The sequence below is a fragment of the Microbulbifer sp. HZ11 genome (assembly GCF_000708675.1).
GTDB lineage: Bacteria > Pseudomonadota > Gammaproteobacteria > Pseudomonadales > Cellvibrionaceae > Microbulbifer.
Genome location: NZ_JELR01000002.1, coordinates 1,671,123 through 1,786,465, shown reverse-complemented (window position 1 = coordinate 1,786,465; position 115,343 = coordinate 1,671,123). Strand labels below are relative to the sequence as shown.

Here is a 115,343-nt window from a genome sequence, read left to right as displayed (position 1 = left end):
CGTGGGCCTCATCCACCATCAGCCAGGCGTCGAAGCGTTCACACAATGCGGCCATTTCCGCGAGATGTGCGGTGTCGCCATCCATGCTGTAGACGCCGTCCACCGCCAGCAGAATTTTTCCGTCACTTTTTTCACGGGCACGCTTGAGCTGAATTTCCAGCCCTTCCAGATCATTGTGCGCGAAGCGCAGATACTGGGCGCCGGAGATACGCCCACCGTCGATCAGGGAAGCGTGATTGAGTTTGTCCTGCACCACAAAATCACCGCGGCCCACCAATGCGTTGATCGCACCGACGTTGGCCATATAGCCGCTGCCAAACAGCAGCGCGGCCTCGCGACCGGTGACTTCGGCGATCTTGTTTTGCAGCTGCTGGTGAATATCGAAGTGGCCGTTGACCAGATGGGAGGCGGTTGCGCCCGCGCCCAGTAGCGCTCCGCGCTGCTGCGCCTCGATCACCTCAGGATGCGAGGCCAAACCGAGGTAGTCGTTGCTGCTGAAGGCGATCAGCTCGCGGCCATCGACCACCGCCACCGGACCCGGCGCGGCGTTGAGAATTTTGTGCTGGCGATACAACTGCTGCGCCCGGCGCTCGGCCAGGCGCGTGTTCAGAAAATTCTGCAGGCTGGACACAACAACCGAGTCACTTACGCCTTGGCGGCGTCGTAGAAGAACGAATCGTTTTGCTGATCGGCAATCTGGGATTGCAGCTCCGCTTCCACGGCAGCCTCGTCTTCGTGCTGGTGGTATTCCTCCGGCTTGATGCCGAGGCGGTTGAACAGCTGCATGTCCTTATTGGCTTCCGGGTTTCCGGTGGTGAGGAGCTTTTCCCCGTAGAAGATGGAATTGGCACCGGCGAGGAAAGCCAGGGACTGCATCTCGTCGTTCATAGATTCGCGGCCGGCGGACAAGCGCACATGGGACTTCGGCATCATGATGCGGGCCACGGCGATGCAGCGGATAAATTCGAACGGGTCGAGATCCTTGTTGTTTTCCAGCGGGGTGCCAGCCACTTTTACCAGCATATTGATGGGCACGGATTCCGGCTGCTCCGGCAGATTGGCCAGCTGCATCAGCAGCCCCGCGCGATCTTTCTCTTCCTCGCCCAGGCCGATAATGCCGCCTGCGCAGACTTTCATGCCCGCCGCTCGCACATTGGAAAGGGTGTTCAGGCGGTCTTCGTAGGTGCGGGTGGTGATGATATCGCCGTAGTATTCCGGGGAGGTATCCAGGTTGTGGTTGTAATAATCGAGGCCCGCTTCCGCCAGATCCTTGGCCTGATCGTCGGAGAGCATACCCAGGGTCATACAGGTCTCGAGCCCCAGGGACTTCACTTCCTTCACCATCTTGGTGACGTAGGGCATGTCTTTTTTCTTCGGCGAGCGCCAGGCCGCCCCCATACAGAAGCGGGTGGCACCACTGGCCTTGGCCGCACGGGCCTCTTCCACCACCGCCTCGACCTTCATCAGCTTCTCGCGCTCAAGGCCGGTATCGTAGCGGGCACTCTGGGGGCAGTAGCTGCAGTCTTCCGGACAGGCGCCGGTCTTGATGGAGCAGAGGGTGCTCACCTGAACCCGGTTGGCGTCGAAGTGCTGACGGTGCACCATCTGCGCGGTAAACAGCAGATCGTTGAACGGCAGCGCGAACAGGTCCAGCACCTGCTGGCGAGTCCAGTCGTTGCGTACCTGGCCGTAAGTGGATGAATCGGAAGACATTTGCGGGTTGGCAGTCACAGGATTACTCTCCTCGGGCGGCAAGACCCAGCAGTCAAAGCCTGGGGCGCTTGCCGTCGACCGGCGCAAGGCGGGGCCTGCGCCAGATTGTTCTTGGCATTATGGATAAAGGCTGTCAGTTTAGCGGGGGCCCCTTCGCTGTCAACCAACAGAACCACTTCTGGTTTACAGGTGCCGTGGCGGGTTCAATCCAGAGTGCGGGCTTGGGAATTGCGATCAGGGAGGATTGCAGTGGCTCTTCTACGACTTTTTGACCAACTTATCAGCCGATCGGTAGATGGGCATCTGGCGCGCTGCCTGCTGTGTGGCAGCAGTGACAAGATACATTTCGGCATTTGCGAGCCCTGCCAGCAGGACCTGCCCAGCCTCGGTCACGCCTGCCAGCGCTGCGCCATCCCATTAGCAGACGCCACCGACCGGCAATGCGCCGGTTGTCTGCAACAACCCCCACCCCAGACCAGCAGCCACGCCACCTGGACCTACGCCTACCCGGTGTCACAGTTGATACAGCGCTTCAAATACCGCCGCGACCTCGCCGCCGGCCGCACCCTTGCAGAACTAAGCGCCGAGCACCTGAAACACCAGCCAATGGGAGAGCAACGCCCGGACGTGCTGGTGCCAGTCCCCATGCACTGGCGCAAGCAACTGTTCGAGCGCGGCTACAACCAGGCCCAGCTGATCGCGGATATCCTCGGCAAGCACTGGCGCATTCCGGTAGACGCCCGCGCCCTGCGCAAGATCACCGCCACCGGCAGCCAACAGAAATTGAAACGCACCCAGCGACTCAAGAATCTAACCCGCAGTTTTAAAGCCCATCCCAGAGTACAGGGGCTGCATATCGGGCTGGTGGATGACGTGATTACTACGGGTGCGACGCAGGAAGCGGCTACGCAGTCGCTCCTGGATGCGGGCGCCGCGAGAGTCAGTACTTTTGCATTAGCGCGCGTACCCTAACCCGCACGTGATCCAGCCAAATTAACTAGTAATACACCTCAACAATTAGCACAGGTGTTCCAGTTAAAACCCTGTAATAACAGGTAATTCTCAGCCACTAGGATCCCCAGCATTGTTACGGTAAAGTGATTGCCATCGAACTTTAAAAGTTGGCCGATGCCGTAATTTCTCCATGTTCAAACGACTCTTCGCCACTCGCAAACACCCCTTCGTTCCCGGGCTGAATCGCCGGGAGAAAGTCGAGATTGATATATCCGGAAGTCGGCTGACTATGCTATTGCCACCGCATAGTGACTCAGAGGGGTTTCGCAGAGAGGACCCACTGCGAAAAATCAACCTTCACGATCCGGATATGTTTTACACCGATTCGGAATCTCCGGAATGGCAACAAAGTGGTAATGCGCATTACAAAGGCGGACTAGCCAATCGTCACTGGGAGTTTTACGGCCCTCCCTGGCGTTCTAGGCCATACGGTTTCATAGCATTTGGCATTGGAGTAATCCGAGAAGATGCCTTGCCAGATGGTATGAGTTGCTTTAACCCTGCACACCTAGAGCAAGTGATTGATCGCGCCCTCTATTTTGATACAGGCGGCCCCACACAGCCGGCAATGCCAAAAGAAGTAGGCCCGTTCAATTGGTCTCTACACCGACAATCCGGTGCAACCGGGATCTATTGTGAATCACACCGAGATTTCTCAAATCATACCAGCGAGCCGGAACCGTACGAGCACGCATCCCACTGCTGCACCCTGATATTACCGCTGGAACACAGATACAGCGTCAGTATTTCTTTCCGTTATTTCGGCTATGGCCCGGCAAACTACTCACTTACCAACATGAATGCGCTGCGTGACTCCGTATTGGACTCGCTGACCTTGGAGCTAGGTCCAAGTGCACGCACACAGCTAACTGAGGCGAAAAAGAAGTGGCCCGAAGCCCGCGCTAGCGAGCATCGCGAACCTATTGCCTGGAATTACCCGAAATGGCGCGATGGGAACTACAGCAATGGCGAATCAGATATCGTCATTCTCAAGCCTGGCAGCCCACCCCCTCAGTTCACCCCCTGATCCGCCAATCACCAAAAATTCTAGTTATTGAATAAAACATAACAAGGAGTAGTTATGAATATACAAAGTATTTCAAGGAAGACTCTGATTCCGCAGCACGCCAACCCAAATAGCAGCCGAAACATCTATGTACACCCTGATCACTATGCGGATTGGGAAGCGATTAAAAAGGCCCACGAAGGGGACTTCTACTTAACATCCATTATGCGCGCTGCCTTCAGTCTTAACGCCCGCGCGGGTGGACGAACCGGCAAACCTGAGCGCTTAGTGCAGCCAGGATTTGCTATTCATTACCTCATAGACGAGCACGGTGACGTAATGCTTCTTCAACTTGAGATTGATGAAAAGTATCAGAGGTCAAATAGCCAGCAGGCTAGCGGGCTTTACCAAGTTCATTATTACGATAATGCGCGGCGAATTGGCTGGGAAACTCAAGACACATCGAAAACACAGATGCAGTTAAAGCATCGCTGGAAAGAGGCCCATTACGCCGCTGTCGCAGGAAAATTTGATAGCAAGGAACAAGCTGGCGGAAAACTAGTAGATCATATTCGTAACGCATACTCGGGCGACCTCCGCGGCCACTCGATCGATAGGCCGAACAAACACTATTCCCTTTATTGGCAAAATGGCGGCTATCGCAGCGATAGACAAAGTAACCAACTTGCTTCTCTCCTCCAACAGGCTATGGGGCAAAAATGTCGAGTGCACTGGCTCGCCCACGGAGAAGGTGCAGGCACTTTCGTCCGCGCCATGCAGGCCTTGAAGAGTGCCCCCAAGCTCCACAATGCCGAAAAGGATTCAAAAGTCCGTGCACGACAAGTCGTGTACTTTTCCAACCCACGCGGAAAGGGTACGACTACCAAGGAGTTGGAAGCACTTTGTAAACAGTTAGGTTTTGAGCTGGCAGGCATCAACCGGAACACAAATGACCTATGGGACCGCGAAACCAATGGCGCGCACTCGGATAGATTCTTGCCGATAATCGCTAAACTTGGTGTGGGTGGTGCAGTAGGCACTTTCGGCTTCGACACTTTCGCAAAAGCCATTAACCTCACCATGCAAGCTGCGGGTCCCGCTGGCACCATCGCCGCTGGGCTCGGTTGCTACATTATCGGGAAAAGCGTCTATAACGATCTCAGTGGCCACGCTCGCAGCCTCAAGGGCGTTTACCAGAACACTCTGGGCAAAGGCAACCAGAACTGGGCAGCTTAGCTTCAAACCACTTACTCAAAGGCCGCCAAGTATCTGCTTAGCGGCCCTGGCCAATTCCCCCTACATCTCAGCCAGATCCCCACCCTGACCAACCGGTACTCCCGTGCCCGTTTCTAGACCGATGTGACCCTAGGCGCCACAATAGTCGCCCTTTTCAGCGGCTGCGCAAAAATCCACCGGCTGCTAACGTTATAAATAGAGCTCGCCCGATCCGGCCCGGCACTGTAGAGGGCTTCGCGGGTATGACGCACAGGATGATGGGATCAAAACATGAGTACATTCGAAATGCCCCGCGGCATCGTGATCAGTGGTACCGGTCTGTGGACACCGCCGGAATCCATCAGCAATGAAGAGCTGGTGCAGGCACTCAATACCTATGCGGAAAAATATAACCGCGAGAACGCCGATGCCATCGAGTCTGGCGAGCTGCAGGCGAAGCCCTACTCCTCGGCGGAATTTATCGAGAAGGCTTCCGGTATCAAGAGCCGCTATGTGATCAGCAAAGAGGGCATTCTCGATCCACAGCGTATGCGCCCCTATCTGCCAGAGCGCGCGGACGAAGAACTGTGCCTGCAGGCTGAAATGGGCCTGAAAGCGGCGAAGCTGGCGCTGGAGAAAGCCAACAAGAAACCGGAAGACATCGATGCGGTGATTGTGGGGGCCTCCTACCTGCAGCGCGCCTACCCGGCCATTGCCATTGAGATTCAGGCCGAGCTGGGCATCGACGGTTTTGCATTTGATATGGAAGTGGCCTGCTCTTCGGCGACCTTTGCGTTGCAGCGCGCAGTGGACGCGATCAGCTCCGGTTCCGCCAAAGCGGTGCTGGTGATCAACCCGGAGCTGGCCTCGCCCCAGGTGGATTACACCGATCGCGACAGCCATTTTATTTTTGGGGATGTGGCGGTAGCCACGGTGGTGGAACGCAAGGATTCCTGTAACGCGGAAACCGCCTGGGAAATTCTCGGCACCAAGGCAAAGACCGTGTTCTCGAATAATATCCGCTCCAACTTCAGCTATACCTCCCGCGCCGCGGATGTGGATGCATTTGGCGAGGGTAAACTGTTCCGCCAGAACGGCCGCAAGGTATTCAAGGAAGTCTGCCCCATGGCGGCGGCGCACCTGGAAAATCAGGTGCAGGAACTGGGCTACGAGCCCAACGCCATCAGCCGCTGGTGGCTGCACCAGGCAAATATCAACATGAACCTGCTGATTGCGAAAAAGCTGATGGGCAACGACGCCTCGCCCGAGCGTGCGCCGATTGTGCTGGATGAATACGCCAATACCGGTTGTGCGGGCTCGGTGATCGCCTTCAACCTGAATAGCGATGATTTGCCGGTGGGCAGCACCGGGGTGATCTGCTCGTTTGGGGCTGGCTACTCCATTGGCAGCCTGGCGCTGGAAAAAGTGGCCCTTTAAAAAATTGCACTGGGGTCATGGGCCCCGGTGCAATATCCGCTCATCAGGGATAGATTCGCGCTTCTTTGCAGCCAATATCCTTTAGGATCCCGACTAGGCGCGTCAAGTCTCTGTCCACAATCGGCGCGTCCTGTTCGTCAGCAAGAATCAGGGACGCTCCATCAGTTGTCCGCACCATGACAAACCACTGCCGAATATCGCTGGGGTTCTTGCGAATCTGAACCTCGTCTAACCGACCGGCTTTAAACTCTTCTTGTGCCTGACCCAACTTCATCTACCACCCCTGTTGCTTCATTCAGTTTCTCCAGCGCTGCTGACAAAGTCGGGAACAAAGTGCACGGATAGATTTCCGGTGCAAAGCCTGCCTTCGCCAGTGTTTTCAAAGGCTGGAACTGGAAATCCGCGAGAAAAACACGGGTTCCCTGTGTCGCGCAGCTTGCCAGAAATCGCTCCAGCGCCAGCAGCCCTCCGGCATCCAGAATTGGGACCGAATCCAGATAAATCACAACCCCTTTGAGCCCTTTGCTGCGGATGGCGAGATCAGAGAACACCTGATCGGCTGCGGCAAAAAATAGGGGCCCGTTTATTTTGAACAGTTTCCATCCGAGAGGCAGCTTCTGACCCACCAGCTTGTGGTTCTCATCAAGCTCCTTCACACGGGTCATTTCTGCGATATTTTTCATAAAAAGCAGAGAGGCGAGCACTACACCCGCGGATATAGCGACCACCATGTCGACAAATACCGTGAGAGCAAAACAGACAGAAAAAACCAGCACGTCACTTATTGGGGCGCTGCGCAGCAAGTGCAACGCTTTGGGCGTTTCACTCATATTCCAGGCAACCACGATCAGGAGAGCCGCCATAGATGCCATCGGCAGGTAGCCCAACACCTGAGACAGTGAAACCAAAGCCACCAGTACCACCAGTGCATGCGTCATCGCTGCGACAGGCGACTGTGCACCGGCCCGAACGTTGGCCGCAGAGCGTGCAATCGCTGCAGTTGCGGTAATACCACCGAAAAAAGGTGTCACCACATTGCCGATACCCTGCCCCATCAGCTCACTGTTAGCACTGTGTTTTTTGCCGGTCATTCCATCAAGTACCACAGCACAGAGTAGGGACTCGATCGCTCCCAGCATGGCAATGGCAAAGGCTGCGGAAAGCAGATCCTGCACCAGCGCCCAACTAAACGTAAGCGGTGCCTCCCCCGCCTGGGCACGCTGCCAAGGAAATTGAAAATCCGGCAATAGTGGTGGAATTCCCACCCCCACTGTGCCGTCGGGCAGTGTGAAATCAAAGGTGGAGCTCACCGTCTCTACAGGCATTCCCCAACTGCTGAGGGCAACCGCCAGCAATGTGCCGACCATTACTGCCGGCAGGTGTGCGGGTACTGCGATACCCAGGCGCGGCCAGATCACCATTACCACCAGAGTAGCCGCGCTGACCCACACGCTTGGTAACGACAGACCAGGGGCTGCCAGGGCGAGGGTTTGTACCTTAGCGGCAAACTCGTGAGGCATATCTGCGATCGTCAAGCCAAGAAGATCTTCTACCTGCAGAACCGCAATCACCACAGCAATCCCTGCGGTAAAGCCCAGGGTGACGGATTCGGGAATGTACTGGATGTAGCGCCCCAGCCGCATCCCGGCCATAAGTATCTGCATGACACCAGCCATCACGCTGGCCACCAGTAAGCCGGCGAGCCCGTACTGTTGAACCACCGGCACGAGAATGACCACAAATGCAGCAGTAGGTCCCGACACACTGAAACGTGAACCACCTGCCAGTGGAATCAAAAAGCCGGCAACGAATGCACTGTACAGCCCGTACTGTGGCGCTACACCACAGGCGATTGCCAAGGCCATGGCCAGGGGGATAGCAATGATGCCCACGGTAATACCGGCACCGATGTCGCGAGCGAGCTGTCGGCGCCCGTAGGGAGATTCGCGCAAAGTTTCACGCAGCGCATACCCGAACTGCAAAGAAAAGAGATGTCTTCGATGCGCCATGGAAACACTCCACAGAAAATTTGAGCGAATATTGGATAATAATTATCCTCTCATTTAATACATCTTCAATGTTAATTTGATTAACATATAATGTACTCAGACTACCGCCAGCACTGCCGAGCACGATTCACATGGAAAACCGCACTGCACGATTGACTCTTTTGATCGACCCCAAAAAGAAAGCCCTCTTTGAAAAGCTGTGTGCCGCGGAGGATGTCACCCCTTCGCAGAAGGTGCGGCAGTTTATTCGCGAGTACATCGAGGAGCAGATGGGGGAAGACTGGAAAAAGCAGGTTTTCGGGGATCGCGACGACTAGCCGCGGCGAGATTCAACCAGAGGCATGACTACCCATTCGGGCTCCTCGTATCCTCCCAGACTGCGAATCTCCACAAAGGGCGCGGCACTCTTGATGATCCTTTCGATTTCGGGGCTGTGATTGTTTTCCATGGCGTCGCGGTGCGCTTTGGATTGCCAGCGGGCGATAGCAATCAGTTTGTCCGGCTCGCCGATTTTGCGGTGCAGTTCGGTACCCATGGCACCGGGAGCCTGCTGAATCAGTTCGGAGGCGCGCACCCAGGCATCCGCATACTCCTCGGCACTGTGGCCCGGCTTCATTTTGACTTCAAAAATGTACTTCACTGCTCACTCCTTTTTGATTTGGCCCGCCACTGGCAACCGCGTTAGCATAGCGCCCCCTGCCAATCCGAGCTTTGCGAGGCTCACTGGAGCACCGCCATGACCGAATCGTCAACATCCTCTCAATCCGCTTCTCACCCTTCCTCTCATCCCTATGACGCACTCACCCCGGACCGGGTGATCGACTGTGTGGAGAGCCTGGGGCTGCTCTCGGATGCGCGTATTTTCCCGCTCAACAGTTACGAGAACCGCGTCTACCAGGTGGGTATCGACGAGGCGCAGCCACTGATCGCGAAATTTTACCGCCCGGGGCGCTGGAGCGATGCGCAGATCAACGAGGAGCACCAGTTTGCGCTGGAGCTGGCGGACGCGGAAATCCCGGTGGTGGCACCACTGGCGTTTAATGGCGAGACTCTGCACGAGGCCCACGGCTTCCGTTTTGCCCTGTTTCCCCGCCGCGGCGGGCACCAGATCGAGCTGGATAATTTCGAGCACCTGGAACAGGTGGGCACCATGCTCGGGCGCATTCACGCCATGGGTGCGGCGCGGCCCTTTGAGCACCGTACCTCCCTGAGCCTGCAACGCTTTGCCATCGACAGCCGCGAGTTTATTCTGGGTGGCGATTTCCTGCCGCGAGAAAACGTGGAAGCCTATGCCACCACCACCGCGCATATCATCGAGCAGATAACGCCAATCCTGGAGCAGGACTGGCCGACCATCCGGCTTCATGGCGACTGCCACAGCGGCAACTTTTTATGGCGCGACGAAACTCCCTGGTTTGTGGACCTGGACGACTGCCTGCAGGGCCCGGCGATCCAGGATATCTGGATGCTGATTTCCGGTGACCGCGCCGAGGCCACCGCTTACCTCGACACCGTGGTGGAAGGCTATGAAACCTTCTACCCTTTCGATCCGGCCCAGCTGCAATTGATTGAACCCCTGCGCTGTCTGCGCCAGATGCACCACGCGGCCTGGCTGGCACGGCGCTGGGAGGACCCGGCCTTCCCCATGGCCTTCCCCTGGTTCAATACGCCGCGCTACTGGGCGGAACATATTCTGGCGCTGCGGGAGCAATTGTCCGCCCTGCAGGAGCCGCCGCTGACCCTCGGTGCCGTCTGAATGAAGGAGCAAACCCTGATGGAAACAGCCAAAGCCGAAGTGACCCAGGACCTGATCTGGGAAGGCATCCGCCGGGATGTGTCGGTACAGGTAGAGCGCGAGCCGATTCTGGCAAGCTTTCTGCACGCCACCATTCTCAATCACAACACCCTGGAAGCGGCACTCAGCTTTCACCTGGCCAACAAACTCGACAGCCCGGTGGCGCCGGCACTGTTGATTCGCGAAGTGATCGACGAGGCGCTGGAGTCCGATGCCATCATCGGCGCTGCCGCGCGCGCGGATCTCGCCGCCATCGAGCAGCGCGACAGCGCCTGCCACTCGCTCTACGAGCCCTTCCTGTTCTTCAAGGGCTACCACGCCCTGCAGGCCTGGCGCGTGGCCCACTGGCTGTGGCAACAGAACCGCCGCTCGCTGTCGCTGTTTGTGCAGCACCGTATCTCGGTGGTGTTCGGGGTGGATATCCACCCGGCCGCGCAACTGGGGCAGGGCATTCTGCTGGATCACGCCACCGGAATCGTGATTGGTGAAACCGCAGTGGTGGAAGACAACGTCTCGATCATGCAGTCGGTCACCCTTGGCGGCACCGGCAAGGAATCCGGCGACCGTCACCCAAAGGTGCGCTGTGGCGTGCTGATCGGCGCCGGAAGCAAAATCCTTGGCAATATCGAGATCGGCCGCTGCTCGCAGATTGCCTCTGGCAGCGTGGTACTGAAGCCGGTACCGGAAAAATCCCTGGTGGCCGGTGTGCCCGCCAAAGTCATCGGTACAGCCAGCTGTGAACAGCCCGCCATCTCCATGGACCAGTGCGCCATCTCCAAGGTGGATCAATTGCGCTGATTATGCTGTCACAGGTTGCGAACAATAGATCGGACCACCGGCAGGGTGCGAACCACAGGACTATTCTGTAACCATGAAATACAGTCTTAGCGCTAAAAACCTCGTCTGCCGCAACCTGGAAAACAAAGCCGGGTACTGCGCCGACCTTTTAAACCCCAAGCAGAGCAAGGAAATCACCGGCCTGCTGCGTACCGACAGCGGCCTGCTGTCCACCCGCTTCAACCAGGTGGTGAGCAACGCGGTGATGCAGCCGCGTATCCTGCAGCGCTTCGTGGTGGACTACTTCGCCGAGCGCCACGCGCCCTTTTCCCTGTGGCATTGCGCCAGCAAATCCCTGGATGAATCGGAGATGGAGGCCCTGAACCTCAAGCGGCAGCCTCCGCAGATCGCCATGGCTGCAGAGGTAAAACAGTTGGCCAGCGACGAGGCGCCCCACAAAGGCCTGGAAATCAAATCGGTGAATACCGCCGAGGACATCATCGTCTACGGCGATCTCATTGCGGAAATGCAGGACTGTCCGCGGGAAACCGCACAGATCAAAAAGTTCTACCACCAGCTGGCAGAACTGCCGGAGCACAAGCACAGCCGCCTGAAACTGCATCTGGGCCTGGTCGATGGCAAACCGGTCGCCACCGGCTGCCTGTTCTCCTCCGCAGACGCCCTCGGCTTTTATGACCTGTGCACACTGCCCGATTACCGCGGCCGCGGACTGGGCACAGCCATGTTCCAGCAACTGGTGAAAGAAGTGACTCATAGCCACCACAAGCACGCGGTGGCATTGGTGGGAGAGCAACAGCAGGACCTGTGGCTAAATGCCGGCTTCTACGCCGTCGGTGAAGTCACCTGCTACGAATTCACCCCCGAGCGAGGCAGCGCGCACACGCCCACAAATCATCACTCGTCCGACGCGCTGGGTGAAAACCGGAAATCCGCATAAACCGCCGGGAATAACCATTGCGCGGGCTCAGGCCCGCGCAATGGGGAACGCAATCACCTCGTCAATCCGCGCTGCCCCGCAGGCCAGCATCAGCAACCGGTCCACCCCCAGTGCCACCCCTGCACAATTCGGCATCCCCGCCTCCAACGCCTGCACCAACCGTTCCTCAAATGGATTCACCGACTTGTCGTTATCTTCCCGATACCGCTGATCCGCCTCAAACCGCCGCAACTGCTCCGGCGCATCCGTCAGCTCCCAGTACCCATTTGCCAGCTCCAAGCCCCCTACATAGGCCTCGAACCGCCGCGCCACCGGCACCCCCAGCTCATCGTCCTCAACCCGCGCCAGCGCCGCCTGGCTCGCCGGGAAGTCGTACACCAGCGTAATACCCTCTCCCATGGCCGGTTCAATATGGTGACTCATCAAAAGATCCAGACACTCATCGCGCCCGGCCGGCTCAAACGAAATCTCCAACACTCGCGCCAACACCGCCTTCAACTCTTCAAACGACGCCCGGTGCGGATCCACATCCAGATGCTGCAGAAACAGCGCCCGATAACTGTACGAGCGCACATGAGAAATCTTCAGCACCCACGAAAGAAACTCCCCCACCTCAATCATCAGGCGGTGGTCATCCCACCCAACCCGGTACCACTCCAACATCGTGAACTCCGGATTGTGCCGCCCCCCGGCCTCCCCATTGCGAAACGCCTTGCCCAGGTAATAACAATCCCCAATCCCCGCCGCCAACAGTCGCTTCAGACCAAACTCCGGGCTCGTCGCCAGAAACGCCGGTGCACCGCTACAGTCGGCAATGATGGAATCGATATGGGGGTCGCTGGTAGCGCGACGAGACAGAATCGGCACCTCCATTTCCAGCACCTGACGCTCGGCAAAAAAACGGCGGATATCCGCGAGCAGGGTGGCGCGACGGCGGAGGTTTTCCAGAGAGGCAGTAGGCTGCCATGAAGAAGTTTCAGGCATAGAAAATCCCAGAAAAAATGGGCGGAGTTAGTTTAGTTGAGTCGAATGGCAGAGGAGCGAGAAGAGAAGGCGGGACGCCGGGGATGGGTTTTCAGGAGCGTCGGCGACAGGGACGTCGCCGCCGCAGCGTACAGGGATGTATTAACAGGGGGGCGCCTAGCTCGGTCCTGAAAACCCATCCCCGGTGACTCGCCGCCACCGCAGTGCCCGAGTAGAAACCACGGTAGCGCAATAACGAGATCAGTCTTCCTTAGCGCGACCCAGGTATTCCCCAGTGCGGGTATCCACCTTGATGGTCTCCCCGATCTCCAGAAACAGCGGCACCTTCACCACCGCACCGGTCGCCAGCGTCGCCGGCTTGGTGCCACCCTGGGCCGTATCACCACGCACACCCGGATCCGTATCGGTAATCTCCAGAATCACATGGTTCGGCGGCGTCACCGCCAGCGGCGCACCGTTGTACAGAGTGACCACGCAGATATCCTGCTCCTTCAACCACTTCGCCGCATCGCCAACCGCCTTCGCATCCGCCTGATGCTGCTCAAACGTCTCCGGCTCCATAAAGTGGAAGAACTCACCATCGTTGTAGAGATATTCCATATCCCGGTCCATCACATCCGCAGACTCCAGGCTCTCACCGGAACGGAAAGTACGCTCCCAAACACGGCCAGTCTTCAGATTGCGCAGCTTCACACGGTTGAACGCCTGGCCCTTACCGGGCTTCACGAACTCATTGTCCACAATGGAACAGGGGTCGCCGTCCAGCATCACCTTCAGGCCGCCTTTGAATTCGTTAGTGGAATATGTACCCATGAGCTCCTCGAAATATCAGCATAACGCCGTCAAATTGATTAAACTTCGCGCGGCCCACCAGGGGCAATTGAGCAGTAACCAGCCACCGCGCCAAAAAACAGCCCGCTATGATACAGCACCGCCAGCCCGCCCGTGAAATCAGCCGCGTCGAAATCGTCAGCGACCGCGACGACAGCGCGCCCGCGCGCCGCTGGCAGGATGAAATGACCGACCTGGTCACCAACCCGCAGGAACTGCTCGACCTCCTGCAATTGGCCCCGCAACAGCTGCCAGCACTGATCGCCGCATCACACACCTTCCAGCTGCGGGTACCACGCCCCTTTCTCAAGCGCATCCGCCCCGGCGATCCGCAAGACCCGCTGCTGCTGCAAGTATTGCCCACGGGCGCGGAACTGCAGCCCAGCCCCGGCTTCAATGACGACCCGCTGGAAGAGGCCAACGCCAATCCGGTGCCGGGAGTGGTGCACAAATACCGCGGCCGCCTGCTGCTGATTGCCGCCGGCCAGTGCGCCGTCAACTGCCGCTACTGCTTCCGCCGCGCCTTCCCCTACAGTGACAACCACCTGAACCGCAGCCAGTGGCAACAGGCCCTGGACTACATCGGCAACCAAAAGGACCTGCGGGAAGTCATCCTGAGCGGCGGCGATCCGCTGGTGATGAGTGACAAACAGCTGGGCTGGCTGGCAGCGGAGCTGGCGCAGATACCGCAGCTGGACAAGCTGCGTATTCACACCCGCCTGCCCATCGTCGCGCCGTCGCGGGTCAATGACGAGTTCCTGCAGTGGTTCAGCAAGGGCCGCCTGAAACCGGTACTGGTGCTGCACTGCAATCACGCCAACGAGATCGATGAAGAGGTCGCCGCCGCGCTGGCAAAACTGCGCACCGCCGGCGTCACCCTGCTGAACCAGTCGGTACTATTGAAGGGTGTGAATGACAGTGAGAACGCCCTCGCGGAGCTGTCCGAGAGGCTGTTCGCCTGCGGCGTGCTGCCCTACTACCTGCATCAACTGGATCGAGTGCAGGGTGCCGCACACTTTGAGGTGGGAGATGATCGCGCCCGCAATCTGGTGGAAGCCGTGCGCCAGCGTCTGCCGGGCTACCTGGTACCGCGATTAGTGCGCGAGATACCCGCAGAAAAATCCAAAACCCCGCTGTAAAACCATCGCCGGGACACAGGCCCGGCTCACAGGTTTGCCACGAAATATTGCCTTTCGAGGTAGCCAGTAGAGCCACCTCGAAAGAGCTATCACCTGTGCTTTTCACGTATTTTCACAAGTTTTTTCGCGAATTAGTCGACACTTTGGACGCACTTTTCAACTAGTGCGTTTGTACTAACTACGCCGCTTCGTATACTGCGCCCATAGCAACTCCGGTTAGTGCCATGCAGGACGCAGCAGAAACTAAACGAGGGCCACAGGCCCGCCCCGGCAGCGAAGCCGGGCCATCGACAAGCCCACCCCCCGGTCCCGTGACACCACGCGAGAGGGGCCCGTACACCCCACTCGTCCCCACGCCGGTTCTGGATCTGGAGCGACTATCCTGTGGCTGCCGCAACCATCGCCAGCTGAAGCGCTGGTTAAATGGCTATCTGCAGGAAAACCCCACCGATCAGCGGGCCCAGCGCAATGCCGGCACCCTGCGCAGCCTGCTGGCGGAAATTGCCCGTTGGCGCGCGCCGATTCGCCTGCGCCTCGGCAGTCTGGAAGTTTTGCGCCCGGTCGTTGTCGCGCATTGCCACAACCTGGCGCTGACACAGCTGGCCACCGGTGAGAGTAAAGTCAGCGCTCAAACCCTCGAGCAGCGGCGGGACCTACTTACCGCGGTCATCCTCTATCAGCACCTGGCCCAAGCCTACACCAGCGCCGCTGGCCAACTCACCGCCGAGCCGCACTCCCTGTTTTTTCGGCGCCGCCTGGTCCGCACCCTGCACCGCGGGATCGACAGCTACCGCCGCCTGATCCAGATCAGCAATTATTTCTACCTGGCGCCCCCCAAAAGCTCCTGGGCCGGTATGCAGCGGCTGGTACATCTGGCGCGACAACACGACCTGCAACAGCGGCGCGCACCGGACCCGCTGGCCGGCAGTGGATTCGAACCGGGGCCTGACATAGCATCGCGCCGCTTGCATCACTGGGAAAAAGTCAGCCATCCGTATCTGCAGGTGTCCCTGTTTGCCAGCGCCAACCCACTGCAATTGGCCATCGAAGAACAACAGCAGCTGTGGCGGTGTTGCGACTTCTGGGCGCGCACCGCACAACTACAAAACACAGCGGATAAAAACGCCCACGCCCTGCTGTGCAACATCAAGCTGGACCAGCCACCCATTCCCGCGGTGCGCCTGACACGCAGCCGGTTAGACCTGAAGCACTTTTCCATGCCGCTGGGTTGGCCTATTGGTTTAGCGGGCCCCCTGCGGCAGCTCCAGCGCCGCATGCGCCGCCCCGGCAGAATCTCCACCAACATGCTCGCCCAGGTGCACGGTCTTTGGGCCGGAGACAAGAGCCGCGCAGGTTTGCGCACCCCGGCGGATATCCGCTGCCAGGTCATACTCGGCCTCAGCGCCATATGCCATCACCTGAAACAGGGTGCCGAGGCGAGCGAAGAACCATCCACATCAACCAACCCCGCTCCCGGCAACAGCCTGGTGATGGAGGTGGACTCCATTGATTTTCGCACCGGTCGGCCACGCAAGGACTACGAAGTGTCCGTGTCCGACCCATTTCCCTATGGCAACGGCAGCGCACTGCCCAGTGCGCCTTCGGTCTCCCGCAACCCCGGGCCGGTCAGGCCACAGCAACGCTATGCCCCGATTCACGCAACACTGCTGAACACCAGCGACACGGGTGCCGGCCTGCGCCTGCCTCCAAGCACCCAAGGCCGCCTGCACAGTGGCAACCTGATCGCAGTGCGAGTCAAAGAGCGCTGGGAGGTGGGCATGGTGCGCTGGCAGTTTGGCCTGCCGGACCAGTGCCGCGCGGGGGTGGAATTACTCGGAGGACACACCAGTGCCGTGCGGGTTCACCGCTACACCAGAGACGGTCGTCGCACTGACCCCATGGCGGGGCTTTTGACCGGTGACGCCGGCAATCCACCGGAATTGCTGCTACCCACCCCCCTGTTCCAGGAGGGAGACACCGTCGACATTGTCACCGCTGGCCAGTCCCGAACCGTGACGCTCAGCCAGCAGACACTGCGCACTGGAAGCTTCGCCATTTTTGAGTTTTCTTAACACCCGCGTACCAGGCCGGTAGGTCAAAATGATGAATTTTCCCCAACACTTTTACAGAAATCAGCGCTTTATCGCTGAAATTTGGAACCATATCCCATAGTGGCCACGGCGCACTTGTTCACCCCAAATAGCGCGTTCTACACTAGCGGGTTCGCGGCACTGGACCACCCCGCACTCTTTCCCGCACACAATGGGCAGCTGCATGGAAGCGGTCACAAAATTGGATAACGCACCGCCGCGACGCAGTACAACAGGAACACAATGAGCAGCGACAACACCATCCGCCTACTACTTATCCACGATGTCCCGGCCGAGGCCCAGCGACTGGTGAGCATGCTGCAGAACGCCGGTCGCCCGAACCGCGCCCAGCACGTCGCCAGCGAAGCCGCGCTCACCAAGCTGTTACAAGAACACACCTGGGACCTACTGATCGCCGCCGAACAGGGCAAGCAGCTGGAAGCCGCCACCGCCATCCGCACCATCAACAAGCTGCAGAAAGATGTTCCGGCAATATTGCTGACCGAACGCGAAGGCTCGCAGCCAGTGGTGGAGGGCCTCAAGGCCGGCGCCCGCGATGTAGTGACCATTGACGAGGACCAGCACCTGCTGCTGGTGATCCAGCGCGAGCTTACCGCTCTGGAAGAACGTCGCCAGGCACGCCAGCACGACCGCCGTTACCACGCCACCCTGAACCGCGCCAAGGAGCTGCTGGACAGCTCCAAAGATGCCATCGCCTACATTTCCGACGGCCTGATCGTTTACGCCAACGATTCCTTTGCCGAGCGCTTCGGCTATACCGATCGCGACGATGTCGAATACCAGCCACTGATCGACATGCTCACCGAAGGCGAACAGCCGGATGCGCGGGATTTCCTGCGCAACTGTGCCATCAGCAACAACGAGGTGGAGGCCCAGGAGTGGCAGTTCACCGCCAAGACCGCCAACGGCACGCCGCTGTCCACCAAGGCGGAAGTACTGTCCACCATTTACGACGATGAGCGCTGCCTGCAGGTGCGCATCGCCGCCAGTAGCGGCAACACCGAAGAGCTCGAAGCACAGCTCAGCGAAGCCAAGAATCGCGACGCCGCCACCGGCCTGTACAACCGCCAGCGCTTCGTCCAGCTGCTGGACAACGCGATTACCGCCGCTGCCGGCTCCCAGCGCACCGGCGGCCTGATGTATATCGAAATCGACCGCTTCGAGGAATCCGTACAACAGGTGGTGGGAGTTGCAGGCGCGGATCAACTGCACAAGAAGTTCGGCGAACTGCTACAAAGCAGTGCCCGCCGCGGTGACATCATCGCCCGCTACGGCGAGGAGAGTTACTGTCTGCTGATGCCGGAAACCACCCCGGACAGCGCCGAATCCCGCTCCAGAGAACTGCTACAGAAAGTTGCCGACACCATTTTTGAAGCCGCCGGCAAAACCCTGCACATCACGGCATCCATCGGCATCTCCCTGATGAGTGAAACCTCCGGCAATGCCGACAAGGTGCTGGAGCAGGCATCCAAGGCCCACGACCAGGCCACCGCCAAGGGAGAGGGCCACTTCGCCCTGTACGAACCCGACAGCGAACAGCAGGGCGACGCCGACACTTACCACCGCGCCCGTGTCACCCAGGCGCTGGAGGCCGGCAATTTCAAACTGCTGTACCAGCCGATCCTCAGCCTGCAGGGCAGCGGTGAAAAACTCTACGAAGTACTGGTGCGCATGGTCGACGGCAAAGAGGAACTCGCGCCTATCGCCTTCCTCGAAGCACTCGGCGATGCCGGCCTTTCCACCAAAATGGATCGCTGGGTCATCCTCAACGCCGTCAAGGCTGCCGCCGCGCAAAATGCCAAGGGTGAACCGGTTTCAGTACTGTTACACCTAACCGCCGCATCGCTGAAGGATAACAGCCTGCCGGCATGGCTCGGCGTTGCTTTCAAGGCCGCCAAGGTTGCCCCCAAAACCGTCACCTTCCAGCTGCGTGCGGAAGATATCAACAGCAATCTGCACGCCGCCCGCGATTTCGCCAAGCAGGTACAGGATCTCGGCTGCCGCGTTTCCGTGTGCCACTTCGGTACCGGCCTCAGCCCGTTCAAGGCGCTGGAACACGTCAAGGTGGACATCGCCAAGATCGACGCCTCCTTCGTGCGCGAAGTCCAGGACGAAGGGGAAGACAGTGAGGCGCTGGTCAAACTCGTCAGCCAGCTGAAAGAAATCGATACCCAGGTCATCGTCCCCCACGTGGAGCAGGCCAGCATGCTGCCCACCCTGTGGCAGTCCGGTACCGACTATATCCAGGGTTACTATGTGCAACCACCAGGGGAAGAAATGAATTTTGATTTCAGCCTGGACTGATTCCCCTGGCTGATTGCACACACCGGCAAGGGGCAGCCATCTGCCCCGCCACAACGCCGGGTTCAGACACCCCGTATCCCCAATTTCGGTCTACCTTAAAGACCACACCCAATATTTCCCCGTCGCGCCCCCAATTGGGTATTCTTTGCCGCGACGAATTTACCCAGTTCGAAATTCACAAGTACAACAATCACGGAGCCCACCATGCTGCCCCAATTGTTTTCTGCCAGCTTCGGCCGTCTGATCGGCGCCGGACTGCTTGCCTGCAGCCTTGCCACACTGAGCGCCTGCGGCCAATCCGAAGACCCTGCGAAACAGAAACAGATCGAAGAGCCCCCGGCGACCAGTCAGACCACCGATGCCACATCAGAAACCTCGAACAAGCCCCAAACCAGAGCGGATAAAGGCGCACCGGAATCCGGTGTGGATTATCACTCCTTCGCCAATACCGACGACTATCGCGTAAAGCACCTGGATCTGGATCTCACCGCCGATTTCGACAGTAAAGTACTCAAGGGTGAAGCCATCCTCGATATCCAGCGCCTGACCCAGAAAAACCCCGCGCTGATTCTCGACACCCGCGATATCGACGTCACCGCCGTGCGCGCCGGTGTGGGCAACAGCCTGCAGGACGTGAAGTTCAGCATGGGAAAAACCGACCCGAACCTTGGTACCCCGCTGAAAATCAACCTGCCCAAGGGCGCCAACAAGGTCTCCATTCAATACCAGACCTCTCCTGGCGCATCCGGCGTGCAGTGGCTGGAGCCGCAGCAGACCGCGGGCAAGCAGCACCCCTTCCTGTTTACCCAGGCCCAGGCCATTCACGCGCGTAGTTTTATCCCCCTGCAGGACACCCCCCAGGTGCGCATGACCTACAAGGCCACCATCCGCACACCTAAAGAACTGCGCGCGGTGATGAGTGCCAACAACGACCCGGAAGCGGAACTCGATGGCGTGTTCGAGTTTGAAATGCCCCAGGCGATTCCGTCTTACCTGATCGCCATCGGCATCGGCAACCTGGACTTCAAGGCCATGGGCGAGCGCACCGGTGTTTACGCCGAGCCGGAGCTGCTGGAAGCCGCGGCAAAAGAGTTCGAAGACACCGAGGACATGCTCGAAGTCACCGAGGAGAACTTCGGCCCCTACCGCTGGGACCGCTACGACCTGCTGATCCTGCCCCCGAGCTTTCCGTTCGGTGGCATGGAAAATCCGCGCTTGTCTTTTATCACCCCGACCGTGATCGCCGGTGACAAGAGCCTGGTGGCGCTGATCGCCCACGAGCTGGCCCACTCCTGGTCCGGCAACCTGATCACCAACGCCAGCTGGCGCGACCTGTGGCTGAACGAAGGCTTCACCACCTACCTCACCAACCGCATCATGCAGTTTGTGTACGGTGACGAGCGCTACCAGATGGAAATGGCCCTGGGCTACGACGATCTGAAGGCCGACCTTGCCGATCGCCCGGACCAGGACGAGATCATGGCCATTGATCTGCGCGGCCGCGACCCGGACGAAGTTTTCTCCAATATCCCCTATGAAAAAGGCTCCCTGTTCCTGTACGAACTGGAGCAGAAAGTGGGCCGGGAGAATTTCGACAAGTTCCTGATGGAATACTTCAACCACTTCGCCTTCCAGAGCATCACCACCGAGGACTTCGTAGAATATCTGGATAACACTCTGCTGAAGCAATACCCGGACAAACTGGACCGCGCGCGGATCCAGGAGTGGATCTTCGAGCCGGGCATTCCCGAAGGGGCTCCAAAGCCCACCTCTGACGCCTTCACCAAGCTGGACCCGGTCCGCGAGAAGTGGCTGAACGGCGAGATGAAGGCCAGTGACATCGACACCAACGGCTGGACCTTCCACCAGTGGAAATACTTCCTCGACGGCATGCCGGAAAAGCTGAGCGACGATCAGCTGAAAGAACTGGACAGCACCTTTGACCTGACCCAATCGAAAAACAACGAGATCGCCTTCAGCTGGCTGATGATTGCCGTGCGCAATAACTACGAACCGGCCAACGCGCGCCTGGAGGATTTCCTGGTCAGCATCGGCCGCAACAAGTTCCTGCGCCCCCTGTACCGCAACATGGTGGAAAACGGCAAGACCGACGAAGCCAAGCGCATCTTCGAAAAGGCCAAGCCGGGTTACCATCCGCTGACCGTGAAGGTGAACAGCAAGATTATTTACGGCGACTGAGCGCGCCTTTAACGAAGCGTCAATCTCGGGCACCGCCCATTTATCCTGAGAAAGGCACAGCTCATCGAAATGCCTCCCACCGATCACTCGGTGGGAGGCATTTTTTTGTAAGATCTTTGCGCGTATTGCGACCGTATAAATCTGGCCTGAAAGTTGCTCCTCTTAGTTGCCAATAGATGCCAAACTTTCTCGCGTTTCACCCCAATAATGCTCGACCATCAGGTATACCCCCTCGTCATGAAATTGATTTCCGCATTCGGAACCGCTTCCAGAGTCTTTGGCGCGACCTGCGCATTGTTTCTCGCCTCCACCGCGTCTTCCCCGATCCACGCCCAGGCCCCCAATGCCGCCCCGGTACCGGTACGCGCGGCCACCGTGGAGCTGGAGCAGATCGCCAACCCGGTAGAGGCACTGGGTACTGCTAGGGCCTGGGAATTTGTCTCCCTGCGTGCCGGGGTTACCGAACACATCAGCAAGATCCACTTTGAAAGCGGCCAGAAGGTGAAGGCCGGCGATGTGCTGGTGGAGCTGAGCCACGGTGAGGAGCTGGCGGAACTGGCGGGCGCGCGCGCTACACTGGAGCGTTTTGAGCGTGACGAGAAACGCCTGCGCGGCCTGGTCAACAAAAACCTCACCACCCGCGAGCAGTGGGAGGCGGTGCAGACCCAGGTGGCGGAGACCCGCGCGCTGATCGATGGCCTGCAGGCGCGCATCGACGACCGCATTATCCGCGCGCCCTTTGATGGCCAGCTGGGACTGCGCAATATCAGCGTCGGCAGCCTGGCCACCCCCACCACCGAGATCACCACCATTCAGGAAATCGACCGCCTGAAACTGGATTTCACCGTACCCGAACGGCAGCTGTCCGCGATTACCGGGGGTATGAAGATCGAGGCCATGAGCCAGGCGCACCCCAAGCGGGTATTCAATGGCGAGGTGATGATTGTGGAGGCTCGCGTCGATCCCCAGACCCGCGCCTTTACCGTGCGCGGCCGCCTCGACAACCCGGACGGCCAGCTGAAGCCCGGCATGCTGTTGCGGGTGAAGATCATCAGTAACCCGCGCCAGGCCCTGACCATTCCGGAAGCCGCATTGGTGCCGTTAGCCGGCGAGCAGTCGGTATTTGTGGTGAAGAAAACCGAGGGCGGGCATATGGTGCAGCGCCGCGAGATTGAGATTGGCCACCGCTACCGGGGCAAGGTGGAAGTGCTGTCCGGTCTCAACCAGGGCGATCGGGTAGTGACCCGCGGCACCCTGCATATCCGCGACGGCCAGGCCGTCACCGTCACCGATGAAGAGGGAGCGGCCAGCCAATGATCATCAGCGATACGGCGGTCAAACGCCCGGTTTTTGCACTGGTTCTTTCCCTACTGCTGGTGGTGTTCGGCCTGATCAGTTTCGACCGGCTGGCGCTGCGGGAATACCCGGATATCGATCCGCCCATCGTGTCCATCGACACCAATTACCCCGGCGCATCGGCGGATATCGTCGAGACTCGCATCACCCGTCTGATCGAGGACCGCATTGCCGGTATCGAGGGGATAAAGACGGTCACCTCGTCCAGCACCGACGGGCGCTCGCGGATTTCCATCGAGTTCAATATCAACCGCGACGTGGACGGCGCGGCCAACGACATCCGCGACCGGGTCTCCGGCGTGCTGAACAATTTGCCGGTGGAAGCGGATCCCCCCGAGATCGAAAAGGTCGACAGCAGCGACGACGTGGTGATCTGGCTGAATCTCACCTCCGACCGCATGACCGTGCCGGAGCTGACCGATTACGCCAACCGCTACCTGGTGGACCGCTTCTCGGTACTGGACGGCGTGGCGCGGGTGCGCGTCGGAGGGGCCAAAGACTTCGCCATGCGTATCTGGCTGGACCGCGGCGCCATGACCGCCCACAACGTCACCAGCGCGGATATCGAACAGGCCTTGCGCGCGGAGAACCGCGAGCTGCCGGCGGGCTATATGGAGTCTACGGATCGCCAGTTCACCCTGCGTCTGCAGCGCCAGTTCCAGAGCGCCGAGGATTTCGCACGCCTGGCCATCGCCACCGGCGACAGCGGCCACGTGGTACGTCTGGGTGATGTGGCCCGGGTGGAATTGGGGTCCGCGGAAGACCGCTCCACCTTCCGCGGCAACGGCGAACCCATGGTGGGTATCGGCATCACCCGCCAGTCCACTGGCAATATCGTGGCGGTGGCAGAAGCAGCCAAGGCGGAAATGGACAAGGTCAACAAGACCCTGCCGGATGGCATGCGCTTGAGCCAGAGCTACGACGCCTCGGTGTTTGTGTCCGAGGCCATCAAAGAGGTGTACGCCACCCTGCTGATTGCGGTGATTCTGGTGACCCTGGTGATCTACCTGTTCCTCGGCAATTGGCGCGCGACCCTGGTGCCGGCAGTGACGGTGCCGGTATCCCTGATCGCCACTTCCATCCTGCTCTACGCATTTGGTTTCAGTATCAACCTGCTCACCCTGCTGGCACTGGTGCTGGCCATCGGCCTGGTGGTGGACGATGCCATCGTGGTGCTGGAAAACATTTTCCGGCGTATGGACGAGTACGGCGAGCCGCCACTGCTCGCCGCCTATCGCGGCGCGCGCGAGGTGGGCTTTGCGGTGGTGGCCACCACCCTGGTACTGGTGGCGGTGTTCGTGCCGATTACTTTTCTGGAGGGGGATATTGGCCGGCTGTTTTCCGAGTTCGCACTCACCATGTCCGCGGCGGTGATCTTTTCCTCCATCACCGCACTGACCCTGTCGCCGATGCTGGCGGCAAAGCTGATTCGCCCCAACGATCAGCACAATGCCGCCACCCGCTTTATGGACAATGCGCTGACCCGTATCCAGCGTGTGTATGGCCGCGGCCTGAAGGTGCTGCTGCGCAGGCACTGGATTGCCGGCCTGGTGTTCGTGGGCGTGATGGCGTTTGCCGCGCTGTCGTTCCGGCTTATCCCCACCGAGTATGCGCCGCGGGAAGACCGCGGCTCCTTCTTCCTGCTGGTGAACGGCCCCGAGGGCGCCAGCTATCAGTACATGCAGGAGTACATGGACATCATAGAGGCGCGGCTGATGCCATTGGTGGAAAAGGGTTATGTAAACCGCCTGCTGGTGCGCTCACCGCGCTCGTTTGGCACCTCTGCCACCTTCAACACCGGCATGGTGATTTTTACCCTGGCCCCCTGGGGCGAGCGGCCATCCGGGTTTGAATTGATGAACCAGGTACGCGAAGCGGTTAAGGACCTCAGCGGGGTGCGTGCCTTCCCGGTGATGCGCCAGAGCTTTGGTGGTGGCCTCGGCAAGCCGGTGCAGTTTGTGCTGGGTGGCAGTAGCTACGAGCAGCTGACCCAGTGGCGGGATCAGCTGAGTGCGGCCATCGAGGAGTCCAACCCGGGCCTGCTGGGTGTAGACTGGGATTACAAGGAAACCCAGCCACAGCTGCGCATCAATGTGGACTACGAGCGGGCCGCGGATCTCGGTGTGCAGGTCAGTGATGTGGGCACCACCCTGCAGACCATGTTCGGATCGCTCCGCGCCACCACCTTTATCAACAACGGTGAAGAGTACGACGTAATCCTCGAGGGCGAGCGGGAAATGCAGCGCACCCCGGACAGCCTGGAGAACCTCTACGTGCGCTCCAAAACTACCGGTGAACTGATTCCCCTGCAGAGTCTGGTGGAAGTAAGCGAGTACGCGGATTCACCGCAACTGCAGCGCTACAACCGAGTGCGCTCCATCACCCTCGACGCCAACCTGGCGGACGGACTGGTACTGGGGGAAGCGCTGGAATACCTGAATAAACTGGCGGAGGAGAATCTCGAAGGCTCGCCGGTCATCGACTACAAGGGTCAATCCAAGAGCTTCCAGGATTCCAGCAATACCATTCTGTTCGCGATCCTGCTCGGCGCGCTGGTGGTATTCCTGGTACTCGCCGCCCAGTTCGAAAGCTTCGTTCACCCGCTGGTGATTATGTTCACCGTGCCCCTGGCCATGGCCGGTGCCTTACTCGGTCTGCTGCTGACAAACCAGTCGCTGAATATCTACAGTCAGGTGGGATTGATCATGCTGGTGGGTCTGGCGGCAAAGAACGGCATTCTGATCGTGGAATTTGCCAACCAGCTTCGGGATCGCGGGGTTGAGTTCGGCCAGGCCCTGCGCCAGGCCGCGGAAACCCGTCTGCGTCCGATCCTGATGACCGGCATTACCACCGCCGCCGGTTCCCTGCCGCTGCTGCTGTCTTCCGGCGCGGGCTCGGAGACCCGCGCGGTGATCGGTACCGTGGTGTTGTTCGGTGTGCTGGCGGCGACCCTGTTCACCGTGTATATCGTGCCGGTGGCCTATGACGTACTGGCTCGACGCACCGGGTCACCGGGACAGGTAGCGCGGGATGTGGATGCTCTGGAAGCCGAGCACCCGATGCAAAAAGGAGATTGATTGGCGCCGATTGTCACTCCGCACTATCGGAGGCAGTACTTTTCTCTTAATCTCTTGCCCACTTTGACGGGCTGGGTGCAACTTTTTCAGGATCCAGCGCGTCTATTGATTGCCAGTTGATTGCCAGTGGTATCCCACTGGCAATCACCGGAAAGACATCGCAAACGCTGACAGGGATTCCACATGTTGATGGGTAAGCGTACACTCGCCGCCATTGCACTGATTGTATTCGCGCTCTTTATGGCCGCCTGCAACAAACAGGCCTGCTACAAGGATAACAACAAGCGCAAACCGCCGATTCCGTTCGCCAGTGTGGTCAGCGAATTCGCACCGGTCGCGGGGCTCGCCGGCGCCTATACCACTCTTTACTGAGCGCGCTCATCCAGCAGCGCCGCGATCTGACGATCATTGAGGCCAAACAGGTACAGCGCTGCATCCAGCCCAAAACCATCAATCGCCTGTGGCGCCTCTGCGCGCACCTTGGGCTTGGCGTGAAACGCAATCCCCAGCGCACCCAGTGCCAGCATCGGCAGATCGTTGGCACCATCTCCCACCGCAATCACCTGATCCAGGGACAGATCCAGCTCTTTCGCAATCTCCTGCAGCAGCAGCGCCTTGCGCGCTCCATCCACGATCGGGTCTATCACACCACCAGTCAGTGCACCGCCCTCAAATTCGAGTTGGTTCGCGTGGACAAAATCCACTGCCAGGTGGTTGTCGCGCAGGTAGTGGGCAAAGTAGGTAAACCCCCCGGACAGGATTGCGCTTTTACAACCGAGCGCGCGCAGGGCAAGCAGCAGGCGCTGAGCACCGGGCATAATTGGAATGCGCGGGGCAATTTCCGCGAGACTGGCCTCGGTAAACCCTTTCAACAATCCCATACGCTTGCGAAAACTCTGCTGGAAATCCAGTTCACCGCGCATGGCGGAGAGGGTAATCTCCGCCACCTGGTCGCCAACGCCGGCGATCTTGGCAAGCTCGTCAATAACTTCCGCCTGAATCAGGGTGGAGTCCATATCGAAGCAGGCCAGTTTCGGGGCGCGCTGGGTTTCCCCGGCCTGCAGCACCAGCTCCAGCCCCAGTGACTGTCCGAGATCCAGCAGCGCGAGGCGTGCCGCGGCAAAGGCGATATCACCTTGCAGCTGAATCCGCACCACCTTGCAATCCTCCCGGGCAGCGAGAATATCCAGGGCCACCGGCCGCCACTCGTCCGCATTTACAAACGCCGCCAGTTTTTCCAGCTGCCCCGGATCGATATCTGTCGACAGCACGGTCAGGCACCAGGGTGCGACCACCGCCGCGGGAGTTTCCGGGAGCACTGGCGCAACCGGCAATGCAAACGCCTGCCCACAGTGACGGGCAAGATCGGTATAGAGAGAAGCGGGGGAGTTGGCGTCCATGACTGACTCTTGTTGACGGCAAATTGACCGGTCCGGCAGTAAAACCTGCGCGAAACCCGGCGGAAATGGCCGCGCATTATAGCCCGGCGCGTTTTTTCGCTGAAGAAGTGGGATAAAATCAGCTGCTGTACTGCCAGCAAATGCATAACAAGATGAAAAACCTTCTCGCCCGCCTGTCTGGACTCTCCGCCAGCCTGCCCCAGTGGCTCGCAGGCCTGAGCCGTAATCAACAACGTCATTTGCTTGCCGCCACCATCTGGCTAACACTCGCGGGCTTCTGTGTTGCCACCCTTGGTCATGTCTACAGCCAGCAGTTATCCACAGCGCAGAGTCGCGACCGCGCCAGCGCCGCGGCCGCCGCCCGGCTGCTCGCCAGCCAGAGCCTGCAGCAGATCGTTGCCGGTGACCGGATCAGTCTGCAACTATTGGCACAGCAGACCCTGGAATTGCCCGCGATCTATGGCGTGACCATTCAGGACGTGGACTCCAGCCCCCTGGCACAGACCGGTGTGCGCGACCGCGGTGAGATGATTACCGAACCGGTTGTCCTCCACGACAGCTTCGCTGGCAGTGTGGCACTGAATATCCAGCCCGGTTCCGAGGTCCACTACCCGTGGGCCAGCCTGTTACTGTGCCTGATTTTCGCACTGCCGTTCAGCGCCGCCTGCGCGCTGGCCATTACACAAATGCTTTCTGCTACCCCCCAGCAACGCAAGCCACTACTGGTCCCCAAGGCACAACCCAAACCACCCCCCGAAGTCACCACCGGCCTCTACCTGCGCCCGCTGAACTGGGCCCAGCTCGGCAACCAGCTATCCCGCAGCGCGCTGGACAATCTGCAAAATGAACTGGAGCAACGCCTGCAGCTGCTCACCCGCATTTACGACGCCCGCCCGCTGCCCAGTGCCGGCCCATTCGTGGGTCTCGGCTTCGCCGGTGAAGACGCCGCCTTTCGCGCAGTATGCGCAGGCCTGCTACTGCGTGGCCTGCAACAGTCCAGCCGCGCCACCGGCCTGCAACTGGCGCTGTCCGTATTGCCGGCAAAACCGGAGCAGTTCGATTTCAACGGCGAGCAACTGCTCAGTCAATCCCGCGGCCTGACCCTGCACCCGCAACTGCTGGATGACGAGTCCCTGGAAAATCGTATCCAGTGCCACACCACCAGCTGGGGCGCCGAGGTGACCGGGTTGAATCCGAAATTACAGCAGTTGCTGGATAATCAGTTGCAGCAGCTGGTTACTGCCTAAAAAATCTCAGCCCAGCCCTCCGCAAACTTTTCTAATTTTGTGCCTTATGGCTGATGAGAAGGGGCTGCGAGCGGGGACAGCTTAGTGAGACCTTCCGCGAGAGGGACCTCGCGGAAGAGCCCCCAGGGATGGGTTCACGGCGTGTCTCACTAAGCTGTCCCCGCTCGCAGCTCCGCCACCCAACTAGAAAAAGCATTCTATCCACACCCCCCGTCATAACTTTTTAGTTGTTGATATTCATCGCAACGGGTCGTGATTGCTCCTGCGCCACCCTTTAATAACTTTCACTTGGGTTTCGAACCAGTTTCGCCGGTTGTCAACAGACGTTTTTGACCGGTGGGTGGTTCGAAGGAAAGTAAGAAAGTTACCCGCCTGCGGGCGCGGAGGTTTTCATGAAGCGTTCACTCGGAGGACTCGCCGGGGCATTGGGGGCAGCGGCACTGCTGACGCTCACCGGTTGCACCAGCATGGAGGACATGACTGACACGACGACGGCGGTTAACCGAACCGGCGAAGGGCCCGGTTACTATTCGGTAAAAGGCCGCTACTACCACTGTCACCAAAATGGGAAGTGCCACAACGTGCGCAATCCCAGTTACTACCAGCGCGGCAGTGGCGACTATCGCCATGACCTGCCACACCACCGTGTCAACCAACCTCGCTGATCGCAACGTCCTCGTTGACCAGCCAATGAACCCGGTGCATCTAACTGCCCGCGTGAACGCGAACAGCCTCGCACCAGAAACCCGCATCGCGGAGGTCTCACATGAATCGTATAGTTAAAAAAGGCCTGCTGGCCTTAACGGTATTCGGCAGCCTGACCCTGGGCGCCTGTGTTTCAGATGGCTACTACAGCTCCAGCAGCACAGGTTATTCCACCTACCCGTACTCTCGCCCCTACGTATATCCATCGGGCAGTGTCTCCTTCTATTACTCTTCACCGCGCTATTACCGCTACGGTGCCTATCCCCGTTACTACCGCGGTGGCTACTATCGCTATCATGGTCGCCACTACTACAACCGTCCGGGCTATCGCCCCGGCAAGCCCGGCTACCGTCCGCCGCACCACGGTCACCGCCCCGGTAAACCCGGACACCGTCCGCCCCACGCGTCTCACCGTCCGGGTCGTCCCGGTGGTCGCCCGCACCATGGTGGCGGTCGCCATCGCCGCTAACAGGGTGTATTGAAACCCTCACGATGAGAGAAGCCGCCTGCGGGCGGCTTCTCGCGTTTCATACCTTGGTCATACAGACCGGTCTCTCCTCCCGCTGCTAGGATCGACCTAAATAAAAATGCATGCGGGAGTTTGCCGTGCAAAAGGATTCATCACACGCCGTCCTGATCACTGGTTCCACCAGTGGTATCGGTCTGGCCATGGCCCACTGTTTCGGGCGTGCCGGCTATCATGTGATGCTGCATGGCCTTGCAGACCGGGACAGCGCACAGGCGCTACTGGCAGAGTTCGCGCACTACAGTGGCAAAAGCGGCTTCAGCAGCGCCGATCTGTCGACCGAAGAAGGTTGCGCGCAGCTGGTGAGTGACACCCGCGAAGCCATCGGTAACCCCTCGGTACTAGTAAACAACGCCGGCATCCAGTTCACCGCCCCCGCCCACGATTTTCCCGCGGAAAAATGGCAACAGATTCTCGCCATCAATCTCAGTGCAGGCTTCTACCTGAGCCGCGATCTACTGCCAGCGATGCGCGCGGCCAACTGGGGCCGCATTATCAATATTGCCTCGGTGCACGGACTGGTGGCGTCCGAGCACAAGGCGGCCTACTGCGCTGCCAAGCATGGGCTGGTAGGCCTGACCAAGGTACTGGCGCTGGAGAATGCGGACTGCAACATCACCGCCAATGCGATCTGTCCGGGTTGGGTGGAAACACCGCTGATTCAGCCGCAGATCGAGGCGATCAGCCGCGAGCAGCAGGTGGACCTTGAGGCGGCACGGGCACAGCTGGTAGGTGCAAAGCAACCGATGGCGAAGGCGAGCAAGCCGGAGGCCATTGGCGAGCTGGCACTGTACCTGTGTGGCGATTTTGCCAGCACCATTACCGGTGCGTCCTTGCCGGTGGACGGTGGATGGACCGCACAGTAGTATCTTTTGCACCCGATCAATTTATCCTGCAGGGTGCTGCCGTGAATTATCAGTTGTTGATTGCCGACGATCATCCGCTTTACCGCGATGCATTGGCGACGACCCTTTCCAGTCATTTCCCCAATTCGGATCTACTACAGAGTGAGGATCTGGATTCGACCCTTGAGCGGCTCTCTCAATCTGAAGTCGATTTACTGTTACTGGATTTGAATATGCCGGGCAGTGAGGGCTTTTCGGGCCTTGCGCGTATTCGCAACGATTTTCCGGCGGTGCCGGTGGTTGTGGTTTCTGGCAGTGACAAACATTCGGTGATCCAGCAGGCGTCCAGCTTAGGGGCCAGCGGCTTTCTTTCCAAAACGGCGCGGCCGGATGAGATTCTGCAGTGTATCGAGACTGTGCTTGCTGGTGACCAGTGGTTTAGCGAAGAGGCATTACAGGCTGAGACGGAATCGGCGCTGGCGGAGAAGCTCGGCCAATTGACGCCACAACAGCTGAAAATTTTTCAGATGATTGCCCAGGGGATGCTGAACAAGCAGATCGCGTATGATCTGGATATTACCGAGCCCACCGTTAAAAGCCACGTTACTGCGATTTTACGTAAATTGGAGTTGCGAGATCGGAAGCAGTTGATTCGCGAGGCTCAGGCACTGATTCAGCTCTGAGTGTGGTTTTGTGCTCCGTAGCCTTTTTGTTCGGAGCTCTGATTTAGTTTCATGGCGGTGAAGCAGCGGGTATCTGTTTTCAAAACCGCTGTGAACCCATCCCTGGGCGCTGCGTCGCAAACATCCTGTTTGCGACGCTTTTGAAAACAGATCCCCGCTACTCCCCCTTAACCCAAACTTATCAACTTCGTAAGCCGACGCGGTAACGGAGTGATTGTGGTCAATGCGAAGGCAGAGTGCCGGGGGCGGGTTTTCAGGAGCGTCGGCGACAGGGACGTCGCCGACGCAGCGTACATGGACGTATTCACAGCGGTCCTGAAAACCCGCCCCCGGTGCTCTGCCGCCACTACAGGCAAACAGAACTCCGAACCAATGCCACAGGACTAGCCCCCCTGAAGATACTCAGCAACATGCCGATAAACCCGATCACAAGCCTCGGGCACCAAATTCTCGATATTCAAAAACGCATGTATCATATCGTCAAAGTGCAGATGCTCGGCATTGGCACCACCGGCTCGCACTTTCTTCACGTATTCCACACCTTCATCTCGAAGCGCACAGAACTCCGCGGTGATCACCATAGTTGCAGGCATGTTTTTGGTAAACTCGCCATGCAACGGAGACACCTGGTAGGGATTTTCACCACCTTGTAGATAATTTTCGAAGTACCAGAGAATTTTTTCTTTCTCCAGTAAATAGCCACGGCCGTTTTCTTCAATAGACGGCGCCTGCATGGTGTAGTCGAGACTGGGGTAAATCAAAACCTGTGCATCGATGGTGTGTCGCTGGTGCTGCAAAATTCGCGTGGCGGTAGCGACCAAGGCACCGCCGCCGGAATCGCCCATCAGAATCCAGCGCCCATTGTGGGCAATGTTTTTGCGATCCAGAGTTTCGCCGAGGTTGCGCACCACACTGATCAGGTCATTGAGTGCTGCCGGGTAGGGATTTTCCGGAGCCAGACGGTACTCCACGGAAACTACAGTGCGCTTGCACACGTCGGCAACACGGCGGCAGATTGGATCGTAAACCGAGACGCTGCCGGCCATATGGCCACCGCCGTGGCAGTAAATAATGGATGCACCTTCGGTCGCATCCTCCGGCTGATAGATACGAACAGGCACGGAATATTCCCCACCCTTTACCACCGTATCCGCCACTGCCATTTCCGGGCCTGGCTCGACAAAATTGCGAGTCAGGTTGGCGAGGCTTTCACGGGCGTTTACCGGAGTCGCTTCAAAACCCGCGGCCTTCAACTGCGCAACCTGGGCGTTTACCGCAACCAGCCACTCGGCCAGTTTGGGTTCAAGCTGTCGCATTGTCCGCCTCCAGGTTTTCCATTTCGGGTTTCTTGCCACTTTCCGGTAGCAGGAAAGAGAACACAAACAGAGAGGCGGAGCAGGCCACCGCGAAGTAGGCGGCGGTTGCCGGTTCGCCGGTGATATCCGCAAGCAGACCGGCACCGTACATCAGCACGGTTTCCACACCGTAGGAGATGGACCAGAACATGGCGAAGGTAACGGTGATTTTTGCCGGGGTCATTCCCGGTAACTCCTGCGGCAAAGTCACGAGTGCGGTCATTGGCAGGAACATGCAGAAGCCGGCAAGGGCCGCAGCGGTGTAGGCGATGATGGGGTCACGGCTGGTGACCATCAGGGCCGCGAAAATGACCAGGGCGAGACCGCCAAAACGCAGTACCGGCAGGCGCAGCGGGAAACGCTTGGTGACGATAATACCGGCCACGGTGCCCACCATGCCGGCGGCGATCATGACCGCAGACAGGTGGTGGCTCGCCACCGCGAAGCCGTCGATCAGCGGGAAGAGTGCGAATACCGCGATGTAGCAGAAAAGAACACCGCAGTAGGCCAGAGGCAGCCACCAGTTAAAGCCTTCCTTCGCGCCCTGCTTGAAGCCGTATTCTTCCGCGGGCTTGTCGCCACCGCCAGATAGCGAGAAGTTCTCCGCGGTCAGCCACCACAGCACGCCCAGTGCCAGCACCATCACACCGTACAGCACCACCACGGATTGCCAGCTACCCAGCCAGCTCAGCAGGGTAGTGGTGGTCAGCAGGGCCAGTAGGTTGCCGGTATTGAAAGCGGCAGCGTTGATGCCGTTGATCAGCGGGCGCTCTTCGGCGGCGAAATAGTGCAGAACCACCGGTGCGAAATACACGATGGCCAGGGCGCCGCCGAGACCAAGGGCCAGGCGCGACATCAACCAGCCGCCGTAGCTACCCGCCAGCGCACCGAAACCGCCGGCGGCAATCAGGATGATGGCGATGGCAAAGGCGCGCTTGGCACCGAGGCGCATCAGCAGTGCTGCAGCCGCCAGGTTACCGACGATCTTGGCAATGGTGATGACGTTGCTGCCCCAGGTGGCGTTGGCGAACCCTTCCTCACCGAAGGACGACTGGATCGCCGGGGTGAGAATGGCCCCCGAGACCCAGCTTGCGGCGAACAGCGCGTAGGCGCTGAACATGAGTATTTCCAACAGATATTTCTTCATTTGTTCTTCACCGCTTTGTTCGCCTGAAGGGCAGGCGAAAAACTATTTTCGTTATTCAATGACAGAGTGCTTGCCCCTCACCCCCACCGCTATACGACCTTGGTCGCAGGCTCCGCTGGTTCCCGCACGCGGGTTTTCTGCCGTTGCTGCAGTAGCGCACGCAGGGCCGCCGGACGCAGGGGTTTTTGCAGGAACTGCCAGCCGGCGTTCTGCGCGCGGGTCTTCACGGTGTTGGTGTTTTCCGCAGAGATGATCACGCAAGGCACTTTATGAACACCCCCTCCACCCCAGCGCGACAGTAGCTTGGCGGCGAGATCGATGCCGTTGTCACCGTCATCCAGGTGGAAGTCCATCAGCAGCAGATCCGGCTCCTCCGCGGCAAGCGCCTCGGTGCGATTGCGCGCGCAGCGCACGGTGCAGCCCCAGCCGCCGAGCAGAGCACTCATTGCTTCCAGAATCGACGGCTCGTTATCCACACACAGCACAGTCAGATCCAGTCTGGCGCCGCGGCCCGGTACGGTCGCTGTGACCGGGCGCGCATCCGCGCGGGCGGTGGCGCGTGGCAGGCGCACACGGAACACACTGCCGCGCCCGGGGACCGACGACAGACTGATCGGACTGTTGAGCAGTCGGCACAGACGTTCCACCGTGGCGAGACCGAGCCCGTAGCCGTGCTGGCGCGCGGTGTTGTCCGGGTCCTGGGAAGTCAGCCGGCAGAATTCGCGGAAGATCGCCTGCTGTTGTTCGCGGGCGATACCTTCACCGGTATCCCACACCTCCAGGGAAATATCCGCACCGCGCTTGCGCGCCGCTACAAATACCCCGCCGCGGGCAGTGTATTTAACTGCATTGTCCAGCAGGTTCTGCACTACCCGGCGCAGCATCTTCTCGTCACTGTGCACCCACAGGTGACAGCGGCGATAGCGCAGGCGGATACCGCGGCTGCCGGCGGCAACCCGCGCCTGGGCCACCGCATCGTCGAGAATGCTGTCGAGGGAAACCGGCGCGAAGCTGGGGCGGATGTCCCCCGCGTCCATGCGCGCGATCTGCAACATGTCGGTAATCAGTTGCTCGGCGGAGGCCAGCGCGCGGTCGGCGCGGGTAAGCAGCTGCCGGCTGTTGTCTTCCAGCGGGTGCGCGGCGAGGGCGTCGATAAACAGTCGGCTGGCGTTCAGGGGCTGCACCAGATCGTGACTGGCAGCCGCGAGGAAGCGGGTCTTGCCGGCACTGGCCGCCTGCAACTCCCGGTTCAGCTCCTGCAGTTCGTCGTTGACCGTCTCCAGTTCCGCGGTGCGGTGCACCACCTTCTGTTCGAGGGAATTGCGGATCTCGGTGAGCTCGCCGAGGGCGCGCTGGTAGTCGGAAACGTCGGTATAGGTCGTCACAAAACCGCCGCCGGGCAGCGGGTTACCGCGAATTTCCAGTACCGTGCCGTCGGTGCGGTTGCGCTGCACCCGGTAGGCAGTGCCATTGCGCAGGTGCTCTACCCGCTTCTGCACATGCTCTTCCACATCACCGGGGCCGCACTCACCGCGGCTCGCGTTGTACCGCACCAGCTCCGCCACCGGACGCCCCACGTAAATCATTTCCGCGGGATAGTGGAACAGCTCCAGATAGCGACGATTCCACGCCACCAGATTGAGGTTGGCATCCACCACTGAAATGCCCTGATCGATATTGTCGATGCTGCTCTGCAGCAGGCCGCGGCCGAACTGGTAAATATCCGATGCCTGCTCCAGCTCGTCGGCGGCGCTCTCCGGCTCCCCCAGCTGGCGAACCAGGCGCTGAGCACTGGTACTGCCGACGATCCCGGCAAGGATTTTTTCCACCGCCTCACGGTAGCCGAGAGAAGTGTCCGCAGCGCTTCGGGCAGCAGCTCCACCCTCGCCACTCTGCCCCAGGGATGACAGCGCGCGCGCCGCGGCATCCTCACCCACAAAACGCGCAAGCAACTGACGCAAGCGCGCCTTGTCCACCGGAGCGGTCTGCACCGCAGCGCCACCGGGCAGCCAACGCGCCTGGAGCAGGGAAACCCCGACCAGGGTGAGGCCATTGAGACCCAGCCCGAACACACAGCTGGTGGTTAGCGCATGCCATTCCAGTCCCAGCGCCAGGGCGATCAGATCTGTCTGCCCCAGAGCCGCCGGCAGCGCAGACAGCGCCCACACAAAAGCACCGACCAGCAATCCCACAATCACCCCCGCCGCCCGCAGCTGCGGCCAGCGGGAGGGCCAGGACACCGCAGCAGTCATCGCCGGTGCCAGCTGTGCCGCCAGCGCCAGAGACAGTAATCCGAAGGTTCCGAGGCTCACACCGGAGCCGATCAGCTCGCTCACGCCAAATGCGGCCAACATAAGCAGCCCGATAATGGCACGTCGCACCCGGCGCAGGTCACTGCCCAGGGCCACGCCGGCCGGGCGCTGCTGCAGGCGCTTCAGCCACAGAGGCACCACCATGGTGTTCGCAATCATGGTGGACAGGGCAATGGTGGCGATGATGACCATGCTGGAGCCAGCGGAGAGCCCGCCAATAAACGCCAGTAGTGCGAGCCAGGGTGCACCGCTCTCCAGCGGAATACCCAGCACGAAGCGCTCGGCATTGGTGTAGGTATCCGGCAACCACAGCAAGCCGCCGTAACCCACTACCAGCACCGCGACAGATACCAGCGCCAGATATACCGGGATCAATTTGCGCACCGGCCCGATATCCCGCTCGCCGTCGCTCTCAATCATCAGGATATGGAACTGCCGCGGCAGACAGAAGATGGCCGCCATCCCCAGCACCACCACCGCAAAATACCCCGTATCTGCAGGTCGGGACTCGGCAATGGCCGCCACCCGCTCACTGCCCAATGCGCTGCGCGCCAGGTCGGCAGTACCATCAAACGCGGAGTAGAGGACGAACCACGCCACCGCCACCAGCGCACCGATCTTCACCAGTGCCTCGAATGCCACCGCCAGCAGCATGCCATTGCGGTGCACCGAGCTGTCGATATGGCGGGTGCCGAACAGCAGGGCAAACAGACCCAGGGTGATGCCCACCACCGCGGTGACCACCGAGGCACTGGTTTCCGTTGAGCCCTCGCCCGCCTGCGCCAGCAGCAGAAAACTGTCCGCCACCGCGCGCAACTGCAGGGACAGGTAGGGAACAATGGCCACTACTGCCAGTAGCGCTACCGCAGCCGCCAGCCACTGGGAACCGCCGTACTGGGCGCTGATAAAGTCGGCAATGGAGGTGGAACCCTGCTGTTTGGACAGGCGCACAAAGCGCATCAACAGGGGGGCGCCAAAGACCAGCATCAGGCAGGCACCGACAAAGGTGGGCGGCAGCAGCCAACCCTCGCTGACGGCCTGGGCGGGAACACCAAAGAACATCCAGGCGCTGGTATAGGTACCGGCGAGCGCAAGCAGCAGGGGCTTCACCGGGCGGATACGCCCGACCGGCAGCCGATCCCCCCAGAAGGCGATGGCAAACAGCAGCAACAGGTAACTCAGGCCCACGGCGGCCAGTAGGGTAAGGCTGAACAATTGGCGCCTCATTCATTATTTTGTTTATTATGGACAGAGTAACTGATAGTGCGTTTTTTGTCCTGCTCCACGGGTATAACCATCGTCATACCTTGGTCTAGCAGGCAACCCCAGCCGCAGCCGATACAGTGCAGATCCGAAACTTAGAAAATAACCATAAACCGGTGATCGGAGAGAGCCATGCGCAATCCAATAAAATTCAACCCTCTGGCCGCAGGCATCATGCTCGCCTGCGGTGCATCCCTCGCCCACGCAGACCCCCAGCTGGAAGAAGTGACCGTGACCGCGCAAAAACGCGAGCAGTCCATGCAGGAAGTACCGGTGGCGGTAACCGCAATCAATTCTGACCAGCTGATGCAGAACGGTGTGAGCGACCTGACCGATATTCAGAAACTATCCCCCAATACCACCCTCCAGGCCAGCCGCGGCACCAACTCCACCCTGACCGCGTTTATTCGCGGCATCGGTCAGCAGGATCCGCTGTGGGGCTTCGAGCCGGGGGTCGGCATCTATATTGACGACGTGTATGTGGCGCGCCCACAGGGTGCCGTGCTGGATATTCTCGATGTTGAGCGGGTGGAAGTGCTGCGCGGGCCTCAGGGTACTCTTTACGGCAAGAACACCATTGGTGGTGCGGTAAAATATGTCACCAAGAAAATGACCGGCGACACCGAGCTGAAAATTGGTGGCGGCCTGGGCTCGTACAACCAGCGTGACCTCAAAGTCGCCGGCTCCACAGCCATCTCCGATACGGTCAATATCGGCGGCGCCATCGCCAGCTTTCAGCGCGACGGTTACGGCGAAAACGTGGTAACCGGAAAGGACCAGTACAACAAGGACATTATTAGTGGCCGTATTGCTGTGGAGTGGAACCCCTCCGAGGCGGTATGGGTACGCTTAGCCGGTGACAAGACCGTAGACGAATCCGCATCCAAACACGGTCATCGTTTCGCTCCGGGTCTCGGAGGCGAACCCGTTCTGGACAGTATCTACGACACCGAATCAAATATGACGTCGGACAATCTGGTGGAAACCAGCGGTGTTTCCCTGATTGCCGAATGGGAGATGTCCGACAGCGTCACCGTAAAATCGATCACCGCCTATCGCCAGGGGGAAACGGAAACCGCGATTGATTTTGACAGCACTAGTCGTCCCGACTTTGACGTTCCAGCGTACTACGAGGACGATCAAACGACTCAGGAATTCCAGCTGATCTGGCAGGGTGACAACGCCGACCTGGTGAGCGGTCTTTACTATTACACCGGTACTGCTGCGGGTGCTTTTGACGCGGTGCTGGGTTATATCAACCTCACTCAACAAGTTGCCGGCTCTGTTGATACCACCAGTCTGTCTGCCTACGCCCATTACAACTGGCAATTTGCGGAAGCCTGGAACCTGAGTGTCGGCGGGCGCTACACCAAAGACGAGAAAGATGCTGAAGTCTTCAAGGCAAACTTTGCTGGCCTCTACAGCCCACTGTTTGCCGACAAGTACAACCCGGGACAACCGGCAGCGGTATTCCTCGGGGCACTGACGGACTACCAGAACAGTGACAGCTGGGGACAGTTCACCCCACACCTCGGCGTCGACTTCCAGGTAAATGATGACGTTTTGCTGTACGCCAAATACAGCGCGGGCTTCAAGTCCGGCGGTTTTGATATGCGCGGCGATGCCAGCACTCTGCCTTCCACGGTGGACGGGTTTGACCCGGAAACCGTAGACACCTACGAGTTCGGAGTGAAGTCTGATCTGTTCAATAACCGCTTGCGCCTGAACGCAGCCGCATTCCGCGCCGACTATGACGACATGCAGGTCACTATCCAACAGCTCAATCCCGGTGGCGGTTTCTCCAGTGCGGTATTGAATGCCGGCCAGGCGCGTATTCAGGGTCTGGAGCTTGAAGCCACTCTGGCAATGACGGATAACCTGCTGGCGAATTTCTCTCTGGGCCTCGCCGACACCGAATTCGTCGAATTTATCTCCGGCGGTGTCGATGTGTCCGACGAGCGGGATATGCAGAATACCCCGGACACCACCGCCATGTTCCAGTTGAATTATTCGGTACCCATGGGCAATGGTGGGGAGCTGGTATTCCTGCCTACGATTTCCTATCGCGCAGACACCCAGATCTTCGAAACTCCCAGCATTCTCGATCAGGAGGCCTACACGCTGGTTGACATGACTGCCACCTACTACAGTGCTGCTGGCAACTGGAATCTGGGCTTGGCAGGTAAAAACCTGACGGACGAAGAGTACCGGGTTGGTGGCTACGGGTTTGGCGGTGCCTTTGACACTGGCTTCTACGGCGCACCCCGCACTATCGCACTCACAGGTAGCTACAACTTCTAAATAGCGTCGCTGTCCTCTTCATAGATATGTGCATTGCATGATTCATGCTTAGTCATCACACGTTCCACTTGGGGGCCCTCGGGGCCCCCTTTTTTATTGGTCATAGGGCCAACTTTGCGTTCCGACGGTCGCGCATTTTTCCTTGACGGCGCAGGAATTATTAAATTGGCGGCAAAATTCACACTTTGGCGGAAACCTCTTCTAATCTGAAAGTGAGGGCGGTAGTGAAGCCGCTTTTGAACCAGCCATCGAGGTATCCGCGTGCAGAAATTGAGTAGTATTCTGCTGACGGCGGTCATAGCGACAGGAGTTGTTGCCGGTTGTACTACAACCGCGCCCACGGAAAACCATACAAATCGCGCTTTCAGTAGCGCTGTTCCCCCACATATGGACCCAGCCCATTTTTCCGTGCGGTCCTCAGACAGAAGGCCGCGCACCAGCAGCCGCGAGGCACCGCGCTCGCTTAACGTCAACGGCACCCGCTTCCGCTGCTTCGAGCAAGAGCTCGATTCCAAAGTGGTGGTGCGCTGCGTGCGTCAGTCGTGACACCCGTTTGATCTCCCCGCGGGCCCTGGCGCCCGCGTTCTCCTCACACCGTGACCATTTCCGCCACAAGCTGTCGCCAAAATCCACTCGCGTGAGCAACGGGTGACTAAGCTTGGTCTATCTACACGGACGTGGGAAGGAGACGCACGAATGAAAAAACTGCTACCGGTATGGCTCTTTGGGCTCGCCCTGGTGGTTGCGGGGTGTATGAATATGGGCGGCAAAGACTCAGGCCCCACCCAGACCCCCGGCAGCGTCAGCAGCGTCTGTGGCGACAAGTGGGAAATGCGCCTGCTGCGCATCAATGGCCAGGCCGTCCCCGTCGACCAGCCGCAGGAATTCACCTTTCTATGCAACAGTGGTGGCGAGGCCATGGGCAAGAGCGGTATCAATACCTACCGCGGCGCCATGCAGATCACGGCCAATGGCCAGATCCTGTGGGATACCGGCAGCTTTGCCTCCACAAAAATGGCCGGCCCTCCACAGCTGATGGAACAGGAAACCCAGTACCTGAGTGCTCTGGCGAGTACCACTCAGGCATTCGTGAAAAGTGGCGGTGGCCGCCTGATTCTGCGCGATGCCTCCGGCGACCGGTATATCGAGTACATCAAGGCAGGCAATTGAAGACCGGTAATTTGCCCGCCTGAGTCACAGATCTCCCCCGCGCTTTGCGGTTTAATACCGCAAACGGCCACCGGAAAGACCCGATGTACTTCTCGCACCGCTCGCTATCCACGCCCATCCATGGTGCTCCTCGCACACTTGGCGCGCTGCTCGCCGGGCTTATTCTGAGCTCGGCACTCAGTTCCGGCTGCTCATCCACACCTCAACCGCTTTCCGCCAGCCAACCCATGCCACCCGGCGATATTTGTAACTATCAATGGATACTGCATGGGATCAGCGTGGACGGCCGCGAACAGAAATCCCGCCTGTTCTGGCAGAAAATGGTCCGCGACCGCCCCTACCTCACCTGCGACAAGCTGGGCTTCGTGCGCGGCAGCGCCGGTTCCAACCCCTATCTCGGCAAATTTGACCTCGCCGACAATGGCGCCATCGAATGGGTCAAGGCGCCGAAAATTTCCCGCATGGTGGGCCGCAAGGACAGCAGCGAACTGGAAAAGGACTTTCTGAAGGCGCTGCCGCGTATCAACCGCGCCAGCGTTGAGGGCGACATACTGACGTTGCAGGGCGGCGAAGGTACTCGAATAGAATTCAAACAGACCGGTGAATTGCCGGGCCCTTCCCACTGATCATACCCATCCCATACCAGTGAATAGCTGGGAATCCGATGAAAGTAATCCAATGAAAAAAGGCGGCCATAGGGCCGCCTGAAGAACCATTCAAGAAGGGGCTCGGCTCACAACTGCGAGCTCGAGTCCAATCCTCCAAGTGGAGGTACTTCCAAACTCGGAAGCAAAAATCACCAATAAATATTGGTGCGATGCAAAGAGAGAAGAACAACGAAAACAAGTCAGTTGCGCGATGAAACAACCGGACAAGCAAAATTTCGTTGTGGGAGTACTGTAGTTGTCTAACGTGACAAACTGATTACGAAACAGGAAGTTTTCCCATTGCCCGGTAACTTTTTAACAGCGCCACGGAGGCCAGGAGGGAGAGGACATCACGGGCGGGAGCGACGCTGGTGCTGCTCCAGGTTCTGCTGGCGTTTACGCTCGCTTTTCCGCAACAGGATATAGGTTGCTCCCAGGCCGCCGTGCTGCTTCTGCGCACTGTGAAATGCGAGTACTTGGTCCAACTGCGGCAGCCACGCATTTACGCAACTCTTCAGCATTGCCGGGGTCTTGCGCCCCTCGCCTTTACCATGGGTAACCAGGGCACAGCGCACATCGGCTTCCACGCAATCCCGCACAAACTGATACAGCGCGCTGCGCGCCATTTCCACGGTGTGGTTGTGTAAATCGAGGCGGGCATCGACGGTGTACTTGCCCAGGCGCAGATTGCGGTAAACCCCGTTCTGTACGCCATCACGCTTGAATTCGATGGGATCGAAAGGCTCTACCGGCTCCACGTATTCGCCGCCAAGTGGGTTTAATTCGCGGTAGGTTTGCGCAGTGGCGGCCTCGCGGCGGGCACGCTGGTTGATGGGATCTTTGGTCGCTTTCTTGAGCGCCCGTTGGCGCTGCCCGGACGGCAGGGGTTTTACATCCCCCAGAGCACCCATGGCGCCGCGAAAGTCATCCAGTTCAGTCTTATCCACAGCTCCCCCCGGTTACCACAAGTGCCGAGCCCATCAAGGATCGAGAAACAGATCCACCGCCAGGTCACCGGCCTTGGCGGGATTGTGCGTATATTGGGTGAAATCTTCCACCCCCCGTTCATGTAGCAGGGTTTCGTCGACCAGTTGGGCGCCGTTGAGGCCCTGGTTTTCGGTGATGAGCACTTCATAGGCCGCATCGGCCATGACGATGGGTTTGCGGCTCTGCTCAAACATCTCCCGGTTACCCACCGCAAATTCGATCGCGGCGGTGGCCACCAGGGTCCGCGGCCACAGGGTCGCGACACTGATGTTGGTTTTGCGCAGCTCTTCCGCCAGTCCCATGCTGAGGATGGTCATACCGAATTTGGACAGGGCGTAAGGTGCAAAAGGTCCGAGCCAGCGGGGCTCGAGGTTGAGTGGTGGTGACAGACTGAGGATATGCCCGCGTTCCGACTGCTTGAGATAGGGGATGGCGAGGTGAGACGTCAGGTAAACCCCGCGGGCATTCACGTCCATCATCAGGTCGTAGCGCTTGGGTGGCGTGGCCTCGACGTTGGTCAGGTTAATGGCGCCGGCATTGTTGATGACCGCATCGATACCGCCGAAGGTGTCGGCGGTTTTCTTGAGGGCGTCTGCCACCTGGTCTTCTTCACGCACATCTACCTGCATGGGCAGGGCCTTGCCTCCGGCGGCTTCAATCTCTTCGGCCACGGAGTAGATGGTGCCGGGGAGTTTGGGGTGGGGTTCGGCAGATTTTGCGGCGATGGCGATATTGGCGCCGTCGGCGGCACATTTGAGCGCAATGGCACGGCCGATGCCGCGACTGGCGCCAGTGATAAAGATGGTTTTGCCCTTGAGGACGCCAGTGTTCTTGGTGAGAGTGGTGAGAGTGATCGGGTCGGTCATGGGCGCTCCTCGGTCTCGGATGATTTTCAGCCTACAGATTACGGGGATCTTCGACCACCGCGGGGCAGTAGATATCCTTGAAGGCCTGCGGCATGCGCTTGGGTTTGCCGCTGGAGAGTTCGATACACACCATTTGCCAGGTGGCCCGCAGGATCAGGGCCTGGTCACTGGCGCGGTAGATCTGGAACTTGCGGGTCATGTTGATGCGGCCGTCGACCACGGTGAGCCAGGTGCCGATCAGCAGCTCGTCGCTCTCCTTCGCCGCCAGTATATAGTCGTATTCGGCCTGTCGAATGGCCATTCCCCGATCCATAGACTGGTAGTTGCTGACGTCGAGACCCAGTTCGACACTGTGCGACCAGGCGGCGCGCTCACACCAGCGCACGTATTCGGCGTTGTTGGCGTGGTGCAGGCCATCGACGTGTTCTGCATCGACGCGGACTTTGTAGGTATAGGGTTGGGGCAAGTCCCACTGCATATCTTTTCCAATTCATTGGCGGCGCTGCTGCCGGGTGCAACTGTGCGAGACACGAGCTAGGCGCCCCCCCTCAACCCATCCCTGGGGGCTCTGCAAAAACACCCTGTTTTTGAAGGTCTCACACAGTTGCACCCGGCAGCAGCGCCTTCGCATCAAAGTTCGCGTAACTTAACAAGCTCAGCATCCGTGAAACATTACGTCAGACACAAAAAAGGCTCCCTCAGTCGAAACCAAGGGAGCCTTTTTCAGAGTCACTGATGCTTAAGCGTCAGCCTTCTCACCACCTTGCTCAGCGGCTTGCTGTTGCGCCTGCTGCAGAGCGGCGGCGAACAGGGCGTCGAAGTTGATCGGCGGCAGCATCAGGGCTGGGAAGGAGCCCTTGGTGACGACGTTGTCGACGACTTCCCGTGCATACGGGAACAGGATGTTCGGGCAGGCGGTGTTCAGTGCTTGAGCCAGCTGCTGACCTTCCAGGCCTTTGATACCGAACAGACCGGCTTGCTGTACTTCCACCAGAAAAGCGGTCTCGCCTTCGACCTTGACGGTGATGGTCAGGGTCAGGGCCACTTCGTACAGATCTTCATCAATCTTGGCAGTTTTGGTGTTCAGTTCCTGAGAGACTTCCGGTTTCCACTGCTTTTTGAAAACTTCGGCGCCCATCGGGGTCTCGAAGGACAGGTCTTTCAGGTAGATGCGCTGCATCGCGAATTGTACTTGTTGTTGATCTTCGCCGTTTACCGCAGCGCCGTTTTGTTCTTCAGCCATGTTACAAGCCTGTTCACTCAATAATGTTTGTAATTGCCTTCCCTGATAGAAGACTCCCTGTATGGGTACTTCTAATGGGGGCCTCGAAATGCCCTTTCAAGGCACATTTGGGAAAATTCTTCGACCGCGCGGGACCTTCTACGCCAGCAGGGTGTCCAGCTCGCCACTGCGCTCGATGGCCATCAGTTCATCACAGCCGCCCACGTGGTGATCGCCAATCCAGATCTGCGGCACGGTGTGGCGGCCGGCTTTGGCGGCCATTTCAGCGCGCAACGCCCGGTCACCGTCCACAGAAATCTCCGTGTAGGGGACATTTTTGTTGTCCAGGAGATACTTCGCACGGATGCAGAAGGGGCAGTAGCGGGTGGTGTAGATAACGACGTCTTTCACGACCGATAACCTCTTTGCGTCACTTGATTCCTGTACTTCCGGCACGGTAGCTGACGAGACAGCAAGCGCCGTTATCCCTTGCCTTTGACCAGTGGCAGTTTCTGGTTGGCCCACTCGGACATACCGCCTTCCAGGCGACGCACAGTGTAGCCGGCTTTCTTCAGCAGGCGACCCGCGGGTCCCGCGTGCTGACCCATTTTGTCCGCGAGGATGATGGTCTTCTCTTTATAAGGTGCCAGCTCACCCATGCGCCCTTCGATCTCGCCATGGGGAATGTGGATGGCGTCCACAATGTGCCCAGCGGTAAAGTCGGATCGGTCGCGCAGGTCGACGACCCGGGCACCGTCACTGTTGATCAGCCGGGTGGCCTCATGGACCGATGCGGGCTTGCCCGCTTTAATACGTTCAGTGATGGCCAATGTGTAGATCAATGCCACCAACAGACTCACCAGCAGCCACTGCTCGCTGATAAAGACGAAAAAATCCACTTCGCCCCCGAAATTTCACAAATTGTTGTTTTGATACGGCCAACCGCTGACTTGACGGTCGCCCCGCTTGCCCCGCCCAGAGTAACGCTCTCATAAGCTATGGCGTGAAGGCCGCGCAGTATACACGATGATGGCCACTTCTTAATCAGCCAATTGCCCAGTGATCTGGCGGCCCAATCAGGGCAATAGCTGGGCAAATACTGACCTCGAGGGTACAAACAGGTTAAAATCCGCCACCTGCGGTAGTGCACCCCCAAAGTTTTCGCGTTCTGGCAATGACGCCGGAGGATATTCCGGTAGGTCTCTCTGCATTCGAGTGGGCCAGTTACCGATTACGCAACCCGACACACCAGCTACTACGAACACCCAACACAGGAATTCCAATCCCATGGCATCCGAGTCTTCGCCCAAGCGCCCCCTGGTACTATTGATTCTGGACGGCTTCGGCCACAGTGAGCACAGCGAACACAACGCCATCGCCGCGGCCAAGAGCCCGGTGTGGGACCAGATCTGGGCCAGCCGCCCGAAAACCCTGATTCACACCTCCGGTATGGCGGTGGGCCTGCCTGAGGGGCAGATGGGCAACTCGGAAGTGGGACACATGACCCTCGGCGCCGGCCGCGTGGTGTACCAGAATTTCACCCGTATCAACAAGGCGATCGAGGACGGCGATTTCTTCAAGAACCCGGCTTACACCGCCGCCGTAGACAAGGCCATCGCCAGCGACGGCGCCGTGCACATTATGGGCCTGGCCTCCGAAGGCGGCGTGCACAGCCACGATGATCATATTGTGGCCATGGCCACTCTGGCCGCCCAGCGCGGCGCCAGGGCAGTGTACATCCACGCCTTCACCGACGGCCGTGACACCCCACCGCGCAGCGCGGAAACCCCGCTGGCACGCCTGACCCAGGTGTGCGATGCCCTGGGCACCGCGCGTATCGCCACCATTGCCGGCCGCTACTTCGCCATGGACCGCGACAACCGCTGGGAGCGCGTGCAGCCGGTCTACGACCTGATCACCCAGGGCAAAGCCGAGCATCGGGCCGACTCCGCCCTGGCCGGCCTAGAAGCGGCCTACGCCCGTGACGAGAACGACGAATTCGTCGCTCCCACCCTGATTGGCGAACCGGCGCCACTCAACGATGGCGACGCCCTGATCTTTATGAACTTCCGCCCGGACCGCGCGCGCCAGCTGACCCGCGCCTTTACCGAAGCGGACTTCGACGGCTTCGAGCGCACCGCCACACCGAAACTGGCGGACTTCGTAATGACCACCGAATACGCCAGCACCATCGACGCCGCCTGCGCCTTCCCGCCGGAGGCGATGGCGAATTCCTTCGGTGAGTACCTGCAGAACCAGAACAAAACCCAGCTGCGTATCGCCGAAACGGAAAAATACGCACATGTGACCTTCTTCTTTAGCGGAGGCCGCGAAGAGCCCTACAATGGCGAGGAGCGTATTCTGGTCAAATCCCCGGATGTGGCGACCTACGATCTGCAACCGGAGATGAGCGCACCGGAAGTGACCGATAAGCTGGTCGCGGCCATTGAAAGCGGCAAGTTCGATGCGATCATCTGCAACTACGCCAATGGTGATATGGTGGGTCACACCGGTGTATTCGAAGCTGCGGTTAAAGCGGTAGAAGCGCTGGACGGCTGCGTGGATCGCGTCACCAAGGCGGCACTGGCCGCCGGGGGCGAGGTGCTGATCACCGCCGACCACGGCAACGTGGAAGAAATGTTCGATGCCGGTTCCGGCCAGGTAAGTACGCAGCATTCCACCCTGCCGGTACCTTTTGTGTATGTCGGCGAACGCAATGTCACCATGCGCGATGGCGGCAGCCTGGCGGGCGTGGCCCCCACCATGCTGGCACTGATGGGTCTGCCGCAGCCACAGGAAATGAACGGCGAACCGCTGATCAAAATCAACTGATTGCAATGCGCCCGCTTTGCGGGCGCGAGCCTAAAGCGAGATTAAGCTGACACGATGAAGCCCTTGAGCAAAACGTTTTACGGGATGGTCCTCACCGCACTGATGTCGCTGGCACCCGCCTGTCTCGCGCAGACAGGCGATGAGCAGCAACAGGCGCGACTGGCGGAGATCAAGCAGCGTATCGAGACTCTGCAGCAGGAGCTGAATCAGGTCAAAGGCGAGCGCGACCAGCTGCTGAAGGACCTGGAATCCAACGAGAAAGACATCTCCGAGCTGCTGCAGCGGATCGACAAGATCAAATCGGACATGCAGTCCCGTGGCGAAAAGCTGCAGGAGCTCAAACGGGAAGAGCAGCAGTTACAGGAATCCCGGCGAAGTATGCAGCGGCGGGTCGAGCAGGAAGTCGCCGCCGCTTACCGACTCGGACGCCAGGAGCAGATCAAGCTGCTCCTCAACCAGCAAGACCCTCAACACATCGCTCGCCAACTCCGCTACCACGACTACTTCCTCAAACAGCGCAGCCGCGTTATCGAAGACTACGTATCCACCCTTGATCAGCTCGCCACCGTCAGTACAGGTATTGAACGGGAACAGGATACCCTCGCCCGCGAACGCGACCAGCTGGAAGAAAAGCGCCGCGCCCTGGTCAGCGCTCAGAAGAACCGCCAGCGCACCCTAGACAAACTGGCCAGCCAGCTCGCCAGTAAAAGCGGTGAACTGGACCAGCTCAACAGCGACCGCAGTCGCCTGCAACGGCTGGTGGATGAAGTGGGACGCGCCATTGCCAGTCTGATCAACCCCAGTGATGATACGCCTTTTGCCAAACAGCGCGGGCGCATGCAGTGGCCAACCAGTGGCCGCCGTGCCAACGCCTTTGGTCAACGCCGCGCCAATGGCATCACCTGGACTGGCGTCACCCTGCGCGCTAGTGAAGGCGCCCCGGTGAAAGCCATTCACCGCGGGCGTGTGGTTTTTTCCGATTACCTGCGCGGCCAGGGCATGCTGATCATCCTCGATCACGGCGACGGCTATATGAGCCTCTACGGCCACAACCAGTCTCTCACCCGCGCCATCGGCGAATGGGTGGAACGCGGTGACACCATTGCCAAAGTGGGGAATACCGGCGGCATGAGCCAGCCCGGGCTCTATTTTGAAATCCGCCGCAACGGCAAACCGCAGGACCCCACCGCCTGGTGCCGGGGCTAACTTCACCGGTACATTTCCCACCCCCGCGAGAGGCGCCCTCCCTAACATATTTCTGCTTGCGGTTTTACCGTCCGCTCCCCACACCAGTTCTAATCTCCGCCAACTTCAGAGCTCTGCATCTGCGCCGGGTCTACAATTTCTGTTGGAAAGTAACGATAAATGCCAAGGACGTGCAGATTATGTTCACCCCCAAAATGCTCGCTCGCCTGATTGGCGTCGCAGCACTCACCGCTCTGCCGCTGATGGGACTCAGCCAGGCCGGTCAACTGGATACCAGCGATGATCGCGTTTCGCTGGAAGCCGAATCCCGCCTGCCACTGGAGGACCTGCGCAGTTTCGCCAAGGTTTTCGAACAGATCCGTCGGGGCTACGTCGAAGAAGTCGACGACAGCACCCTGCTGGAGTTTGCCATCAAGGGCATGTTGCAAGGGCTGGATCCGCACTCCTCTTACCTGGACAGTCGCTCCTTCACCGACCTGCAGGCGAACACCACTGGTGAATTTGCCGGCCTGGGGATCGAAGTCGGTATCGAAGACGATTACATCACTATCATCACCCCCATGGATGACACCCCCGCCGAACGCGCGGGATTGCGCGCCGGTGATGTCATCCTGCGCATGTCCGGAAAATCCATGCGCGGCGTCAGCCTGGATGATGCGGTGGAAAAAATGCGCGGCCCAGTAGGCTCACCGGTGACGCTGACCATCGGACGCAAGGGACACAAGGAACCGTTCGATGTGACGCTTAAGCGCGACAAGGTGCGGGTCTACAGCGTGCGCGGCGAAATGCTCGAAGACGGTTACGGCTATCTGCGGATCAGCCAGTTCCAGCTGGACACTGGCGGTGACCTGGTACGGGCGATGAACAAGCTCAAGAAACAGGGCGAGCTCAAGGGCCTTGTGATCGACCTGCGCAATAATCCCGGCGGTGTGTTGCAGTCGTCCGTAGAGGTTGTCGATGCCTTCCTGGAGGAGGGCCTGGTGGTGTACACCGAAGGCCGCAATGAATCCTCCAATCTGCGCTATTCCGCCAGCCCCGGTGATCTCAGTAAAGGCGCGCCGCTGGTAGTACTGATCAATGACGGCTCCGCATCTGCGGCAGAAATCGTCGCCGGCGCACTGCAGGACCACCGTCGCGCCGTGGTGATGGGTACCGACAGTTTTGGCAAAGGCTCGGTACAGACGGTCATCCCGATCAACGACGATCGCGCCATCAAGCTGACCACAGCATTGTATTTCACTCCCAAGGGCCGTTCGATCCAGGCGCAGGGTATCAAGCCGGATATCACCGTGGAACGGGTGCAGGTGACCCGCATGGACGGCCGGGCACGCACTACTGAGGCAGACCTGGCCGGCCACCTGGGCAACGGGAATGGCGGCAAGGAAAGCGGTTCGGAAGATCGCAAGCGTGCAAAAGCCGATCAGGACGATTGGTACAGCCGGGATAATCAGGTTTTTGAAGCACTCAATGTGCTCAAAGGACTCAACCTGTATGTCCGTCGTGTACCCGGCGAAAGCGGCGAAAAACGCACTGCCGAAGCAGAAGAGCGCAAAGACAAGGTCGCCCGTGTGCGCCCGGAAGACCTCTGACCCGCCCTGCGTATTTCAAGGCACCGAAAAATATAACAACCGGCGCCCCTGACCTTCGAGCGAGCTGACCGATAGCTAGACTTGAAACAGGGCCGTCGGTTTTCTTTTATCGGTGTCCGCAAATCTCAGATATGTGAACAGTTCAACGTGGTATAGCAGTAGCGAGGGTGTCCATGCAGCAGTATCGTCGTGGAGAAGAGGGATCGAATATTCCCCCTCGGTCAGATCGTTTTTACAAGCTGGGGGACGATTGGTATTTCAATGCCCGCGGCGGCAAGACCTTCGGTCCTTACTCGTGTAAAGCGGAAGCCAAAAAGGCTGCGACACAGTTTCTGAGCCCTGCTCAGAACTACGCCGGAAATGTACGACCATTCGGCAGCCTGCGTGCACGTCGCTGGCACAGTGCAAACCGGTTCTAAAAAAAATGCCAGGGAGGGAACCTGGCATTTGAGAATTTCGAAGGTACTAAATAGTTACTACTGGAGACAGCCTGATAAGCCCGGATTCAGCAAATCCTTTTGCCGAACAACTCACTCCAACTCCATTGAAGCGCCGGGGCAGGTAGTGCTACCGTCAATGCAAAGAAGCAAATCAAGCTGCTTATTAAGTAAAGCGCACCCCAGCGCACGCCCTGATACTATTCGCTACCCGGGCAGATACTAACCGCATGAATTTCCGGCCACCATTCCCGGCATGCAATCGCGCCGGGAAGTCCCGGGGGCACAGGCCAACACCCACTCAGCGGGCTTCACCACGCAAACCCGCTACCCATGCCAGTCCTTTGGCATCTCGTCATTTCTGAAACCGGAGGTGACCCGTAACCCCAGGACTTATTTGATTCAACCGAAAAGGCTATTCGTACGCCAATACTATCTGCTGTACGGGCCGGTGTTATTCGCGACTATCGGATCGCACAGTCTGAACGGCTAACGTATCTGCTCGGTAACTTTCTCTCGAACGTCTGACGGAGAGAGACCAAAGCGGCGTTTGAAGGCGCGGTTGAACCAGGCCAGATTGCTGAAGCCCGCGTGGTAAGCAAGGGTGGAAATGTAGTCCCGCACCTTGGCCGGGTTGACCAGCTGCTGATACACCCAATCCAACCGAATGGCATTGAGATAATCAGTAAAAGTGAAGTTGAACTCCCCAAAGATCTTGCGCAGATACTGGGGCGAAATATTGAAGTGGCGAGCCACAATATCTGCGCTGAGCTCCGGATCGAACATACGCAGATTGATGTAGTTGCGCATGGCCTGATACCGGGCGTATCGTACACCTCGATTACCTGCCGCCACTTCACTATCGCTATCAACCCCGAGTACCAGGGCCGCCAGATCCATAATCTGGATTTCGGCGAGCTTCGCGGCAGAGTCTGACAAATCGTCTCTGGCGTGATACAGGTTTTTCAAATAGCCGAGAAGCAGCTCAAATGCGCTAGCGTCGCGAGGGCGAAAACTCTTGCCTATCACCCGATCCGGCGCGGCGAGCCGACTCTCCAGAAACTGTTTCGGCAGGCCGATACTGGTAACAAAGTGAGCCCCCTCATTCCGGCTCACATAGGGGTCTTCCAGTGGCAGCAAATACAGTTCCCCTGGCGTACAGAACTGTTCACTGCCGCCACCAGAGGCAATACCCGACACGCCCTGGCGCGGAATCACTAGCAACATGGAATCGTCGCCGTCGGCAATATGCGTGTGGGTACGCCAGGCGGTGTGATCCACCAGAAAAGAGTCTGCCACCACCGTGCGGGGGAACGCGCGGACCACGACGTTTACATCCAGCTGTTCGTCGCCAACGTCCACATCCAGGCCACACAGTGGCGCATAGGTCTCCGCCAGCGCCGTGCGGCGTTCGCTTTCGGAATAATCCTGCGAGTTGAATCGAAAATAGCCCATAACGAACCAGCCAGTTACCCGACCGTTATTTATAGCACTATTCTCAGAGAATGCCGGAAACGCTCAGCACAAAGCCCAGAACTGATGAGTCAGTCACATTTCTGCAGATAACCGTCGCCGGTAACCGCATGCGGCTATAAGCGCATCTCAATCCCGGCATCCTGCATAAACTGCTTGGCCTCTCCCACGGTGTATTCACCAAAGTGGAAAATACTCGCGGCGAGCACCGCATCGGCGCCGCCCTGTAAAACACCGTCGGCCAGGTGCTGCAGGTTGCCCACACCACCAGACGCAATCACCGGTACGGAGACCGCATCGGAAATGGCGCGAGTCAGGGCCAGGTCAAAGCCGTTTTTGGTACCGTCGCGATCCATGCTGGTCAGCAGGATTTCACCAGCGCCATAGCTGTCCATTTTCTTCGCCCACTCCACCGCGTCGATTCCGGTGGGCTTGCGCCCGCCGTGGGTGAAGATTTCCCACTTCGGCTCTTTGTCATTTCCAACCTGCTTGGCATCGATGGCGACAACGATGCACTGGCTGCCAAAGCGGTCGGCGGCTTCGCGCACGAAGTCAGGATTGAATACCGCGGCGGAGTTGATCGCAGTCTTGTCCGCGCCGGCATTCAGCAGGTTGCGGATATCCTGGAGCTCGCGCACACCGCCGCCAACGGTAAGCGGGATAAAGACCTGGGAGGCCATTTTCTCCACGGTGTGTAGGGTGGTGTCGCGACCTTCGTGGGTGGCGGTGATATCGAGGAAGGTGACTTCGTCGGCACCGGCTTCGTTGTAGCGCCGGGCGATTTCTACCGGGTCACCGGCATCGCGGATATCGACAAAGTTGACGCCCTTGACCACGCGGCCGGCGTCGACGTCGAGACAGGGAATAATGCGTTTGGCGAGGCCCATGTTGATATCCCGATTACCTAATGTCAGTTACTTGGTCCAGTTATCGCACAGTGTCTGCGCGGCGCGCAGGTCGAGCTTGTCTTCGTAGATGGCGCGCCCGGTGATGGCGCCGAAGATTTCAGTCTTGTCGTCGCCGGCTTCGAGCAGTTTTTCGATATCTTCGATGCAGCTGACACCGCCGGAGGCGATGATGGGGATCTGCACGGCACGGGCGAGGTCCATGGTGGATTCCAGGTTTACCCCCTGCATCATCCCGTCGCGGGCGATGTCGGTGTAGACAATGGCACTGACACCGCAGTCCTGGAATTCTTTGGCGAGTTCGGTGGCCTGCACGTCGGAGACTTCGGCCCAGCCTTCGGTGGCGACGAGGCCGTCTTTGGCGTCCAGGCCGACGATGATGTGGCCTTCGAATTCACGGCAGGCTTCTTTGACCAATTTGGGATTCTTTACCGCAGCGGTACCGATAATGGTCCAGCTGACGCCGGCGGTTAGGTACCACTCGATGGTTTTCAGGTCGCGGATGCCGCCGCCGATCTGTATGGGGAATTGCGGGAACTGGCGGGCGATGGCGTTGACGGCGTCGCCGTTGACGGGGTTGCCGGCGAAGGCGCCGTTGAGGTCGACGATGTGCAGGCGTTTGGCGCCCTGGCTGAGCCAGTGTTCGGCGGTGGCGACCGGGTCGTCGGAGAAGACGGTGGCGTCTTCCATTTCACCCTGGCGCAGGCGTACGCACTCGCCGTCTTTCAGATCAATGGCTGGGATTACGATCATTTTGGTTAACTTCCTGTTTCCAGCTGTATTCGTTTCGGAGTTAGTTGCTGCCGTTCCAAGAGACAAAATTCGTTAATAGCTGCATACCTGCATCCGCGCTCTTTTCCGGGTGGAACTGGGTGGCGAAGATATTGTTGCGGGTGACAGCCGCGGCGAATTGCACACCGTAGTCGGTCTCGCCGGCGACGGCGTCATTGCCTTCGGATGGCACATAGTAGCTGTGCACGAAATAGAAGCGACTGCCGTTCTCGATACCTTTCCACATGGGGTGGTCGATTTTCTGCTGTACGCGGTTCCAGCCCATATGTGGGACTTTCAACCTTGCGCCGCGGGCGCCAATCGCTCCTTCATCGTGCAGGTCGGTGCCGAAGAATCTGACCGGCTGCGGGAAGATGCCCAGGCAGTCGACGCCGCCGTTTTCTTCGCTGCTGGCCATCATGATCTGCATGCCCACGCAGATGCCAAGGATGGGCATACCGGATTCGATGCACTGGTTCAGCAGCGGTACGAAGCCGGGGCGAATGAAACCTTCTACGCAGTCGCGGATGGCGCCGACGCCGGGGACGATAAGGCGGTCTGCGCCTTCGGCTTCCTGCGGGGTGGTGGCGAGGACGACTTCGTCACCGGGGGCGACCTTTTTCAGGGCGCTGGCGACGGAGTGGAGGTTGCCCATACCGTAGTCGAGGACGACGATCTTTTGCATGCTCATTCCCGCCTTACAGTACGCCCTTGGTGGAGGGCATGGCGCCTTCCATGCGCGGGTCCGGGGTCAGGGCCATGCGCAGGGCGCGACCGAAGGCCTTGAATACGGTTTCGATCTGGTGATGGGCGTTGAAGCCGCGGATGCAGTCGATGTGCAGGGTCACCAGGGCGTGATTCACGAAGCCCTGGAAGAATTCGTAGAAAAGTTCGGTATCGAAGTTGCCGATGCGCTTCTGGGTAAACGGCACATTCATGGTAAGACCGGGGCGCCCGGAGAAGTCGATGACGACTCGACTGAGGGCCTCGTCCAGGGGCACATAGGCGTGGCCGTAGCGGGTCATGCCTTTCTTGTCGCCGATGGCCTGGTTGATGGCCTTACCGAGGGTGATGCCAATATCTTCCACCGTGTGGTGATCGTCGATATGCACGTCGCCGTCGCAGGTGATATCCAGATCGATCATGCCATGGCGGGCGATCTGGTCCATCATGTGCTCGAGGAAGGGAACGCCGGTATCGAATTTACCGGTGCCTTTGCCGTCGAGGTTTAGGCTGACCTGGATCTTGGTTTCCAGGGTGTCGCGGTTGACGCTGGCGGTGCGCATGAGGTCTACATCCTTGATTGGAGAGAGGAGCGGGCCCTTTAGCCGGCTCCTGAGACAGAAGGCGCGAATTATACGCTCAAACGCGGTGGATTTTGGATGTTAGTGTCAGATGAAACTTGATTCACTGCGGAGATCAAATATCATACGCCCCATGAATATATGCTCCCGCCACAAGACCCCTGTCTGGGTCAGCTTTGTGCTGCTGCTCGCGCTGATGCTCGCGCAGCCGGCGCTTGCGGAGCATATTCATATCGATGAGCAGGCCCACGCCATGTGCGACCTGTCCAACAATCACACCCCTGCGCCCGCAGGCAGTGAATTTACCTTCGAATCCACCGATCTGGCACCGCTGTATATCGAACAGCAGGCCCCCGTAGCCCTCGATTGCCAGCCGGAACGCCAGTCTGCCCGCGGCCCGCCCGCACACCTGCCCCTCAGCTAATCGCACTCGCTGCTAGCCCCGGCTCGCCTGCTATGGCCTGCCATTTCCGCTAGTCGTCTAATAACGCTTATGTATTCTGGCGTCGGCCTTTTGGGTGGCCGTTGCCTGTGATTTACAGGAATAACCAACAATGTACCGAGTAAACACTCTGGCGCTGGCTGTTGCCTGCGCGCTGTCTTCTGCTGTTTCCGCCCAGGCTGTCGACACCAAAGAATCTATCGAAGAGGTGAATGTCACCGTATCACCTCTCGCCAAGCCAGCCGATGTGGTCGCCGCGCCCGTGTCGGTGCTATCCGGTGAAGCCTTGCGCCAGGAGGCCGCCGGCACCCTGGGGCAGACCCTGAACAATCAGCTGGGGGTTTCCAATGCCGCTTTCGGCAGCGGTGTAGGTCTGCCAGTCATCCGCGGCCAGAGCGCCAACCGGGTGAAGGTGCTGAACGACAACCTGGACGTGGCCGATGCCTCCAATACCAGCTCCGACCACGCCATCAGCGTTGAACCTCTGCTGGCAGAACGCATTGAAATCCTGCGCGGCCCGGCAGCCCTGCGCTACGGCAGCGGCGCCATCGGCGGTGTGGTGAACGTGCTCGACGGACGCATCCCCAGTGAAGTACCGGAAGAAATGGAAGGCGCCGTGGAAATGCGCCACGACACCGCCAACAGCCAGGATGCCGGTGTATTCCGCCTGACCGGTGGTGCGGGCAACGTGGCCTGGTATCTGGACGGGGTCTACCGCGACAACGACGATACCGAGATCCCGGGCCTCGCGATCCGCGAACATGGCGAGCATGAGGAGCACGACCACGAAGAGCACGAGGGTGAGGAAGAGCACCACGAGGAAGAAGAGTTCAACACGGACGGCTTCGTCGGCAACACCAACGCCCGCGCCAAAAGCGCCAGCGCCGGCCTATCCTGGGTAACCGATACCGGTTTCCTGGGCTTCTCGGTGAACCGCCTGGAAAACAACTACGGTATTCCCCTGGGCACCCACGAGCACAGCCACGAAGATGAGCACGAGGAAGACGAGCACCACGAAGACGAGGATCACGCCCTCGAGGAAGAGCACGAAGAAGAACATGAAGAGCATGGTGAAGAGCGCGTGCGCATCGCCATGACCCAGACCCGCTACGACATCAAGGGCGAGCACCGCTTCAACAGCGAGTACTGGGACAAGTTGAGCGTGCGTCTCGGCTACAACGATTACGAGCACGTAGAGCTGGAGTCTCACGGCGACCACTTCCACGAAGGCACCCGCTTCACCAACGAAGCCTGGGAAAGCCGCGTGGAACTGACCCACGACAACGGCGGCCTGTGGCGTGGTGCTTACGGCATGCAGCTGAGTAACAAGGATTTTGCTGCGGTTGGCGACGAGGCGTTTGTACAGCCCAGCAATACCCAGAGCATCGGCCTGTTCACCATGAAAGAACGCGCCTGGGGCGACTGGCATCTGGATCTGGGGGGCCGTGTCGAGCAGGTCACCGTCGATCCGGAGCAGGGTGAAACCCAGGACTTCAATCTGCTGGGGCTGTCCGGCTCTATCCAGTACTTCCTCGCGGAACACCAGCACCTGAGCCTTGGCCTGACCCACGCCGAGCGCGCGCCGGTGGCGGAAGAGCTGTTTGCCGACGGCGCTCACCTGGCGGAGGCCCGCTACCTGGAAGGTGAAGAGGATCTCGACAAAGAAAAATCCTTCAACCTGGAGCTGGGTTACCACCACCACAATCAGGAGGCCTCCGGCTGGCACGCGGTACAGGTCGAGACCAACCTGTTCTACAACCGGGTGACCGACTACATCTACGCCGCCAATACCGGCGAAGAGAACCACGATGAAGAACTGGCGATTTACGGTTACACCAATCGCGACGCGGTATTCTACGGTGCCGAAGCCTCCGTGCGCTTCCCCTTCGCCGGCGGTCACTATGTGGAACTGTTCGGTGACAGCGTACGCGCCAGCTTTACCAGTGATCTCGCGCTGCATCACGATGAGCACGAGCACGAAGAAGAAGCGGACCACGACGAGCACGAACATGAGCACGAGGAAGTCGCCGACTACCACCGCGCCGTTCCGCGCATGCCGCCGTTGCGTGTAGGCCTGGCACTTGGCGGTAACTACGACCAGCTGAACTGGGAACTGCGCACCACCAAAGCCGCAGCCCAGGACCGCGCCGGCGCGTTCGAGGAAACCACCGAGGGTTACACCCGCATGGACCTGACCGCGCGCTACAACCTGAACCTGGGTGGCACCGATGCAGTCCTCTTCGCCAGCGCCCGCAACCTGCTGGATGAAGAGATCCGCAACTCCACCTCGCTGCTGCGCGACTTCGCGCCGGAAGCGGGGCGCAGCGTGGAAGCGGGTATCCGGTTCCAATTCTGACCGTCAACTGCTTCAATAGTCGCATCCGCGGCACCCGGAACCTGTGTTCCGGGTGCCGCACCCCTCTCGCCAATGTCAGATTAAGGATGCGCTCTGTATGGCCTGGATCAAACGCGGTCTTATTACCCTCGTTGTTCTCTTCGTTCTTTTTGCCGGCGTCATCGCCTGGTTCCTATCCGGCCTCGATGCCAATCAATACAAACCCAAAATCGTAAAGCTCGCCGCCGACCAGGGTATTGCCCTGACCCTCGACGGCGATATCGGCTGGCAGATCTGGCCGAATATCGCGCTCAAGCTCGAAGGGGTAAAACTTGCACCCCTGGCACTGCCCAGCGAATCCCTGCTTGAAGCGGACAAGGTGGCGGTCGGTGTAGCGCTGATGCCACTGCTGGACAAGCGTATCGAGGCCAAGGAAATCGTATTGCTCGGCCCGCAGGTGGCGCTCACCGTGGATAAAAACGGCAAGGGCAACTGGGAACTGATCACCGACGCCATGGAAGCCAAGGCCGAACAGGACGCCAAAACCAGGCGCGAAACCCCGCCCACTCTCGACATCCCCAAAGAGGAAGAATCCGCTTCAGGTAGTGGACTGGAGCTGGCGCTGGAGCAACTGCGTCTGGAAGACGGCGTTCTGCGCTACACCGACAAGCAGAGCGGTACCGAGTACGCCATCAGTAAACTGCACATCGCCGCGGATAATCTGGTCCCCGGCGGCAAACCCGGCGACGTGCGCCTGCAGGCGGAACTGGCCGGCAGTGATCTCCCCGAGCCGGTGAATCTTGATATCCACAGCAGCCTCGCTATTGATGAGGGTCTGAACGGCCTGCGCCTGCAGCCAGCCAATATCAAGCTCACCGGTGCCGAGGGTGCCAAGGCCGAGGTCAATCTGCGCGGTAATGTTCGTCGCGTAGAGGCCAGTGCCCCATGGCAAATCCAACTGAACCTCAAGGTCGATGTGGAACCGATTGCCGGCTGGCTCGCCGCGGTGGGTAGTGACTACAAGCCACAGAGCAGCAGTGCCCTGCAAAGCCTGCGCATCGACGCCGATATCAGCGGCACCGACACCCAGATGAACCTGCAGCCATTGGAGCTGGCACTGGACGACAATACGTTCAACGGCAGCGCCAGCTTTCAGGCAGCCACAGACGCCAAAGCCGTTCCCAGCGTTTCCCTGGACCTGAAAGGCGGTGAGCTGAATGTGGACGACTACCTGCCACCGCCTGCCACCACCCCAGAGCAGGACGAGCTGAGCGCAGATGTCGCCGCCGCACAACCGGTGGAACTGCCACTGGAGGCCATGCGCGGATTCAACGCCAAGCTGGACCTGACCCTGGACAAGCTGCACGCGCTGGATTTCGAAATCGACAATCCACAGCTGGCGGTGAACGTGAGCAACGGCCTGTACCAGCTGAACAAACTGGCCGCCGGCCTCTACGGCGGCACCCTGAACAGCACTGGCGTATTCAACGCCCGCGGTAATTCCGCCCGCGGCGAGCTGAGCGGTGGCCTCACCGGGGTGGAAATTTCCAAGGTACAGGAAGCCCTGTTTGCCAGCGATGAACCGGAGGCGACCGACCAGAAAAAGGTCACCCTGTCCGGCAAAACCAACCTCACCTGGGTAGGTCAGACCAGCGGCGCCGACACCCTCGCTCTGCAGAAAAACCTGCGCGCAGCCGTGCAACTCAATTCCGAGGAACTGGCACTGGCGCCATTCAATCTGGAAAAAGGCATGTGCCAGTTGGTGAGCTATGCGGAAAAGACCCCCATGCCCGAAGTGGAGTGGCCGGCACAGACCCGCCTGCAGGATCTGCGTGCCAGCGTAAACCTGGACGGCGATGTGGCGAAGGTGGAAGGCATCAATGCGGGTATCGAAAATATCGCACTCACCGGCGATGGCACCGTCAACCTGGAGCAACAGGATTTTGACTTCGCCCTAGGCCTCGCCCTTGTCGGCGAGCGCACCTCCGGCAACGGCTGTTCCGTACAGAACTCCCGCTGGCGCAACCGCCCGCTGCCCCTGCGCTGCAACGCCAAGTTCAACGAGGCCGGCGCCACCACCTGCAAACCCGACAGCCGCCGCATCGACGACCTGATTCGCGATGAATTGAAATACCAGGCGGAGAAAAAGTACGGGGACAAGGTGGAAGAGAAAACCGACGAGCTGAAGGACAAGCTGAAAGACAAATTCAAAGGCCTGTTCAACCGCGGCGACTGATCTTCATACCACCTACCGTCACCCCGGCCTCTCACCTCGTCACCCCGGCGAAGGCCGGGGTCCAGCTCTACTGAGCTTCCAATACACACTGGATACCGGCATTCGCCGGTATGACGAAAGCGCATAACGCAGTAGCATGGGCACCCTTCGCGGTGCCCATTTTTGTTTACGCTCATGCCCAAGCCCACCATCAACCCAAAAACACCAAAACGTTTTCAGTCGGCCCTGCTCAAGTGGTTCGACCAGCACGGCCGTCACGACCTGCCCTGGCAGCAGGACATCAACCCCTACCGGGTATGGGTTTCGGAAATCATGCTACAGCAGACTCAGGTTGCGGCGGTTATCCCCTATTACCAGCGCTTTATGGAATCTTTTCCTACGGTGCAGGCCCTCGCCGCCGCCAGCCAGGATCAGGTTCTCGCCCACTGGAGCGGTCTCGGCTACTACGCCCGCGCGCGCAACCTGCACAAATGTGCGCAGACCGTGGTGAACGATCACGGCGGAGAATTCCCAAGGGATGTCGAGGCACTAAGCGAACTGCCAGGCATCGGCCGCTCTACCGCCGGCGCCATTGCCAGTATCAGCATGGGTCTGAAGGCAGCGATTCTCGATGGCAACGTCAAGCGGGTGTTGGCCCGTATCCACGCCGTTGAAGGTTGGCCGGGGCAGACCGCCGTGGCAAAGCAGATGTGGGAAATCGCCGAGCGCTACACCCCCGCGGAGCGTACCGGCGACTATACCCAGGCGATGATGGATCTCGGCGCCACCCTGTGCACCCGCGCCAAACCCGCCTGCGAGCGCTGCCCGTTCGCGAGTCACTGTATCGCCCGCGCCCAGGGCAACCCCACGGATTACCCCGGCAAGAAACCGAAAAAGGAAAAGCCCGAGCGCCAGACTACCCTGTTGCTGATCGAGCACGACGGCGACCTGTATCTCGAACAACGCCCCGCCAGTGGCATCTGGGGTGGCCTTTGGATACCGCCACAGCTTGAGGGCGACGACGGCGGCGAGGCCAGCGCCCAGGAATGGCTGGCTGCGCAGGATCTGGACACCAGCGAGATTCAGGCCCTGCCGCCCATGCGCCACACCTTCAGTCACTTTCATCTGGATATCCACCCGGTGTGGATAAGCCTGCCCCGCAGGCCCTCGCAGGTGGCGGAAGGGGCCAGTGGCTGGTATAAACTGCGCCAGCTCGATCGCCCCAGATCCGGCCAGGATCTGGGCCTGCCCGCACCCATCGCCAAGCTGGTCAAACAGTTACTGGCGCTGCGGGCCCCACTATTGGCACCCTGTTAGGAGAAACCATGTCCCGCACCGTCTTCTGCCGCAAATACCAGGAAGAACTCGAAGGCCTCCCCAACCCGCCGTTCCCGGGCCCCAAAGGGCAGGACATCTATGACAACGTCTCCGCCAAGGCCTGGCAGGAGTGGATGGCCCATCAAACCATGCTGATTAACGAAAAGCGTCTGAACATGATGGAACCCTCCTCTCGCGCCTATTTGGCCGAACAGATGAGCAAATTTTTCAGCGGCGAAGACTATGACGACGCCGAAGGCTTCGTCCCCGAGCAAGACCGCGACAAGTAAGCAACCGCTCACCAACTCCCCCGATCAATCGCAAAAACTATTTATCAATCAAAGGGTTGACTCCCCCCGAGAGAGCAGGTTTAATACGCGCCTCGCTGCCGGGGACAACCCCGAATCAGCAATGCCCAGATAGCTCAGTCGGTAGAGCAGGGGATTGAAAATCCCCGTGTCGGTGGTTCGATTCCGCCTCTGGGCACCATCTACCTTTATCGGATTTTCTCCGATACGCTCAAAAGCCAGCAACCATCAGGTCTGCTGGCTTTTTTGTTTTCTCAAAACGACTCACGTCCACTCCCTATATACCCACAATCTGTGGTTACGGGTGTGGTTACGGCGCTTTTCCGCGATTTCGTACCCACACAATCGGCCTCCAGCCCTTATACCGTGGGCGTTCGCGCGAATTGTTACCCTACGCCAATCCCCCAAATTCAAGCCTCCGGCCTCCGATCACGCCGTAGGCGAGCGCCCCCTCTATCCCCGGCGCTCGCCGCACCTGCCCTACCGGTTCCTTGCCAGCATGTACCTCTGCACGACGAGCACCCTTGGTGCGCTTTGTCGCGAGGCAACAATCATCGGCACTGTCTACACGCCAGACAGGATAGGAGAGCCAGCCCCATGTATTTGACAGACACAAAACTGCGAGCGCTAAAACCCAAGTCCAAAAAGTATCGAATGGTCGACGGACAGGGACTGATGGTCGAAGTGCTACCAAGTGGCACCCGACGCTGGCTCTTCCGCTATGTCTGGCAGGGGCAACGCTGCGATATCGGACTGGGCGTTTACCCTGCCATCACCCTCAAAAGAGCTCGCGCGATCCGCGAGCATTACCGGGAACTATTGGCAGAAGGGATTGATCCCCGCGTTTGGCGTGAACAACAGGCGCGGGAACAAGTTCAAATCAATAACAATCAGTTCGAACAGGTGGCCGAGAACTGGTACAAACTCCGAGAACCAACCTGGGCACCATCGACGCGGAAAAAAAGGAGGGCACTACTGGACAATGACTTGGTTCCACGTTTGCGATCACGCCCGGTAACAGAAATCCAGACATACGAGCTCGCACAGTTACTGCAAGAAATCGCCGCTCGCGGCGCATTGGAAACAGCGCACAACGCACGCCAGGTTCTAAACCAAATTCTCCGGTTTTCCGTTCAAAGCGGCTTGTCCCGACACAATCCGGCGGCAGTACTTCAGGGTGTACTGCCACCGAAACAAACTGAGCATCACGCAGCAATTACCGACCCAGCCGAATTTGGCAAGATGCTTGCTGCAATCGACAACTACCGAGGGTCGATAGTGATCCGCACAATGCTGCGGCTTGCACCACTGGTTTTTCAGCGGCCGATCGAACTGGCTAAAATGCGCTGGCAAGATATTGATTTTGACGACGCCCTTTGGACCATTCCCTGGCAGGATAAAAAAGAGGGAAAAAAGAACAAATCTGATCACTTGGTTCCGTTGTCAACGCAAGCAATCGAGATACTACGTGGGATTCAACCATATACCGGCCATTTGCCACATGTGTTCCGTGGCCAGCGAAATCATCATCATCATGCAAACCCGGAATCCATGAATAGGGCTCTCGAAAAAATCGGTTACAAACACCGAAAAAACAACCGGAGTACCTCTACCAAACTGCCGGCACATAGCGCTCACGGATTCCGCGCGAGCGCTCGAACACTGCTCGACGAAGAACTCCACGAGCGGGTGGAACTGATAGAGACGCAGCTTGCGCATCGTGTGCGTGATCCACTCGGACGCGCCTACAACAGGACCACTCACCTAACCGAACGCCGCGCCATGATGCAGCGCTGGGCCGATCATTTGGAGAAGCTAAAAACAATCGCAAATACAATCGGCTAATTGGATTGGCTTAGACAAAATTCAGCTGACATACGCGATCTGCCTGAATACAGAGCCAGATGAAATACCACGACTAAATCGGACTACAACACGGCCTCCTCTTCATAGAGAACGTTCGAGGGGTTACATAAAGCAGCTTTCTACATTTATTACACTCATAGTGTGTTTTTTCATTCCATCCAAAGTATGCCCCTATCATCTTAAAATTCAAACTTGCAGGTTTATCAATAGTTATCTTCTCAAGTTCACACTGATGACAAAAAATTTTTCTTCTTTTATAGGTCAGGTAAGCCATCTTACAGGCATGCTTGTTCGCCTTACATACATATGTAGCGCTCATATCGGACTGGCAATTTCCGGAGAAAGATATATAAGTGCATCCATTCAGCTTTAAATATTCATAAAATTCCGACTTCATACCTTCTTCAGTATTTCTTGGCTGCAAATTAGCATGCTGCACCGCTCTGTGAGCAATACTAGGGCAGGCAATTTTGACACAGCGCAGCTCGTGTGGCGTGCGATTGAAAACTTCTCCACAAAGAATGCATTGGAATTTATGCTTTCTATTTTTTCCAAAATATTTATTGGATAGCAATCTTGCATAACGCTTGCCCGCGTCATCCATCAGCTTCATGTAGGCTTTCGAGGAACTACGATCTTTATAGCATGTGCCACACCAGTGCCCATCAACGATATGATCGCTTCTTTTATCTATATTTTTATGCCCGCGTTGACACTTATATGTAATGGATATTCTTGACAACGATATTGCTTCAGCGGAAATAAATTTTCCACCTATAGCCACAATAATTTCCTTACATTGATCAACCCTCTGCTCTAGAGTCTTTCCTGCACACTCTAGACACCATTCAGTCCTCGCCTCATTAATCGATTCGCCGCGCAAAACATATGGCTCATGCTTCTTATGACACTGAAGATTATAAAAACCCTTCACACCGATATATCTGGGAGTGATGATGGTTTGCTCGTTAGCCGTACAAGCCTTCTGAATTTCAAGCCAACACTCTGGTGCTCGACAGATTGAGCTAATTTCCTCTATTTTCACCTCTGAATAACAAATACCATGGGGAATTTGATCTAAAACACTCGCGACCTTATCCCGAAGATCGTTAAATTTATCGATCCTATCGACCTCAATCAAAGTAACGTCATGGCTCTTTGATGCGCGCCTTTTAAATTCGTCACGATCTAAGACATTGCTATGGCAGTAGATATGATTGGGATTTTTATGCCCCCCGCCATCATATTCGAATGCAATTTTTTCATCCTCGTTGTATCCATCAAACTCCAAATTTCGACCAGTTTCTGGATTTCTTAAGATATCAGGCCTGCATTTGGTAAGCTCAATCCCCAAGGCCAGCTCCAAAATATTCCGCACCAAGCTTTCAGATTGGTGTTTACAACAATTGCACCAATGCCCTTGTTGAATCGAATTCCATGGAACTTTCGATATATTTCCTGCTCCGCACTCATAGGTTACGTATAAATGACTATCAATGTATTCACTATGTATTAATTTCCCACCTCTGCTGGAAATCGTACGTTCAACGAAATCTATTGACACCCTTGCTTTCATACCCCGCTTTGCGGCTTCGCAAGAAGGACAACCTCTCGTGTAGAAACTCTCAGCCGGCCTCGAAATATCCGTTAGACACGTTTTGCAAGTAGCCTCTACCGGCTCCTTTGCGCCACGATAGACTGATGTGAACCAAAAGTTATCACCTTTTTTTCCAACCACATCCGCAAGGAACTGAAAGTGCGTTTTCATTTGCGATCTCATCAGACCACCTCAAAGATTTATTGCAAGTGATAATATGACCACAAGAACTACAGATGAAATCTTTTTGGGTTTTAATCGAACCCAGCTGATTTAGTAATCTAGAAATTTTGGGAAACATAAAGTCATCAACTATTTTTTCAATTAAAAAGACAGACACTTATAACCTCGGTGGGACTTTGATAGATACGAAACAAAGAGTCATCGAAGTCAAACGCTCTCTATATACAAAGCGCTACAAATTTACAAAATTCACTCTGAGAATTTTTTACATTAATCGTACGAATATAGGTTGCTTTCCAGCGTACGACAAATATCCAGCATTGAATCAGCGAGCTTTTCGCTTTTTGGCTTAACCAGATTTTGAGCCGCTCCGAGTTCCGCAAATGCTCCACCTTCGGAAAGAATGGCGCCCATATGAGTACACACCTCAAGTTTTCCCCTGAAGTCCGTGACCGGGCCATCCGGATGGTCTACTAAGTTCGGGAGTCCCACACATCGCAGTGGGCCCCTATTGAGGCCGTGGCCAGGAAGATCGACTGGACCGCCCAGACACTGAGCAGCTGGATTCGCAAGGCAGCTGCGCATGCGCCCCCATCCACCCCGGCTGCCGATGCCCGCGTCAATATCCCGCCTGCGGAGTTTGAGAAATTAGACGAGCAGAGTCAGGCCACCATCCTACGAGCAGCGTGACTCAAACCAATTGGCCTCCGCGAAACTCGCGGTATTCACTGTACAGGCAGCAGAGAACTAACTTGCTAGCTAACCACTACCACCTACACTGACCAGAAAAGTTGGTATATATACGTCAGAGTCTGCAAGGTTTTCAGCAATTAATCCGGTATCGGCGACTTGTCGTTGATGAACTTCAATATGACCCAATAGGGCCAGCCTACCGTCCGGGATGATAGACGGGTGGGCTGGGGCGCTTTACCCTCAGATACCCACCTCGACCATGTACTTTCGCCAATCCCCAAGAGCTTGGCCACCTCTGGTCGCCGCAGAATTCGGTTTTGATCTTGTTCTTTCATGGTATGTTTCCCTAACTATTCACAGGAATAGTGATACCACAACCTAGCGATGCCTAGTGACATGAGCGACCTGCGTGCACCCTCCCGTGAAGGCGAATCAATGAGGGCAGGGTCACAATGTTCACCGATGACTTAGCTGTGGCTCTCAACAGTTGATCAATTCCGTTTCCGCTAAATTCGGCTTTTCGCACAATGACTCTATCTCAATAATTATGCCTGCCGCTTTTTAACTACACAGGAAAGCTATTTTCTTGAGCTCGCGGCAAGCCCAGAAAGCATTCTCGAAAATTTTTTTAATCCCATGTTGTCTCACGTTAACTCATCTCAAAATTTTTCTGTATTTACCATAGACAGAAACGTTAATAGGTGTACGATACCATTAACCCCGCTGTAATAAGGCTTAGAGGGGAGAGGAGACCAGTTAAATTGGATTAAATCCGATTAAACACAGCGCGCTGCTGTGTTTAGCTAGCTCGGCCCGATGAGCATAGATGACATCACTCCTGGTGAGTGATCAGGTCCATACCCTCAGGGGATGCCAGGCGTGACCTGGCCCGCGTATAGAGCATCCCCAATTCAAAATCGTGTCGGTCTTCATTAGTACATGAACCCTCGACATGCACCTTCGCCAGCTTTCTATGGCGTTCTTTCTCACGTGCAGATTCGGCAGCCGTTAATTAGCGGCGAAATCGCTGAACTCATTGGCCGTAACGCACGCTGAGCTCTTCATACATCCCGAGTTTCAAAACCAGGTAACCACGCATGAGCACCGGAAAAAACTATGGCTGGGGTCAATCTCCAGTCAAAGCGGTAAAATGGGCATTGAATCAACGAGCCAGAAAAGGTGAAATAGGCGATAGGACGATTCAGTGCTATATCCAAGCGTTCAAGAAATTCGCCAAATATATGCGCGAGGAGCATCGAATTCATGATGCGGTTCTATACACAGAGCAACACCTAAGCCAGTTCGCAGAATCAATCGTACCGACGTACGCCCCGGCCTACTTACAAAAACAGACTTCCGCTATTAATTCTGTGATGAGAACCATCACGTATGGAAAGTGGGATAGCATTTCTCCGTCCAAGACTACCCAAAGCCGACGTCGCACCGCTCGACTCGATCCACACCTGTATATCGCGCCTGAAGTGATCATCGCGGAGCTAGAGGGAAGTTTACAAACGCAAGTTCATGCGGCTATTGGCTTGGTCGTGCACTTCGGTCTGCGGCTGGAGGAGGCTGTTTCCCTAGATATAGTTGCAGCACTCAAGGAGCATGCTGAAACGGGTAATATCGACATCGTCTATGGGACCAAAGGCGGGCGAGGGAGAGAATGCAGAAGACTTATCTCAGCCAATGACAGTGCATACAGTTGGCTCTGTCATTGTCGCAAGTTTACTGGACCAATGTTTTCCTTGATTCCAACTGGGATGAAACGAGACACATTTAAAAAACTGGTCGAAAATGAAGCTCTGCCGATTCTCAAGGAAAAATACGGGCTAACCATTCACAAACTAAGGCATGAATACGCTGCCCGTCGGTATAGAGAAATTACGGGCCACTACACCCCGGTTAATTGCCGCGCATTTGGCTATCCACTTGCACATCGAAATCTTGACCAGTTAGCTCGTGAAACCATCACACACGAACTAGGACATGGCCGAGTGCAAGTTGTTTCAATCTATATCGGAAGCTATCGGGGGCACAGCAATGAGCAAAAGGACTAGTACGCAGCATGTAAAGCGCGACATTGAAACAATTATTCGACACCGCCGAGGGAAGCGACGTCCAACAAATGAACGACGACAAAAGCTGATGATGCGAGTCGCTAAAAAAGTTCTCGAAGAGCATCATGTCCGACCAAGTGCGTGGACTTTAGATCACATGATTTGGCTGTGGGGAAAGATCGATAATGAATATAGTGAGAAAACAGCATATGTATACAAAACGGTCGCTCGCGAAATTGCAGAATTTTATGGCCAATGGAGCTATGCAACTGAGCACCTGGGGATTACCGCCCCGGAAAGGGGACCCGTGCAATTCGTCTGTGAGAGTGCAGATGAATAAGGGCGACCAATCTCGTACCTATGCACTACACTCCCTAAGTATTTGGACTGAAGAAATTTAAGCTGTGAAGTGGATTAGTTCAGACCAAATCTGACACATCTCCTTGAAAAGAAGGGGTTTACCGGTTTTGATGAAGGTGCCTAAACCCAAAGTCAAAACCAAGGATAAACCCCATGATCCATACTAACGATCGCATCATTAAACACAAGACCGGACTGCTCAATCTGGCGGAAGAACTCGGTAACATCTCCAAAGCCTGCAAGATGCTCGGTGTGTCGCGAGATACCTTTTATCGGTACAAAGAGGCGGTTTCCAGTGGCGGCGTGGATGCGTTGCTGGAGAAGAACCGGCGAGTACCAAATCACAAGAATCGCGTTGATTCTGCTATCGAGGAAGCGGTGCTGGCATATGCCGTAGAGGAGCCCGCTCACGGTCAGGTGCGGGTATCCAACGAGCTGCGCAAGCGCGGTGTATTTGTCTCACCAAGTGGTGTTCGAAGCATCTGGCTGCGGCATGACTTGGCTAACTTCAAGCTTCGTTTGAAGGCGCTGGAAGCCAAGGTTGCTGAGGAAGGACTGATCCTCACAGAATCCCAGGTGCAGGCTCTAGAGCGCAAACGTCATGACGACGAGGCCTGTGGTGAGATTGAAACCCAGCACCCGGGTTATCTGGGCTCGCAAGACACCTTCTATGTCGGGACATTCAAAGGCGTTGGCCGCGTATATCAGCAGACTTATGTCGATACCTATGCGAAGGTCGCGCACTGTAAGCTGTACACGACCAAGACGCCAATCACTGCTGCAGACCTACTGAATGACCGTGTATTGCCGTTTTATGCTGCTCAGGATCTGCCTGTATTACGCATCCTCACCGACCGCGGCACGGAATACTGTGGCAAGCTGGAACAGCACGATTACCAGCTGTATCTGAGCGTGAATGAGATCGAGCATACAAAGACGAAGGCTCGTCACCCGCAAACCAATGGCATCTGTGATGCGCTTCCATAAAACGATACTGCAAGAGTTCTACCAGCCCTCATTACGACGCAAGATTTACGGGTCGATCGAAGAACTACAGGCGGATCTGGACGAATGGCTTGCGTACTACAATAATGACCGCACTCATCAGGGCAAGAAGTGCTGTGGCCGGACTCCAATGCAGATGCTCGAGGATGGCAAAAAGATCTGGATGGAAAAGTTCGTAAACTGAACCTGACCTGACAGAACACCTTCCGAAAAACCGGTAACTGTCAGATCAAGTCTGAACTACTACATGTGAAGGCCTATTTTTCAAATTTCCACGGAGCTTCGATTCTAGTTTCCGAAGCGTTTCATCCAAGAATTTTGGCTCCCAAGGGAAAATTCAGCAATCAATAGAGGTCCACTTTTCCCGGAATTCGAGCTAGCGATTAACAATTTCTATAACATTTGTTTCGACAAGAGCATTGAGGTGGCGATGCAAGTGCTTTGGGGTACTGCCACCATCAACTATTACACCAGCTTCCATATTCTTCTCCATTGCGTGCCCTGTAAGGTTTGCGCTAGAGATAAAACACTTCACCCCATCAGCAACAGCTACTTTGGCATGCACCTTCGCCCCTTCGAACTCATTTTCTTTAATCGCCCAATAGTACAAATTTACTCCTGGCAAATGCTTTCGCATTTCGCCAATCGCATCAATGGTTATTGTCCCACCATGTTGGTCAGAAGATTCGAGCAAAATTGAGACCTTCACACCTCTCTGAATTGCATGCTCTATCGCTAGCACGATGGATGGCACTTTGTAAGCAACGAAACTCGTTAAAAACAACGAAGACTTGGCAAAATCTATCACTTCAAGCAAAGCCTGCTCAGTTCGACGTGTTGCCATCAACGGGGTCTTGGGGCCCGTCCAGATTAACTCCACCTCCACTTCACGTTTTGCTACATGGTAGGAATAGCTAGCTCCGCGCAACAAACCCGCCAACTCTCGACCAGATATACCTGAACATTTCCAAGCACTTATAACTCTGTCAAACCGCGTTTTGGAATGCGCAGTGGTCAGCCAGTCATGCGGTGTCTTTGCCAACTGCTGTGAGGTCAGGCTTGAAACTTTCGCTGCAATTGAATTCACTCTTGCCTGAGGAACATCGCGTACAAAGTCATTGACTGACTTCAATAATGATTCCATCTCAATTGTCACCAAAGAACGCGGCGTCCGACCGTTCCAAGGTAGGAACAATGAGAGTTCGATCAAGATAGCGGTTTCCACGCTCACAAGACGTCTCGGATACAAAACTGCAGGCATGGCAGGCGGCGGCGTGCAATGATTGATCTTTTCCGGGGTGGTGTTCGGAGCACAGGGGGTCAGAGGAGCAAATCCTGGCTCGGTTCAATGCCTGATCTAGCAGTCGCCCCAAGCTCCTGGGCTCACCAAGATCGACCAAACCACCTAGCGTCCCATCTGAATCAGCAGCAGCGGTGTAGATCAGGATTCCAGCCTGGGGAGTGTCACCGCTGATGTCAGCATAGATACGCTCTCTGATACTTGCCGCGTTGTACCCGCATTCGAGAGCAAGCTCGCGGATCAAAAGGTGTGCGAGTGTATGCAACATGACATAGCGAATACCGGGAAAATCATCGTTCGGCTCAAGCTTTCTTTGCGTTCGCCAGCCTTTATGGCCTTCAAATATCTTTCCACTAATCTTTTTGACGGCATCCAGACTTTCCCAGCGCTTCAGCTCCTCCTCATGGAACTGAATGAATACTCCTTCGCCATGCACTTGAGTCGCAGGCACCCAGTCAGGCGGAGACTGGCACAGTTTTGCCATGTCTGGACCACCTTCAGCACCTGCGGCTCCTTCTTGAGCCTCCACTCGAGTAAATCCAATCAGCGCATTGACTTCCCTGAGCCTTTCCAGCAATAGGACTTTCTTAATTTTATGTCTGTAGGCGCGAGGAGCTTCAACGCTACGGCTCAGAAAGTGCGGCCAATCTGTCGGAGGATTTGGATTGGTCAGAACTTCCCACTCCGGGCCCTTGATGTCGGCCTCCGATACAGTCTCTTCTTTCTGACCTTCCTGTATCAGTTTCACGATAACCCAAATGTCTTTTGGCTCGTGTTTCTCGATTCCAGGTAATGCGCTGGTCTTCTTAAGCGTCTTGACTATGGTCTTTACTTCATCTGCCGACTCAGCGTCCTCGAAGTAATTCCAGCCATCCTGAACGAGCTGTGAAATAGGGTTCCTCGTCAGCGGAATGGCAAGTGCCGACAATGTGACTGGAAACCAAGCATTGGTTGCCCCCAGCAATACAGCACGAGAATCCTCATCACAACCAGCTTCGAAAGTTCCTAAGTGAGGATGCCTACCGCGGCAACTAGGCAGGTTTTCCGCACCCTGCTTGCCAAACGCACGCGCCATATTTCTCGACGCTCCGCATGCATCACACTGCACTTTCAGGTTTTCTGTTTGTAGCGACGCACCGCTCTCGAAGAATCGCAGGGTTCCTTTACAATCTGAGGGCCCACTATGTACAAAGTAATGCCATGGAAAGTCATCAAGATGTCCATTGCGGCATGCCAACAGGAAACGGGCAGGAACCGCATCGGCATCTCTTGCGGGCTTATCGCCTTTTGATCCGGTGCAGCCCTTGTGCACGAAGCGTGTTTGTTCTGGTCGATAAAGGCTCTCTTTCAGGTCAAACAGACCGACATCAAATTCAGACAACAACCCACACTTGACGCAACGAAGCCATCTGGGGAAAGGCCGGACAGGTACACCTATCCGCGCCTCGGCCGAGTATGGATCCACATTCTCAGATTTGTGGAATGGTGGAATTCGTAGAGTTTCAACCTGTTCACCAAGGATCTTTCGTACAGCAGATAGCAGTCGAGCCTCTTCCACCGGCCGACAGCGGTCCCTGTCCCACTTGTCGATTCCCTGCGTTATTACTGAAAGGCTCGGCAAGTCTATTAGGGCCCCCGGGCCATAGGTCCAAAGTAATTGGCTAGGTCTCACTTCGCCCACTGGGTACTTTTCGGTATGCATCATTCGTCACCCTCTTGATCGGCAGGCGGTGGCTTAGGCATCCAGTGAGGGTTACCCGTTAGTTTTCCAGTATTCATCACAAGTCTGACTCCTGGCTCGACCTCACGCATCGACATAGGTACCGTAAAGTCATCCCAGGCTTTGATACCTGGCGGTTTCAATAATGGATAAATGGTGGTCTTCTTGGGGCCTCGTTTTTCATAACCCAAATCTCGCCCGCCTACTTTGGCCTCATTCGCCCATTCGTCCAGTCGATCCTTGATCTCTTTCTTGGCCAATTCTTCGATATCTTCTCGCTCCGTTACATTCTTCGCGCGAGACGCCAGTATCTGCAATGCTGCTTGCGGCTCAGGATCACTTGGTTTTTTCATCTCCTGAGCACCCAGAATTGGGCTTAGCTTTTCATTGGCCAGCCGCATGAAACTCAACATTGTCCCCGTCAAACCACGATCCATAGCCCGGGGTGAGAATGGGGTAACTGATTGTGCTTCGACGTGCTTGTAGAAGGTTGCGTGGTAATGCTCGAAGGTCTCGTAATGGGATAGATCTCGCGGGCGCGCCCAAGTGAGCACTGTACACACGAGTCCCGGGGACTGGCGTCCTACACGGCTTGTCGCCTGAATGTATTCAGCCGTACCCTTTGGCTGCCCATTCACTGCCATCAGGCCTAAACGGTTCACGTCGACCCCCACAGACAGCATATTCGTCGCTAATACCACGTCGATCGCCCGCGTATCCCCCTCCTTCCAATCGGTGACGTACTTGTTGCTGGTGGCATCAAGTCTCGTCTTGAACTGGACCTCCAGTTGATCGAGATTCTTCGGGATGTCATGACTAGAGATACGCGAGGTCAATTCGCAGATGTTGTTTACGCTCCGCTGTGCCAACCCTGGGCGGTCGACGAGGCTCATCTGCACGCGATAGGAACGCGTTTGAACATCGTCCTCGGCAAGCCGCTTCATACCGCCAAGCTCACGCAGGGAGTTGAAATAACCAACCGTCGTGAGGTAAGGGTCTGCCGCACTGCCGAAGCGTTCGAATAGTTCTTGAGAGGCCGTCAGTAACGCCGTATAGACACGAATCAACATGGCCGGGCGTGAACTACCCGGAGAACAAATACCGAGGTAACGACGGCCCGGCCGCTCCTCTATCGGGCGCTGCACTGAGAAGAAGTTGTCTTCGATGTCCAGGCCGTGCGGCGGGAAGACGGACACTTTGCGCATGAATACGCCGTTGACTTGTTCCGCCGCCTTACGGACGGTTGCAGTAGATGCAATGATCTTTGGCCTGACAGGCTCGCCATCCAGATCCCACGCGGACAGCTCGTCCACCGCCGTCTCGTATAGCCCCACCATGGTTCCCAACGGACCGCTTATAAGGTGAAACTCATCCTGAATGATCAAGTCTGGCGGTCTTATTGGCATGATTTGCCGTACTTTGGCTGCTGGCAGGTGCCTCGCCGCCCGATGATTTCCTTCACAATCGGCATCCGGCCACAACAAGCCGTGTCGCGGACACTCCCTATTGGCACGGCCAAACAGGGTCCGCACCTGACCACGCCAAGCCATCATGGCAAACTTGTCGACCGTCGCGATCATCATCGTCGGTGGGCGGTGGTAGATTTCGTCATCCACCACCAGAACCGGTATCCCGGGGTGATCAAGCATGGCTGATTTACCACGAGAAAATTCACAGTGACTCTTCTTGTCACCACAATAGATAGTCGTTCTACCAGCCGCCTTATCCACTTCGATATCACGGCCTGGAGCCACCTCACCGCCACACCACGGGCAACTAGTCAGCTGTGCCGGGGACGATGCCCCCGCATCCCACTTATCAGGATCCCGAATATTCTTGATTGCTTCGTGACTTTTTTCAGTCGTACCCGGCGTTACTTTGTTTCCGACCCACAGCCCGATGGTGAAGGGCTCAGTACCCAGGGACTGATCGCCATTGTCTACAGCGTTACGGCGCATGACCTCCATGGCACAGATCAGCGTCGTTGCGCGCTGGAACTGCTGAAGTGTCAGGAGGCGCAACGTGTAACGCATGACAACAGCTAGACCACGACTGCTGTCATAGCCACCCAAATTACCTTGTAAGCGGCGGATGAACATCGTGAATGCCGCAACGCCCAAATAGGCTTCGGTCTTACCACCACCCGTGGGGAACCACAGAAGATCTGCGTAGGCTTCGATTGGCTGGGTCCGATCACTGTGAGCCGGATCAGCCAAGGACGGAATCGACAACAGTACGAACGCCAACTGGAATGGGCGCCATGACCGGTTTTCCCTCTTCTCAAACTTCTCGAGCTTCTCTGATTTCTTTCTGCGCTGAGACAGCGCATACATACTACGGATGCGTTGACTCGCCATGGCCAGGTTGGCATTACGAAATGCCATCAGGGCGTGATCGTTTTCAGCTAGCACCTGAACGCCTTCCGCCAAACGCCGATGTATGGCTCTACACCTGTCTAGTGTCTCTTTGGCCTCCTCGTCAAAATCGAGGACGTCGCTACCTATCCGCTGGTCTTGCTCTGCGATCCATGACTGGTAGTCATCCGTCAACATCGACAATCCCGACACCAGCTCGTCCCGATCCAATTTGGCCAGGACCTCCATGTCGAGATATCCCTTGTCGATCATCTCGCGCATGGCCTGGCGATCCTCGGGATTCTTCCCTGGAGTCTCGGTTACAGGTACCTCGTATTGGGGCATGACCGCTGTGCGAACCTCGGTGGCGTGCTCGACGTTTTCGACATCAGCCACTGCATGAATCGCAACACCGTGCCCTACGGCGAACTCCACCTTCTTCCGATAGATCATCTCCAACGCTTTTCGCTCGTGATCATCGGAATCATCAAGTGAGATAGGCTTGCGCCGGAAGATCGCTTTTTCTTCAGATTCTTGCGGCGCCCGAATCTGAATTTCCGGCTGGAACAACCACTCGCTGTCCTTGTTCGAATCGGGCTCTTCCTGTGCATTCACCAAGAACAGTGTGATCAGTCGGTCACCATTGGCATTCTTTTCCCGAATGTTGCCTTGGATCCGGACCCCTGGGTAATCGTTGTCCAGAGCCTGATGAGGCACAGCCCCCGCTTGCATGGGCAGAGTGATACTGCCGCTACAGGGAATACGCTTCCAAACCTTGGGCTTTACTTCCTCTTGCTCGACACCAACCACATTCCCATCGGCGTCCTTCACCTTCTTGTTGACGATCTTCCGGTGTTCGTGCTCCCACAGCCTCTCGTAACGTCCCCAGCGGGCCTCAACCTCGATCGAATCCACATCGCCGCTCACACAGAAAGTGATGCCTATGCTGGAGGGAATCAATGACTGATTACTAGCCGCATCGATCTCGTCGGCACTATCGGCCTCCGCCTCGATCTTTCCCGTCGTGGAGTTGAACTCAGCTCCCGGCTCATGACTCAAGCGACTGGGAGCATTCTTCTCTAGGGTCTCGATTATCTCTTCCGGCTCATCGGACTCTTCATTGGCGAGAGGGCCATCCAGCCCTTCGATACTGCCCTCTTTCTTACTGTCTCGTGGCGCAAGCCTACCCACCAGATACCGATCGCGAACACTCATGTCCACGATCTCTTCTTCGGGGCCGTTGGCAGGCCCCAAGAGATCATCCATCACCGCCAGCTGCAAAAGCTCACGTATATAGGCTTGATCCTCGATGCGAGGCACTTCGGCAATGGTCTTTCCCGATAGCTTGGGCAGACCCGCAATGAAATCAGCCCAATCCAGTCGAGAAACACGATTCGAGGGCGTCGAAATGGATGCGTCCGATAGAGGCTGTGGTGAATCGAATGCGAAGTACTTGTCGAAATAGAGAGTGGCGCCTTCGAGAGTCGATCGAATTCGGTATAGCTTACCTACAGCAACGGCATGCAAGGATTCACTGAGCACTAAAACCCAGTCGTCCTCGCGCATGGCCTGATACTTGGCTCGACTGCCCGGTAAGGACAGTGAATATCGATCAAGCGCAAAGCCATTCTTCGGCTCTACTTCAATCGCCAACCATGCATTTGCACCTTTTTCGTTGCCCATCATATTTGTCAACCTTCATTCATCGAACGCATAAATACCTTCCGGGTCTATTCCGGAGTTGATCATTTCGTACTCTGTCAAGAATTGTGTGGCGGCTTCAGAAGCCCATTCGGGAAAAGGCTGGTTCTCGCGAATGGCATATAGCCGTCTTGCACAAGCTTCGGTATCTATATATTGCTCAAGCCAAGCAGGATTCAGACGTGGCTGACGGCGAACGGCCCAATCACCAACGGTTTGAGATGTCGTATGCTGCAAAAACTTATTTAGTAACTCAAAGAGACCTTGATCGGCTTCTATCGCTCGAGTGCAACATTCACGCACCTCTTCCTCTCCACCCCATAGCCGCCATGCCGCAAGAATTCCTGGCAATTCTTTTTGATCAAGTAATTCAGACTCCTTTGAATTCCCTCGAATTCGTTCAATCCAGATCGATTTAAGAAGCTCAACTTCTGCGGCCTCCAACAAGGACACAACAGAAGAGTCAGCCGCCTTGGAAGCTTCCTCGTCAAGAGCTCTAATTAGATATCTTTGACAGGCTACAGCTCTACCATTGCCAATAGCTGCTTCCATTACTCCAAAGCGCTGTTCGGCATCAAGCCGCTTCAACAGGTGGTAGACAGGGCGTGAGACACGAGAAACGTTTCCGAGGTCAAACATTCCTCTTTCATCCGCAGGGTCGATCAACAGGTCACCGACATCCAATAACGCCTCGATAAATGAAGGCACCCGGTCCAAGGGGATGTCCTCCTGGACATAATCCATCAAGCGCTCCAGAATCTCCCTAGCCATAGAGATTCCATCGGGTCGCCGGTCCGCTTTGGCCTGAATCAAATGCGCCTTGAAGACATCGGGATCACCTATAGACTCAATGAATTCGACCATCCTGCTTCGGCTCACGGCGCCCGATGGCAAAGACAGCCTGAAGTAAATTGGAAATAGGTCTGGATGACAGACTCGGAGATCCTTGCGCCACTCTCCCAGCCACTCCGCGCCATACTCCATGCTACCGAGCCTGGGAAAGAGGCGTCCCATCAATGCTTCGACGCCGTCTCTCCATTTTCCAGGCAAATCACCAGACCAGCCGTTATAAAAGTTTTCCTCTACCTGACGATCGGCCTGTGATCGACCATTAGGCGTATGACCCGCAAATTTCTCTGAATTAGCTCGAATAGTGTCATATAGATTCGGAATGAATACTCGCAACGCTTCCAGAGCAATGAAATCAACTGGATTCACCTCACCCTGGACAGCTGGATACGTTACTGCCAACGTATTAGAGAAGCGTACGATGTCACGCGGAACCTGGATCAACGTGTCAATACCGTCATTGAAAGTATTGACCCAGTAGCTTTTATCGAAGAGACCGTCTGGAGTCTCAATCAGAATTTCATCCAACCGTTTAAACAAAGCTGCCCGCAAAGCCACACGATCAACGGGAGGAATCTCAAAGGGTACCTGAACGATCTTCTCCAGATAGCGCTCTCCTGGCAAACCACTCTGTTGCTCAATGGCTCGCGATGCCACCTCTCTGTCGAACGCGAGCAAATAGATGACATTGGGAAAATCTCCCAACGCCTTGATAACCGTGAATAACTGACGGGTTTCTTCCGGTGCAAGGCGATCAATATCATCGACCACAACGAGGATTCGCTTTCCGGCGTCGTCAAGTATCTTACTAATCTTTGACTTGATTGCTGGAACGTCTTTCGGCTTTGACTTTCCAAGTCTACCGATCAATTTTCCAACCTTGCCGCCAGCTCCACCCGTGACACCAGAGAGGTCAATTAGACCACCTATACTCTCGGCGAAATCTCCAAGGAGGCCGCCAAGCTTTTTAAACTTGTCGCTCTTACTCGGTAGTACTGCTTGCAGCTGCCCCAAAAAGGCTCGAGCCAGGTTTTCCTGACCAGAGAACCACCATGGATTGAATGTCACGATTACAGCCTGTTGCTCTGCGGGACGCTGCCCTAAGTAGTGGCGAACATAACAAAGCACCGTGGATTTTCCAGAACCCCAAGGCCCATAAAGTGCCAACACCAGCCCTTCCTTGCTGGCATAGTTGTGAATACTGTTGGCCAGACTACTTGCAAAAGGCGCGTGGCCAAAAAGATCCTCCTCTGGATCTGAACTCGGCCGATCCCCCGAAAGCGAACTCATTCATCACCTCGCCCAAATATATCCAACTGCGGCTTGGGCTCGGCGACTTCTCTAAGATCATCCCCACCCAATGTTTTTTTCTCGTATTTCTTGATAGAAACAACCCTTCCCACTTTGGCCTTGGCCGATGACTCCATCTCATGCCGCTCCTTATTAAGCATTGCCAAGCGGTATAGCAGCTCTTCCCTTGCAAGCTCACTGATCGTAAATCGTATATTTTTACCCTCTGGAAGATAGCCTACGCTATCGAACCCATGTTCCAGATCAATATCATCGAAACCATACGCTTCAAGCACAGCGCTATTAATTTCCGCCTGGACTGCTCGCAGAGTTTTCAGTTCTTCACTCTGGAGGGCTGGGTTATGCAGATCGTTGTAGAACTTCGTCATCCCCTTATCATTGGATTTCATGTACTGACTTCGAATTTCAAAAAACTTTTCACCGAGTTCAGAAAGCCGCACGTGTGTGTCCGACAATACGCCGTCAGGAAAGGGGAAGGTCTCGAAAATGTCACCATGCGTATAACGGAGATCTTGTTTCATTCTTGACCCATGCTCCCACGCCCAAATGGCATGTAAATCCGATGACAAGCAAGAAAACAACGCATAGCTCTGACTAGCGACCACGCAGAGAGTGTTTGCGTAGATATAGGTATTCGGTACAAAAGTGAAGCAAGGATACTTTGTTGCTCCAGTGGCAAATACTAATACACGATCTAGAGGCGGTTGGTTCTTATCCCAATTTTTTGGGTGTCTCTCAAAGTCATGCCCTCTTCCAATGAGGTGGAATAGCTCAGGTCTTGGTCTCAAATATCGCCACCAATTTTCCCGCGCTCCTTTGTCTTTCCCCTTTTCCCTTTCACCTTTAACATTTGCCACAACGTAATCGTAAGCGCTGCCATAGTTCTTTGCCTTTCTTTCACTCCAATCAAAGAAGCTGATGACCTTCCTTCCCGGGTTATGAGTGGGAGACTGATTGACCTCCCTCCCAATCAAATAATCAAAAACCACTTCACAAGATTCGTCACCACGGCCCATCCAATCTGCATAGGTTTCATTGTCTACGATGAACCCGTCACCGAGAATAATTGCGCCCTGGAATACCAAACCGCTGCTTTGCTTCAACTTTACTGGTTTCCAATTTTCACGCTGCGTCAACGCCGAGCTGATATTGTTGACGCGTCTTACACCAATATGCTTCGCCCCAAGCCATTTGCTCGCGGAAAAAAACACGCTGCTCGTAACGACATTCGCTTCACCTTTCCAGTCGACATTCGGATTAGCTCTATAGATGACCGAGCCAGTTTCTAGAACCGAATCCAGCCCCACCTCCCGGGTATTGCCTTCCGAAATAGTGTTGACGGCAATGAGTCCGAAAAAACCTTCACGCGCTATGATCGATTTGGCCCTGATGAAGAAGTAAGCAACCAAGTCAGCCGATCCTCGCTTACCGTTAGCGATCGTTTCTACCAAATAGTCCCGATAGCTGTCGCCCATGGCACCAGTGATCTTTTGCCCACCTAAGAATGGTGGGTTGCCTACGATTGCATCAAATCCATGCTTGTCTCCCAGAAAGACCTCAGGAAACTCCAGGCACCAATGGAATGCTTTACGTGCTTGCTTAGCATTAGGCAGGCCGTCATTCAAGGCTGCCCGGGCTCGCCGCCTCAATACTTCAACTGCATCTTTTTCACCCTCAAACGCCTTCCCAGCTTCGATCGCAAGTATGGCGACGTCGCTCTTCTTGCCTGCGCCCTTTAAGGTCTCGCCGACTAAGCCATCCGCAACCAGCTCCGGTAGTTCCAATTTATCCCTAGCTTGCTGATCCAAATGCGCCATCACTTCGACGTCATGGATATCGAGTATTTGGCGTTGGCGCAGCGCCATGCGTAGCTCGATCGCCTCCTTGACCGCACCTTCTACTTTGTCGGAAAAAAGTTGTCTACTTACCCCGCCGCCTTCACTGATCTTGGACGGCTGCATGTTGAGGTAATGAAGCTGATCGAGATTGGTGATACCCAGAAGGCTATCGCCGTGACGCAGATTGTGATCAAGGAAGCCGAAGGGACGCCCCTTCGCAAGAGTCACCAACCAAATAGAGAGCTTAGCCAGCTCCACGGCCAATGGGTTGAAATCAACACCATAAAGGCAGCGCTCGCTGATCAAGCGGCGAGCTGTTACCGAGCGCTGTTCGGCATCTTGTGTAAGTGGCTCTTGGGCATTGAGCTGATCGACGACTAGACCGTCGACCGTAACCGAGCTGCCTTGAGCTTCTGTCTGGGCCCAAGCCTCCAATAATCTTTCCGACAACCAGCGGCACACCTGGACGAGGAAAGCCCCAGACCCCATGGCGAGATCACAGATCTTTAGGTCCAGCAGCTCTGCAGGAGATTTCAGCTCCCAGTCTTTGCGCTCCCGTCCCTCCGCAGGCCCGACATAGACCAATGGCTCCAGTGTCTCTTTGACGATGGACTCCGTCAGGGTCTTGGGTGTGTAGTGCGTGCCGGTTTCACGGCGGTCACTACCCGTCGCCACCATAAAGGCGTCTTTTGGGTAGATCAGTGGATAGCCCCAAGGGTCGATTCGCATGAAATGGTAGTAGGGCGCCAAGCGGTCACGTAGTTCTTGATCGCCATGGCAAACCGTCAACAATCGATCTTTGTCGACATCAGTGACGGTTTTGGCCAAGTCATTCTTTACGCGTGAGGCAGAACTACCGGTGCGTTCCTGTAAGAGTTTCGCTACGGCCTTGTCGCCATTCAAGTGGGCGTCTTCCAGCTCACCCCAAGTCAACCAGGGTTTCTTTGACTTCTGAGTGGCATCCAGCTCCAAGGTGACGTCTTCGGCCCGAATTACGGTACGCTCCAATAGGCCCTCGTAGACGTAGCCTATCTGTTCGACATCAAGCGCACGGTAGGACAAGGTTCTGCCCTGAAAGAGCTGGATCGCATCCAGCAATAGCAGAACGGTACGGTTGTCGATGGGCAAGGGCTGGGCCGGGTCATGCCGCCAATCCGACCCCTTGGCACGCCCCTCGAGAAACGGGAAGCGGTCTGGATCGAACAGCGACCCGCCCAAGGCGGGCATGCGTAGTTTCTCATGCTCCACCCCGCCATAGACGGCACGGAAGATAGCGAGTAACCGCGACCAGGCATCGCGGCGATGAGACAAGATCTCTTCGGAGTGGAGGCCTGCCTGTTCCCGCAATTGCATGCGCAGCGTGGATACGGCGTAGTGCGCCTCGTATCGCTCGTCTCCCAGCAGTAACAGATCCCGTTCTTCGGCACTCAGCAGGAACACCAAGCGCATCATCACCGTCAAACCGGCTTCGTAGAGTTCCGCGGGCTCTACGTCGCGCAGCAGCTCCCGCCCACGATCCTGATCCGCCCGGTCCAGGGCCTGGACGAGAACCTCGACAGCGCGTCGCACTTGATCGCCGAGCGCATCGGTGACCTCGTCTTGATGCTTGAGAGATTCGTCCAACAGCGCAGGTAGTTGCTGGCTGGGATCCAGAAAGAACCTGCGGATGCCCAGTAGATTGACGAAGGCTTGCAAGGTTATCGGCTCTTGTCCCCACAAGCGTGCATACCAGCTAGCATAGGTAGTGACACCGCCCTCTGGCGCATCGATGAGCATCCAGCGCTCGCCATTGGTCAACAATCCCAGGCGCACCTTGGTCGCCCGACACAACTGAACCATGCGCTCGACTGGGCTGGCCGCCCACGAGTCTGTCTTACTGACCGCTTCTAGATCGGCACCAGCAGGAAGAGTCTTGATCAGCAAACTTGGCAACTCGCCTTCGGCCGCCACCACGGCAAAGTCGGGCCGAATGGTGACGTCGTGCTCCGGCAGCTCGAGCTTAATGTCGGCCCCAAGGAGGTTTGTGGATTTCAGAACGTCGGCATCATCGTCTTCGTCCAACTCAAGCCCCTGCTTGAGCACCAGATCGATCCAAGCTTGGTGCAACTCCGCGAACTGTGGATCATCACCATCTTGGGCTTCCCGCCACTCGTCATAGGCTTGCCGCAGCAATTTTTTCTTCTGCGGATCCAGCTCGTCCAACCCCTGGGGAAAGTGTGCCTCTAGCACCCCCTCCGCAAGAAAGGGGCCAGAGACTTCGAGCAGTGACAGCCATACACCGTGGGATTTCTTCTCGTACATGATTACTGCTCCTGCTCCACGTGTTCGGCGAGTGATTCCGGCACCAATAGGATTACCGCGACAGGGAATGTGTGCTCGGATGGCTCGGCGAAGCGTCTGGCAATGGCGGCGACTTCGTTCTCTCGCTCTTCGGGGATACGGGCCAATCTTGCCTCCAGCGCCTGCGTGTCTCGCTTGAGCTGGGTACGCTCGACCTCGGTGAGATCCTCGAACGTGAAACCCAACTGCTCAGGTTGCTTTTCGGCCTTCAATTCATTGCTGATGGTTCTTTCGAGTTCATCGAGCACATCGTTGATGTCTTTGGTCTCTTTCTCCTGCTGGATACGCAGGGTATTGGCCAAACTCTTCAAACGTTCATTTGCCCTGCTATCGACCGCGGATTGAACGGAGCCGATAACCCGGTCGAATCGGGTCTTGAGCGCAGCCGTAGTCGCATCACTGACTCGACAAGGCGATGACTCGCTCAGCCATCGCCGGACTTCGCCAACACGCGGTTCTCGCTTGAAGGCGTCACCTGATAGGAATCCACCCGATTCGATCAATTCTTCGTGAAGGCGGTGGTGGTTACCACCGGTAATGACCAAGCGTGAGAGTACGACGACCGCAGGCCCTTCCAATTGATCGTCTGGCAATGCCTTTACGGCGACACGATGGAGTTTCTTGACGTCTTCTTGTGCCCAGACCTCGGCACGCAACAAGCGGAGACACATTTGTACCAAGCGGTGGTTCATGTGCACCAATACGACATCATCGCGACCTTTGGCTACTTCATGGTCGAAAGTAATCGGACGTATTTTATGAGTGTGCGGGTGTTCCAGCCCCTCGGCACAACGCGCCCAGGTGCCTGAAAGCGGAGGCATTTCGAACACGGTGCCAGAGGGTGCTCCTGCTAGCTCGATCGACTTCAGGCGTGGCTTGTCGGCCAACCGCAACGCCGTGTCGACGGCTGCTTGGATGCGATCTGGTGTGAGATGAAAATCTTCGCGGGTTTCGATCAGGCGATCATGCAGCTTCTGGATACGCTCCTTCAGTCGCGCGTCTGCACGCATATAGCGCTTGGCCGAAGCCATCTTTTTCTCGGCGACGGCGGTTTCGAGTTCATTTCTCGTACCCTCCAAGACCTGAGAAATCTGCGGTTCGATCAGGGCATTCACGCTACCGAGGTCTTGGCGCATCGAGTCGATCTTGCGAAGTGCACGCAGGATGTCATCGGCGTGGCCGCCAATTGCGCCCTTGGACGTATCCGCGTCTACCGGGTGCCAAATGAAAACTTCTTTCTCTCTTTGACCGTGACGATCGATACGGCCGTTACGCTGCTCCATGACATTGGGGTTGTATGGAATCTCAAGGTGGACCAGATAGTTACAATGGTTCTGTAAATCGATACCCTCGGAGGCAGCATCGGTCGCCAAAAGGATTCGAACCTCTGATTGATCAGGGTGCGCCTGAAACGAAGCCTTGATGACCTCTCTGTCCTGATGATCCACTCCCCCATGCAATATGGCGAGGCGCTCACCGCCGAAGTCATGACTGGCGAGAAAGTTGTGCAGCCAATCCAGGGTCGTCCTGTATTCGGTAAAGAGAATGACGCGCTTGCCATTCCATTTACCATTCTCCTTAAGGTGAGATTCCAACCAGTCGAGGAGCGCCTGAGCCTTACTATCCACTTGGTTCATGGCGGTCTGTGCCCATGCCCGCATGGGCGCCAAAAACTTGCTCTGCTGTTCAGTCAACGGCGGCACCCGGCGGCTGGCCTCTTCCACGGCTTCGGCCTGCGCCATTTCATAGCTTTGATCGTCGGCATAGTCTTCCTGAGACTTGGCGATCGCCTTACGAAGGATTCTGTCGCCGATGGCATCTTTCTTCTTGTCTTGAGGACCAGAATGAATACTGTTGACGTGCTTTTCCAGCGTCGATGCAAACGCAGCCGGCGAAGAAAAGAGTCGCTTCTTCAGCAAGTTGTTAATGAACTTGGTACCGAATCTTGCTTGGCTGCCCTGGGCAGAATTCATCCTCGCTTCACCATATGCCTGCAATAGCCGGTGAACCTCTCGCTCTTGCTCGGTGTAATCAACCCCAAGCGCTTTTAGTTTGCGCTTGGGATAAAGCGGGTTACCGTCCTTGTCTTCCAAGTCCGTCTTCAGCCGCCGGATCATGACTTGTGCCAGTTGAGCTTCGTCCGGCAATACGTTTCGGGCGAAACGCTGGTCATCCAATAGCTCGAGCAACGAGGTGAACGATTCCGTATAGCCATTGTGGGGAGTAGCAGTCAGGAACAAACGATGCTGGAAATGAGGCGCGATGGTACGAATCAGCCTCGTTCGCTGACTCTCTACGGCATACTTGCCTGATCCGGAGGGGGCTATGTTATGTGCTTCGTCGACGACCAATATGTCGAACTTACGTGGGAACGTTGGGTGTACCGGGAGAATGTCACGCAGTAGCCGCATCGCTTCTCCCGCCTTCATCCAGTCCATGGAACAAATTAGGCGAGGGAAAGATGTCCAGGGGTTGGCATGGATCCCCCGATCACGTCGTAGCTGCTTGACGTACTCGGTATCGACGATCTTGAATTCGAGCCCGAACTTTTCGAGCATCTCCACTCGCCACTTTTCCTGGAGGGACGCTGGGCAAACCACCATAACGCTGCGAGCCCGGTGCCGCAGTAGCAGCTCCTGGATTGCCAACCCGGCCTCAATGGTCTTTCCCAGACCAACGTCATCGGCAATCAATAGATTGGCGCGAGCAAGGTCAATTGCCCTCACCAGGGGATCAAGCTGAAAATCCTCGATACCGACGCCGCTTCTGAAAGGAGCCTGTAGGAAACCTCTATCTGCATTGGTGGCCGCCCCCCAGCGGACCGCATCCAAAAAGGCTTCGAGGCGTTCGGAATCGTCATAGCCGGTAATGGCCGGAAGTCCTTTCCGCTCGATGACGTGGGCGCCCGGCTCTATCTCCCAGACGACTTCGAGCTCTTCACGCAGCGCGTCTTCGTCTATCGAAGTCAGTTTGACGAAATGCTGGCGACTACCGTTGAGTGCGACATCCTCAGACTGTGTGGTGTCCGCCACGATCCATTGGCGGCGCCGTACCTCGACGAGCTGCCCTGGTTCGGGCGGATTGGAAAAGGACTCGGATACTACCTGCGCCGATGTTGCGCCCACTCGACACCCCCTTACTGCTTGAATTTTCTGCTCGACAGGGCTGCCACAATCTTGTCTGCAGCCTCTTCGGGCGCTTCGTGTTCCCAGACCCGGATGACCAACCAGCCTTCGGCTTCCAAACGTCGGTTGGTATCCTGATCCCTCTTCTTATTGGTGTTTATTTTGTCGCGCCAAAAGGCAGCGTTGGCCTTTGGCCAAGTTCCGTGTTCGGGGCAACCGTGCCAAAAGCAGCCGTCGATGAAGACTGCAACTTTGGCTCGTGTAAAAGCGATATCCGCTTTCCTCCGGGGCTGAGTGAGTACCGTATAGTCAACCCGATAGCGCAGACCACGGGCGAATAATAGCCTCCGAACCTTCAATTCCGCCCCGGTATCTCGCTGCGCCGTAGCCTCCATTCGCTTGCGTGCTGCAGGGGACGAAGGCTTGGGCGGTGAACTCCGGGGCTTTTTCATCAAATCAGCTGGCTATGCCGACTTCGTCCAAGTGTACTTTGATGCTCTTGGCAATGGCCTGCCCGAGGCCAACGGGAACGGCGTTGCCGATCATGCGCCCGAGGACTTTGAAGTGGATCGGATCTCCCTTTGCGACAAACTTGTAGCTCTTAGGGAATCCTTGTAGCACGGCCGCTTCCCGCAAAGAAATTGCTCGATCCTGCTCAGGGTGCCCAAATCTTCCATTGCCAAAACCGAAGCACTGGGTAGTCATCGTTGGGGAAGGCTTGTCCCACTCCATGCGCCCATAGACCCCGGGATAAGTTCGTCCGCTCTCCGCCTTGTGGCATTCTGCAACCAAGTGTTTCGGCCAATCCTTCCATGTGCCGCCAGGCTTTGACGCTCGAATACGTTTGAGATTGAGAGGGCTCAATTTCGCAGCGACATGCAACTTGTCCCTGGCGGCGGACTCTCCGGCATTCAGAGGTGGCAACCTCCCAATCACCTGCCTTACCGTCCGAGGCTTACTGTGAGTTCGATCAATCATGCGAATGGGGCCATAGAGCGACGCCAATAGGACCATGCGTCGCCGAGTCTGCGGCAAGCCGTAATGGGTACTGTCGACGATTTCACTCCACACGTGATAGCCCAGAGCCTCGAGGTCAGCCACGAAATCGTGAAACACCTCGTGCTTCTCTACCGTAGGAACATTCTCCATGGTGACGATATCCGGCATGGTGCCTTCCACCAGTCGAGCGAACTCATAGAGCAAGCTCCAACGCCCGTTGCGCTTGATGTCGTATCGCTGAGAGTAGGTAGAGAACGGTTGGCAGGGCGCGCAGCCAGCAAGAACCTTGACCTTGGCGCGGCCAAACAATCTTTCAAGCTCTTCGACAGTCAAGTCACTGACATCCCTCTCCAGGAACTTTGAGTCATTGTTCGATTCGTACGGATATTGGCATGCGCCATCCAGATCGATTCCCGCAGCAACCTTCAAGCCTTCCTTTACGAACCCGTGGGTCAACCCACCAGCACCACAAAAGAGATCTACACAAGTCATCGCCATAAATGTAATCCTGCCCCAACAACCCCGGAACGATCAAAAAACCAACAATTGAACACTCTATCTTGTATGCAAAGCTACCAGCATTGCTGGCTCATACGTGAGTATCCAAGATGGCGAGGAAATGCCACATTTTATGAAATCTCATACGTCTGTGTAACTGGTCGATCGACTGAGTTTACGTATACACAATCAGGAAGAGATCGAAAAACATACAGCCTAGATATCATTAAAACAATGTACGTTCCGTATGAGTTTGCCACAGAGCAAATAAGACGCTCATGCAAACCTGTCATTGAAAATGCCTCATTACCCATTGCGGCTGCTCGAATATCAGGCACCCAGACAACATTCCGAAACCGATTAGCAGTAGACCCTTGACTGCTTTATCGACTATACCCATTAACCACCGCCACTCGCGAGTATCAACTAATCTTGGCTCGCCTCTGAGAAATGACCCACCTCTGTAGCCTTCCCTACAGTCCTGACTACCAGGGGACGATAGCTGCATTTCCATGGTACGCGCTCTGCCATCCAGGCTGCTCTGATCAGGCTTGAGCCGTGGCCTCAAGTCAACGACATTGCGCGTATTTGCGTCTCCATGATATCCCTTTGCCTCAAGTACAGCTGCTATAGCATCCCCCCATATGAGTATCGGATCACCTGCTTCCAGTATTCGTCCATATTTTTTTGCTACAGAGTGGATCTCAGCTCGAATTTGCTCCCGAAGCAAACTACTTTTTTGCCTAGTCACAGGTCACCTCCTGCCGTAAATTTTTTCTGTCAGCCCTGCTCCACCTTTAGTAAGAACACCTTGTGTACGAAGCCAACCTCAGAGAACGATGCCGATACCGAAGAGATCGCTCTCAGCTTTTTCACATGCACTGGCCCAGGACTCATTAGATTACTCTGCACCAAAAGCTCTTAAGAGACGAGCAAAAGGCAATCAGGACTGCCAAAATGGTTATGAGCGCCGCCGTCCGCGCTGCTCTCAGCCCAAACTCGGCACTCAATGCAATGCGATAGGCCAAGACGATCAAAGCAGAATGATGCCGAGCAGTATCAGGATCAGCCGCCATTCACGGTAGCTCAACCAGCTATAGGCAGAGCGAAGCGGCCAGATTTTTCAAAAGGACTAACCCAAGCAATTTAGTGTTGGAAAACCAGCGAAACTCCAAGTGAATGTGATCAGCGAAAACTAATGCATTTGAAATTGAAAATTTCCAAACCAAAAGATAAAGTAACTTTTCTTCCGTAAATTCCCGGTCAGCTGCTTGCCGGTTTTCACATCGTTAAATACTTCTCACCAGTTTGCCATTCTTTAGCGATTTCCATCGCTACAGCAGACACCAATCGTTAACATGATTCTTTATTGGGAATCAGCGTTACTGCACGCGTCCGACGCTATAACTCCCGATTGACCCGCCCCAGTGGACTACTTGTGCGCAATGTAGCCGCTCATTCCACGGCGTCATTGCCCCAACCTTAGATCTCTGATCGCAGTATTTTGCTGGGCGTCGAAGCATAGTGGCCAGGATTACCAGCATCAGATGGTCAACATTCACGGAATGAGATCCATAACCTGACTGTACAGTTACGATGAATTACTGAAGAGCGCATGCGGACAGAGCACGATTCATCCATAGGATATATCGACGTTAGTGAAGTTAGTGAAAATAGGTATAAATGGATAATATTTGTATAAATGCAGCTTAAGAGACGCTTTGCCCCATTCAATCTAGGACTTGATCATGACTGGACTGGACTGGATTGGACTTCAACATTTTCAAGAAGAATAGATCGACAACGGACACATCATTACCTGGACTCTGCTCACACTTAGCACATTTCCTAGATAAGATATGATTAATACCGACAAACAAATACCGCTTTACGCGTGGCACAGCGCCAAATCTGATTCAGAGGCCGGAAATGAAACTGGACGTCAACGCCGAGTATTGATCAAGCATAAATATTTAAAATCTATTTGATTTTCCATCCAATTTTTCCGAACCGGATCCGGTTCAGCTATACATTCACAAAAGTGAACAGGTATATATTTTTACCTGTAAATCACCGAAATATTTGAAGTATATTTGACATGTGGATTTCACATGCTTGACTCATTCTTGTTGATACTAATATTTTGGCAATGTGTTAAGTTACTCATAGAGCACTCTTGAGTGAACAAGAAATGGCGCTCAAGGCTAAGATATTTAACTCACCTAAGATTGACGAGTAATTCAGCTTCGCGCCATCAATCGTTTACGGCTGTCCGCCAGCAAATATTTCTAGATTATGAATCTCTAACTTCCAAGGGGATTACCGTGGCAAAAACGAAAAAGTCTGTGCGACTAGATCAGGAGCTTATAGATAGTGCGGCGCAAACTGCACTGAAAGAGGCACGCTCAACCACAGAACAAATCGAATATTGGGCACGTGCCGGTCGCGCCGTTTCTAGAATTCTCCAACCTGCAGAAATTTCAGGCATTCTCGCGGGAAAAGTAACTCTTAAAGTGGAAGTCGACCTGGACTCAAACCCAGCAATAAACCCAGATTCTGTGTTTAGCGCAGTGGAATCAGCGCGGAATAGCGGTGACCTTTCAAATTTAGTCTCAAAGGCGGCTGTTCGTTATCAGAGTTCCGTGACGCGACCCGGCTGCATAGAGCGTATTGACACCGAGGGGAAGAAAACCATTGGCTCTTTTCATGATGGAAAATTCATCCCGCATGAGACTGAAGAATGAGTCCTTGGCTGCAACCTGAACTAGGAAACTGCGATATGAATGAACCGCGCCATAGCAACCAAAATATTTCGCACATGCTGCTCAGATTGTTTGAAAATTGGAATCTGTCCTCTGACCAGCAACTTATAATATTGGGCTTGACCAATGCCGTTGTCACCAATCTCAGCAAGTCCCTAAAGCGCTACCTCTCCGAAGACCGCGACAAGCTGGATCGCGCCAGAATTTTGTTAGAGATACATAAATCTCTGCGGAGATTGTTCCCGCAGAACCGAGAAATCGCATATCAATGGATTTTCCGGCCGAATAAAGCCTTCGATGGTTTGGCACCGTTTGATGTGATTGAGCGCAACGGCATGCTAGGAATGTACATGGTTCGTGACTATCTGAATAAACACAGTGCATCGCGAGAAATAACAATTGAGTCGCTGATTGATGGCAGTCCTGTTAACAGCCTGTGGCGCAATGACCATGAATGGCTTTCTGCGGCACCTGCAGGTCAAGAATTTCCTAGGCAAGAAAACAGTTTTGAGCCTGATGAAATTATTGAAATAATCAATGTTTGGAACGCGGTATTACAAGCATTCGGGAATAAAGAAAAATCCATACACTGGATTCAAGCAGTCATTCCTGCACTAGAGTGCGCACCAGTTAAACTTTTAACCTCCGCGCAAGGGCGTGAAAAAGTACTAGGCACACTAAAGCGAATCGAAAATTCGGACTTTGGCTGACAGATCCGGAAGATCCCTACCAGAATAGAGGACTAGGGAAATTACGGGTTAATACACCGAATACCCAGTTCCTCGCTAGCTTCTCCGCGATATGAGTCTAGAAAATAGCAGTCGCCTATAGCAGTAGGTATCGGCACGTAGGTATGCCCCATATAAACAGAGTCAATGCCCGAGATATTGAAAGTATCAACCAGTGAGGAATCTACATTTTCGAGACAGTCAATTCGATTGAGGAAGTCCCGCTTATACTCCGATAACGTCCGCTTTTTAGTTCCCAGCCCCAGAACTTCCAAGTACAATCGAGACGCCAGTGACCTTCGCCATAGGAGAGACCGAGCCGCTACTTCTAAGTTTGGTTCCGTCAGCGATGCTCCGTCTGACCAAGCCTTATCTATCTGGCTCAGAAATGTTTTTACCGTATCCCAGTTGCCATCGGGTACATCTGCATGAACAAGCCCCACCCTGGCATCGCCTACATCTATCTCTATCGCCCAAGGCCAGCTCCGCACTTTGTCCACAATTACCTGCTGCTCACTTGTGGGCAGCTTATAGAACCAATCACCACCATTCGAACAGTGCATTTGAACACAAGTAGAATCCTCAAAACCCGCAATCAGCATGGCCTCATGATTCCCAAGAACACTGATGTAAGTGCTGTGATCAATGAGATCAATCATAGCCAGGCTGTCTGGCCCACGGTCAACAATATCACCAAGAAAAAATAGACGGTCGACGCTAGGATCGAAATTGAGATTTTCTAGCTGGATTTTCAGTTGCCCTAGGTGCCCGTGGACGTCGCCAACAACGTAGTCGCGGCCATCAAAATTATGGGAAATCTTCCATAGGCAGCCGTTTTTATTCGAAGGCACCAAATCTACTCCATTCGCCATACGCTTACTTTTTCAAAATTAGGTCCCATTACCTGGAGCTAGCGTCCCTTGGAAAAGGGCACGAAGTGGTTTTTGAAGACCATGAAATCGCGCGTCGATCACTCACACTCTTGAACTGTAGGTTTACAACTCGTCACCGGCGCTGAAATTATCAATCATTGTCAGTGGTGGCCTTATTATTGGAATACTTGCGAATCAGCGATTCTTTTTTCATTAGCCTGTGGGTCGCTTTGATAACGGTCATTGATCTGATTGGTAACGAGATACCTTCGAGTCGAGAGCTTTCGATAAAGTTTCGCATTTTTACAGACTCGAAAAAATCGGACTTCAACTGCGTTGGCACCGTTTTATTTCTTGAATCCCGGAATGTTGAGAGATCGGAATAATTTTTTCCCGAAAATCTTTGCGTTAGTGCTGCCTGCAAAATACTTTTGCTCTCAAAAACACCCCAGCCTGTAATGTTGTAACGAATGTTGCGTCCCACTTTTTCTCTCTTGATCTGCATTTTCAGCTCTGACCGAAGGGTTTTCAGGACGGTTTGGAATTTTCGCTCGGAGATTCCGGTCTTAGCCACAATGTCCCGCATAGTGGGGTGCGGCATTTGGGCAAGGACCGCCAGGACATCAAGTTCGCATTTCATTGCATACTCCGCATATTTATGCGCATTCTGGCGGTGTTCCCCCTTATAAGCTAGAGGTCAGTACCGCAGTAGTATGGCTTATCCAAGCCCTTACATTATTACTGCACTATCAGCGCGGCCTTTTGTTGCATCTGATCTACCGTGGGCCGCGGCGGCCACTCTATCAGTGTAAACACCCGCGCTTCATAGTCCAATACCTTCGGTTGATAGGGAGTACCGTGCCGTGGCGCCCATCTCCGGCGCCAGCGGCGCCTCCAGCGACCCTGTTCACGGCATTGGTGACCGGGGCAACGATGGCGAGTCCCGTGTGGGTATTTAGCACCGGGCGCAAAACCATGCAGGCCGGTCGCCGCTTCATGATTTTCTGGACTGCGTGCGAATCGAGATGATTCTGGCCCTGCCGGAGCGGCGAAGCTTGACGGGAGCTCCGTAGTCTTTGGTCTTCATCGAGCACCTGGGACCTGCGGGTTATATCGAGTATTACATTGGCGAACGTCGCAGCCTACACGACCGGGCACCCTATCTCTGACCGGATTCACTCCGCAGGCCGCGGTAGTTGGGCACCTAATAGCCACTCCCGCAAGTAGACCGCTTTTAATACTTGTTAATGCTTGGGTCTTCAACACCTTGATACGCTTGTCCATTCTCGCGGCCACCGGCAGGCGCCAGTCCAACTCCGCCATGACTCTGCTGATATCAAGCGGCCGGTTGGCATCGGTGTAGGCCATACTTAAGCGCATTTTCGTCGTCTGTATTGGCCAAGTGCTGATACCTACTGATGCGAAACGCCCCAGTAATGGTCAGCGTCGTATCGAGCTGGACATCCAATAGAATCGCCCCCGCCGTTTACATAGGACAAGGCAGCCGGTCAGGTAGTAATTTGAGAAGGAGAATTTCTGACCAGCAAGTTAATGCGGTCTTGATTGGAGGCGCTCGTTGATGAAGCGGCTTGATCTATTACTTCCTTAGGGTTTTGGGCTGTTTATTTGCCATACGGACAATACGCCTTTTAACCGCGATTTCGTCAGAGGTACCACAGAAGATTAGGGCATTGATTAATTAACGCCCCTCCAACATCGCACGTACTGTCGCAACATCCCCACCCTTAGCGAGCCATTCGGCAGCGGAAATCGACTGCTCAGTACCCATCGTTAAATCCGGATCCGGGACTGTAAAAAATTGGATGATTGTCAGTGGGTGCCACCCTTCCATCGCATATAGAAATTTATCCAAATGGGGCAAAATGCCTGTTGGTGTGAACTGAAATTCTGGAAATCGACGCGCTTGATCCGGACCGATACTGAAAAGCTTCCCCGCAGCTGCCAATTGAAGCACCTTCTCACTGTTCACGTTTAGCGTCTCAGCGACTTGCATTGTAGACAGGCTCTCATGCAACGCTTTCTGAAACCGCTGCTGCCTCGTCGCGCGGGCGTGCAATATTTCTTGATCAGTTGCCAGTGGCAATGCTTCTCCATCGCCTAGAATAAGAAGCTCGTATTGGCTAAGTGCGCCTCGATCGCCCCTAATATGGTCCAACTGGGAGAGGGCATGTTCGAGCATACTAGCTGGATCAAGTCCGCGACTATTGAGCACTCTCGCCAACCTTAGCAATCGCTCCGCGTGCTGACTTTGGTTTGTGTGGCTGAGCTTTTCGATCAGCTGTGAAAGCTCTTCGTGTAGATTCAAGTCACACTGGGCGACCCAAAAGTCGTTATTAGTCAAAGTTTTCATACCGTAACATCGTCTACTGATTCCGCACCCCTGTTAGCTCGGCCAAGACTATTGGGCCTACCACGCGTGGAAAAATTTCTATGCCATTCGATTTATTTCGAATTTTTCACACTCGGCTAGTCGTTTCAGCGAGTGCTAATAAAATCTGCCCCCCTGCGCTGATCAGGGTGCCACTACCGCCAGGTGCAATTTCCTTCATATAGACAGACGGTAGTAAGCCGGATAAAATTTCGTTCCAGGTGCCCACCTTACTTGCACATGAGTAAAAAAAGGCGTGAATTTCTTTTCCATGTTAAACCTCTCTATAGACCTCGTCATCGGGGACTTAAACGTGTGCGTCTGACCCGAACTTGACGTGGCGTTTTGGAAAGGTTTTACCATGACCCTTAAAGAGCTTGCGCATGCTGCGCAACAACACCTTCAATCCAGTGTTGGTTTCTCGCTTAAAAAATCACATATCTACGAGCTTCTTGCCGCTTCGATCGGCTTCAACTCCTATGCGGCATTCAAATCCGAGATGGTTTTCACGCTGCACACAGAATCTGACAACCCTATTCCCCCGAAAGCTGAAGACCTGCCGCGACGCTTTATTGAACTTGGCTATCCATCTGAGACCGCTACCTTAGCAGCATCTGGACTCCAGGCATTCTTAGCCGTAAAGCGTGTTGGAGCCGTAAATATTTTAGATCTCATAAACTCGATGCGTGACGAGTTTTCAATATATTCCGAATACTTAGATGCTTCGGACGTGTCACCTTTTGACTACAGCGATCCAGACTGGGCCAACACGCTGCTACTAAACGGGCTTGAGAAAGCTGCTGCCAAAGATAATGGCAACGCGAACTATGCGCTCGCATTGATTTATTCCTCCGAAACTTCCCATTGGCAGGTAAGTGAAGGAAGCGCCTACTGGTTTGAGCAAGTTCAACAAGGGCGTACTCTAGCTGGGACAGAAAAGGAGTGGGCCGATGCTTATGAGACAAGCCTCAACCGAGCAATGAAGCACAAGCACCACCTCCGTGAAGCTGGACGCCAGAGTGTCCCTCTGGCACTCCTCGATTTAGCAGCAAAATTTGGAGATCCCACCTTCTTTGACCAGTCATACCAAAACGTTGACGTGGACCCTGCGGAGATTGCAGCGATCGCTGAACAAATTGGGCATACATCGGGCGCGAAATATTGGCTTACGATTGCTGCCGAATGTGGCAACACGGAGGCAATGCTGGAATTGATTGAAGCATATGATCGCGAGGACCTAGTCAGGAGCTGGTCCTGGGTCTACCTGTCCCAGTTGGTTGGCACTGACTTATCAAAGAGCGCGCATTACGCGATTCACGAGGACGGTTCCCTTTATGATGATGACATCGGGGGCCCGATGTTTGTTGATGGCCGAGACGGCGTGGAATTGGACCCAATTAGCTCAGAGCAGCACGCCGAAGCAAAGCGGACCGCCGAAATCCTGTTTGAGAGGATCCAGCATCAGGGCAACTAAGCATCGGTGAATAGCGAAGCTTCGTTGGCGGAAATTGCTACAATTCAGTAGTAGAGCTTGTCTGGTAGTAGAGTGGCTGATCTTGCAAATTCGAGGACATAGCTAATCTGTGGTTACACCCGTGGTTATCCACAGGACCAACTGCTCAATATGTAGACACCGTAGGATCTCCAGAAAATGTTTCGATTCCGCCTCTGGGCACCATACAAAAAAGGCCCCATCCGCAAGGATGGGGCCTTTTTTGTATGGTGCCCGGATGCGGTTGACAAAACGCCGGGAGCGTTTTGGTCTGCCGAAGGCACCCGAAGGGCCAAGTGCATGGATGCACTTGGGACACTACCACCGCGGTTCGACTAATCGCGAAGCGATTTGCAACGAGCGCGCCAGCAGCGCGAAGCCCGCACCTATTCACCCACCAAAACCTCACACCGATAGTGAAGACCACCATCCTCACTCAAGCGCTCAGCCAATTCCGGCAACAATACTTCCATCTGCTCCCGCAAAGTCCACGGCGGATTTACCACAATCATTCCTGAGGCCGTCATCCCGTGCCCTTCGCTATCGGTGCGCACGCCGAGCTCGTAGCGATCAATCTTGCGAATCCCCGACGACGCTATCTGTTGTACCAGTAAATCAATCTGGCGGCGCGCAACCACCGGATACCAGAGTGCCACTGTGGCGGTAGCCATCTTGCGGTGGATCAGTGATAACGCGGAAATAACCCGCTGGTAGTCCGCCTTCTGCTCATAGGGAGGGTCAATCAGAATAAGAGCCCGGCGGGACCGGGTTGGCAACAGCGCGGCCAAACCCTGAAAGCCATCTTCTTCCCGCACCCGGCATTGTTTATTGCCGCGAAAATTCTCGCGCAGGTTTTCCACTTCGCCGGGGTGCAGCTCAAACAGCCAGCCCCGGTCCTGAGGCCGCAACAATTGTGCCGCGACCCAGGGCGAACCGGGGTAGCGAGATAGACTGCCTTCGGCGTTCAGTCCGGAAACCACATTCAGATAGGGAGCCAGTGCCGGTATCTCTTCTTTTCCGTAAAGCTTGCCAATGCCATTGAGGTACTCCTGATTCTTCTGCGCCATCGCGGACTGCAGACGATAGAGTCCGGAACCGGCATGGGTGTCGATGTAGTCGAAAGGAGCTTCTTTCTTTTTTAGGTAGGAAATAATTTCCACTTGCACATGATGCTTGAGCACATCGGCAAAGTTGCCGGCGTGAAAACCGTGTCGATAACTGAACATGCGCCCACCGGGAATGGCCAAAACAGAGCGGTTTCACTGCCACTGGGAACATGGCAGCGGCGGGGTGAGCACTAGGTAGGGAGGGTTGAAGCCGGCCGGACTTTCGGGCTCACCGGGAAAGCCGGCGAACTTTAGAGGCGTTTAAGAAGGCTGGCAATCTTTTTTTAGGTATAAAAATGCCCGGATTTTCCGGGCATTTAAGTGAGCACTTTCGCTAGCCTGGATTCAGCTTTCCACGTTGCCGGGCCAGATTATCACGCGCCCGTCCGGTTCCCGAAAAACGCGCACCGGCAGCGACTGCTCGAGCATGGCAACCAGTGTGTCGGCCTGATCTGCGGTAAAGGCGGTGGTTACGCGCAGGTCCGCCAGTTCCGGTGTGCCAATCACGATGCGCTGTTTGCGGTAACGATTGGCATCGGCCACTATCTCGGAAAGTGGCGCGTCCCGGTAGCTGAACTTGCCCTGACGCCAACCCGCAACCTGGGCAGCATCGACCTTAGTGATCCGGCTGACCTGATCTTCACGCACATTCACCTGCTGGCCAGCGGTCAGTCGCACCTTGCCAGTCGCTGCCGGGCCCTGCTGCCCCGGCGACCTGGCTGCCACGTCAACAATGCCTTGTTCCACGGTTACCTTTACCGCCGGATTCATTTTGTTGCCGGCGTTTACATCAAAGCGGGTGCCGACCACCCGCACCTCGGCGCCTTGCGCATGCACAAAGAACGGGCGCTCAGGGTCTTTACTGACGTCAAAAAACGCTTGGCCGCGCAGTAGTTTCACGTTGCGCGCAGCACTGCGGAAATCGGTCTCGATCGCGGAGTCACCGCCGAGCGTTACTCTGGTGCCGTCCGGCAAGGTGATCTCGCGGATTTGTGCGAGCTCCGAGACGTAGCCCGTTGTGGACTCGCCGTGATTCTGCCAGGACGCCAGATATACAACGCCAACGGCTAGCATCAGTGTGCACGCAAATACGAGACCACTCAGCGGGCTAACACCAAAATAACTTCTCAGGTTTTGAAAAAAGCTGAGTAGTGCGCCGGGTTGGCGCAGTCGTGCGCCCTCTTCAGTTGCCGACAGAACGGCCAGGCCGCGATCTATCTGCTCCAGCTGTTGAAAGGCGTTACGGTTGTGCGGTTGCTGCATCCAAACTTCGAACGCGGCCTGCTCGCCGGCATACAGCGGGCGCTCGGCCTGTAGCATAAACCACTCGCGGGCTTCCGCTTCGGTCTGCCGGATATCGGTTTGCGGATGACTGTTACCAGTCGCCATCATGATTCTCCACCGTACTTAGCACCATTGACCCGCAGAGCTTCCTGACACCCCGCGAGTGCTTTGGCCACGTGTTTCTTCACAACCGTGGCAGAGAGGCCTTCCCGACGCGCGATTTCTGCGTAAGAAAGCCCGTCGACACGGTTCATTAACAGGAGTCGGCGACGTTTGTGGGGCATATTCCACAGGGCGCGACTGATCAGGCTGAGGAACTGACGACTGGCCGCAACCCGTTCGGGGCTACGACTGTCCTGTTCGCGATCGGGGTCATCCTGGACGGATTGTGCATAGCTTTCACGGACCTGGCCCTTGCGCAATGCATCTATGGTTGCATTGTGAACAGACCGGTACAGAAAAGCGCGTACATGCTCGATATCACCGTCCTGCAACTGCGGTGCCATACGGGCAAATGCTTCCTGCACCAGGTCCTCCGCTTCACTGTATGACAGACCGAATTTACTCACCGCATACCGGCACAGCTCCTGCTGATACTCACGGTAGTAGAAATCCAGGTCCCTTGCGATCCCGGGCGCTTTCGGGTCGTCGCTATCGCTCGTCATCGGACTCGCCAACGCTGTCGCCATGGGTTCTCATCACCATTGTTTTTGTTATCGGATACTACTCTCGTCGTTAGAACGGGTGGACAGGGGAGAACGTCCCCCCTGTGTGAAGAATTTTTTCGCTGCTCAATCAAAATGCAGGCCCAGACGCAAGCCGAAGGTGCGGGGTGGACTGTAGTAGTAGGCGGGAGCGGCCACATCGGCCTCGTGGACATCGCTGGCCAGCAAGGTGTTTGTCAGATTGTCGCCAAACACATCCAACCACCAATTACCATCCACCGGCTGTAGCTTCACACCCGCACTCAACAGCGTTGCCGTATCACGGCGGTCAAAATCACGGGTAGCACCGGCGGGATCCTGCACCCATTGGCCGGTCGCATTTTCCAGTATCCATCCCGAACGGTTGCCGCGGTTGGCCTCATCGAAGTACATGCTGGTGGTGTAGCGCAGGCCGGCACGTGCGGTTGCGCGCAGCCGATCTGAAAGAGCGAAACCGTAGCGGTAATTGACCCCCAGGCTGAGGCCAGGCACCTGCTTCAGGTGGTTACCACTGAAGTCCACCAGGTTGGGAAGCGCCGGGTTGTCGGCACTGGGGTTCCAGGTCTGGCCGTGGTTCGGGTACTCGTTGTCCACGGCGAGGAAATGGTCGTAACGCGCGTCCAGCCAGGACAGGAATCCGCTGACCCGGCCGTTGCGCCCCGGAGCCCAGTTCAATTCGAGTTCGAGGCCGCGAATGGTCGCGCTGGGGGCGTTGGTGCTGCGAATCAGTTCGGTGCCGTCTTCTTCTACGGCAATCCCGGAAACCTGAAGGTCGCGATAGCAGGTATTGAAAAGGGCACCATTCAAGGTCATGGCACCATCCAAAAGGCCCAGCTTGAAGCCCAGCTCCACATTGGCGCTGGTCTCCGGGCCAACATAGGCGGCGCCGTTATTATTGCGGCGAATCAGGGCAGCCAGCGCAGACTGATAATCCGGGTCACTCGCCCCCTCGTATTCACCTTGCAGGGGTGCACCATCCTGCACAATACCGGGTTTAAACCCTTCGGCGTAAAGCAAGTACAGTAGGGCGTCGTCACTGGGCTGGTAACCGAGACGCGTCATGACGGTGGTGCTCCGCCAGGCCCGGTCCACGTCGTTATAGTTGGCCACGTAGCATTGATCTTCGGCTGCGGAGGCTTCGTTTACAGCGATATCGCCGAGTATTCCCCCACGATCGGATCGGATCAGGTCGGGACAGGCGATATTTCTTCCACCGCGATCGTAGCGCTGATCGCGCCCGCTGCGGGCGCCAGCGCTCACCTGCCAGTTTTCATTGATGTCGTAATCCAGCTGCCCATATACCGCACTCATACGGGTACCGCGATCCGGTTGCTGAAAACTGTGAGCGGGCGCGCCACCCCATCCACTTCCATTGGCCAGCTGGTGCTCTAAATCAAAGCGAATGGCATTTTTTTCCGCAAACTGAAAATATGCCAATAGCCAACGCAGTTGCTGGTCGTCACTGTTTTTTAGCTGCAGCTCGTGCTGGCGGGCGCGATAGCGCGACCAGATGGTGCGGTTACTCTGGTGATAGTGTGCGGGGTCGGTTTCACTGCCCACAGGGCCTGTGCGGTCCGCATCCCAGTCCTGACTGCGCCGGGTAATTCCGTAGCCATTGATATAGCTAAGGGTGTGCGCAGCCGGCAACTGCACTTCCAGACGACTGCGCCAGGCGTCCTGGTCGAGCTGTGTACGGCCGGGGGTGTCGATGGTCACCGGGGTGTCGTAATCAACGATGGGGAGACTGCCCGCACCCCGGTCTTCGAAGCGCTCGTAGCTCAACCACCAGTTAAATAACCCCTCGCGCTGCCACGCGGAACTGAGGCGGTAACTGAACAGGTCTGTATTGTTATAGCGATCCGCAGCGCGCGCAAAGACCGAGTCTTCACTGTATTCGATGGGACTGTCTGCGAGATGCCGGACTGCCGCCCAGCGCAGAGCCCAACCCTCCGTGAGCGGGGCATTGACCACCGCATTCAGCTTCTGCTCCTGGAAACTTCCCATGGATGTACTGAACTCAGCCGACCACTCGCGCTCCGGTCGGGCAGTGTGATAATTGATGACTCCCCCGGTGGAGTTGCGGCCAAACAGCGTTCCCTGGGGGCCGCGTAATACTTCCACCCGATCCAGGTCGTATAGCAATACCGCCGAGCCCTGCACACGGCTGCTAAAGATTCCATCCACATGGGTGGCCACCCCGGAGTCACCAGCCTCCGTGTGATTGTCGGAGCCGACACCGCGCAGATACAGCATGGAGGCGGTGTGATCGCCGTTGCGGGTCACCTGCAGGCTTGGCACTTCTGCAGCCAGAGCTTCGAGACTGTCGATATTGCGCTCCTGCAACAGCCCACTGTGTAGCGCTGTCACCGTCATGGGTGTGCGCTGCAGGTTTGTGCGACGTTTGCTGGCGATTACCTCAATCTCTTCCAGTAAGGGGCGAGCTTCCTCCTGCACAACGGTTTCGATTACCGGCGCAGGGGACTTTTCCGAAGCAGGCAGAATGACAATCCCCTGCCCGTCTACCCGGCGATACCGCAGACCGGAGTCTGCCAGCAATCGACTCATGGCTTCGTCAACACTGAAAACCCCGGTAAGCGCCGGCGCTTCGAGATGGGAATGGCCTTGCGCTCCGACCATAACGGCAAGTCCGGTCTCACGGGAAAATGCCAGCAGTGACTGCTCAAGGAGCTGGGCGGGAAGCTGGAAAGTATAGAGCGCGGGAGCGGTGCGAACCGGATCCTGAGCCTGGGTTTCGGCAATAGCGAGGCCGGCCGGAATGGCCCCAAGCTGCGCCGCCAGAATTCGGGCGAACATTGACCTGCGGTAGGTCTTGAGCATAGGCAGTTCGTCATCGCTGATCCCCGCATTGTGCGGGGCCGGACGCGACGGCAGCTCGCTAGCAGTATCAAACCACTAGTACGACTACTGAGGGTCACGCCCGATCACTTATTGTGTTGGTTGGAAAAAATACAACAATAATCAGCGGGGTGACAAGATAAGACGCGCCGCAGCGGTAGAACCAATCCCCCAATCTGCGGACGCCGTCTGATTTCGAACAATTAAAACCACATGGACCAGAACGCCCGTACTACATGGGCATTGAAGCTATATGCCGGCTCCTCACCGGGCAGGTAGCTACTGTCGCCACCTTGATGTACGCGCACATCGTGGAAGTTCTCGTAATCGAACAGAATGTAGTCCCAATAGAAATTCAGGGTATTCTTGCGATTGAACAGCGCCCAGCGTTCGGGCACCTGATAGGCGACGCCTAAGCCGATCGCGGTGCTGCTGAAATCACTCAGTTCTTTATCCCGCGCGCGGAAATTGGTGGCATTCACGTAGGGGAAAAGGTCACTGTAAAAATCTGCTCCGTCCTGCTTGTAAAAACGCAGCTTGCCTTCAAGGATCAGGTTTTCGCTTTCCAGTGGATGGGTGTAGCGAAACTCCAGGTTATCCGCCTCGATTCCCCAACTGTCGGCATAACGGCGGTACTCGGTCTTAACCGCGGCGCGATAGGGCAACATATATTTTGCGCGCAGAGCCACCGCATCGCTATTGCGAGTGCTTGGGTAAAGTTCAGCTTGGTAGCTGAACCCGGTGCCGGAATTTGGATCGAGATAACGCACGCTACGGTAGGGGTTATTCAGGAAACCTTCATCGGACACTGTCTCGACACTCAGCTCCGCGATCAACTTGGTGGTCAGGATCTGACTCCAGCCCAGGGAATAACGGCGGTGTTCCGCGTGCTCAAGAAAATTCTCGTCGCCATTACGCATCACATCGTCGCTGCCATAGGTGGCACGCATGGACAGGGTACTGAGGTCGCCAAAAAAATCCTGGGAAATACCAAAACCAACCGTTTCCGCCTGGTAGTCATTTTCGCTGGAATTGGTGTAATTCAGACTCATGGTGGTTTTATCCACCAGATAATCCGCACCCAGAGAGAATTCGTCCCGCTGCTCGGTGTAACGACTGGCCGTGGCCTGCACATCAATGGAGGCGCCAGAAATCATATCCACGTAATAGTTGGCGGACAGAGAAACCGTATTACCGATATTTTTTCGCACCAGTATCGAAGGGCCATCAATGGTAACCCCACCGCCACTGTAACTGTGATACAGGGTATCCGCGCGCTCTTCGGGCAATACCGCGGCGTTAACCACTGGCGATACCACGAACACTAAACCGAATAAAAATCGCTTGAGAGCGTCGCGAGCGAACGCGATTTGGTGAGCGCCGGAGCACAGCGCCCGCAGCGCACTTAAAGTGCGTGAGGAGACGCCCGGGCTGGCGCTCCAGCACCGCCGACCGCCAAAGCGCGGAGCGCAGTAGCTCTCAAGTGATTTTTTAGTTGCAGCCACAACCGCCTCCTGACCCGCCTTCAGCACCGCGGGCCGCTTCACGCGCTTCGTAAACGTGGTTCATAAAACCGGCCGCCACCGGATCCCTCTCAAAGCTCATGATCGGGTCGGCGAGATAGTGTCGCTCGTAGGGCTTTACCCAGGGCTCGGGCATAATGGATTCGCATCCACCCAATAATAAAAGAGCCGGCAACAATAGAAGCACGCGTTTGATCATGGTTTATTCCCGGATCAGTTCCTTGATGATTTTCTTGTACTCGGCTTCATCGCCGGTGCGATAGCCCTTGTGTACATAACGCACGTTGCCGTCACGATCGATAAATACTGAGCTCGGCATAGCTTCCACACCGAACAGCTTGCTCACGTCACTTTTGGAATCGAACAGCACCGGGAAGTCCACCGGAATTTTGCTCAGCATGGCCTGGGCATCTTGTGGATTTGCATCCACATTGACACCCCAGACCTGAAAACCCACCGGCTCGTATCGAGCATGCAGGTCGTTCAGTAGCGGCATTTCTTCGCGGCACGGACCACACCAGGAGGCCCAGAAGTTCAGCATGATTACTTCACCACGTTGTTCGCTCAGTTTCAGGTTGCCATCTTTCAGGGAAGCCAGGGTGAAGTCGCTGGCGGGGACCTTGGCTATAGCGGGGGCGCCAGCAAGAAGAGCGGCGCTGGTGCAGAGGGCGGCAATCAGTTTACGCATGGAATAGCTCCATTGGTGTTATTTGTTGTGATTAGAAGTAAATGGACACGCCCAGCTGGGCGGACAGGTTATTGGTGTTCAGGGGTTCGCCGAAAATCTCGTGCTCAAAAATATGGTCGCGCACGTCCAGGCGCAGTGCCAGCCAGTCCTGAGCCAGCATGCGCACGCCGACACCGATGTTGTAGGTGAAGTGCTCCTCACCCGCAAAGTTGGTATTGCCGGCGCCGCCAATCAGGTACAGATTGCTGTTGAGTGCAAATTTACTGCCAAGAAAAATTTCTCCCGGAAGAAAATTCCAGGCCAGTGAGAGGTTGTACATGCTGAGGTCGCGCTCATCATCGGTCAGCAGCGGCGCGGAACCACTCAGCCGCTCGTAACTCGACTCACCGAGAGTTGACTGGGCGTAGGCCGCCTCCATAAAAAAATCTTCATTTATGTGGTATGCGAGGCTGCCGCCAATCATACGATCGGAACCAAAATCCTCCACACTGAGGATGCCACCCAGATACAGGGTAAATTCGAAATCCTCGCTGTCGATTTTGGCCTCGCGAATTTCCCGCCGCTCCAGATCTGGGGAAATAATATCGTCTATTTCCTGATCCGATTGCGCGAGTGCAGCGGAAGAAAATGGCGCTAGCGCGGCACCTGCCAGTAGCAGGCCGACAACTCTTACATAAATACGTCGAATCCGAGTTTCCATTCGACTATCTCCTGATTCTCATCCCGCGAGGTAAGCAGGTAATGATTGGCAACTTCCGCGCGCAGGGCAAAGCGACGGGACAAATAAGTAGTCACACCGAGGCCCACCAGCATAGCGGTGTCCTTGCGGTCTTCGGTAGCCACAATGGTGGCGTTTGGAGAGGTGATATTGACTCCGGTGCCCAATACAAAATACGGGGACAACCGCCAGCGTGGAAAAGGCTGGTGCATGAGCGCCACCTGATAGGTCTGGCTGTCAGAGTAAGCGCCAATGGTCTGCGCTGCACGCAACTCAGCGGAGATATTTCCGGTGAAGCGGTAACCCAGGGATATCCCCATCGAGTTGGCTCCGGCAAAATCACCGTAGGTGAACCCCATACGGAAGCTCTGCTGGTAATAGTCGTCGATGCCCGGCGTAGGGACCGCAACCTGTTCACCCTCCGGGGTATAGATCTCATCCAGCTCAGCAATCTTAGCCCAGCCGGTTTTTCCAGTACGGGTCATCACTTTGACCCAATCGGTGCGCCGCTTGATCAGCCACAGTGGCTCGCCATATTCCACCACGTGGTCAATGACATAGCCGCGGCCGGGGCCGGTATAGAGGTTAAGAAATTCCGCCCCGACAATGACCTGTTCGCTATCGAACGATAACGTCTGCGGTTCGCGTTCCCCGAATTGATGGGCGGAGAAGCTGTCAGTGACAAGCTCCTCAGAAGCCGTTTCCGATTGCGCGTAGACGGAAGAGGAGAAGCCCCCCAGCACCCCCAAAATAAGAAGGGCAGTAGTCACTGCCACACTCCTTTGTGCTCTGAAACCGAGCTGCCTGTTCATTTTTAGTTAACCGGCGCTTCAAATGGATTGTTGTAATACTGCGCACCGATATCCAGCCACTCGGAAATCAAACGCAACTCTGCAGGAGACAATTCTCCCTCATGAACACCCCCGGCTTCAAACACATTGAAGAAGCGACTGGCATTGGCACCATTGGTGTTCATGATCCGCTCAATATTGACGGTAACCATAACAGGAATCGGGTTGCCATCGGCATCCAGGATCAGCTCGCCGTCCTCGTCGGTTTCGAACAGCGGGTTGCCATTGTCATCGGTATCCTGCACCAGCACATTCTGTACCGCACCGTCGCGCAGTTCCTGGGTCGGATTGTCGAATATCAGCTCCACATAGGATGTACTGTAGTTGGCGTTCACCCCCGACTGGTCCGCACGGAGATCCAGCTGCCCCGGCGGCACCTGCGCCATACCATCCGCATCGCGATTACTGTGACAGGCGGTACAGGTGCGATCCTCAAGCACGGTTCCCATATCATCGGTGATCAGCCGTGGCAGATCCCAGATGGGCTGGATATGCTCCGGATAATGGATGACGGTGCGGCAATTCGTACTCCAGGCGCTCTGGCAGGCCACACTGGTGGGCGCCGGAGTCGGAAGATCACTCATCAGAATTTCACTGGTCGGATCCTTCTCGCGCAGCGCCGGATCGGTCCAGTGATCCACGAATTTGAGATCGCCTTCCAGTTCCGGATGGCCGGCGATCCGCGCCAGTACCTGCGCCATGGTTTCCCCCATGTCCGCGGTCAGCGCCGGCTCTGTATTGGGGAAAGGTGCCGCGCTGGTGGCAGCGCCGGCCCAGGCCGCGGCCGGTTCCTTGTCCGTGCGCCCGTGGGGCACTTCACTATCGCGGGTGTGACACCCCTGGCATTTGCGCACCTCGCCGGGGCGGAACTGCAGCCAGTTATTGTGCCGCCCAACGATCCGACGACCATTGGCATCCACCACGGAAATGGCCAGTGGCATATCCGCAGGCACTTTGACCCGCACCGATCCATCCGGCTGAATTGGGGTGTAACCGATAATCTCACGCATCAGCTGACTGCGATTTCGCCCAAACGCAGAGCGGTCAAAGTCCAGGGTGTCGCGATCCGGAATACCCACCGCTTTTACCACCCTTAAAAAGCGCGCGGGGCGCTCGGCGGCGGTGGTTTGCAACGGGTCGGCGAGCACATCAATGTCCAGTACAGCACTGCCATCGAAGTCGTAAACACTGCGGATATCCAGTACCGCCATACCCTCGTCATACAGGTCGCGATCGATATCGATACCGGGAATCGGCTGGGGAATAAATTCTGCCACCGGGCGGGTATCGGCGGTCACCGCTTCGCTGATCATCACGCCTTCTTCCGGCTGGATGATCGGGCGCTGGGTGCCCTCGCCGTAATCGTAAATCCACAGACCATACAATGGGTCAGCGGGAACGATATCCGGTGTGGCCAGCCACTCGTCGGTGCAGGGTTGCGGAGTCTCCGTTTCCGGATCTATTACCCGACATTCACTCCAGCTCACTAACAGGCGGCTGGTGCCATCGTGAAATGCCCAGGCATTGGCAAACAGGCCATGGGGTGACAGGCCGCCATCGGTAATGACCTGCTCGACCGATAGAGATTCCTGCCCCTGCAGTACGCCTTCCTGCTCCGGCTCGCTATAGGCTTCTGTGTAATTCTCCCCGTCGATGACCACCATATCACCGCCGTAGGTTATGCCCTCGGGCGCGCGCAGGGTCACGAGAATCCGGCCGTCGGGCATTTGTTGCGGCTTGCTGAAGGTGGCCGGGATCGGATCTTCGCCACTGCCGGTACCGGTCCCCTGGCTGTGATAACCGTAATAGAACTGCAGATCCGTACCGTCAGGTTTTACGGTGTAAAGGCTGAGCCGATCCACTCCGCCCATGTTGTCCCAACGGTTAAACAGGATACGGCCATTCGCCAATACGGTAGGGGACAGATCGTGGCTCTGGTTGTAGGAGATCTGCTGGATATCGCTGCCATCAGCCTCCATTACATGTAACACGAACGCCGCTTCTTCGAGATTTTCCGCCTGCGCGGAGAACTGTGGCTTATTGTCGTCGAGCAACAGAGCCCGGGAACGACGCTGGCGAGTGGAGCTGAACACCAGGCGACCATCGGGCAAAAATGCCGGGGAAATATCATCTCCCTCCTCAGCGATCAGGTCCGACTGAATAACCCGGTTCAGCTCGCCCGACTCGAACTCGTACAGCCAGATATTCCAGCTGGGCTGCTCCTCATCATCCAACCCCTCGATATTCGGCGCGCGCATGGCAAATGCCAGTTGGCTGCCATCAGCGGACACCGCCAGATCTTTTACGTCATAGCCCCCTTCGAAAATGATGTCCGCCTCTTCATCGCTGACAAACAGGCCTTCGGTCAGCGAGCGCTCCGGCGCACTGGCGGTGGCGCGATCGCGCAGCAGCAGTTCCGCGCCGGGGTTGAATGCTGAAGGCATATAGATACTGTCGCCTACAAGCGCGTCATCTTCGTCACGATTAAGCGTGCGACGCACATAAACCACCGGGTAATCCACTACCACCGGATCTTCCGCCTGGTCGCCACCACTGAGACTGGACCCATCGCCCGAACCGCCACCACACCCCACCAGTGCAACTGCGGAAAAAATCGACAGTAGTGACAATTTCCGGCCAACCGCCGCAACCCGCGTGCAAAAAATGTTCAAGAGTCCACCTCTTTTATCGCCACTCCCATGTGCGGCGTAGTATTTTTCAGCAAAAATTGAGAAATTTTAACGACAACTCATCCACGCCAGGTAGTACTCACTCACCGCTGGAGCCGCATAAAAGCTGGATATTCGCCGGGCATTGACGCCAGAATAATTCCCGATTCTCCCGTGTGGTCTGGGTAATCTCAAGTCATGCACAAGCAATTTGCCAACCAGGACACGCTTTAAATTTTTGCCGCTGGCGTATCCCTCCGCATTCTTTACTATCTGGTTCGGTTACAACGCATACAGTCCCCACGGTCAGATCCGGTTGGCAAAGTCCACAGGGTGATACCCGGGTACAAGAACCAGACGCGAACAAATCCAATCATGAAAATAAATTCGCCCGCCGCGCGCGTATTGCTCGCGGCGACCGCCTGTTTCGGCGCCTCACTGCCTCTTTCCGCCGTTGCCGGTCCGGAAGAACAGGCTGCGCAATTACACAGCCGCCTGACCGGGGTAAAACCCAGCATCGAAGTGCTCACTGCCATGGCCGAAGATATCGCCAGTGGCGATATCAGCGCCGCGGCAGAGCGAGCGATGGAAAACGATGCGTTTTACGATGTCACGCTGAAAAACCTGGTGACCCCCTGGACCAATCGCGACGGCGACAACTTCGCACCATTGAACGATTACACGGCAACGGTCATTGGCATGGTGCGCGACGACGTGGACTTCCGCGAGATTCTGTCCGGCGACATTATCTACACCGGCGCTTCCGGCCTCGGGCTGCCCGCCTACAACAATGCGAACAACGATCACTACGAAGCGCTGGAAGCCGCGGGCTACCCACTGCAAACGGCCCTGGAGCGGAAAACCCAATCTTCCGTTACCGGCCTTCCCAGTGATGCCACTGCGGGCGTGATGACCACCCGCGGCGGGGCAAAGGCCTTCTTCTACGCCGGCACCAACCGCGCAATGTTCCGCTTCACCCTGATGAATCACCTGTGTCGCGACCTGGAGCAGGTGCACGACACGTCGAGACCACCGGACCGCATTCGTCAGGATGTGAGCCGCAGCCCCGGTGGCGACAGCCGGGTATTCCAGAATAACTGTGTGGGTTGCCACAGTGGTATGGACCCCATGGCGCAGGCATTCGCCTATTACAACTTCGAGTACGATGTGGACAACGACCCCACCGGCGAAAACGGCCAGCTCGACTACAATCGCGCCGGCGAAACCGACCCGGCCACCGGCACCCGGGTACAGGCAAAAAACCATATCAACAGCGCTACCTTCCCTTACGGTTTCGTCATTCCGGATGACAAGTGGGATAACTACTGGCGGGAAGGGCCGAATATGCATCTCGGCTGGAGCGAAGCACTGCCCGGTTCCGGCAATGGCGCCAAATCCATGGGCCGGGAGCTCGCCAACAGCGAAGCGTTCGCCCAGTGCCAGGTCACCAAAGTGTTCAAACAGGTGTGCCTGCGCGCACCGGAAGACAGCAGCGATCGCAATCGTATCAACAGTATTACCGACAGTTTTACCAGCAGTGGTTACAGACTGAAGCAGGTGTACGCTGAAACCGCTGCGTATTGTGCGGGGGAATAAAAACCATGAAACACCAGACCGCACTTAATAACGGGTTTGTGAGCAAAAAGCCTGTACAGGCCCTGCTGGATCTCTGTCAGTTCATGACGCCACCACGCGCGCGCCGCGACGCTCTGCTGGCTGCCGTGTTCAGCTCCGCTGTGCTCGTTGCCTGTTCAGGTGGCAGTGGCCAGTCCACGGAAGAATTACCGAATACCAACCCGGAATCCGGCGATACCAGTTACTCGGGACCGGCGCCGGAAAACGAAGACGTACAGAACTATAAGCGCTATATCTGGGACAATCTGGCAGCGGAGAACCGCTGCGGCAGCTGCCATATCGAGGGCAACCAGAGCCCGCGCTTTGTGCGCAGTGACGATATCAATCTGGCCCACGGCGAAGGTCGTGAACTGGTGAATCTGAGTGCGCCGGAAGAATCCCGCCTGGTCACCAAGGTTGCCAGCGGCCACAACTGCTGGCTCGCCAGCGCCGACGCCTGTGCGGAAATCATCACCAATTACATTGAGGACTGGGCGTCTGCCGCGGGCTCCGAAGCCAGCACCATCACCCTGACCCCACCCACCGAGCGGGAAGTGGGCGCGAGCAAAAGCTTTCCCGCCTCCAGCGGCAGTTTTGCCACCACGGTTTACCCTCTACTGGAACAGTATTGCGCGAGCTGTCACAGCGAAGACGCTGAGACCGCTCAACAGCCTTACTTCGCCAGTAGCGATATCGACCAGGCTTACGAGGCCTCGAAAGCGCGGATGGATCTGGATAATCCGGAAAATTCCCGCTTCGTGGTACGCCTGGGCAGTGACTTCCATAACTGCTGGGGCGACTGCTCGGAAAATGCCGACACCATGGCCGCCGCCATTCGCAATTTTGCCGACGGCATTTCCCTCACCGAAGTGGACCCCAACTGGGTAATCAGTAAAGCCCTGTATCTCACCGACGGTGTGGTGAGCAGCGGTGGCGGACGCATCGAAAACAATGCGATTGCCCTGTACGAGTTCAAATCCGGCAGTGGCACTACCGCCTACGACACGTCCGGCCTTAACCCCGCCATCGACCTGTCGCTTTCCGGGGATGTGGAATGGCTGGGCTCCTGGGGTATCCAACTGGCCGGCGGCAAGGCGCAGGCGGCCACCGCCACCAGCAAGCGCCTGTTTGACACCCTGAGCGGCACCGGCGAATACACCATCGAAGCCTGGGTCGCCCCCGCCAACGTCGTGCAGGAAGGTCCGGCGCGAATCGTCAGCTACTCCGGCGGCAACGACATTCGCAACTTCACCCTCGGCCAGGCGATGTACAACTACACCTTCCAAAACCGCAACGATGCCAGCACCGACGCCAACGGCATGCCGGCGCTGATCACCGAGGATATGGCAGAGCGGGTACAGGCCACCCTGCAACATGTGGTCGCGACTTTTGATCCGATCAATGGCCGCCGCCTGTATGTGAATGGCGAATTTACCGGCGACGCCGACCCTGCGGAGCCGGGTCTGCTGTCCACCTGGGATGACACCTTCGCTCTGGCACTGGGTAGCGAGGTTTCCAACGAACACCAGTGGCAGGGTTCAATCCGCTTACTGGCGATCCATTCCCGGGCTCTGACCCAGGACGACATCCTCACCAACTACGAAGCAGGCGTGGGCCAGAAATATCTGCTGCTGTTCAAGGTGGAAGAGGAGACCGGCGTGCCCCAGGGCTACGTAATGTTTGAAGTACAGCAGTACGACAACCACGGCTACCTGTTCAGCGAACCCAAATTCATCACCCTGGAAGACGGCGTCACCCCGGACGGTATCGAAATTGAAGGGATGCGCATTGGTATCAACGGCCGCGAAGCGGTGGTGGGCCAGGCCTGGGCCAATCTCGACACCACGGTTACAGCCGTCGAGTACGACCCGGCAAGTGGCCAGAAACTGTCACCGCTGGGCACCATCATCACGCTGGAAAAAGGGCCGACTTCAGACGAGTTTTTCCTGACCTTTGAACGCCTGGGCAACGAAGAATTTGTACGCGTGGAAGCCACTCCAGCGGCCCCGGCGATGCCGGCAGACCTGACTCCGCAACCGCGTATCGGTATTCGCCGCTTTGAACAGATCCACGGCGCGCTGTCGGCAGCCACGGGCGTATCACGTGCCCATCCGGCGGTTATGGACACCTGGGAAAAAGTAAAACAGCAGCTGCCCGTTGAATCCGATGTTCGCGGATTCCTTGCCGCACAGCAGATGGGCATCACTCAGCTGGCGGTGAAGTACTGCAGCACACTGGTGGACGATGAAGCCGCGCGGGCCAACTACTTCCCGGGCTTCAACTTCTCCGCCACGGCGAATGATGCTTTCAGCACCGATACCAAACGTGCCCAGATCATCGACCCGCTGCTGGAAAATCTCCTAGGCCGACCGATCACCTGGCCCGCGGCCATGGGTGGACACACCGCCCAGCTCGCTAGCGCTCCGGACGAAAGCACGGTACGCGAGGAACTGAACAGCCTGATCGACAAAATGACGGCGTGCGGCGGTAGCTGCGGCGCGGATCGCACGACTACCACAGTGAAAGCCACCTGCGCGGCTGCTATGGGTAGTGCGATGATTTTGATTCACTGATTTCAATACAACGGATTACCTCGATAAACGGGGACCCCGGAAGAGCCATGAGCAAGAAAAAACATTTTGAACTGGACCAACCACTGCGCCACCCGGACCACCATCGGCCGGTGAGCCGACGGGATTTTCTCGGCCAGGGCTTTCGCGCGGGTATGGCGACGGTTCTGGGCGGTTCGATTTTCAGTCTGTTTGCCAATCCGCGCTCTGCCCAGGCCGCACTGTCTTCCGACCTGGAAGCCATGCGCGCGACCTGTGGTGTCAGCGCCAATGGGGCGGGCAAGATTCCGTTTATCTGCTTTGACCTGGCTGGCGGAGCGAACATAGCCGGCTCCAACGTGCTCGTGGGCAAGCAGGGCGGGCAGTTCGATTTTCTCAGTACCGCCGGTTACAGCAAACAGGGCCTGCCCGGAGACATGGTGCCATCGCTCACCGATGGTCTGGGTAACCCGCTGTACAACACCGACCTGGGTCTTGCCTTTCACAGTGACAGTCAGATGTTGCGCGGTATTCTGGAAAAAGTTGGCCCCGGCACCTCCAGTGCCATCAATGGCGCGGTGATACCAGCACGCTCGGAAAATGATACCGGCAACAACCCCCACAACCCCATGTACGGGATCAATCGCGCCGGCGCCAACGGGTCACTGCTGGCACTGATCGGTTCGCAGACCAGCGAATCCGGCGGCAACTCCATGGCCCCGATGGACCTGATCAACGCGGAAGTGCGCCCCACCAAGATCGACCGTCCCTCCGATGTTACCGGTCTTGTGGACGTGGGTGATCTGGTGGGCCTGCTCAGCCAGGAAGATACCGTCGCAGTAATGGAGTCTATGTACCGCATCTCCAATGCCAAACTGGGGAAGGTCAATACCCGGGTAAGTAATGATGCGGTCATCAAAGATCTGGTGAAATGCGGTTACATGAAAAGCGCGGACCTGGCGGACCGTTTCGGCGACCCCAGCGCGCTCGACCCGGCGCTCGACCCGGACATTGTCGGTCCCGGCGGCATTTTTTCGTCGGACGAATTTTTCGGCGATCGCGAATTCCAGAAGGCCGCCTCCACCATGAAACTGGTGGTTAATGGTTATGCCGGAGCCGGCACCATCACCATGGGCGGTTACGACTACCACACCGGCGACCGCGCCACCGGCGAGATCCGCGACCTGCGCGCCGGCCGCTGTATCGGCGCCTGCCTGGAATATGCGGCGCGGGTTGGCCAGCCGCTGATGGTGTACGTCTTCAGCGATGGCTCCGTATTCAGTAACGGCATGATTGACGATTCCGCAGAAGGTCGCGGCAAGGGTGTGTGGACTGGAGACAATCAGCAGACCGCCGCATCTTACTTCCTGGTTTACAATCCTGCGGGTCGCCCGCAGCTGTTGGGCGGAAGCGCCGACGAACAGGCGCGCCACCAGCAACTAGGCTACATGCGCCCCTCCGGCGATGTGGAGACTGCCAGCAGCCCGGCCGCCAACAACGTCAACCAATTGGTGCAGACCGTGGTGCTCAATTACATGGCACTGCACGGTGAACAGGGCAGTTTTGCCAGTCTGTTCCCCAACCACGGCCTTGGCAATGCCAGCCTGATGGACAGCCTGACGGCTTTTGCGCCGATCCGTTGATTGCGTATTTAACGTACTGAAGCAGCACAAACAAAACGATGTACCCAAAACGCTTTTTTCTGATTGTCTGTACCCTGCTGGTGGCCGCTTCCGCACAGGCGGAGTGGCACTACGACAGGCAGGCGATCATGGGGACCGAGATACACCTGCAGTTCTGGTACGAAGACGAAAAAAAAGCACAGCAGATCAACCGCGCAGTGATGGACGAATTCCGCCGACTGGACGCGACCTTATCCCCCTACAAAGCCGACAGCGAACTTTCCCGGGTAAACCGGGAAGCGGGGCAAGGCCCTGTGCAGATATCCGATGAGCTGGCACGGATCGTGGATAAGTCCCTGTTTTACAGTAAACAGACTCACGGGGCCTTCGACATCACCTTTGCCACACTGGGCAGCCTGTACAATTTCCGCGAAGGTAAAAAGGCCGATACGGCGACCACCGAAAGTCTGCGAGATGCCATCGGCTATCACCACCTGCAACTGAACCGTAACGCAGGCACGCTTCGCTATGGCGACAGCCGTACCAAAATCGATCTTGGTGGCATCGCCAAAGGTTACGCGGTAGACCGCGCAGTGAATATTCTGAAACAATATGGCGTCACCCACGCCAATGTCAGCGCTGGAGGCGATGCGCGGCTGCTGGGTGACAAACGGGGTAAACCCTGGCTGGTAGGTATCCGCCACCCCAGGGATAAAAGCAAAAACGCGGCGGTAATACCGCTGGAAAATACCGCAATCTCCACTTCTGGAGATTACGAGCGGTATTTTATCGATGACGACGATCACCGGGTTCACCATATCTTCGACCCGGCCACCGGCAAGCCCGCGGACACCGACAGAGGTTCGGAAGAGCAGAAAGCGGACAGCGACCCTGCGGAAGAAAAACTGATCAGTGTCAGTGTTATCGGCCCAGAGGGGTTTGATACCGATCCACTCTCCACCAGTGTCTTTGTGTTGGGTAAAAGTAAAGGACTGGCATTGATCGATCGAATGGACGGATACGAAGCGATAGTCATCGACGCTGACCGACGCATGTTTTTTTCCCGCGGTCTGGCGGACCGATAGCCTGACAGGCCGCGAACTGGCTGCCCAAATCTGTCACCACTGCGAAACATCCAGGGTGCCTCAGCACAGATGTGACCCGAATCACGCCCGAATCGTGATGCACGGGCATAATCGCACTTCCGAATGTGCGAATAATTAAACGACAACCGAACACTCTATTTTTCAGGTTTCAGCATGTTTTCCCTGCGCTCCGCTCTCACCGCCCGCAACCATCTCAAAGCCCATGTTTGCGCGATCTTCACAGTTTTGACACTTGCGGTCGCAACTCAGGCAGGTGCACAGAATGCCGACTTCCCC

The 115,343-nt window shown here is 56.5% G+C and carries 88 protein-coding genes, 1 tRNA gene and 1 pseudogene (2 of these 90 cut by a window edge); 45 read left to right on the top strand and 45 right to left on the bottom strand.

Annotated elements, in window-relative coordinates:
• Together bioF and bioB are read right to left on the bottom strand one after the other, a co-directional pair.
• Positions 1-631 carry the 5' portion of an 8-amino-7-oxononanoate synthase gene (gene bioF, locus AU11_RS15190; protein WP_081848149.1) on the bottom strand. 572 nt of this gene lie to the left of the window's left edge, so the window shows 631 of its 1,203 coding nt (coding positions 1-631); its start codon is at positions 629-631; its stop codon lies beyond the left edge, outside the window.
• A gap of 14 nt (positions 632-645) precedes the next feature.
• On the bottom strand, positions 646-1,713 hold the full coding sequence (bioB, locus tag AU11_RS15185) for a biotin synthase BioB (RefSeq protein ID WP_043320106.1): 1,068 nt from the start codon (positions 1,711-1,713) through the stop codon (positions 646-648).
• A 249-nt stretch (positions 1,714-1,962) separates the two neighbouring features.
• On the opposite strand from bioB, the gene AU11_RS15180 reads away from it, so the two are divergent.
• From AU11_RS15180 to AU11_RS15165, 4 genes are all read left to right on the top strand, one after another.
• Entirely contained in the window at positions 1,963-2,685 is a 723-nt protein-coding gene (locus tag AU11_RS15180) for a ComF family protein (protein WP_081848148.1), read from the top strand.
• A 172-nt stretch (positions 2,686-2,857) separates the two neighbouring features.
• Complete coding sequence (locus AU11_RS15175; protein WP_156035350.1) at positions 2,858-3,754, top strand: hypothetical protein; 897 nt, start codon at positions 2,858-2,860, stop codon at positions 3,752-3,754.
• A 54-nt stretch (positions 3,755-3,808) separates the two neighbouring features.
• A complete protein-coding gene (locus AU11_RS15170) occupies positions 3,809-4,969 on the top strand; it encodes a hypothetical protein (protein WP_043320104.1) in 1,161 nt (386 codons plus the stop codon).
• A 270-nt stretch (positions 4,970-5,239) separates the two neighbouring features.
• The gene (locus AU11_RS15165) at positions 5,240-6,385 is read left to right on the top strand and encodes a beta-ketoacyl-ACP synthase III (RefSeq protein ID WP_197023846.1); all 1,146 of its coding nucleotides are present in this window, start codon (positions 5,240-5,242) and stop codon (positions 6,383-6,385) included.
• 43 nt (positions 6,386-6,428) lie between these two features.
• On the opposite strand, the gene AU11_RS15160 is transcribed toward AU11_RS15165, so the two are convergent.
• Positions 6,429-6,659: a hypothetical protein gene (locus tag AU11_RS15160; RefSeq protein ID WP_043320103.1), complete on the bottom strand. Its 231-nt coding sequence runs from the start codon at positions 6,657-6,659 to the stop codon at positions 6,429-6,431.
• On the bottom strand, positions 6,628-8,394 hold the full coding sequence (gene dauA, locus AU11_RS15155; protein WP_051687297.1) for a C4-dicarboxylic acid transporter DauA: 1,767 nt from the start codon (positions 8,392-8,394) through the stop codon (positions 6,628-6,630). Before dauA ends, AU11_RS15160 begins: the two co-directional genes overlap by 32 nt.
• A 131-nt stretch (positions 8,395-8,525) precedes the next feature.
• Here dauA and AU11_RS15150 point away from each other — a divergent pair, with 131 nt between their 5' ends.
• Positions 8,526-8,711, top strand: a complete 186-nt coding sequence (locus AU11_RS15150; RefSeq protein WP_043320102.1) for a hypothetical protein — start codon at positions 8,526-8,528, stop codon at positions 8,709-8,711.
• Here AU11_RS15150 and AU11_RS15145 read toward each other — a convergent pair.
• A complete protein-coding gene (locus AU11_RS15145) occupies positions 8,708-9,034 on the bottom strand; it encodes an antibiotic biosynthesis monooxygenase (protein WP_043320101.1) in 327 nt (108 codons plus the stop codon). The two genes, AU11_RS15150 and AU11_RS15145, sit on opposite strands and share 4 nt — an antisense overlap.
• Before the next feature lie 96 nt (positions 9,035-9,130).
• Here AU11_RS15145 and AU11_RS15140 point away from each other — a divergent pair, with 96 nt between their 5' ends.
• The 3 genes from AU11_RS15140 to AU11_RS15130 all read left to right on the top strand — a co-directional run bounded on the left by AU11_RS15140 (position 9,131) and on the right by AU11_RS15130 (position 11,924).
• Positions 9,131-10,150: a serine/threonine protein kinase gene (locus tag AU11_RS15140; protein ID WP_043320100.1), complete on the top strand. Its 1,020-nt coding sequence runs from the start codon at positions 9,131-9,133 to the stop codon at positions 10,148-10,150.
• A complete protein-coding gene (gene cysE, locus AU11_RS15135) occupies positions 10,151-10,987 on the top strand; it encodes a serine O-acetyltransferase (protein WP_231491962.1) in 837 nt (278 codons plus the stop codon).
• Between the two features lie 73 nt (positions 10,988-11,060).
• Entirely contained in the window at positions 11,061-11,924 is an 864-nt protein-coding gene (locus AU11_RS15130) for a GNAT family N-acetyltransferase (RefSeq protein WP_043320099.1), read from the top strand.
• A 27-nt stretch (positions 11,925-11,951) separates the two neighbouring features.
• On the opposite strand, the gene epmA is transcribed toward AU11_RS15130, so the two are convergent.
• Together epmA and efp are read right to left on the bottom strand one after the other, a co-directional pair.
• Positions 11,952-12,908 carry an EF-P lysine aminoacylase EpmA gene (gene epmA / locus AU11_RS15125; protein ID WP_043320097.1) on the bottom strand — a complete coding sequence of 319 codons (957 nt, stop codon included), beginning with the start codon at positions 12,906-12,908 and terminating at the stop codon, positions 11,952-11,954.
• Positions 12,909-13,148: 240 nt separating this feature from the next.
• Positions 13,149-13,721 carry an elongation factor P gene (gene efp / locus AU11_RS15120; protein ID WP_043320096.1) on the bottom strand — a complete coding sequence of 191 codons (573 nt, stop codon included), beginning with the start codon at positions 13,719-13,721 and terminating at the stop codon, positions 13,149-13,151.
• A gap of 107 nt (positions 13,722-13,828) precedes the next feature.
• On the opposite strand from efp, the gene epmB reads away from it, so the two are divergent.
• The 7 genes from epmB to AU11_RS15085 all read left to right on the top strand — a co-directional run bounded on the left by epmB (position 13,829) and on the right by AU11_RS15085 (position 26,297).
• On the top strand, positions 13,829-14,878 hold the full coding sequence (epmB, locus tag AU11_RS15115) for an EF-P beta-lysylation protein EpmB (RefSeq protein ID WP_043320095.1): 1,050 nt from the start codon (positions 13,829-13,831) through the stop codon (positions 14,876-14,878).
• A 224-nt stretch (positions 14,879-15,102) separates the two neighbouring features.
• On the top strand, positions 15,103-16,950 hold the full coding sequence (locus AU11_RS15110; protein WP_156035348.1) for a hypothetical protein: 1,848 nt from the start codon (positions 15,103-15,105) through the stop codon (positions 16,948-16,950).
• 261 nt (positions 16,951-17,211) lie between these two features.
• Positions 17,212-19,293, top strand: coding sequence for an EAL domain-containing protein (locus tag AU11_RS15105; protein WP_043320093.1), 2,082 nt, complete (start codon positions 17,212-17,214; stop codon positions 19,291-19,293).
• Positions 19,294-19,497: 204 nt separating this feature from the next.
• Complete coding sequence (locus tag AU11_RS15100; protein WP_043320091.1) at positions 19,498-21,492, top strand: M1 family metallopeptidase; 1,995 nt, start codon at positions 19,498-19,500, stop codon at positions 21,490-21,492.
• A gap of 237 nt (positions 21,493-21,729) precedes the next feature.
• The gene (locus AU11_RS15095; RefSeq protein WP_051687296.1) at positions 21,730-22,809 is read left to right on the top strand and encodes an efflux RND transporter periplasmic adaptor subunit; all 1,080 of its coding nucleotides are present in this window, start codon (positions 21,730-21,732) and stop codon (positions 22,807-22,809) included.
• On the top strand, positions 22,806-25,925 hold the full coding sequence (locus tag AU11_RS15090) for an efflux RND transporter permease subunit (protein WP_043320089.1): 3,120 nt from the start codon (positions 22,806-22,808) through the stop codon (positions 25,923-25,925). Before AU11_RS15095 ends, AU11_RS15090 begins: the two co-directional genes overlap by 4 nt.
• A gap of 183 nt (positions 25,926-26,108) precedes the next feature.
• Positions 26,109-26,297 carry a hypothetical protein gene (locus AU11_RS15085; RefSeq protein WP_043320088.1) on the top strand — a complete coding sequence of 63 codons (189 nt, stop codon included), beginning with the start codon at positions 26,109-26,111 and terminating at the stop codon, positions 26,295-26,297.
• On the opposite strand, the gene serB is transcribed toward AU11_RS15085, so the two are convergent.
• Positions 26,291-27,325: a phosphoserine phosphatase SerB gene (serB, locus tag AU11_RS15080; RefSeq protein WP_043320087.1), complete on the bottom strand. Its 1,035-nt coding sequence runs from the start codon at positions 27,323-27,325 to the stop codon at positions 26,291-26,293. The genes AU11_RS15085 and serB overlap by 7 nt on opposite strands.
• Before the next feature lie 152 nt (positions 27,326-27,477).
• On the opposite strand from serB, the gene AU11_RS15075 reads away from it, so the two are divergent.
• From AU11_RS15075 to AU11_RS15050, 5 genes are all read left to right on the top strand, one after another.
• A complete protein-coding gene (locus AU11_RS15075; RefSeq protein ID WP_043320086.1) occupies positions 27,478-28,572 on the top strand; it encodes a hypothetical protein in 1,095 nt (364 codons plus the stop codon).
• A gap of 392 nt (positions 28,573-28,964) precedes the next feature.
• Complete coding sequence (locus AU11_RS15070; protein WP_043320085.1) at positions 28,965-29,237, top strand: hypothetical protein; 273 nt, start codon at positions 28,965-28,967, stop codon at positions 29,235-29,237.
• 101 nt (positions 29,238-29,338) lie between these two features.
• Positions 29,339-29,746: a hypothetical protein gene (locus AU11_RS15065; RefSeq protein ID WP_051687295.1), complete on the top strand. Its 408-nt coding sequence runs from the start codon at positions 29,339-29,341 to the stop codon at positions 29,744-29,746.
• Between the two features lie 137 nt (positions 29,747-29,883).
• Positions 29,884-30,669: a 3-hydroxybutyrate dehydrogenase gene (locus tag AU11_RS15055; RefSeq protein ID WP_043320603.1), complete on the top strand. Its 786-nt coding sequence runs from the start codon at positions 29,884-29,886 to the stop codon at positions 30,667-30,669.
• Entirely contained in the window at positions 30,654-31,331 is a 678-nt protein-coding gene (locus AU11_RS15050; protein ID WP_051687293.1) for a response regulator transcription factor, read from the top strand. The genes AU11_RS15055 and AU11_RS15050 overlap by 16 nt, the downstream gene beginning before the upstream one ends.
• Positions 31,332-31,714: 383 nt before the next feature.
• On the opposite strand, the gene AU11_RS15045 is transcribed toward AU11_RS15050, so the two are convergent.
• From AU11_RS15045 to AU11_RS15035, 3 genes are all read right to left on the bottom strand, one after another.
• Complete coding sequence (locus AU11_RS15045; protein ID WP_043320084.1) at positions 31,715-32,647, bottom strand: alpha/beta hydrolase; 933 nt, start codon at positions 32,645-32,647, stop codon at positions 31,715-31,717.
• The gene (locus AU11_RS15040) at positions 32,634-33,833 is read right to left on the bottom strand and encodes an MFS transporter (protein WP_043320083.1); all 1,200 of its coding nucleotides are present in this window, start codon (positions 33,831-33,833) and stop codon (positions 32,634-32,636) included. Before AU11_RS15040 ends, AU11_RS15045 begins: the two co-directional genes overlap by 14 nt.
• An 89-nt stretch (positions 33,834-33,922) precedes the next feature.
• The gene (locus AU11_RS15035; protein ID WP_051687292.1) at positions 33,923-37,360 is read right to left on the bottom strand and encodes a PAS-domain containing protein; all 3,438 of its coding nucleotides are present in this window, start codon (positions 37,358-37,360) and stop codon (positions 33,923-33,925) included.
• A gap of 180 nt (positions 37,361-37,540) precedes the next feature.
• Here AU11_RS15035 and AU11_RS15030 point away from each other — a divergent pair, with 180 nt between their 5' ends.
• The 3 genes from AU11_RS15030 to AU11_RS15020 all read left to right on the top strand — a co-directional run bounded on the left by AU11_RS15030 (position 37,541) and on the right by AU11_RS15020 (position 41,505).
• Positions 37,541-39,709, top strand: coding sequence for a TonB-dependent receptor (locus tag AU11_RS15030; RefSeq protein WP_043320081.1), 2,169 nt, complete (start codon positions 37,541-37,543; stop codon positions 39,707-39,709).
• A gap of 696 nt (positions 39,710-40,405) precedes the next feature.
• Positions 40,406-40,879 carry an META domain-containing protein gene (locus tag AU11_RS15025; RefSeq protein WP_043320080.1) on the top strand — a complete coding sequence of 158 codons (474 nt, stop codon included), beginning with the start codon at positions 40,406-40,408 and terminating at the stop codon, positions 40,877-40,879.
• A gap of 83 nt (positions 40,880-40,962) precedes the next feature.
• Positions 40,963-41,505, top strand: a complete 543-nt coding sequence (locus AU11_RS15020; protein WP_081848146.1) for an META domain-containing protein — start codon at positions 40,963-40,965, stop codon at positions 41,503-41,505.
• A 371-nt stretch (positions 41,506-41,876) separates the two neighbouring features.
• Here the strand turns inward: AU11_RS15020 and smrA are convergent, their stop codons facing one another.
• The 6 genes from smrA to AU11_RS14990 all read right to left on the bottom strand — a co-directional run bounded on the left by smrA (position 41,877) and on the right by AU11_RS14990 (position 45,500).
• A complete protein-coding gene (smrA, locus tag AU11_RS15015) occupies positions 41,877-42,473 on the bottom strand; it encodes a DNA endonuclease SmrA (RefSeq protein ID WP_255343227.1) in 597 nt (198 codons plus the stop codon).
• A 33-nt stretch (positions 42,474-42,506) separates the two neighbouring features.
• Positions 42,507-43,379 (bottom strand): NAD(P)-dependent oxidoreductase, encoded by an 873-nt coding sequence (locus AU11_RS15010; protein WP_051687291.1) that lies wholly within the window; start codon positions 43,377-43,379, stop codon positions 42,507-42,509.
• Positions 43,380-43,410: 31 nt separating this feature from the next.
• Positions 43,411-43,857 (bottom strand): thioesterase family protein, encoded by a 447-nt coding sequence (locus AU11_RS15005; protein WP_043320078.1) that lies wholly within the window; start codon positions 43,855-43,857, stop codon positions 43,411-43,413.
• A 261-nt stretch (positions 43,858-44,118) separates the two neighbouring features.
• Positions 44,119-44,622 (bottom strand): protein-export chaperone SecB, encoded by a 504-nt coding sequence (secB, locus tag AU11_RS15000; RefSeq protein ID WP_043320077.1) that lies wholly within the window; start codon positions 44,620-44,622, stop codon positions 44,119-44,121.
• Between the two features lie 138 nt (positions 44,623-44,760).
• Positions 44,761-45,012 carry a glutaredoxin 3 gene (gene grxC / locus AU11_RS14995; protein ID WP_043320076.1) on the bottom strand — a complete coding sequence of 84 codons (252 nt, stop codon included), beginning with the start codon at positions 45,010-45,012 and terminating at the stop codon, positions 44,761-44,763.
• A 71-nt stretch (positions 45,013-45,083) separates the two neighbouring features.
• Positions 45,084-45,500 (bottom strand): rhodanese-like domain-containing protein, encoded by a 417-nt coding sequence (locus tag AU11_RS14990; RefSeq protein WP_043320075.1) that lies wholly within the window; start codon positions 45,498-45,500, stop codon positions 45,084-45,086.
• A gap of 388 nt (positions 45,501-45,888) precedes the next feature.
• Between AU11_RS14990 and gpmI the strand changes: the two genes are divergently transcribed.
• The 4 genes from gpmI to AU11_RS14970 all read left to right on the top strand — a co-directional run bounded on the left by gpmI (position 45,889) and on the right by AU11_RS14970 (position 50,647).
• Complete coding sequence (gpmI, locus tag AU11_RS14985) at positions 45,889-47,433, top strand: 2,3-bisphosphoglycerate-independent phosphoglycerate mutase (RefSeq protein WP_043320074.1); 1,545 nt, start codon at positions 45,889-45,891, stop codon at positions 47,431-47,433.
• 63 nt (positions 47,434-47,496) lie between these two features.
• On the top strand, positions 47,497-48,639 hold the full coding sequence (locus AU11_RS14980) for a murein hydrolase activator EnvC (RefSeq protein ID WP_231491960.1): 1,143 nt from the start codon (positions 47,497-47,499) through the stop codon (positions 48,637-48,639).
• Between the two features lie 179 nt (positions 48,640-48,818).
• Positions 48,819-50,228: a S41 family peptidase gene (locus tag AU11_RS14975; RefSeq protein WP_043320072.1), complete on the top strand. Its 1,410-nt coding sequence runs from the start codon at positions 48,819-48,821 to the stop codon at positions 50,226-50,228.
• Positions 50,229-50,401: 173 nt separating this feature from the next.
• Positions 50,402-50,647 carry a DUF6316 family protein gene (locus tag AU11_RS14970; protein WP_043320071.1) on the top strand — a complete coding sequence of 82 codons (246 nt, stop codon included), beginning with the start codon at positions 50,402-50,404 and terminating at the stop codon, positions 50,645-50,647.
• 507 nt (positions 50,648-51,154) lie between these two features.
• On the opposite strand, the gene AU11_RS17870 is transcribed toward AU11_RS14970, so the two are convergent.
• From AU11_RS17870 to hisB, 5 genes are all read right to left on the bottom strand, one after another.
• A complete protein-coding gene (locus tag AU11_RS17870) occupies positions 51,155-52,120 on the bottom strand; it encodes a helix-turn-helix domain-containing protein (protein ID WP_051687290.1) in 966 nt (321 codons plus the stop codon).
• A gap of 134 nt (positions 52,121-52,254) precedes the next feature.
• Entirely contained in the window at positions 52,255-53,025 is a 771-nt protein-coding gene (hisF, locus tag AU11_RS14950) for an imidazole glycerol phosphate synthase subunit HisF (protein ID WP_043320067.1), read from the bottom strand.
• Between the two features lie 27 nt (positions 53,026-53,052).
• Complete coding sequence (gene hisA, locus AU11_RS14945; protein WP_043320066.1) at positions 53,053-53,796, bottom strand: 1-(5-phosphoribosyl)-5-[(5-phosphoribosylamino)methylideneamino]imidazole-4-carboxamide isomerase; 744 nt, start codon at positions 53,794-53,796, stop codon at positions 53,053-53,055.
• Between the two features lie 40 nt (positions 53,797-53,836).
• A complete protein-coding gene (gene hisH / locus AU11_RS14940; RefSeq protein ID WP_043320064.1) occupies positions 53,837-54,499 on the bottom strand; it encodes an imidazole glycerol phosphate synthase subunit HisH in 663 nt (220 codons plus the stop codon).
• A gap of 13 nt (positions 54,500-54,512) precedes the next feature.
• Positions 54,513-55,100, bottom strand: a complete 588-nt coding sequence (hisB, locus tag AU11_RS14935) for an imidazoleglycerol-phosphate dehydratase HisB (protein ID WP_043320063.1) — start codon at positions 55,098-55,100, stop codon at positions 54,513-54,515.
• A gap of 151 nt (positions 55,101-55,251) precedes the next feature.
• Here hisB and AU11_RS14930 point away from each other — a divergent pair, with 151 nt between their 5' ends.
• From AU11_RS14930 to AU11_RS14900, 7 genes are all read left to right on the top strand, one after another.
• The gene (locus AU11_RS14930) at positions 55,252-55,542 is read left to right on the top strand and encodes a hypothetical protein (RefSeq protein ID WP_043320062.1); all 291 of its coding nucleotides are present in this window, start codon (positions 55,252-55,254) and stop codon (positions 55,540-55,542) included.
• 130 nt (positions 55,543-55,672) lie between these two features.
• Positions 55,673-57,916 (top strand): TonB-dependent receptor, encoded by a 2,244-nt coding sequence (locus tag AU11_RS14925; protein ID WP_043320061.1) that lies wholly within the window; start codon positions 55,673-55,675, stop codon positions 57,914-57,916.
• Positions 57,917-58,013: 97 nt separating this feature from the next.
• Positions 58,014-60,131, top strand: coding sequence for an AsmA family protein (locus AU11_RS14920; RefSeq protein ID WP_043320060.1), 2,118 nt, complete (start codon positions 58,014-58,016; stop codon positions 60,129-60,131).
• Between the two features lie 174 nt (positions 60,132-60,305).
• Positions 60,306-61,427 (top strand): A/G-specific adenine glycosylase, encoded by a 1,122-nt coding sequence (gene mutY, locus AU11_RS14915; RefSeq protein WP_051687289.1) that lies wholly within the window; start codon positions 60,306-60,308, stop codon positions 61,425-61,427.
• Positions 61,428-61,435: 8 nt separating this feature from the next.
• Entirely contained in the window at positions 61,436-61,717 is a 282-nt protein-coding gene (locus AU11_RS14910; RefSeq protein WP_043320059.1) for an oxidative damage protection protein, read from the top strand.
• A gap of 123 nt (positions 61,718-61,840) precedes the next feature.
• Positions 61,841-61,916: transfer RNA gene (locus AU11_RS14905), tRNA-Phe, on the top strand.
• Between the two features lie 416 nt (positions 61,917-62,332).
• The gene (locus AU11_RS14900; RefSeq protein ID WP_043320058.1) at positions 62,333-63,580 is read left to right on the top strand and encodes an integrase arm-type DNA-binding domain-containing protein; all 1,248 of its coding nucleotides are present in this window, start codon (positions 62,333-62,335) and stop codon (positions 63,578-63,580) included.
• Between the two features lie 73 nt (positions 63,581-63,653).
• On the opposite strand, the gene AU11_RS14895 is transcribed toward AU11_RS14900, so the two are convergent.
• Both AU11_RS14895 and AU11_RS18700 read right to left on the bottom strand, forming a co-directional pair.
• Positions 63,654-65,369, bottom strand: coding sequence for a hypothetical protein (locus AU11_RS14895; protein WP_156035344.1), 1,716 nt, complete (start codon positions 65,367-65,369; stop codon positions 63,654-63,656).
• An 842-nt stretch (positions 65,370-66,211) separates the two neighbouring features.
• The gene (locus AU11_RS18700) at positions 66,212-66,409 is read right to left on the bottom strand and encodes an AlpA family phage regulatory protein (protein ID WP_081848144.1); all 198 of its coding nucleotides are present in this window, start codon (positions 66,407-66,409) and stop codon (positions 66,212-66,214) included.
• Between the two features lie 762 nt (positions 66,410-67,171).
• On the opposite strand from AU11_RS18700, the gene AU11_RS14890 reads away from it, so the two are divergent.
• The 3 genes and pseudogenes from AU11_RS14890 to AU11_RS14880 all read left to right on the top strand — a co-directional run bounded on the left by AU11_RS14890 (position 67,172) and on the right by AU11_RS14880 (position 69,683).
• On the top strand, positions 67,172-68,134 hold the full coding sequence (locus AU11_RS14890; RefSeq protein WP_043320055.1) for an integrase domain-containing protein: 963 nt from the start codon (positions 67,172-67,174) through the stop codon (positions 68,132-68,134).
• Entirely contained in the window at positions 68,118-68,474 is a 357-nt protein-coding gene (locus AU11_RS14885; RefSeq protein ID WP_156035342.1) for a hypothetical protein, read from the top strand. The genes AU11_RS14890 and AU11_RS14885 overlap by 17 nt, the downstream gene beginning before the upstream one ends.
• A gap of 173 nt (positions 68,475-68,647) precedes the next feature.
• Positions 68,648-69,683: pseudogene (locus tag AU11_RS14880) on the top strand (IS481 family transposase).
• A 192-nt stretch (positions 69,684-69,875) separates the two neighbouring features.
• On the opposite strand, the gene drmC reads toward AU11_RS14880, so the two are convergent.
• Genes drmC through AU11_RS14840 form a run of 8 tightly spaced genes read right to left on the bottom strand, consistent with a single transcriptional unit; the run spans position 69,876 to position 87,534 of the window.
• Positions 69,876-70,643: a DISARM system phospholipase D-like protein DrmC gene (drmC, locus tag AU11_RS14875; protein WP_043320053.1), complete on the bottom strand. Its 768-nt coding sequence runs from the start codon at positions 70,641-70,643 to the stop codon at positions 69,876-69,878.
• A gap of 1 nt (position 70,644) precedes the next feature.
• Complete coding sequence (drmB, locus tag AU11_RS14870; protein ID WP_231492038.1) at positions 70,645-72,501, bottom strand: DUF1998 domain-containing protein; 1,857 nt, start codon at positions 72,499-72,501, stop codon at positions 70,645-70,647.
• Positions 72,501-76,559: a DISARM system helicase DrmA gene (drmA, locus tag AU11_RS14865; protein ID WP_043320051.1), complete on the bottom strand. Its 4,059-nt coding sequence runs from the start codon at positions 76,557-76,559 to the stop codon at positions 72,501-72,503. Before drmA ends, drmB begins: the two co-directional genes overlap by 1 nt.
• Positions 76,560-76,571: 12 nt before the next feature.
• Complete coding sequence (locus tag AU11_RS14860; RefSeq protein WP_043320049.1) at positions 76,572-78,713, bottom strand: P-loop NTPase fold protein; 2,142 nt, start codon at positions 78,711-78,713, stop codon at positions 76,572-76,574.
• The gene (locus AU11_RS14855) at positions 78,710-82,873 is read right to left on the bottom strand and encodes a DNA methyltransferase (RefSeq protein ID WP_081848143.1); all 4,164 of its coding nucleotides are present in this window, start codon (positions 82,871-82,873) and stop codon (positions 78,710-78,712) included. The genes AU11_RS14860 and AU11_RS14855 overlap by 4 nt, the downstream gene beginning before the upstream one ends.
• 2 nt (positions 82,874-82,875) lie before the next feature.
• On the bottom strand, positions 82,876-86,037 hold the full coding sequence (gene drmD / locus AU11_RS14850) for a DISARM system SNF2-like helicase DrmD (RefSeq protein WP_043320048.1): 3,162 nt from the start codon (positions 86,035-86,037) through the stop codon (positions 82,876-82,878).
• 11 nt (positions 86,038-86,048) lie between these two features.
• Entirely contained in the window at positions 86,049-86,489 is a 441-nt protein-coding gene (locus AU11_RS14845) for a very short patch repair endonuclease (RefSeq protein WP_081848142.1), read from the bottom strand.
• Positions 86,490-86,493: 4 nt separating this feature from the next.
• Positions 86,494-87,534: a DNA cytosine methyltransferase gene (locus AU11_RS14840; protein WP_043320045.1), complete on the bottom strand. Its 1,041-nt coding sequence runs from the start codon at positions 87,532-87,534 to the stop codon at positions 86,494-86,496.
• A 2,324-nt stretch (positions 87,535-89,858) separates the two neighbouring features.
• Here AU11_RS14840 and AU11_RS14830 point away from each other — a divergent pair.
• Together AU11_RS14830 and AU11_RS17865 are read left to right on the top strand one after the other, a co-directional pair.
• On the top strand, positions 89,859-90,278 hold the full coding sequence (locus AU11_RS14830) for a hypothetical protein (RefSeq protein WP_043320043.1): 420 nt from the start codon (positions 89,859-89,861) through the stop codon (positions 90,276-90,278).
• A gap of 35 nt (positions 90,279-90,313) precedes the next feature.
• Positions 90,314-91,006, top strand: coding sequence for an antitoxin Xre/MbcA/ParS toxin-binding domain-containing protein (locus AU11_RS17865; protein WP_051687287.1), 693 nt, complete (start codon positions 90,314-90,316; stop codon positions 91,004-91,006).
• 41 nt (positions 91,007-91,047) lie between these two features.
• Here the strand turns inward: AU11_RS17865 and AU11_RS17860 are convergent, their stop codons facing one another.
• The 3 genes from AU11_RS17860 to AU11_RS17855 form a co-directional block, all read right to left on the bottom strand.
• A complete protein-coding gene (locus AU11_RS17860) occupies positions 91,048-91,896 on the bottom strand; it encodes a metallophosphoesterase (protein WP_051687286.1) in 849 nt (282 codons plus the stop codon).
• 151 nt (positions 91,897-92,047) lie between these two features.
• The gene (locus AU11_RS14815; protein WP_043320042.1) at positions 92,048-92,536 is read right to left on the bottom strand and encodes a YhfG family protein; all 489 of its coding nucleotides are present in this window, start codon (positions 92,534-92,536) and stop codon (positions 92,048-92,050) included.
• Between the two features lie 1,059 nt (positions 92,537-93,595).
• A complete protein-coding gene (locus tag AU11_RS17855; RefSeq protein WP_051687285.1) occupies positions 93,596-94,267 on the bottom strand; it encodes a hypothetical protein in 672 nt (223 codons plus the stop codon).
• A 379-nt stretch (positions 94,268-94,646) separates the two neighbouring features.
• On the opposite strand from AU11_RS17855, the gene AU11_RS14805 reads away from it, so the two are divergent.
• Complete coding sequence (locus AU11_RS14805; RefSeq protein ID WP_043320041.1) at positions 94,647-95,759, top strand: hypothetical protein; 1,113 nt, start codon at positions 94,647-94,649, stop codon at positions 95,757-95,759.
• 404 nt (positions 95,760-96,163) lie between these two features.
• Here the strand turns inward: AU11_RS14805 and AU11_RS14800 are convergent, their stop codons facing one another.
• From AU11_RS14800 to AU11_RS14755, 10 genes are all read right to left on the bottom strand, one after another.
• On the bottom strand, positions 96,164-97,003 hold the full coding sequence (locus AU11_RS14800) for a 23S rRNA (adenine(2030)-N(6))-methyltransferase RlmJ (RefSeq protein WP_043320040.1): 840 nt from the start codon (positions 97,001-97,003) through the stop codon (positions 96,164-96,166).
• 225 nt (positions 97,004-97,228) lie between these two features.
• Positions 97,229-98,275, bottom strand: coding sequence for a FecR domain-containing protein (locus AU11_RS14795; RefSeq protein WP_081848139.1), 1,047 nt, complete (start codon positions 98,273-98,275; stop codon positions 97,229-97,231).
• Positions 98,272-98,856: an RNA polymerase sigma factor gene (locus AU11_RS14790; protein ID WP_081848138.1), complete on the bottom strand. Its 585-nt coding sequence runs from the start codon at positions 98,854-98,856 to the stop codon at positions 98,272-98,274. The genes AU11_RS14795 and AU11_RS14790 overlap by 4 nt, the downstream gene beginning before the upstream one ends.
• A gap of 102 nt (positions 98,857-98,958) precedes the next feature.
• The gene (locus AU11_RS14785) at positions 98,959-101,709 is read right to left on the bottom strand and encodes a TonB-dependent receptor (protein ID WP_081848137.1); all 2,751 of its coding nucleotides are present in this window, start codon (positions 101,707-101,709) and stop codon (positions 98,959-98,961) included.
• A gap of 221 nt (positions 101,710-101,930) precedes the next feature.
• A complete protein-coding gene (locus AU11_RS14780) occupies positions 101,931-103,034 on the bottom strand; it encodes a DUF3570 domain-containing protein (RefSeq protein WP_231491957.1) in 1,104 nt (367 codons plus the stop codon).
• Between the two features lie 184 nt (positions 103,035-103,218).
• Positions 103,219-103,449: a DUF4266 domain-containing protein gene (locus AU11_RS14775; protein WP_043320036.1), complete on the bottom strand. Its 231-nt coding sequence runs from the start codon at positions 103,447-103,449 to the stop codon at positions 103,219-103,221.
• Positions 103,450-103,452: 3 nt separating this feature from the next.
• Positions 103,453-103,938: a TlpA disulfide reductase family protein gene (locus AU11_RS14770; RefSeq protein WP_043320035.1), complete on the bottom strand. Its 486-nt coding sequence runs from the start codon at positions 103,936-103,938 to the stop codon at positions 103,453-103,455.
• 31 nt (positions 103,939-103,969) lie between these two features.
• Entirely contained in the window at positions 103,970-104,638 is a 669-nt protein-coding gene (locus AU11_RS14765) for an outer membrane beta-barrel domain-containing protein (RefSeq protein ID WP_043320034.1), read from the bottom strand.
• Positions 104,608-105,426 (bottom strand): SH3 domain-containing protein, encoded by an 819-nt coding sequence (locus AU11_RS14760; protein WP_043320032.1) that lies wholly within the window; start codon positions 105,424-105,426, stop codon positions 104,608-104,610. The genes AU11_RS14765 and AU11_RS14760 overlap by 31 nt, the downstream gene beginning before the upstream one ends.
• Positions 105,427-105,470: 44 nt before the next feature.
• Positions 105,471-108,179 (bottom strand): PD40 domain-containing protein, encoded by a 2,709-nt coding sequence (locus AU11_RS14755; RefSeq protein ID WP_081848136.1) that lies wholly within the window; start codon positions 108,177-108,179, stop codon positions 105,471-105,473.
• A gap of 372 nt (positions 108,180-108,551) precedes the next feature.
• Here AU11_RS14755 and AU11_RS14750 point away from each other — a divergent pair, with 372 nt between their 5' ends.
• From AU11_RS14750 to AU11_RS14730, 5 genes are all read left to right on the top strand, one after another.
• A complete protein-coding gene (locus AU11_RS14750) occupies positions 108,552-109,772 on the top strand; it encodes a hypothetical protein (RefSeq protein ID WP_231491955.1) in 1,221 nt (406 codons plus the stop codon).
• An 83-nt stretch (positions 109,773-109,855) separates the two neighbouring features.
• Positions 109,856-112,363, top strand: coding sequence for a LamG domain-containing protein (locus tag AU11_RS14745; protein ID WP_043320591.1), 2,508 nt, complete (start codon positions 109,856-109,858; stop codon positions 112,361-112,363).
• Positions 112,364-112,410: 47 nt separating this feature from the next.
• Positions 112,411-113,982: a hypothetical protein gene (locus tag AU11_RS14740; RefSeq protein WP_043320031.1), complete on the top strand. Its 1,572-nt coding sequence runs from the start codon at positions 112,411-112,413 to the stop codon at positions 113,980-113,982.
• A 38-nt stretch (positions 113,983-114,020) separates the two neighbouring features.
• On the top strand, positions 114,021-115,046 hold the full coding sequence (locus AU11_RS14735; RefSeq protein WP_043320030.1) for an FAD:protein FMN transferase: 1,026 nt from the start codon (positions 114,021-114,023) through the stop codon (positions 115,044-115,046).
• A 174-nt stretch (positions 115,047-115,220) separates the two neighbouring features.
• Positions 115,221-115,343 carry the start of a hypothetical protein gene (locus tag AU11_RS14730; RefSeq protein WP_051687284.1) on the top strand. It continues 441 nt past the right edge of the window, so 123 of the gene's 564 nt are visible here — the first part of the coding sequence; it begins with the start codon at positions 115,221-115,223; its stop codon lies off the right edge, out of view.

Coding starts and splice junctions, on each gene's coding strand:
- AU11_RS15085 (WP_043320088.1), top strand. CDS start 26,109: ATGTTGATGGGTAAGCGTACACTCGCCGCCATTGCACTGATTGTATTC.
- drmA (WP_043320051.1), bottom strand. CDS start 76,559: ATGATGGGCAACGAAAAAGGTGCAAATGCATGGTTGGCGATTGAAGTA.
- AU11_RS14925 (WP_043320061.1), top strand. CDS start 55,673: ATGTACCGAGTAAACACTCTGGCGCTGGCTGTTGCCTGCGCGCTGTCT.
- hisA (WP_043320066.1), bottom strand. CDS start 53,796: ATGATCGTAATCCCAGCCATTGATCTGAAAGACGGCGAGTGCGTACGC.
- AU11_RS17855 (WP_051687285.1), bottom strand. CDS start 94,267: ATGAAAACTTTGACTAATAACGACTTTTGGGTCGCCCAGTGTGACTTG.
- AU11_RS14770 (WP_043320035.1), bottom strand. CDS start 103,938: ATGCGTAAACTGATTGCCGCCCTCTGCACCAGCGCCGCTCTTCTTGCT.
- AU11_RS14970 (WP_043320071.1), top strand. CDS start 50,402: ATGCAGCAGTATCGTCGTGGAGAAGAGGGATCGAATATTCCCCCTCGG.
- bioB (WP_043320106.1), bottom strand. CDS start 1,713: ATGTCTTCCGATTCATCCACTTACGGCCAGGTACGCAACGACTGGACT.
- AU11_RS14800 (WP_043320040.1), bottom strand. CDS start 97,003: ATGTTCAGTTATCGACACGGTTTTCACGCCGGCAACTTTGCCGATGTG.
- AU11_RS15160 (WP_043320103.1), bottom strand. CDS start 6,659: ATGAAGTTGGGTCAGGCACAAGAAGAGTTTAAAGCCGGTCGGTTAGAC.
- AU11_RS14815 (WP_043320042.1), bottom strand. CDS start 92,536: ATGAAATGCGAACTTGATGTCCTGGCGGTCCTTGCCCAAATGCCGCAC.
- AU11_RS15005 (WP_043320078.1), bottom strand. CDS start 43,857: ATGCAGTGGGACTTGCCCCAACCCTATACCTACAAAGTCCGCGTCGAT.
- AU11_RS14750 (WP_231491955.1), top strand. CDS start 108,552: ATGAAAATAAATTCGCCCGCCGCGCGCGTATTGCTCGCGGCGACCGCC.
- AU11_RS15010 (WP_051687291.1), bottom strand. CDS start 43,379: ATGACCGACCCGATCACTCTCACCACTCTCACCAAGAACACTGGCGTC.
- AU11_RS15095 (WP_051687296.1), top strand. CDS start 21,730: ATGAAATTGATTTCCGCATTCGGAACCGCTTCCAGAGTCTTTGGCGCG.
- AU11_RS15040 (WP_043320083.1), bottom strand. CDS start 33,833: ATGAAGAAATATCTGTTGGAAATACTCATGTTCAGCGCCTACGCGCTG.
- AU11_RS14920 (WP_043320060.1), top strand. CDS start 58,014: ATGGCCTGGATCAAACGCGGTCTTATTACCCTCGTTGTTCTCTTCGTT.
- AU11_RS15150 (WP_043320102.1), top strand. CDS start 8,526: ATGGAAAACCGCACTGCACGATTGACTCTTTTGATCGACCCCAAAAAG.
- epmB (WP_043320095.1), top strand. CDS start 13,829: ATGATACAGCACCGCCAGCCCGCCCGTGAAATCAGCCGCGTCGAAATC.
- AU11_RS14740 (WP_043320031.1), top strand. CDS start 112,411: ATGAGCAAGAAAAAACATTTTGAACTGGACCAACCACTGCGCCACCCG.
- AU11_RS15130 (WP_043320099.1), top strand. CDS start 11,061: ATGAAATACAGTCTTAGCGCTAAAAACCTCGTCTGCCGCAACCTGGAA.
- hisB (WP_043320063.1), bottom strand. CDS start 55,100: ATGCGCACCGCCAGCGTCAACCGCGACACCCTGGAAACCAAGATCCAG.
- AU11_RS14885 (WP_156035342.1), top strand. CDS start 68,118: ATGAGCAAAAGGACTAGTACGCAGCATGTAAAGCGCGACATTGAAACA.
- AU11_RS15070 (WP_043320085.1), top strand. CDS start 28,965: ATGAAGCGTTCACTCGGAGGACTCGCCGGGGCATTGGGGGCAGCGGCA.
- AU11_RS15170 (WP_043320104.1), top strand. CDS start 3,809: ATGAATATACAAAGTATTTCAAGGAAGACTCTGATTCCGCAGCACGCC.
- AU11_RS14900 (WP_043320058.1), top strand. CDS start 62,333: ATGTATTTGACAGACACAAAACTGCGAGCGCTAAAACCCAAGTCCAAA.
- AU11_RS15175 (WP_156035350.1), top strand. CDS start 2,858: ATGTTCAAACGACTCTTCGCCACTCGCAAACACCCCTTCGTTCCCGGG.
- AU11_RS17865 (WP_051687287.1), top strand. CDS start 90,314: ATGAATGAACCGCGCCATAGCAACCAAAATATTTCGCACATGCTGCTC.
- AU11_RS14890 (WP_043320055.1), top strand. CDS start 67,172: ATGAGCACCGGAAAAAACTATGGCTGGGGTCAATCTCCAGTCAAAGCG.
- AU11_RS15065 (WP_051687295.1), top strand. CDS start 29,339: ATGAATCGTATAGTTAAAAAAGGCCTGCTGGCCTTAACGGTATTCGGC.
- AU11_RS14855 (WP_081848143.1), bottom strand. CDS start 82,873: ATGTACGAGAAGAAATCCCACGGTGTATGGCTGTCACTGCTCGAAGTC.
- AU11_RS15050 (WP_051687293.1), top strand. CDS start 30,654: ATGGACCGCACAGTAGTATCTTTTGCACCCGATCAATTTATCCTGCAG.
- AU11_RS14765 (WP_043320034.1), bottom strand. CDS start 104,638: ATGGAAACTCGGATTCGACGTATTTATGTAAGAGTTGTCGGCCTGCTA.
- AU11_RS14790 (WP_081848138.1), bottom strand. CDS start 98,856: ATGGCGACAGCGTTGGCGAGTCCGATGACGAGCGATAGCGACGACCCG.
- AU11_RS14975 (WP_043320072.1), top strand. CDS start 48,819: ATGTTCACCCCCAAAATGCTCGCTCGCCTGATTGGCGTCGCAGCACTC.
- efp (WP_043320096.1), bottom strand. CDS start 13,721: ATGGGTACATATTCCACTAACGAATTCAAAGGCGGCCTGAAGGTGATG.
- AU11_RS15025 (WP_043320080.1), top strand. CDS start 40,406: ATGAAAAAACTGCTACCGGTATGGCTCTTTGGGCTCGCCCTGGTGGTT.
- AU11_RS14775 (WP_043320036.1), bottom strand. CDS start 103,449: ATGATCAAACGCGTGCTTCTATTGTTGCCGGCTCTTTTATTATTGGGT.
- mutY (WP_051687289.1), top strand. CDS start 60,306: ATGCCCAAGCCCACCATCAACCCAAAAACACCAAAACGTTTTCAGTCG.
- epmA (WP_043320097.1), bottom strand. CDS start 12,908: ATGCCTGAAACTTCTTCATGGCAGCCTACTGCCTCTCTGGAAAACCTC.
- AU11_RS14895 (WP_156035344.1), bottom strand. CDS start 65,369: ATGAAAACGCACTTTCAGTTCCTTGCGGATGTGGTTGGAAAAAAAGGT.
- secB (WP_043320077.1), bottom strand. CDS start 44,622: ATGGCTGAAGAACAAAACGGCGCTGCGGTAAACGGCGAAGATCAACAA.
- AU11_RS14930 (WP_043320062.1), top strand. CDS start 55,252: ATGAATATATGCTCCCGCCACAAGACCCCTGTCTGGGTCAGCTTTGTG.
- dauA (WP_051687297.1), bottom strand. CDS start 8,394: ATGGCGCATCGAAGACATCTCTTTTCTTTGCAGTTCGGGTATGCGCTG.
- hisH (WP_043320064.1), bottom strand. CDS start 54,499: ATGCAAAAGATCGTCGTCCTCGACTACGGTATGGGCAACCTCCACTCC.
- AU11_RS14845 (WP_081848142.1), bottom strand. CDS start 86,489: ATGAAAAAGCCCCGGAGTTCACCGCCCAAGCCTTCGTCCCCTGCAGCA.
- AU11_RS14860 (WP_043320049.1), bottom strand. CDS start 78,713: ATGAGTTCGCTTTCGGGGGATCGGCCGAGTTCAGATCCAGAGGAGGAT.
- serB (WP_043320087.1), bottom strand. CDS start 27,325: ATGGACGCCAACTCCCCCGCTTCTCTCTATACCGATCTTGCCCGTCAC.
- AU11_RS15105 (WP_043320093.1), top strand. CDS start 17,212: ATGAGCAGCGACAACACCATCCGCCTACTACTTATCCACGATGTCCCG.
- AU11_RS15090 (WP_043320089.1), top strand. CDS start 22,806: ATGATCATCAGCGATACGGCGGTCAAACGCCCGGTTTTTGCACTGGTT.
- AU11_RS15030 (WP_043320081.1), top strand. CDS start 37,541: ATGCGCAATCCAATAAAATTCAACCCTCTGGCCGCAGGCATCATGCTC.
- AU11_RS15140 (WP_043320100.1), top strand. CDS start 9,131: ATGACCGAATCGTCAACATCCTCTCAATCCGCTTCTCACCCTTCCTCT.
- AU11_RS15045 (WP_043320084.1), bottom strand. CDS start 32,647: ATGCGACAGCTTGAACCCAAACTGGCCGAGTGGCTGGTTGCGGTAAAC.
- AU11_RS15100 (WP_043320091.1), top strand. CDS start 19,498: ATGCTGCCCCAATTGTTTTCTGCCAGCTTCGGCCGTCTGATCGGCGCC.
- AU11_RS15020 (WP_081848146.1), top strand. CDS start 40,963: ATGTACTTCTCGCACCGCTCGCTATCCACGCCCATCCATGGTGCTCCT.
- AU11_RS17870 (WP_051687290.1), bottom strand. CDS start 52,120: ATGGGCTATTTTCGATTCAACTCGCAGGATTATTCCGAAAGCGAACGC.
- gpmI (WP_043320074.1), top strand. CDS start 45,889: ATGGCATCCGAGTCTTCGCCCAAGCGCCCCCTGGTACTATTGATTCTG.
- AU11_RS14745 (WP_043320591.1), top strand. CDS start 109,856: ATGACGCCACCACGCGCGCGCCGCGACGCTCTGCTGGCTGCCGTGTTC.
- cysE (WP_231491962.1), top strand. CDS start 10,151: ATGAAGGAGCAAACCCTGATGGAAACAGCCAAAGCCGAAGTGACCCAG.
- AU11_RS14840 (WP_043320045.1), bottom strand. CDS start 87,534: ATGGCGATGACTTGTGTAGATCTCTTTTGTGGTGCTGGTGGGTTGACC.
- AU11_RS14785 (WP_081848137.1), bottom strand. CDS start 101,709: ATGCTCAAGACCTACCGCAGGTCAATGTTCGCCCGAATTCTGGCGGCG.
- drmC (WP_043320053.1), bottom strand. CDS start 70,643: ATGGAATCATTATTGAAGTCAGTCAATGACTTTGTACGCGATGTTCCT.
- AU11_RS14795 (WP_081848139.1), bottom strand. CDS start 98,275: ATGATGGCGACTGGTAACAGTCATCCGCAAACCGATATCCGGCAGACC.
- AU11_RS15165 (WP_197023846.1), top strand. CDS start 5,240: ATGAGTACATTCGAAATGCCCCGCGGCATCGTGATCAGTGGTACCGGT.
- AU11_RS14735 (WP_043320030.1), top strand. CDS start 114,021: ATGTACCCAAAACGCTTTTTTCTGATTGTCTGTACCCTGCTGGTGGCC.
- AU11_RS14805 (WP_043320041.1), top strand. CDS start 94,647: ATGACCCTTAAAGAGCTTGCGCATGCTGCGCAACAACACCTTCAATCC.
- AU11_RS14910 (WP_043320059.1), top strand. CDS start 61,436: ATGTCCCGCACCGTCTTCTGCCGCAAATACCAGGAAGAACTCGAAGGC.
- AU11_RS15075 (WP_043320086.1), top strand. CDS start 27,478: ATGAAAAACCTTCTCGCCCGCCTGTCTGGACTCTCCGCCAGCCTGCCC.
- AU11_RS15110 (WP_156035348.1), top strand. CDS start 15,103: ATGCAGGACGCAGCAGAAACTAAACGAGGGCCACAGGCCCGCCCCGGC.
- hisF (WP_043320067.1), bottom strand. CDS start 53,025: ATGGGCCTCGCCAAACGCATTATTCCCTGTCTCGACGTCGACGCCGGC.
- drmB (WP_231492038.1), bottom strand. CDS start 72,501: ATGCATACCGAAAAGTACCCAGTGGGCGAAGTGAGACCTAGCCAATTA.
- AU11_RS18700 (WP_081848144.1), bottom strand. CDS start 66,409: ATGAAAGAACAAGATCAAAACCGAATTCTGCGGCGACCAGAGGTGGCC.
- AU11_RS17860 (WP_051687286.1), bottom strand. CDS start 91,896: ATGGCGAATGGAGTAGATTTGGTGCCTTCGAATAAAAACGGCTGCCTA.